Origin of the sequence: Glutamicibacter halophytocola (assembly GCF_001302565.1) — a bacterium.
Taxonomy (GTDB): Bacteria; Actinomycetota; Actinomycetes; order Actinomycetales; family Micrococcaceae; genus Glutamicibacter; species Glutamicibacter halophytocola.
The window spans coordinates 343820-458566 of record NZ_CP012750.1 but is presented as its reverse complement, the minus strand read 5'-3'; the positions used below and the strand labels follow the sequence as shown (position 1 = coordinate 458566).

At 59.8% G+C, this 114747-nt stretch carries 100 protein-coding genes, 1 tRNA gene, 1 other RNA gene, 1 pseudogene and 4 riboswitches (1 of these 107 running past the window's edge); of the genes and pseudogenes, 57 read left to right on the top strand and 46 right to left on the bottom strand.

The genetic code is table 11. The features are described from left to right. Positions 1-1421: the 3' portion of an ATP-dependent Clp protease ATP-binding subunit gene (locus tag AOZ07_RS02100; RefSeq protein WP_060700493.1), read on the top strand. The gene continues 1138 nt to the left of window position 1, outside the view; the window shows 1421 of its 2559 coding nt (coding positions 1139-2559); its start codon lies beyond the left edge, outside the window; its stop codon occupies positions 1419-1421. Positions 1422-1540: 119 nt separating this feature from the next. Here the strand turns inward: AOZ07_RS02100 and AOZ07_RS02095 are convergent, their stop codons facing one another. After that, positions 1541-2182: a hypothetical protein gene (locus AOZ07_RS02095; RefSeq protein WP_060700492.1), complete on the bottom strand. Its 642-nt coding sequence runs from the start codon at positions 2180-2182 to the stop codon at positions 1541-1543. Between the two features lie 296 nt (positions 2183-2478). On the opposite strand from AOZ07_RS02095, the gene AOZ07_RS02090 reads away from it, so the two are divergent. From AOZ07_RS02090 to AOZ07_RS02080, 3 genes are all read left to right on the top strand, one after another. Continuing rightward, positions 2479-2883 (top strand): GNAT family N-acetyltransferase, encoded by a 405-nt coding sequence (locus AOZ07_RS02090; protein WP_236995243.1) that lies wholly within the window; start codon positions 2479-2481, stop codon positions 2881-2883. A gap of 64 nt (positions 2884-2947) precedes the next feature. Then, positions 2948-3859 (top strand): hypothetical protein, encoded by a 912-nt coding sequence (locus tag AOZ07_RS02085; protein ID WP_060700490.1) that lies wholly within the window; start codon positions 2948-2950, stop codon positions 3857-3859. A 61-nt stretch (positions 3860-3920) separates the two neighbouring features. Continuing rightward, the gene (locus AOZ07_RS02080; RefSeq protein WP_060700489.1) at positions 3921-4583 is read left to right on the top strand and encodes an alpha/beta hydrolase family protein; all 663 of its coding nucleotides are present in this window, start codon (positions 3921-3923) and stop codon (positions 4581-4583) included. On the opposite strand, the gene AOZ07_RS02075 is transcribed toward AOZ07_RS02080, so the two are convergent. Then, positions 4580-5305, bottom strand: a complete 726-nt coding sequence (locus tag AOZ07_RS02075; RefSeq protein WP_236995242.1) for an AAA family ATPase — start codon at positions 5303-5305, stop codon at positions 4580-4582. The two genes, AOZ07_RS02080 and AOZ07_RS02075, sit on opposite strands and share 4 nt — an antisense overlap. Before the next feature lie 4 nt (positions 5306-5309). Continuing rightward, the gene (locus AOZ07_RS02070; protein WP_236995307.1) at positions 5310-6731 is read right to left on the bottom strand and encodes a helix-turn-helix transcriptional regulator; all 1422 of its coding nucleotides are present in this window, start codon (positions 6729-6731) and stop codon (positions 5310-5312) included. Between the two features lie 285 nt (positions 6732-7016). Between AOZ07_RS02070 and AOZ07_RS02065 the strand changes: the two genes are divergently transcribed. The 5 genes from AOZ07_RS02065 (at position 7017) to AOZ07_RS02045 (ending at position 13354) form a co-directional block, all read left to right on the top strand. Continuing rightward, entirely contained in the window at positions 7017-7637 is a 621-nt protein-coding gene (locus tag AOZ07_RS02065; RefSeq protein WP_060700486.1) for a nucleoside/nucleotide kinase family protein, read from the top strand. Between the two features lie 9 nt (positions 7638-7646). Next, positions 7647-8249 carry a HutD family protein gene (locus tag AOZ07_RS02060; protein ID WP_060700485.1) on the top strand — a complete coding sequence of 201 codons (603 nt, stop codon included), beginning with the start codon at positions 7647-7649 and terminating at the stop codon, positions 8247-8249. A gap of 536 nt (positions 8250-8785) precedes the next feature. Further along, positions 8786-10099 carry an isocitrate lyase gene (aceA, locus tag AOZ07_RS02055; RefSeq protein ID WP_060700484.1) on the top strand — a complete coding sequence of 438 codons (1314 nt, stop codon included), beginning with the start codon at positions 8786-8788 and terminating at the stop codon, positions 10097-10099. 79 nt (positions 10100-10178) lie between these two features. Next, complete coding sequence (aceB, locus tag AOZ07_RS02050) at positions 10179-11816, top strand: malate synthase A (protein WP_060700483.1); 1638 nt, start codon at positions 10179-10181, stop codon at positions 11814-11816. 458 nt (positions 11817-12274) lie between these two features. Beyond that, positions 12275-13354, top strand: a complete 1080-nt coding sequence (locus tag AOZ07_RS02045) for an alpha/beta hydrolase (RefSeq protein ID WP_060700482.1) — start codon at positions 12275-12277, stop codon at positions 13352-13354. On the opposite strand, the gene AOZ07_RS02040 is transcribed toward AOZ07_RS02045, so the two are convergent. Next, on the bottom strand, positions 13351-13920 hold the full coding sequence (locus AOZ07_RS02040; RefSeq protein ID WP_060700481.1) for a histidine phosphatase family protein: 570 nt from the start codon (positions 13918-13920) through the stop codon (positions 13351-13353). The genes AOZ07_RS02045 and AOZ07_RS02040 overlap by 4 nt on opposite strands. Positions 13921-14162: 242 nt before the next feature. On the opposite strand from AOZ07_RS02040, the gene AOZ07_RS02035 reads away from it, so the two are divergent. Next, complete coding sequence (locus AOZ07_RS02035; RefSeq protein ID WP_098945532.1) at positions 14163-15512, top strand: amino acid permease; 1350 nt, start codon at positions 14163-14165, stop codon at positions 15510-15512. A gap of 71 nt (positions 15513-15583) precedes the next feature. On the opposite strand, the gene AOZ07_RS18510 is transcribed toward AOZ07_RS02035, so the two are convergent. Both AOZ07_RS18510 and AOZ07_RS02025 read right to left on the bottom strand, forming a co-directional pair. Further along, positions 15584-15769: a hypothetical protein gene (locus tag AOZ07_RS18510; protein WP_194943752.1), complete on the bottom strand. Its 186-nt coding sequence runs from the start codon at positions 15767-15769 to the stop codon at positions 15584-15586. 15 nt (positions 15770-15784) lie between these two features. After that, entirely contained in the window at positions 15785-16306 is a 522-nt protein-coding gene (locus tag AOZ07_RS02025; RefSeq protein WP_194943751.1) for a YoaK family protein, read from the bottom strand. A 129-nt stretch (positions 16307-16435) separates the two neighbouring features. On the opposite strand from AOZ07_RS02025, the gene AOZ07_RS02020 reads away from it, so the two are divergent. After that, a complete protein-coding gene (locus AOZ07_RS02020; RefSeq protein WP_060700477.1) occupies positions 16436-17125 on the top strand; it encodes a DsbA family oxidoreductase in 690 nt (229 codons plus the stop codon). A 19-nt stretch (positions 17126-17144) separates the two neighbouring features. Here AOZ07_RS02020 and AOZ07_RS02015 read toward each other — a convergent pair whose 3' ends face one another. Together AOZ07_RS02015 and AOZ07_RS19005 are read right to left on the bottom strand one after the other, a co-directional pair. Next, positions 17145-17771: a LytR C-terminal domain-containing protein gene (locus AOZ07_RS02015; protein ID WP_060700476.1), complete on the bottom strand. Its 627-nt coding sequence runs from the start codon at positions 17769-17771 to the stop codon at positions 17145-17147. A 72-nt stretch (positions 17772-17843) separates the two neighbouring features. Continuing rightward, positions 17844-18155: a type II toxin-antitoxin system VapB family antitoxin gene (locus AOZ07_RS19005; RefSeq protein ID WP_075972394.1), complete on the bottom strand. Its 312-nt coding sequence runs from the start codon at positions 18153-18155 to the stop codon at positions 17844-17846. Positions 18156-18710: 555 nt separating this feature from the next. Here AOZ07_RS19005 and AOZ07_RS02010 point away from each other — a divergent pair. After that, positions 18711-19751, top strand: coding sequence for an isopenicillin N synthase family dioxygenase (locus AOZ07_RS02010; RefSeq protein WP_060700475.1), 1041 nt, complete (start codon positions 18711-18713; stop codon positions 19749-19751). Between the two features lie 108 nt (positions 19752-19859). On the opposite strand, the gene AOZ07_RS02005 is transcribed toward AOZ07_RS02010, so the two are convergent. Next, on the bottom strand, positions 19860-20225 hold the full coding sequence (locus AOZ07_RS02005; protein ID WP_060700474.1) for a VOC family protein: 366 nt from the start codon (positions 20223-20225) through the stop codon (positions 19860-19862). Positions 20226-20354: 129 nt separating this feature from the next. Further along, positions 20355-20442 (bottom strand) — tRNA-Ser (locus tag AOZ07_RS02000). A 188-nt stretch (positions 20443-20630) separates the two neighbouring features. Between AOZ07_RS02000 and AOZ07_RS01995 the strand changes: the two genes are divergently transcribed. From AOZ07_RS01995 to AOZ07_RS01950, 10 genes are all read left to right on the top strand, one after another. Continuing rightward, the gene (locus AOZ07_RS01995; RefSeq protein WP_084793101.1) at positions 20631-22163 is read left to right on the top strand and encodes an HNH endonuclease signature motif containing protein; all 1533 of its coding nucleotides are present in this window, start codon (positions 20631-20633) and stop codon (positions 22161-22163) included. Between the two features lie 109 nt (positions 22164-22272). Further along, positions 22273-22369, top strand: an RNA gene (ffs, locus tag AOZ07_RS01990) — signal recognition particle sRNA small type. A gap of 28 nt (positions 22370-22397) precedes the next feature. Next, positions 22398-23318 carry a tRNA glutamyl-Q(34) synthetase GluQRS gene (gluQRS, locus tag AOZ07_RS01985; RefSeq protein WP_060700472.1) on the top strand — a complete coding sequence of 307 codons (921 nt, stop codon included), beginning with the start codon at positions 22398-22400 and terminating at the stop codon, positions 23316-23318. A 9-nt stretch (positions 23319-23327) separates the two neighbouring features. Further along, positions 23328-26873 (top strand): DNA polymerase III subunit gamma and tau, encoded by a 3546-nt coding sequence (locus tag AOZ07_RS01980; RefSeq protein ID WP_075972393.1) that lies wholly within the window; start codon positions 23328-23330, stop codon positions 26871-26873. An 80-nt stretch (positions 26874-26953) separates the two neighbouring features. Then, positions 26954-27751, top strand: a complete 798-nt coding sequence (recR, locus tag AOZ07_RS01975) for a recombination mediator RecR (protein ID WP_060700470.1) — start codon at positions 26954-26956, stop codon at positions 27749-27751. Positions 27752-27940: 189 nt separating this feature from the next. Then, complete coding sequence (locus AOZ07_RS01970) at positions 27941-29641, top strand: MFS transporter (protein ID WP_171920153.1); 1701 nt, start codon at positions 27941-27943, stop codon at positions 29639-29641. Between the two features lie 10 nt (positions 29642-29651). Beyond that, positions 29652-30128, top strand: coding sequence for a MarR family winged helix-turn-helix transcriptional regulator (locus tag AOZ07_RS01965; protein WP_060700469.1), 477 nt, complete (start codon positions 29652-29654; stop codon positions 30126-30128). Positions 30129-30231: 103 nt separating this feature from the next. Beyond that, the gene (locus AOZ07_RS01960) at positions 30232-30783 is read left to right on the top strand and encodes a hypothetical protein (protein ID WP_060700468.1); all 552 of its coding nucleotides are present in this window, start codon (positions 30232-30234) and stop codon (positions 30781-30783) included. Positions 30784-30955: 172 nt separating this feature from the next. Continuing rightward, positions 30956-32242 (top strand): aspartate kinase, encoded by a 1287-nt coding sequence (locus AOZ07_RS01955; protein WP_060700467.1) that lies wholly within the window; start codon positions 30956-30958, stop codon positions 32240-32242. A gap of 655 nt (positions 32243-32897) precedes the next feature. Beyond that, positions 32898-33248 (top strand): hypothetical protein, encoded by a 351-nt coding sequence (locus AOZ07_RS01950; RefSeq protein ID WP_194943750.1) that lies wholly within the window; start codon positions 32898-32900, stop codon positions 33246-33248. 626 nt (positions 33249-33874) lie between these two features. Here the strand turns inward: AOZ07_RS01950 and AOZ07_RS18625 are convergent. Next, positions 33875-34828: a hypothetical protein gene (locus AOZ07_RS18625; protein ID WP_194943749.1), complete on the bottom strand. Its 954-nt coding sequence runs from the start codon at positions 34826-34828 to the stop codon at positions 33875-33877. Between the two features lie 673 nt (positions 34829-35501). Next, positions 35502-37112 carry an alkaline phosphatase D family protein gene (locus AOZ07_RS01945; RefSeq protein WP_060700465.1) on the bottom strand — a complete coding sequence of 537 codons (1611 nt, stop codon included), beginning with the start codon at positions 37110-37112 and terminating at the stop codon, positions 35502-35504. A 115-nt stretch (positions 37113-37227) separates the two neighbouring features. Here AOZ07_RS01945 and AOZ07_RS01940 point away from each other — a divergent pair, with 115 nt between their 5' ends. Then, positions 37228-37983: an aminoglycoside 3'-phosphotransferase gene (locus AOZ07_RS01940; RefSeq protein ID WP_075972550.1), complete on the top strand. Its 756-nt coding sequence runs from the start codon at positions 37228-37230 to the stop codon at positions 37981-37983. A 10-nt stretch (positions 37984-37993) separates the two neighbouring features. Here AOZ07_RS01940 and AOZ07_RS01935 read toward each other — a convergent pair whose 3' ends face one another. Both AOZ07_RS01935 and AOZ07_RS01930 read right to left on the bottom strand, forming a co-directional pair. Then, positions 37994-38665 carry a response regulator gene (locus tag AOZ07_RS01935; RefSeq protein ID WP_060700463.1) on the bottom strand — a complete coding sequence of 224 codons (672 nt, stop codon included), beginning with the start codon at positions 38663-38665 and terminating at the stop codon, positions 37994-37996. Continuing rightward, positions 38662-40356, bottom strand: a complete 1695-nt coding sequence (locus AOZ07_RS01930; RefSeq protein ID WP_060703263.1) for a sensor histidine kinase — start codon at positions 40354-40356, stop codon at positions 38662-38664. The genes AOZ07_RS01935 and AOZ07_RS01930 overlap by 4 nt, the downstream gene beginning before the upstream one ends. A 186-nt stretch (positions 40357-40542) precedes the next feature. On the opposite strand from AOZ07_RS01930, the gene AOZ07_RS01925 reads away from it, so the two are divergent. Next, a complete protein-coding gene (locus AOZ07_RS01925) occupies positions 40543-41967 on the top strand; it encodes a CitMHS family transporter (protein ID WP_060700462.1) in 1425 nt (474 codons plus the stop codon). Positions 41968-42105: 138 nt separating this feature from the next. Here AOZ07_RS01925 and AOZ07_RS01920 read toward each other — a convergent pair whose 3' ends face one another. From AOZ07_RS01920 to AOZ07_RS01910, 3 genes are all read right to left on the bottom strand, one after another. Then, positions 42106-43245 (bottom strand): ferrochelatase, encoded by a 1140-nt coding sequence (locus tag AOZ07_RS01920; protein WP_060700461.1) that lies wholly within the window; start codon positions 43243-43245, stop codon positions 42106-42108. A gap of 213 nt (positions 43246-43458) precedes the next feature. After that, positions 43459-44808, bottom strand: coding sequence for a TIGR01777 family oxidoreductase (locus AOZ07_RS01915; RefSeq protein WP_060700460.1), 1350 nt, complete (start codon positions 44806-44808; stop codon positions 43459-43461). A gap of 312 nt (positions 44809-45120) precedes the next feature. Then, positions 45121-45678 carry a mycothiol transferase gene (locus AOZ07_RS01910; RefSeq protein WP_060700459.1) on the bottom strand — a complete coding sequence of 186 codons (558 nt, stop codon included), beginning with the start codon at positions 45676-45678 and terminating at the stop codon, positions 45121-45123. Positions 45679-45756: 78 nt separating this feature from the next. Here AOZ07_RS01910 and AOZ07_RS01905 point away from each other — a divergent pair, with 78 nt between their 5' ends. The 3 genes from AOZ07_RS01905 to AOZ07_RS01895 all read left to right on the top strand — a co-directional run bounded on the left by AOZ07_RS01905 (position 45757) and on the right by AOZ07_RS01895 (position 48745). Continuing rightward, positions 45757-46656, top strand: a complete 900-nt coding sequence (locus tag AOZ07_RS01905) for a hypothetical protein (RefSeq protein WP_060700458.1) — start codon at positions 45757-45759, stop codon at positions 46654-46656. A gap of 80 nt (positions 46657-46736) precedes the next feature. Further along, positions 46737-47117, top strand: coding sequence for a subtilase-type protease inhibitor (locus AOZ07_RS01900; protein WP_194943748.1), 381 nt, complete (start codon positions 46737-46739; stop codon positions 47115-47117). Between the two features lie 50 nt (positions 47118-47167). Then, positions 47168-48745 carry a cation:proton antiporter gene (locus AOZ07_RS01895; protein WP_060700456.1) on the top strand — a complete coding sequence of 526 codons (1578 nt, stop codon included), beginning with the start codon at positions 47168-47170 and terminating at the stop codon, positions 48743-48745. Here the strand turns inward: AOZ07_RS01895 and AOZ07_RS01890 are convergent. Together AOZ07_RS01890 and AOZ07_RS18620 are read right to left on the bottom strand one after the other, a co-directional pair. Continuing rightward, positions 48742-49872, bottom strand: a complete 1131-nt coding sequence (locus AOZ07_RS01890; RefSeq protein WP_060700455.1) for a methyltransferase domain-containing protein — start codon at positions 49870-49872, stop codon at positions 48742-48744. The genes AOZ07_RS01895 and AOZ07_RS01890 overlap by 4 nt on opposite strands. Positions 49873-50034: 162 nt before the next feature. Further along, the gene (locus AOZ07_RS18620; RefSeq protein ID WP_171919634.1) at positions 50035-50376 is read right to left on the bottom strand and encodes a hypothetical protein; all 342 of its coding nucleotides are present in this window, start codon (positions 50374-50376) and stop codon (positions 50035-50037) included. 10 nt (positions 50377-50386) lie between these two features. Here AOZ07_RS18620 and AOZ07_RS18395 point away from each other — a divergent pair, with 10 nt between their 5' ends. After that, complete coding sequence (locus AOZ07_RS18395) at positions 50387-51046, top strand: ankyrin repeat domain-containing protein (RefSeq protein WP_171919633.1); 660 nt, start codon at positions 50387-50389, stop codon at positions 51044-51046. A 3-nt stretch (positions 51047-51049) separates the two neighbouring features. Here AOZ07_RS18395 and AOZ07_RS01875 read toward each other — a convergent pair whose 3' ends face one another. Then, positions 51050-51460, bottom strand: a complete 411-nt coding sequence (locus AOZ07_RS01875; protein WP_075972392.1) for a YchJ family protein — start codon at positions 51458-51460, stop codon at positions 51050-51052. A gap of 221 nt (positions 51461-51681) precedes the next feature. On the opposite strand from AOZ07_RS01875, the gene purS reads away from it, so the two are divergent. From purS to purL, 3 genes are read left to right on the top strand one after another with little or no spacing between them, the layout of a single operon-like run. Next, the gene (purS, locus tag AOZ07_RS01870; RefSeq protein ID WP_038991933.1) at positions 51682-51933 is read left to right on the top strand and encodes a phosphoribosylformylglycinamidine synthase subunit PurS; all 252 of its coding nucleotides are present in this window, start codon (positions 51682-51684) and stop codon (positions 51931-51933) included. Then, on the top strand, positions 51933-52685 hold the full coding sequence (gene purQ / locus AOZ07_RS01865; RefSeq protein WP_060700452.1) for a phosphoribosylformylglycinamidine synthase subunit PurQ: 753 nt from the start codon (positions 51933-51935) through the stop codon (positions 52683-52685). The genes purS and purQ overlap by 1 nt, the downstream gene beginning before the upstream one ends. Further along, positions 52682-54997 carry a phosphoribosylformylglycinamidine synthase subunit PurL gene (purL, locus tag AOZ07_RS01860; protein WP_060700451.1) on the top strand — a complete coding sequence of 772 codons (2316 nt, stop codon included), beginning with the start codon at positions 52682-52684 and terminating at the stop codon, positions 54995-54997. The genes purQ and purL overlap by 4 nt, the downstream gene beginning before the upstream one ends. Before the next feature lie 68 nt (positions 54998-55065). Here purL and AOZ07_RS01855 read toward each other — a convergent pair whose 3' ends face one another. Continuing rightward, positions 55066-55515 (bottom strand): GerMN domain-containing protein, encoded by a 450-nt coding sequence (locus tag AOZ07_RS01855; RefSeq protein WP_236995241.1) that lies wholly within the window; start codon positions 55513-55515, stop codon positions 55066-55068. Positions 55516-55902: 387 nt separating this feature from the next. Here AOZ07_RS01855 and AOZ07_RS01850 point away from each other — a divergent pair, with 387 nt between their 5' ends. Together AOZ07_RS01850 and AOZ07_RS01845 are read left to right on the top strand one after the other, a co-directional pair. Next, on the top strand, positions 55903-56964 hold the full coding sequence (locus AOZ07_RS01850; RefSeq protein ID WP_207758467.1) for an LLM class flavin-dependent oxidoreductase: 1062 nt from the start codon (positions 55903-55905) through the stop codon (positions 56962-56964). A gap of 20 nt (positions 56965-56984) precedes the next feature. Then, positions 56985-57635, top strand: coding sequence for an NADPH-dependent F420 reductase (locus AOZ07_RS01845; protein ID WP_236995240.1), 651 nt, complete (start codon positions 56985-56987; stop codon positions 57633-57635). Positions 57636-57681: 46 nt separating this feature from the next. Here the strand turns inward: AOZ07_RS01845 and AOZ07_RS01840 are convergent, their stop codons facing one another. Further along, positions 57682-58311 carry an isochorismatase family protein gene (locus AOZ07_RS01840; RefSeq protein ID WP_060700448.1) on the bottom strand — a complete coding sequence of 210 codons (630 nt, stop codon included), beginning with the start codon at positions 58309-58311 and terminating at the stop codon, positions 57682-57684. Between the two features lie 51 nt (positions 58312-58362). Continuing rightward, on the bottom strand, positions 58363-59433 hold the full coding sequence (locus AOZ07_RS01835; protein ID WP_060700447.1) for an LLM class flavin-dependent oxidoreductase: 1071 nt from the start codon (positions 59431-59433) through the stop codon (positions 58363-58365). 81 nt (positions 59434-59514) lie between these two features. Here AOZ07_RS01835 and AOZ07_RS01830 point away from each other — a divergent pair, with 81 nt between their 5' ends. Further along, on the top strand, positions 59515-60099 hold the full coding sequence (locus tag AOZ07_RS01830) for a CGNR zinc finger domain-containing protein (protein WP_060700446.1): 585 nt from the start codon (positions 59515-59517) through the stop codon (positions 60097-60099). 210 nt (positions 60100-60309) lie between these two features. On the opposite strand, the gene AOZ07_RS01825 is transcribed toward AOZ07_RS01830, so the two are convergent. After that, positions 60310-60657, bottom strand: a complete 348-nt coding sequence (locus AOZ07_RS01825) for a zinc ribbon domain-containing protein YjdM (protein WP_060700445.1) — start codon at positions 60655-60657, stop codon at positions 60310-60312. A gap of 206 nt (positions 60658-60863) precedes the next feature. Between AOZ07_RS01825 and AOZ07_RS01820 the strand changes: the two genes are divergently transcribed. Both AOZ07_RS01820 and fepB read left to right on the top strand, forming a co-directional pair. Continuing rightward, on the top strand, positions 60864-62033 hold the full coding sequence (locus AOZ07_RS01820; protein ID WP_060700444.1) for a siderophore-interacting protein: 1170 nt from the start codon (positions 60864-60866) through the stop codon (positions 62031-62033). Between the two features lie 337 nt (positions 62034-62370). Continuing rightward, complete coding sequence (gene fepB / locus AOZ07_RS01815) at positions 62371-63402, top strand: Fe2+-enterobactin ABC transporter substrate-binding protein (protein ID WP_075972391.1); 1032 nt, start codon at positions 62371-62373, stop codon at positions 63400-63402. Here fepB and AOZ07_RS01810 read toward each other — a convergent pair. Together AOZ07_RS01810 and AOZ07_RS01805 are read right to left on the bottom strand one after the other, a co-directional pair. Continuing rightward, positions 63399-64727 carry an NtaA/DmoA family FMN-dependent monooxygenase gene (locus tag AOZ07_RS01810; RefSeq protein ID WP_060700442.1) on the bottom strand — a complete coding sequence of 443 codons (1329 nt, stop codon included), beginning with the start codon at positions 64725-64727 and terminating at the stop codon, positions 63399-63401. The two genes, fepB and AOZ07_RS01810, sit on opposite strands and share 4 nt — an antisense overlap. Then, entirely contained in the window at positions 64724-65524 is an 801-nt protein-coding gene (locus AOZ07_RS01805) for a 3-oxoacyl-ACP reductase (RefSeq protein WP_060700441.1), read from the bottom strand. Before AOZ07_RS01805 ends, AOZ07_RS01810 begins: the two co-directional genes overlap by 4 nt. Before the next feature lie 86 nt (positions 65525-65610). Beyond that, positions 65611-65704: riboswitch (TPP riboswitch) on the bottom strand. Between the two features lie 418 nt (positions 65705-66122). Between AOZ07_RS01805 and AOZ07_RS01800 the strand changes: the two genes are divergently transcribed. From AOZ07_RS01800 to AOZ07_RS01790, 3 genes are all read left to right on the top strand, one after another. Next, the gene (locus AOZ07_RS01800) at positions 66123-66830 is read left to right on the top strand and encodes an HNH endonuclease family protein (RefSeq protein WP_060700440.1); all 708 of its coding nucleotides are present in this window, start codon (positions 66123-66125) and stop codon (positions 66828-66830) included. A 137-nt stretch (positions 66831-66967) separates the two neighbouring features. Further along, on the top strand, positions 66968-67180 hold the full coding sequence (locus tag AOZ07_RS01795) for a hypothetical protein (RefSeq protein ID WP_146277512.1): 213 nt from the start codon (positions 66968-66970) through the stop codon (positions 67178-67180). A gap of 173 nt (positions 67181-67353) precedes the next feature. Continuing rightward, complete coding sequence (locus AOZ07_RS01790; protein ID WP_084793098.1) at positions 67354-69639, top strand: bifunctional metallophosphatase/5'-nucleotidase; 2286 nt, start codon at positions 67354-67356, stop codon at positions 69637-69639. Between the two features lie 72 nt (positions 69640-69711). On the opposite strand, the gene AOZ07_RS01785 is transcribed toward AOZ07_RS01790, so the two are convergent. The 8 genes from AOZ07_RS01785 to AOZ07_RS01750 all read right to left on the bottom strand — a co-directional run bounded on the left by AOZ07_RS01785 (position 69712) and on the right by AOZ07_RS01750 (position 76175). Next, the gene (locus AOZ07_RS01785) at positions 69712-70035 is read right to left on the bottom strand and encodes a putative quinol monooxygenase (protein WP_060700438.1); all 324 of its coding nucleotides are present in this window, start codon (positions 70033-70035) and stop codon (positions 69712-69714) included. Positions 70036-70039: 4 nt separating this feature from the next. Next, positions 70040-70459 carry an MmcQ/YjbR family DNA-binding protein gene (locus AOZ07_RS01780; protein WP_060700437.1) on the bottom strand — a complete coding sequence of 140 codons (420 nt, stop codon included), beginning with the start codon at positions 70457-70459 and terminating at the stop codon, positions 70040-70042. An 11-nt stretch (positions 70460-70470) separates the two neighbouring features. Next, positions 70471-70887: a CoA-binding protein gene (locus tag AOZ07_RS01775; protein ID WP_060703260.1), complete on the bottom strand. Its 417-nt coding sequence runs from the start codon at positions 70885-70887 to the stop codon at positions 70471-70473. Positions 70888-70988: 101 nt separating this feature from the next. After that, entirely contained in the window at positions 70989-72407 is a 1419-nt protein-coding gene (locus tag AOZ07_RS01770) for an NtaA/DmoA family FMN-dependent monooxygenase (protein ID WP_060700436.1), read from the bottom strand. Between the two features lie 2 nt (positions 72408-72409). Then, positions 72410-73627 carry an acyl-CoA dehydrogenase family protein gene (locus AOZ07_RS01765; protein ID WP_060700435.1) on the bottom strand — a complete coding sequence of 406 codons (1218 nt, stop codon included), beginning with the start codon at positions 73625-73627 and terminating at the stop codon, positions 72410-72412. A 93-nt stretch (positions 73628-73720) separates the two neighbouring features. Next, complete coding sequence (locus tag AOZ07_RS01760) at positions 73721-74593, bottom strand: MetQ/NlpA family ABC transporter substrate-binding protein (RefSeq protein WP_060700434.1); 873 nt, start codon at positions 74591-74593, stop codon at positions 73721-73723. Between the two features lie 42 nt (positions 74594-74635). Further along, on the bottom strand, positions 74636-75352 hold the full coding sequence (locus tag AOZ07_RS01755) for a methionine ABC transporter permease (RefSeq protein WP_060700433.1): 717 nt from the start codon (positions 75350-75352) through the stop codon (positions 74636-74638). 16 nt (positions 75353-75368) lie between these two features. After that, positions 75369-76175: a methionine ABC transporter ATP-binding protein gene (locus AOZ07_RS01750; protein WP_236995238.1), complete on the bottom strand. Its 807-nt coding sequence runs from the start codon at positions 76173-76175 to the stop codon at positions 75369-75371. Between the two features lie 85 nt (positions 76176-76260). Next, positions 76261-76350: riboswitch (SAM riboswitch) on the bottom strand. Positions 76351-76634: 284 nt separating this feature from the next. Here AOZ07_RS01750 and AOZ07_RS01745 point away from each other — a divergent pair. Together AOZ07_RS01745 and ggt are read left to right on the top strand one after the other, a co-directional pair. After that, positions 76635-77498: an SDR family oxidoreductase gene (locus tag AOZ07_RS01745; protein ID WP_060700432.1), complete on the top strand. Its 864-nt coding sequence runs from the start codon at positions 76635-76637 to the stop codon at positions 77496-77498. Positions 77499-77715: 217 nt separating this feature from the next. Continuing rightward, on the top strand, positions 77716-79539 hold the full coding sequence (gene ggt, locus AOZ07_RS01740) for a gamma-glutamyltransferase (RefSeq protein ID WP_060700431.1): 1824 nt from the start codon (positions 77716-77718) through the stop codon (positions 79537-79539). Positions 79540-79626: 87 nt separating this feature from the next. Here ggt and AOZ07_RS01735 read toward each other — a convergent pair whose 3' ends face one another. Beyond that, positions 79627-81027 carry an LLM class flavin-dependent oxidoreductase gene (locus tag AOZ07_RS01735; RefSeq protein WP_060700430.1) on the bottom strand — a complete coding sequence of 467 codons (1401 nt, stop codon included), beginning with the start codon at positions 81025-81027 and terminating at the stop codon, positions 79627-79629. A 51-nt stretch (positions 81028-81078) separates the two neighbouring features. Next, positions 81079-82419, bottom strand: coding sequence for an acyl-CoA dehydrogenase family protein (locus tag AOZ07_RS01730; protein WP_060700429.1), 1341 nt, complete (start codon positions 82417-82419; stop codon positions 81079-81081). Between the two features lie 16 nt (positions 82420-82435). Further along, positions 82436-82527: riboswitch (SAM riboswitch) on the bottom strand. A gap of 267 nt (positions 82528-82794) precedes the next feature. Then, positions 82795-82897, top strand: a riboswitch (SAM riboswitch). 5 nt (positions 82898-82902) lie between these two features. Between AOZ07_RS01730 and AOZ07_RS19215 the strand changes: the two genes are divergently transcribed. Beyond that, positions 82903-83166 carry a hypothetical protein gene (locus tag AOZ07_RS19215; protein WP_194943747.1) on the top strand — a complete coding sequence of 88 codons (264 nt, stop codon included), beginning with the start codon at positions 82903-82905 and terminating at the stop codon, positions 83164-83166. A 52-nt stretch (positions 83167-83218) separates the two neighbouring features. Then, positions 83219-85204: pseudogene (gene acs, locus AOZ07_RS01720) on the top strand (acetate--CoA ligase); the annotation flags it as partial. Between the two features lie 73 nt (positions 85205-85277). Here acs and AOZ07_RS01715 read toward each other — a convergent pair. After that, the gene (locus AOZ07_RS01715; RefSeq protein ID WP_084793097.1) at positions 85278-87134 is read right to left on the bottom strand and encodes a BCCT family transporter; all 1857 of its coding nucleotides are present in this window, start codon (positions 87132-87134) and stop codon (positions 85278-85280) included. Between the two features lie 661 nt (positions 87135-87795). On the opposite strand from AOZ07_RS01715, the gene AOZ07_RS01710 reads away from it, so the two are divergent. The 3 genes from AOZ07_RS01710 (at position 87796) to AOZ07_RS01700 (ending at position 90801) form a co-directional block, all read left to right on the top strand. After that, positions 87796-88230, top strand: a complete 435-nt coding sequence (locus tag AOZ07_RS01710; protein WP_171919352.1) for a Fur family transcriptional regulator — start codon at positions 87796-87798, stop codon at positions 88228-88230. Between the two features lie 92 nt (positions 88231-88322). Continuing rightward, positions 88323-90503, top strand: a complete 2181-nt coding sequence (katG, locus tag AOZ07_RS01705; protein WP_060700426.1) for a catalase/peroxidase HPI — start codon at positions 88323-88325, stop codon at positions 90501-90503. A 49-nt stretch (positions 90504-90552) separates the two neighbouring features. Continuing rightward, positions 90553-90801: a hypothetical protein gene (locus tag AOZ07_RS01700; protein ID WP_171920120.1), complete on the top strand. Its 249-nt coding sequence runs from the start codon at positions 90553-90555 to the stop codon at positions 90799-90801. Between the two features lie 80 nt (positions 90802-90881). Here the strand turns inward: AOZ07_RS01700 and AOZ07_RS01695 are convergent, their stop codons facing one another. The 6 genes from AOZ07_RS01695 to AOZ07_RS01670 all read right to left on the bottom strand — a co-directional run bounded on the left by AOZ07_RS01695 (position 90882) and on the right by AOZ07_RS01670 (position 99099). Beyond that, positions 90882-92372, bottom strand: a complete 1491-nt coding sequence (locus AOZ07_RS01695; RefSeq protein ID WP_060700424.1) for an aminobutyraldehyde dehydrogenase — start codon at positions 92370-92372, stop codon at positions 90882-90884. Between the two features lie 9 nt (positions 92373-92381). Then, positions 92382-93287 (bottom strand): 4-hydroxy-tetrahydrodipicolinate synthase, encoded by a 906-nt coding sequence (gene dapA, locus AOZ07_RS01690; protein WP_060700423.1) that lies wholly within the window; start codon positions 93285-93287, stop codon positions 92382-92384. A 250-nt stretch (positions 93288-93537) separates the two neighbouring features. Further along, a complete protein-coding gene (locus tag AOZ07_RS01685; RefSeq protein WP_060700422.1) occupies positions 93538-94218 on the bottom strand; it encodes a GntR family transcriptional regulator in 681 nt (226 codons plus the stop codon). A gap of 74 nt (positions 94219-94292) precedes the next feature. Continuing rightward, positions 94293-95777, bottom strand: a complete 1485-nt coding sequence (locus AOZ07_RS01680) for an alanine/glycine:cation symporter family protein (RefSeq protein ID WP_060700421.1) — start codon at positions 95775-95777, stop codon at positions 94293-94295. A 112-nt stretch (positions 95778-95889) separates the two neighbouring features. Beyond that, the gene (locus AOZ07_RS01675) at positions 95890-97272 is read right to left on the bottom strand and encodes a flavin monoamine oxidase family protein (RefSeq protein WP_060700420.1); all 1383 of its coding nucleotides are present in this window, start codon (positions 97270-97272) and stop codon (positions 95890-95892) included. A 489-nt stretch (positions 97273-97761) separates the two neighbouring features. Continuing rightward, positions 97762-99099, bottom strand: coding sequence for an MFS transporter (locus tag AOZ07_RS01670; protein WP_060700419.1), 1338 nt, complete (start codon positions 99097-99099; stop codon positions 97762-97764). A gap of 179 nt (positions 99100-99278) precedes the next feature. On the opposite strand from AOZ07_RS01670, the gene AOZ07_RS01665 reads away from it, so the two are divergent. Further along, on the top strand, positions 99279-100115 hold the full coding sequence (locus tag AOZ07_RS01665) for a shikimate dehydrogenase family protein (RefSeq protein WP_060700418.1): 837 nt from the start codon (positions 99279-99281) through the stop codon (positions 100113-100115). A 9-nt stretch (positions 100116-100124) separates the two neighbouring features. Here the strand turns inward: AOZ07_RS01665 and AOZ07_RS01660 are convergent, their stop codons facing one another. The 3 genes from AOZ07_RS01660 to AOZ07_RS01650 all read right to left on the bottom strand — a co-directional run bounded on the left by AOZ07_RS01660 (position 100125) and on the right by AOZ07_RS01650 (position 101906). Then, positions 100125-100754 (bottom strand): methylated-DNA--[protein]-cysteine S-methyltransferase, encoded by a 630-nt coding sequence (locus AOZ07_RS01660; RefSeq protein ID WP_060700417.1) that lies wholly within the window; start codon positions 100752-100754, stop codon positions 100125-100127. After that, positions 100751-101248 (bottom strand): RNA polymerase sigma factor, encoded by a 498-nt coding sequence (locus AOZ07_RS01655; RefSeq protein WP_060700416.1) that lies wholly within the window; start codon positions 101246-101248, stop codon positions 100751-100753. The genes AOZ07_RS01660 and AOZ07_RS01655 overlap by 4 nt, the downstream gene beginning before the upstream one ends. Positions 101249-101345: 97 nt before the next feature. Further along, positions 101346-101906: a histidine phosphatase family protein gene (locus AOZ07_RS01650; RefSeq protein ID WP_060700415.1), complete on the bottom strand. Its 561-nt coding sequence runs from the start codon at positions 101904-101906 to the stop codon at positions 101346-101348. A 324-nt stretch (positions 101907-102230) separates the two neighbouring features. Between AOZ07_RS01650 and AOZ07_RS01645 the strand changes: the two genes are divergently transcribed. The 10 genes from AOZ07_RS01645 (at position 102231) to AOZ07_RS01595 (ending at position 114538) form a co-directional block, all read left to right on the top strand. After that, positions 102231-103604, top strand: a complete 1374-nt coding sequence (locus AOZ07_RS01645; protein WP_060700414.1) for an O-acetylhomoserine aminocarboxypropyltransferase/cysteine synthase family protein — start codon at positions 102231-102233, stop codon at positions 103602-103604. Then, positions 103604-104098, top strand: a complete 495-nt coding sequence (locus AOZ07_RS01640) for a CoA-binding protein (RefSeq protein ID WP_060700413.1) — start codon at positions 103604-103606, stop codon at positions 104096-104098. Before AOZ07_RS01645 ends, AOZ07_RS01640 begins: the two co-directional genes overlap by 1 nt. A gap of 372 nt (positions 104099-104470) precedes the next feature. After that, positions 104471-105247 (top strand): DeoR/GlpR family DNA-binding transcription regulator, encoded by a 777-nt coding sequence (locus AOZ07_RS01635; protein WP_060700412.1) that lies wholly within the window; start codon positions 104471-104473, stop codon positions 105245-105247. Continuing rightward, positions 105244-106224 (top strand): 1-phosphofructokinase family hexose kinase, encoded by a 981-nt coding sequence (locus AOZ07_RS01630; protein WP_060700411.1) that lies wholly within the window; start codon positions 105244-105246, stop codon positions 106222-106224. The genes AOZ07_RS01635 and AOZ07_RS01630 overlap by 4 nt, the downstream gene beginning before the upstream one ends. Next, positions 106221-108236, top strand: a complete 2016-nt coding sequence (locus tag AOZ07_RS01625; RefSeq protein WP_060700410.1) for a PTS fructose transporter subunit IIABC — start codon at positions 106221-106223, stop codon at positions 108234-108236. Before AOZ07_RS01630 ends, AOZ07_RS01625 begins: the two co-directional genes overlap by 4 nt. Next, positions 108233-109915, top strand: coding sequence for a phosphoenolpyruvate--protein phosphotransferase (gene ptsP, locus AOZ07_RS01620; RefSeq protein ID WP_060700409.1), 1683 nt, complete (start codon positions 108233-108235; stop codon positions 109913-109915). Before AOZ07_RS01625 ends, ptsP begins: the two co-directional genes overlap by 4 nt. A 53-nt stretch (positions 109916-109968) precedes the next feature. Further along, positions 109969-110247: an HPr family phosphocarrier protein gene (locus AOZ07_RS01615; protein ID WP_060700408.1), complete on the top strand. Its 279-nt coding sequence runs from the start codon at positions 109969-109971 to the stop codon at positions 110245-110247. Between the two features lie 126 nt (positions 110248-110373). After that, a complete protein-coding gene (locus AOZ07_RS01610) occupies positions 110374-111675 on the top strand; it encodes an MFS transporter (RefSeq protein ID WP_060700407.1) in 1302 nt (433 codons plus the stop codon). A 140-nt stretch (positions 111676-111815) separates the two neighbouring features. Then, positions 111816-112598: a DUF932 domain-containing protein gene (locus AOZ07_RS01605; protein WP_060700406.1), complete on the top strand. Its 783-nt coding sequence runs from the start codon at positions 111816-111818 to the stop codon at positions 112596-112598. Positions 112599-113596: 998 nt separating this feature from the next. Continuing rightward, positions 113597-114538, top strand: coding sequence for a hypothetical protein (locus AOZ07_RS01595; RefSeq protein ID WP_194943746.1), 942 nt, complete (start codon positions 113597-113599; stop codon positions 114536-114538). Positions 114539-114747: the final 209 nt, after the last annotated feature.

The following is a 114747-nucleotide window of genomic DNA, read 5'->3' as shown; positions in this document are numbered from 1 at the left end:
TCCTGGAAGGCCTGCGCGAATCCTACGAGGATCACCACCAGGTGCAGTACACCCCGGCTGCGCTCAAGGCTGCCGTAGCGCTTTCGGCCCGGTACCTCACCGACCGCCAGTTGCCAGACAAGGCCATCGACCTGATCGATATCGCTGGCGCCCGGCGTTCCATTGCCGCCGGCGATACCGAGGATGTGCAATCCCTGCGCTCCGACCTGATGGAAGCCGAACGCGAGAAGTCCCGCGCCATTGGCGAGGAACGCTTCGAGGATGCCAGTGCCTGGCGCGACCACATCGCCGAGCTGACCGCCCGGATCAACGCGGCCGAGGAAGCCGGCGACGCCGGAATCACCCGTGTCGTGGATGAAGTCCAGATCTCCGAGGTCATCTCCCGCTCCACCGGCATCCCGACCTCGCGGATCACCGGCGATGACAAGTCGCGGCTGGCTTCGCTGGAACAGTCGCTGCATGCCTCGGTCATCGGCCAGAAGGACGCCGTGTCCGCCGTGGCCCGCGCCGTGCGGCGCAATCGTACCGGTCTGTCCCCCGCGGGACGCCCCATCGGCTCGTTCCTCTTCCTGGGCCCCACCGGTGTCGGCAAGACCGAGCTGGCCAAGGCCTTGGCAACCAACCTGTTCGGATCGGCTGACTCGCTGGTGCGCGTGGACATGAGCGAATACGGCGAGAAGCACACCGTTGCCCGCCTGATCGGCGCCCCTCCGGGATATGTCGGCCACGACGAGCCCGGCCAGCTGACCGAGAAGGTTCGCCGCAACCCGTACTCGGTGATCCTGCTTGATGAGATCGAGAAGGCCCACCCGGACGTGTTCAACGTGCTCTTGCAGGTGCTCGATGACGGGCGCTTGACCGACTCGGCCGGACGCACCGTGGACTTCTCGAATACGCTGATCCTGATGACCAGCAACCTTGGTGGCGAGTACCTGGCCAACAAGGCCGGAAACTTCGGTTTCACCTCGGCCAAGGCCACCAGCGAGGCCGGAGAGATCCGCGCCAAGGTGATGAGCAAGGTGCGCGAGTTCATGCGCCCCGAGTTCCTGAACCGGCTGGATGAGGTTCTGCTCTTCTCGAAGCTTTCGCAGCCGGAGATCGGCCAGATCGTCAAGCTGGTCATCGCCGATACGCGGAAGCACCTGGCAGACCAGGAGTTGGCTCTGGAAGTCAGCGAGCCCGCCGTGAACTGGCTGGCCTCCGCGGGCTACGACCCGGAGTTCGGCGCCCGCCCGCTGCGCCGATTGGTTCAGCGCAAGGTGCAGGATGCCATCGCCGATCTGCTGATCGACGATTCGCTGGCTGCCGGCGACACCGTCTTGGTGGACTTCGCTGAGGACAAGCTGGTGGTGCGCAAGAAGGTTGATGCGCCGACCCCGCCAGCACAGAACGAGCAGGTGCCCAGCTTCTTCGATAACTAGGTCGAATTAGCCTCAAAGGGGCTTGATGCGCCGAAGCTTTTGCTTCGGCGCATCAAGCCCCTTTTGCATGCACTGAAGACGTGCTTCCATAGCTGGGTCATGGCGATGCCAGCCGATGGTCAGTTGGACGGATTCGGGAACTTTGTCACGTCAACGCCGCAGGTGAGAATCAAGTCAGCGTCCTGCTTCTGAAGTGTGCAATGATCCGCGACAAAATGCCCGGACTGCGCCATGTTGCTGATCCCGTCGATCCTTTCGTAGACAAAGGCGGACGCTGGAGCATAAACGGCAAAGCTCGCCGGGTCGAAACCCGGTTTATAAACGACAATGCTCTCCCCGGTCTCCGCGGTCACCTTGTGATAGGTCCCCACGACTGAATTTATCCCCGAGAGCAGCCAAAAATAGAGCCAGACTAACGATGCCGCGGTGATGCACAGGTGCACGAGAATTCGGACAAATACTCGCATGCCCTTTCGCTTGATCCCGAGGATCATCTTGGGGACAAGGCAAAGCAACCCTGCCACTGCCCAAAGGCCGCTAACCAGCAATCCGCAAAACACCAGCGGCCTGCCAGGCAAGATGAAATAGACAATCTGTCCGGAGGACCATAGCTGCTCAGAGCGTGCCCATAGCCAGCCAGCGCCCAGCCCAAAAATCACTGCGACAGCAAGAAGAAAGATGCCCCAGGCCAGTTGCTTTCGATTCAGCCCCTTGTCTTGAGGCTCAAGGATTTCGCCGCTTTCAACAGCCATCTTTTCCATCTCAAGACATTCCTTCGAGAAGATATGACGTTGTTCGAGAAGCTGCCTTTGGGAGGAATTTCATCCGTTCAGTCTTTCAGGCCAAAAAGGACAGTGCGTCCTCCCTAGGTATGAATAAGTCCAAGTAAGTTATGGTCAAAAATTGCAACGGTTGAGAAGCCGCTCGCAAACGATGCGCGGCTTCCGAGCCCCACATCCTAGGAGTTGTTGCGCTTCAGGCTGAAGAACAGCCCCGCGGTGCTAGCATGAACCAAATTCTTGGACACTCTGGGAGCATCTAGGCAATGGAAATATCTATGACAAAAGTTCCTTCCCGTGAACAGGTCACCGCACTGTACGATTCCGTCGGCTGGAGCGCTTATACCGACCAACCTGACGTGCTTGCCAAGGCGCACGCCAACTCGGACTTTCTTGTCTACGCCTACGACAAGGATCACCAGCTCATCGGATTGGCCCGCGCAATATCTGACGACGCAACCATTTGCTTTCTCCAAGACATCTTGGTTCACCCGAAGGCCCAGCGCACCGGAGCAGGAAGAGAACTGTTCTCGGCCGTCCGAAAAAGATTCGAGCACCTGCGCCAATTTGTGCTCATTACCGATGATGAGCCGGGGCAACGTGCGTTTTACGAATCCATGGGTCTGACCGAAGGTTCAGATTTCGAGCACGGTCCTGTCAGAATTTTCGCCCAGTTTCTCTAATAGATGGCTTTTAGCGCATTCGTCCTAATAGACTGGGAATTCACCACTTTGCTAGGAGCAACTCTTGCGCATCCGAAGTTTCATGGCCCTGTCCATGGTGGCTCTTTTGATGAGCGGCTGCAGCACACCTCAAAGTCCGGCACCTGCTGCTGAACCGGAAAAATCGGCAACCGCTCCAGGCGTTTCCACCGTCGAAGCCAAAATTCCTGGAACTGGACTTGCTGAAAATTCAATCGCTCCGGCTCCTGCTGAGTCCACCGCAACGGCCTTGACTGGTCAGGCTTGGGCGGACTCCAAAATTCAGATGTGGAAAGACAATTCGGGCATCAAATCCACCCAAGGATTCTTATATCCCAATAATTTGATGACCTCGTGGCAGTCTCCCGAAGAAGGCGTCTTGAATATCTATTTGGACAACAGCATGATCTTCAACCGGGACGGGATGCAGGAAAACTACCAAACGCGCGAGGACGAGCTTCGAATCATGGGGCGGGTAATGTTCGAGAGCATCGGCGAGCAGTCGCCAGAGTTGGAAAGCGTCACCTTCGCCACCGAGGACGGCAAGAATTCAGGAACCTACTCCCGAGCCCGAACCGGTGCAGACCCCAACGATCGCAAAGCCTGGGCCAAGGAAAAATACGTGCAGTGGCTTGCGGGCATGAATGATGTATATGAATCCATGTGCCACGCAGAAATTACCGCCGTGGAGGTGTACCGCAATTGCCTTCCTGCTGACCCGCATGCCCACGTCGACAAGGTGACATCGCCCGCATTCGGCGAACTTGTCGTCACGATCAACGATGGTCCGTGGATGGACGGCATCTACGATACGCCTGCGTCCAGTTTCGTCTCCTCAAACATGATCATCAAGATCAACGACAAGGCTGCCGTGGGAGAACAAGTTGAAAAGCTGACTGTTATCGCCAGGGATGGCGAAGATACCAGCACCGCCTTGCGCGAAGAGTGGCTGCAATAGGCAGGTGACGAAGCCACCACGGATTCTTCCAGCATGAACGGTACGCTCTAGGCTAGAATCCATGACGCAAGAACTGTCTATTCCGTTTAATGACTCTGAGCTCAGTGCCCTGTGGTCACCTGCTGAGAGCGCCAGCGCGGTCATGATTTTGGCCCACGGCTCGGGGGCGGGCAAGGACCATGAGTTCATGACCGGCTACGCTCAGGCTGTCGCGGATCTCGGGATCAGCGTCTTGAGCTTCAATTTTCCCTATATGGACGCTGGAAAGAAGTTCCCGGACAAGGCGCCCACGGCTATCGCCGTCTGGCAGCAGGTGCGTTCATGGGTTCAGGAGCATGTAGCCGAGGGGCTCCCGGTGGTTGTTGCTGGCAAATCCTTTGGCGGGCGCATGGCCTCGCTGGCCGTTGCCGAAGGCATGCCGGCGAACGCTCTGATCTTTTTGGGTTACCCCTTGCACGCACCGAAAAAGGAAGACAAGCTTCGCGATGAGCACCTCTACCCGTTGACGGTTCCCATGCTGTTTTTGGAAGGAACCAAGGATCCTTTCGCCAATCCAGAAAAGATGGAAGCCGTAGCCGCGAAGCTCAATAAGTCGACGGAACTGGTCTGGTTTGAAGGCGGCAATCATTCCTTCAAGGTAGCCCGTTCTCAAAGAACGGTGGCGCAGGATGGCGCCTGGCTGGCCGAAGCGACCGCCAACTTCATTTGGAAGCACGCCTCTTAGATACTCTCGCGGCGCCAATAGCTGTGCGGGTCATCCAGGAAGTCGTGCCATCCCCGCACCAGCTCCAGCTGTTCAAAATCATTTTCGCGAAGTCCCCACGATCCTGCCTTCAGGATCCGAGCATCCGGGAATGCAGCCAGAATGGGCGCATGGGTGGAAATGAGCAGCTGCGATCCCCCGTCCGCGATGGCTTGAAGCAGTTTCATCAGCTTCACGCAGCCCGCCAACGACAAGGCAGATTCGGGCTCATCCAAGATCCATAGGCCCTTGATAAAGGGAATTCGCTCCTCAACGAGGTCAAGGAAAGACTCGCCATGGCTCCGCTCATGCAGCTTGGTCTTGAATTTGGATTCTTCGAGATAGGTATAGAAGTTGTGCATGGTTTCTGCGCGCAGGAAGAATCCCTTGCGCGAAGCCGCGGCACCACGCTGGAGCTTGAGCTGCCGCCACAGCTCGGACTCGCTCGTCCTCGTCGTATTCATCGCGCCCGTCGAACCACCCTCAGCGTTCATGCCATAAGCCATCGCCAGCGCTTCAACGAGAGTCGACTTTCCAGTGCCGTTTTCACCGACAATGACGGTGACTTGTCCCAGGTCCAGTCCTTCATGAAGCAGCTGGCGCACCGGCGGCAGGACAAATGGCCACCGTTGATTTCCAAGCAACGCCTCAGCGTCAATAGCCTCGACTCGTCTCACCGGCATGAACATCTGTGAAAATTCCACAGGCTCAGTCCTCTTGGCGCTGCAAGAAACTATAAACCTCGGTCTCATCCACGCCAGGGAAGGCGCCGGTGGGCATCGCCGCGAGCAGGTGCGTATTGGCACGCGTGGCCGGCCAGGCATTGCCGAACCACTGATCCGACAGGTTCGCCGGCGGGCGGCGGCAACAGTTTTCATCCGGGCAAGTGGACTGGCAGCGCTCTTTGGTATCGCGGCCACGGAACCATTTCACGTGCTCAAACGGGACCCCGATAGACAGCGAATACAGTCCCGATGAGTGTCGTTCGGTGCGAGCCGTGCACCAATAGGTCCCGTTGACTGTATCGGTGTACTGCTCAAAGGAGCGGAACTTGTCCATCTGCTCAAAGACGACGCGGCTGGTCCAATATCGGCAAATGCTCTGCCCTTCGATGGCGCCAGTATGATCCGCCGGGAAATTCACGCGGTCGTTTTCATAGGCCTTGTGCAAGATGCCGGACTCGTGCACCTTCTGGAAGTGGCAGGTCATGCCCAAGTGCTCGGTGGCCAAATTAGTGAATCGGTGTGCTGCCGATTCATAGGACACGGCAAACGCGTCGCGCAGGTCCTCAATGGCCAGTTCGCGATTGTTCTTGGCACGGCGCAGATACTCGACTGTTGATTTCTCCGGCATCATCAGTGCTGCAGCAAAATAATTAGTGGCTACGCGCTGGGAGAGGAAATCGGAGTAATCCGTCGGCGTCTTATGGCCCAGCACGTGATGCCCCAAAGCCTGCAACAGTACCGACCGCGGATCGTGCTCGGTCCGGTTAGCCTGGGTCAGGTAGATCCGCATATTTTTCAGATCGGTCACCGAGCGCGTGGAGTGGGGCAAGTTCCCCACGAAGCGCAGGCTGAATCCTAGATGTTCAGCAATATCCGCTGCTCGGTGGTGAGACAGCGGACCAGAATCATGGCCGACTGCCGAAAGAACCTTGGAAGCTTCCTGCTCGATTTCCTTGTAATAGTTATTGCGGCGCCGCATCTCGTGGCGCAAAGCGGTATTGGCCCGGCGAGCCTCTTCAGGGGTCGCTGCCTGTTCGTTCAAACGCCGTTCGAGTTCGTGTTGCAGTCCTACCAGTGACTCGAGCACGTCCATCGGAAGGCGGGTGCCCACGCGTACGGTCGGCAGTCCCAAAGACTCGTAGAGCGGGCCGCGCTGGGCACGTTCCAGCTCGATTTCCAAGGCGGCCCGGCGTGAGGGAGGTTCGGTGCCCAGCAGGTCGTCAACGCCGACGTCGAGGGCGCCGGCCAGCGCTTTGAGCAGTGAAAGCTTGGGTTCGCGCTTGCCATTTTCAATCAGGGAAAGTTGGCTCGGCGCTGTATCGACCACGGCCGAGATATCGTCCAAGGTCATTTGCTTGCTTTTGCGAAGGAACCGAATCCTTCGCCCCAAGGCAATGGCATCCATCTCCGGAGTCTCTCCGGAGCCATTGCCATTTTCCGGCGTCTTCGCACGGTTCCACGTGGTTGCAGTCACATGCCCAGAGTATGTGAAGAATGGGCAACTTTTCCAGAAGTTGGCGATAAAAGAAGCTTTTATGCGTCATTGAAGCCCGCGCGCGCAGAAATATCTACAGTTCTTCCGAATACAGCAACCCTTTGGCCATTCATGCCAAATGCACAGCACACCAGCGGAATCATGCAGGCCTGCCATTCGTTGAACTAGTCAATCAACCATGAACGAGGAGCACGCATGACAGCCATCGCAGAAAAAGTCCTCTTCGCGAAAAACTCTGCCCATGATCCGCCACAGACTTTTGTCGTAATGGGTATCGATGGAGCAGGCAAGAGCACCGCTATCAACACCCTGGTGCAAGAATTGAATAACGAGCAGATTCCTGCACGGAGACTGGCCAATGCCGCTGGCCGACGTTGGCTAAACAACTTCTCGCACAACTCCGGTATTCAGGTTCCACCGCTCATCCAGTCACTGATCGAGACGACCTTCCGGCTCGTCAACGTTGTCCGCAACTCGTTCACTGCTGGGCAGGCCCCGGGACTAACGATGATGGACCGCCATCTGTATTGCCAGCTGGTTCTCCGCCGAGTCCGAGGCCAGAAGCCAGGCGTGCTCCTGCCGTGGCTGGCACGAAAGAGCACCGAACACGCAACTGTCATTCTTCTGGATCTTGATCCCCACCTTGCTTTCCAACGCATTGAAGCGCGAGCCGAGGACAAGGAACCCCTGGAATTCCTGCAGGCAGCACGCACCGAATACCTCCGCCTGGCCAAGCTGCATGGTTGGCTGGTGCTTGACGCATCCGTGCCCACGACACAACTGGTGGAGCGATTGCGCATGATCGCAGGCAAGTAGACTCGACTCATGAGCGAAGCACAGGCTACTTTTGCACCGGAATCCATTCTTGAGCTGGCCAAGAGCACAAAGAAGCAATGGGAACTAGGGCAGGTGAGGCTCATCGCCGCCGGCACTTTGGCCGATAACGGAACGTTGCTGCGCAGCTCCGAAGCCGAGGCAACCTGGCAGGTATCCATCCGCTCCATTGAGAAGGAAGCTTCTTTCTTCTCTGCGCTCACAGCCCAGGTCATCACGCTGGTTGCTGGTGATTTTGTTGAGCTCACCGTCGAGGGCGAACAGCACGGCCTAGAGCCATTGCGCCCGTTGAAGTTCACCACCAGCGACCGAGTTGAAGCCAGCCAGCCCGCCGAAGAACTGCTCACCGTTTATGTTGCCGCGGATCCGCAAAAGGTTCGCCCTACGGTGCGAATCGTTGAGTTGTCGAAGAAGCGCGAACAGCACCTCTTCGACGGCCAGCTCGGCATCCTGCTTCAAGGTTCAGCCGCCTTGCTGCTTGGCGATGAGCAGCAGCCGGTGAACCTGCGTGATACCGTCGCCGGATCGGATGCCCAAGAACCACGCATCTTAGGCCGCGGCGTCATGGCAGTCGTTTCCTTCGACCTCGCTTAGCCAACAGACGGTGGCGGCGCTCTTCTGAGCCCCCACGGCAAAAACGGCGAATTTTCGCGCCGATTCCCTGCTTCCGCGTACCGCCCCAGAAGTAGATTCACCCTCTTTCGGCGTACTCACCACTCCACATAGTTCAACTTCGCCCTTGCCGGGACTTCACGTTTTCACCACCTGCCACACCATCAAATCCTGGCTCAAATCCTTGGGCCATCGGCTGGTTCCCATGTCAGACGGGGTCATTGTGCTGCCCATCCGTAGGCTTCAAGCGCGTGCACTTCCCCGAAAACACGTAAGACATTCTAAAATTTCACACTTTTTCTCATTCATTTCTCTCTATTTGCTCAATTTTCAGCGTCCACCTCCGCTCTTGCCCCAAGAAGTGCAGATCTTTCATTTTTGAGAAGAAGTGAAGATCTTAATATTGAAAACCCCTATTTCAGCCCTTGCGCTTGAGGAAAAGTAGTTCCCACGAAGAAGTTCACAAGATCACCTAGCGATCAGCATGAACCCGGAACTTGCGCGAAGGAGCCAAGTCAATGACTACCGAGAACACCAACGAAACCTCGATCGACAACCGCATCGCAGCCATCGAGACCGACTGGGCAAACAACCCTCGCTGGAGCGGGGTCACTCGTGATTACACTGCCGCAGACGTAGTGAAACTGCAGGGACGGGTCCAGGAAGAACACACACTGGCCAAGCGCGGCTCGCAGAAGCTCTGGAAGCAGCTGACCGAAGAAACCCCGACCGGCGGCTACACCAACGCGCTGGGAGCATTGACCGGCAACCAGGCAGTTCAGCAGGTCAAGGCCGGACTTCGAGCCATCTACCTTTCGGGCTGGCAGGTAGCCGCAGATGCCAACCTCTCGGGCCAGACCTACCCTGACCAGTCGCTCTACCCAGCGAACTCGGTCCCGCAGGTGGTCCGCCGCATCAACAACGCGCTGCAGCGTGCCGACCAGATCGAGTTCTCCGAGGGCATCCAGAGCGTCGAGGACTGGATGGTCCCGATTGTCGCTGACGCAGAGGCCGGCTTCGGCGGCCCGCTGAACGCCTACGAGCTGATGAAATCAATGATTGCGGCCGGCGCCTCGGGCGTTCATTGGGAGGACCAGCTGGCCAGCGAAAAGAAGTGCGGCCACCTCGGCGGCAAGGTGCTGATCCCAACTCAACAACATATCCGCACCCTGAACGCGGCCCGCCTGGCCGCCGACGTGGCTGGCACGCCCTCCGTGGTCATCGCCCGCACCGACGCAGAAGCAGCAACCCTGATCACCTCGGATGTTGATGAACGCGATCAGCAGTTCATCACCGGCGAGCGCACCCCGGAAGGCTTCTACAAGGTCACCAACGGCATCGAGCCATGCATCGCCCGAGCCAAGGCCTACGCACCATATTCGGATCTGATCTGGATGGAGACCGGCACCCCTGATCTTCAGCTGGCCCGCAAGTTCGCCGAAGCGGTCAAGAAGGACTTCCCGGATCAGATGCTCTCCTACAACTGCTCGCCGTCCTTCAACTGGAAGAAGCACCTGGACGATGCCACCATCGCCAAGTTCCAGCGCGAACTCGGCGCCATGGGCTTCAGCTTCCAGTTCATCACCCTGGCCGGCTTCCACGCATTGAACCACTCGATGTTCGACCTGGCCACCGGCTACGCCAAGGACGGCATGAGCGCCTACGTCGAGCTGCAGGAACGCGAATTCGCTTCCGAGGCTGCCGGCTACACCGCCACCAAGCACCAGCGCGAAGTCGGCACCGGCTACTTCGACGCCATCTCCACGGCGCTGAACCCGAACGCCTCCACCCTGGCCCTGGTGGGATCCACCGAAGAAGGCCAATTCCATTAGACCCTGATGGGTCGATGGTGCTAGCCGGCAAGGACGCCGGCTAGCACCACCACCATTTTTCATCTTTAAGGACGCTGCCATGAACTCCCCGATCACCTTGAACAACATCACCATCACCGCTACCCCCGTTCGCTACCAGGAGCAGATCCTGACCAGCGACGCATTGGACTTCCTGTCCTCCCTGCACAGCGCTTTTGAATCCCGCCGTGCCGAACTGATGCAGCGCCGCCAGGTCAACCGGGCACGCATTGCCAATGGCCGCGACCCGAAGTTCCTGGAAGAGACCCGTTTCATCCGCGAAGATGATTCATGGCAGGTTGCCCCGATCGCCCCGGGGCTCGAAGATCGCCGGGTGGAAATCACCGGCCCGATCGAACGCAAGATGGCCATCAACGCGCTGAACTCCGGCGCCAACGTTTGGCTGGCCGATATGGAGGACGCTTGCTCGCCGACCTGGCAGAACGTGATCAAGAACCAGGTCAACCTGATTCGCATCCTGGACGAGGAGCTGGACTTCACCGCACCGGATGGCCGCGAGTACAAGCTGAACAGCTACGATTTGAGCGAACTGCCCACCATCGTGGTTCGCCCCCGCGGCTGGCACCTTCCCGAAAAGCACCTGCAGGTTTCCGGCACCCCGATCTCCGGCGCGCTGGTGGACTTCGGACTGCACTTCTTCCATAACGCCAAGCGCCTGCTGGCTGCCGGCCGCGGCCCGTACTACTACCTGCCAAAGCTGGAAAACCACCTGGAAGCACGGTTGTGGAACGACGTCTTCAACATGGCCCAGGACCTGTTGGGGATCGAGCGCGGCACCATTCGCGCCACGGTGCTGATCGAGACCATCACCGCTGCCTTCGAGATGGAAGAGATCCTCTACGAACTGCGCGAGCACTCCTCGGGGCTGAACGCAGGACGCTGGGACTACATCTTCTCGATCATCAAGAACTTCCGTTCCCGCGGACCGCGCTTTGTCTTCCCGGACCGCGACACCGTGACCATGACCGCACCGTTCATGCGGGCCTACACCGAGCAGCTGGTGCGGGCCTGCCACCGCCGCGGCGCTTCAGCCATTGGAGGGATGAGCGCCTTTGTTCCCAACCGCAAGGATGCCTCGATCAACGAGATCGCCTTCGGCAAGGTGCGCGAGGACAAGGCGCGTGAAGCAGCCGATGGCTTTGACGGTTCCTGGGTGGCCCACCCGGATCTGGTTTCGGTAGCCCGCGAAGTGTACGACGAGGTGCTCGGCGGGAACCCCAACCAGCTGCAGCGCACCCGCGAGGACGTTGAAGTTTCCGATGCGGCGCTGCTGAACATCCAGAGCGTCACCGGCAAGATCACCGAGCGCGGCATCCGCGACAATATCGAGATCGGCATCCGCTACATCGAGTCCTGGCTGCGCGGCAATGGCGCAGTGGCCCTGCGCAACCTGATGGAAGATGCCGCTACCGCGGAGATCTCCCGTTCCCAGCTGTGGCAGTGGATCCACCAGTCGGCCATCACGAACCAGGGCGAGATCATCACCCGTCGCTGGGTGCAGGAGCTGGCCGAGGAGACCATGGATAACCTGGAGCGTTTCGAGGGCGACCGCTTCGAGGAAGCCCTGGAGATCTTCGAAGCCTGCGCACTGCGTGACGACTTCCCGACCTTCCTGACCAAGAATGCCTACCTGCGCTACCTGGATGCACCAGCCCGCACCCTTCAAATGGCAGGCTAGGCGCCAATGAGACCCGGCCGATTCGAAACCAGTCGTCCTTAAGATCGGCCACGAAAAGCGGCATTCATCCGCTGGTAACCAGTCCAGCGGGCGGATGCCGTTTTTTGTGCGCAGTACAAGCCGTGCCGGCTACCGGAGGAAAACAACACGGATTGCCATAGGGTGGATGCATGTTCAGGAACAATCGCCGAGCACGATCCGATGCCTCGGTCGTGCTGCTTGTATCGCTTGGCTCGTTATATCTGTGCGGAATGCTGACGAGCTGGATGGAAAATATGCCATTTCTCGGAATGCTCGGAGTCTCTGCAGCGATCTCGCTTCTTTACTCGGCCGTGCAGGCCTTGCGGGGCATCACATCGGCGAACTCGCCATCTGACAGGAAATAGTGGCATTCATCCGCTGGTAACCAGTCCAGCGGGCGGATGCCGTTTTTTGTGCGCAGTGGCTAGGCTGTAGCCATGGCATTGACGTTCAAGAGCCCCGCCGAAGACCTCTGGCAGCCTGACCTGCTCGGAGATGGCTTCTGCTGGAGGCCGCTGCCGCTGGCCGATGGTTCTACCGCGACCTTGGTGCGGCATCGCCCGCGCAAGAAGCTGCGCCTGCCCCCGCCGCTGCGCGGAATTGCGGTGCTCTATGTGCACGGCTGGTCCGACTACTTCTTCCAAAAGGAACTGGCCGAATTCCTCAGCGAAGCCGGCGCGGACTTCTACGCACTGGACCTGCGCCATTACGGGCGCAATCTGCCCATCGACAAGGCCCGCGGCCTGGACGAAAGCATCAGCCCCGGGTTCACTACCGATTTGCAGGAGTACTTCGAGGAATTTGATGCCGCGCACCGGATTATTTCCAGTGCCCACCCGGGCACCCGATTTGTCATGCTCGCGCATTCCACTGGAGGGCTCAGCGCCTCCATGTACGCGGCAGCCAACCCGGACAAGTTGGACGCGCTGGCGCTGAACAGCCCCTGGCTGGAATTCCAGGCGAGCGAAATCGGACGCACCGCCCTGGCCCGCATCATCCAGGCGGCCAGTGCGCGCAACCCCCATCGTTTTTTGCCCACCGTTGATCCGGGGTTCTACACGCGCACCGTGTCCAACCAGTTCTCCGGCGAGTGGGACTACGACCTGGGCTGGCGGCCGGTCAATGGCTTCAAGCTCACCGCCGGATTCATCGCTGCGGTATTCAACGCGCAAGCCAAGGTGAAAAAGGGCTTGGACCTGCAGATGCCCACCCTGGTGATGCTCTCGGCCGAGGACTACCTGCTGCCTCGCTGGCATGACACCGCCACCCGTGCCGATGTGGCCTTGAATGTGCAGGTGGTGGCGCAGCGCAGCCTGGATTTGGGCCGGGAATTGCATGTGGTGCGCTTGCCCGGAGCGCTGCATGACGTTTTTCTCTCCGCGCCCGCGGTGCGTGCCAAGGCCTACCGGTCCCTGGGTTCATGGCTGGCAGCACTCAAAACCCGGCAGCGCGATTCGCAGCTGGCTTCCTGCATTCGCGCGGTGCTGCCCGAGGGCAGCGAAGTCCTTGATGGCTAGTGGACCAGCTTGTCCGGGACTTCGTCGTTGACCAGTTCCAGCTGCCAGGCCCCTGCCTTGTCGCGGCCCACAATGGCGACCGAGCCGTTGCGGATGGTATCAAGCTTGTAGCCGGCCAGGTGCGAGAGGGTGTAGCGGATGATCGTGCCGTGGCAGATGATGGCGACGTTTTTGCCCGGGTAGTCCGCAGCGATCTGCTCGATGGCGCGCAGTCCGCGGTCCACCACGGAGTCCAGCGGTTCGATTCCGCCGCCGTTCTTATCCGGCCACAGTGCCAGGGCTTCGGTTTCGACCATGCCCTCGCCCTGCGCGTAGTCGCGCTCGATGAGCAGGTCGTAGCTGGGGCCTAGTTCCAGGCCCAGCCCCTCGGCAATGATCTGCGCGGTTTCGCGGGCCCGCGAGAGCGGGGAGGAGACAATGACATCCCAGCCTCCGGCGCCGAGGACCTTCACGGCTTCGCGGGCCTGGGACCTGCCGGTGTCGTTCAACGGAATGTCGCTGGAGCCTTGCAGCCGGCCTTCGAGGTTCCATTGCGTCTGTCCGTGGCGGACGAATCCAAGTTTCATGAGCCCATTCTCCCACTTGATGTGTGCGGACCAGCAACTGCTGGTGGTCAAGCTCACGGTAGATCTGTCCCACGTTCCGCGCATCAAAGCCCAATGAGAACATAGGATTTTCTCGGCTGATTCCTGTTTTCAACGGTTTCAGGCCCAGATCGAATGCACCCGAATAGGATCCGAGCAATACAATCGTGACCGATATCAAGGCCTCCCTGGCCCGCGGGCTCACGGCCCGCCACATCCGCTTCATGGCCCTGGGCTCAGCGATCGGAACGGGCTTGTTCTACGGCTCTTCCTCCGCTATCCAGGCCGCCGGACCAGCAGTCCTCTTGGCGTACATGATCGGCGGCGCAGCCGTCTTCATCGTCATGCGCGCCATGGGCGAGATGGCCGTGAAGCATCCGGTCTCCGGATCCTTTGCGCACTATGCCTCGCGCTACCTGGGCAATTTCGCCGGCTTTGTCACCGGCTGGACCTTCAGCTTTGAAATGGCCATTGTGGCCATCGCCGATGTCACCGCCTTCGGCATCTATATGGGCTTCTGGTTCCCGCAGGTGCCGCAGTGGATCTGGGTGCTGGCCGTGGTGCTGCTGATCGCCACAATCAACCTGATGAAGGTCAAGGTCTTCGGCGAAACCGAATTCTGGCTGGCGATCGTGAAGGTCACCGCCATTATCGCGATGATCGTCGGCGGCGCGGCCCTGATCATCTTCGGCTTCAATGCCCCGGACACCGGCACCGCCACCGGATTTGCCACGCTGATGAGCGCCGGCACCTTGTTCCCCAACGGGTTCATGGGCCTGCTGCTGTCCTTCGCAGTGGTGATGTTTGCCTTCGGCGGCATCGAAACCATCGGCATCACTGCGGGCGAGGCCGATAATCCATCCACCTCGGTGCCCGCCGCGATCAACACCGTGCCCTGGCGCATCCTGCTGTTCTACGTGGCTTCGCTGGCTGTGGTCATGATGCTCTTCGACTGGCGCCAGATCGACGGTTCGGCCTCGCCGTTTGTGCAGATCTTTGATGGCCTGGGACTGCCTGCAGCGGCGCACGTGCTCAACGCAGTGGTCATCACCGCGGCAATTTCGGCGATCAATGCCGATACCTTCGGTGCCGGGCGCATGCTCTATGCAATGTCCGTCGCCGGCCATGCCCCGAAGTCCTTCGGCCGGGTCTCCCGCCACGGCGTGCCGTGGATGACCGTGGTCATCATGGCCATTGTGCTGCTGGCCGGCGTGGTGCTCAATGCCCTGTTGCCAGAGGCGCTGTTCACCATCATTGCCTCGATCGCGACCTTCGCCACCGTCTGGGTCTGGATCATGATCCTGGCCTCCTATCTGGCCATGCGCCGGCAGGAAGCAAAGGCTGGGCGCGACGCCTCGCTGCCTCGCGAGTACGCTGTGCCGGGAGGAACCATCGCCGTGTGGGCGGCCCTGATCTTCATGGCCCTGGTTGTGGTCCTGCTGGCGCTGAGCGCCGAAACCCGCGTGGCCCTGTACACCGGAATTGTCTGGCTGCTGTTGCTGGGCGTGCTGTACAAGGTGCTGGTGCGCCCGGCGGCCGCGCTCAGGCAGGATAGCGATTCGTTGCGGGGCTAGCCCCGCGTTTGTCCCTTCGGCGTCCGGCTTCATTCATGAGGCTGGGCGCCGTTGCCGTATCTGGATGTTTCCTAGTCGATTTGCTGCCGGTCTGTGTTGGCAGTTGCAGGTCCTGAGCGTGGATCGGCCTTGGCCCGCAGTTCCTGGAACAAGGCCAGGGTGGCCCAAAGGAGCATCCCCGCTCCGACAATCCAAAGGCTGCCCAGGCCCAAATGGAGGTAGGCGAAAACGCCACCGAGCGATCCCACCGTGATCATGGCCCACAGCACCGCTTAGCGAAGCCATAGCAACCGATTGACCCCCTGGTTGGAACCTGTCACCAGCCCAAGGATTGCGCCGCCGAGGGCTTGGCCGAGCTTGACCAGCGTGCCGGTCATATAGGTCAGGCCCAAAGCGACTTCGCCGGAACGCGTGTAGGACACGTTCACCACCCCCATGGCGGCCGACAATAAGAGTGCTGTGGCGTTCGGCTGGACGGTTCCCGTCGCAGCGGCAGCCAGGACCAATCCGGCACTGAAGTACATGGCTAGCGGCCTGCGCAAAGCAGCCAGAGAAGAAGTCAACAGGGTGGCGATGACCACGCCAATGACAAAGCTTGCCACCAATGACATGGCGTTGATCCACCCCGTGAGATCACCGGTCATCAGCGCCGCGGAAGAACGCGTGGAGTTCCCGGACATGAACGACAAGAAATAGCCGCCAAAGTGCACAAATCCGACGCCGTCCACAAACCCGGCCATCGCGGTGATGGCTCCGGCAAAGAGGATTCCGCCCCAGCGAAGATTCTTTGCCACATGCACCGCTTTCTGTAGATGCCCGCTTCCCCGGACGCCGTTGTGTCGTTCCCAGTATTCCAGCGATTGGAAGTGGCCGGTTCGCTGGGGTTGCGGAATGCATTTCAGTACAAAGTTGTTAGCTCAAGTATGAGTGAAATTATTGGCGAACAGCCTGCCGAGTCCAAGCGCCTACGCGTCGACATCTTCTCCGATATCGCCTGCCCCTGGTGCTTCATTGGCAAGCGCCGCTTTGAGCAGGGCGTTGAATCTTTTGAATATTCGCAGAACGTCGACGTGTACTGGCATGCCTACCAGCTGGACCCATCCTTGCCCGATAACTATGACGGCAGCGAAGCAGAATACCTGTCGAAGATGAAGGGGCTGGATCAGTCGCAGGTCCAGCAGATGCTGCAGCATGTAACCGCCCAGGCTGCAGAAGAAGGCCTGGCCTACGACTTCGAGAATCTCAAGGTAGCCAATTCCTTTACCGCCTTGCGTGTTCTGGAGTACGCAAAGCAGCACGGAGCCGGCAACGAGATGAAGGAATTGCTGCTGTCGGCGCACTTTGAAAAGGGGCTGGACACCGGGAATGTTCAAACCCTGCTGGAGCTGGCTGGATCGTTGGGACTTGATGCCCAAGAGCTGGGTGCGCAGATCGAAGCCGGTGCTTATGCCGAGGAAGTCAACGCCGATATTTCACAGGCCCAGCAGCTTGGCATTAGCGGTGTTCCATTCTTCGTGCTCGACGGAAAGTACGGTATTTCCGGTGCACAACCGGCTGAGGTCTTCTCCAACGCATTGACCCAGGTCTACGCGGAGAACGTACAGGCCCAGTAGGTCCGGGCTTCCAGCCTGGCTAGTCCGCCGGCGCGCACACCAGCTTGCCGGCGGACCTATCCAGCTTGCGGTCCTTTTGCAGGCCCTCGAATTTCTCGCCGACCGCCAGGTCTACCGTCGAACCCCACTTTTCCGGGTCGAAGATGAACACCGATCCGGGTACCTGGCGTTGGACGGTGAATGCCTGGGCGTAGCCGTCTGGCCCGGCAATGACAGCGCCGATCGTGCCAGAAAGCGAAGTCCAGCCAGAGGTCAACGACGAGATCTTAAAACCGCGTTCTTCCAGCGACTTTGCGGTATCTCCGGCGAGCCCGGAAATATTCGTCGTATTAAGCACCCGGATCCTGAAGCTCTGCGGGTCCTGGTATGAGAAGTCCACCTCTGGGCATTTCACGTTCTCAATTTTTGCCGGAGCCGGCTCTGCGGTTTCTTCAGTCGTAGCTTCTGCTCCCGGATTCCAGTTTCCGGTAACGATGAGCAGTGCGCCCACGGTTACGGCGATGACAAGAACTGCCATCACGGAAAACACCGCATTTTGCCGTCTGCGCGCACGCTTCTTGGCCTTGCGATCCGAGCTGAAGCTCAGGTCTTGCTCATCAACAATATGCGCCCCGTGCCATTCGCCCGGGTCTTCGCGTTCACGCATCTTCCCACCTAGCTCCGGGTAGTCTGTGGCTACGACTAGCTGAGGAGAACCACCTCGTCATCCTCGTGGCAGTTAGCTTATCGAATCGTCGTCCAAATCCAATATCCGCGCATGTATTACAGAGCGATGATGAAGCGCAGAACGTAATGCACGGTGCACACCGTCTTCTAGATACAAAACGCCGTCATATCGAACGACGTGAGGGAACAGGTCACCGTAGAATGTGGAATCTTCTGAGAGCAGTGCTTCCAGATCAAGAGTGGATTTGGTCGTAACCAGCTGATCCAGCTTCACCTGTTGCGGGGGCAATTCGCTCCAGTCGCGAGAGGAGACCAGCCCATGCGCCGGGTATGGCCGGCCGTCACCTACTGCTCGAAATATCACCTTTCAAGCATAAGCTCCGAGTATTCAGATCGCTGGAATTACCTGCTGCACGGCCAGTGCGCGCTTGGACAAGTAATTGCCGCCAGGCCTGGTTGGCGGTTGAACCCAGCGGCCGCATATGAACCCACGGGCCACCACTGGGCCATTGTTGCAGAGCCGCCGGAAAGCTCCTGCCGTTCCACATTCCAATAACGCGGGCAGTCCTGGCATTGGATGGGCCTGCCACCGTGAACCTCGGGTAACAATCACCGAGCCAAATGGCCGTTGCACGACGTCAGCCACGGCTGCGTCCAGTTACGAGCGTCCAGCGTCACGTCATTCTTGCACAGCCCAAGGACCTGCATCGTATGCTGTATACGCGCTGGGATAGTTGCTCCTTTTTGAGCGCTGGCAGGTACCCGTCTCGGATGATTCAGATTCCTCGCCAATGGCGGAAAACCGAATTATGGACCTCATTTTATTTCTTCGCAAGGATTGTGACATCGCGAGAAACTTGGAGGAACCGGGCGTAACTTAGGCTGGTAACAATCCCTTCATAAGGTGCACTCTGGGGATATGAAAAACGTAGTCACCGAGATCCCAGTCCTCGACATTTCTACCTCGCGCAACGCAGACGGCACCTTCAACGAAGATTTCGTCGCTGCACTTCGTGACGCGGCCCATCGTGTTGGATTCTTCCAAATCGTTGGCTACAGCTCCCAAGAAGGCCAAGACCAAGAGCTGCTGGACACCATCGCCGAGTTCTTCAACAAGCCAGTCGAGCAAAAGATTAAGCTCGACAACCGCAATAGCGCCCAGTTCCGCGGCTACACCCGCATGGGCACCGAGATCACCCGCGGCCGCGCCGACGCCCGCGAGCAGATCGACTACGGACCCGAGCGTGAAACCCTCGCTGTAGTGCCAGCCGACAAGCCCTACCTGAACCTGCAGGGACCTAACCAGTTCCCAGAAGATTTCCCACAGCTCGAAGACCGTGCCATGGCTTGGGCCGAGCTGATGAACAAGACTGGACATGAGCTGCTTTCAGCCATTGCCGTGGGCCTGGGACTGCCCGAAGACCACTTCGATGAGCCTTTTGCCAACACCCCTTCGTGGATGGGCAAGCTGGTTCACTACGTATCCGGCGATGTCGTTCCCGAGTCGGGCAACCAAGGTGTTGGCCTGCACGCCGACTACGGCTTTGTAACCCTGTTGCTGCAGGACCAGGTCGGCGGGCTGCAGGTCCAGCCATACGGCCAGGAAGAGTGGATTGAGGTTCCACCAACTCCGGGCGCGCTGGTCGTCAACCTCGGCGAAATGCTGGAGGTCGCCACCGATGGTTACCTGATGGCCACCATTCACCGCGTGATCGCTCCACCTGCTGGCGTTGACCGCTACTCCGTGCCGTTCTTCTACTCGCCACGGCTCGACGCGGTCATCGACAAGGTCGAGCTGCCCGCAGAGCTGGCTGCCCAAGCCCGTGGCGTCTCAGATGACCCGGAGAATCCAATGCTGGCTTCGTACGGCGCCAATGTACTCAAGGGCTGGTTGCGCGCTCACCCGCAGACCGCTGCAATCCACTACCCAGAAGTCGTCAAGGCCAAGAAGAGCGCATAGCTCGAACTGCTCCCTCCACGCGAGGACGCGAACTAGAAAGACCTGCAGGTCCCGGCTCGAAATTATTCTTCGAGTCGAGGCCAACAGGTCTTTCTTGTTTTTATCGGCTCACTCGCTGCCAGCGAGGACACAAAACTCGTTGCCTTCAGGATCGGCAAGAACCACCCACGTCACGTCATCTTCCTGTCCGACGTCTGCGTATGCGGCCCCCAAGGACAGCAAGCGGTCGACTTCTTGCTGCTGCCCAGTTCCGCGTGGCCGGACATCGAGGTGCAGCCTGTTTTTGATCGATTTCTGCTCCGGAACCTGGGCGAAGGTCAGAACAACGGATGCGCCGCCGTCATTCTGCGGACCAATGCTGACTAATCCGACTTCTTCTTCTCGTACCGCGTAGTCCAGCACTTCGCACCAGAAACGAGCTAGGAGCATTGGATTTGCGCAATCCACCGAAATCTCGCTCAATACACTTGCCATGGTCTTGCCTCGTCAAAAATTTGGTCGTCACTTGATTCGGATCATACCGGGAAATATTCCCCCGAACTCAGAAGGCAAAAAAATAATGCCTTGGTTCATCATTTCCATGATGAACCAAGGCATTAAAATTGGCGGAGGATAGGGGATTTGAACCCCTGAGGGCGTTAACCCAACACGCGTTCCAGGCGTGCGCCATAGGCCGCTAGGCGAATCCTCCTCAGTTTGCTCCGAGGAGCAGGATCCAGCATATCTAAATTCTCGCTCAATCACGAATCGAGAGTTCTCTTGCCGTTTCCCGCACCGCTACTAAAGCCATCCTCCCCTGAAATCCAGTGTTTTCAGAGGTTATACCCACCCCGCAACTTTCCGGCTCCGCCCCTCAAATGGGCCACGATACTGCTATTCATGAGCAAAAGAGAGGTATTTCACAGCAGCGATGATCCTCGGCGCCTGCACATTGGCCCTCCTGGACAACGCACCACACCGGGAGATTTTGGCCTTTGGGCCGCGAATTTGGATCAAGATAACCTTTTTGCGCAGATTGCCGCCACGGCGCGACAGCTCTACGACCGGTTGCCTGCACTCACAACCAGCCAAGGCCTGGGAACGCTTAAAATCGTGTCCCGGCTACGGAGCATGCTGGATGCTGCGGAAGCAGCAATATTGGCGGACTCATATGAACATGCGGTGAAAGAGTCCTCAGCCCAAGGCAGCCAAGACCCACTCATCCAGACGCCTTCAGACGGGCTTCAAGAACAGTCATCCCAGTACTACGGCATCAGCCCTTCGGAAGAAGCGGTCATTCGTTCTTCGTTTGTAGCCGAGGCTTCCATGGCCCTGCGAGCCTCCGAGGCGAATGTTCGAGACCGATTATTCATCGCAGAAGGCTTGCGCCATCTTTGTCCTGAAACTCTTGAAGAGCTAAGTCGCGGAGAGATCACCACCAGAACGGCTCAAGAGATCGTCAAACAGTCCCAGGACCTTGAGCCGGAAGATGTACGGCATATGCAGCAAACCCTGTTGCCCATTGCCCGGACCGCCTCGGATGCTGCCGTTGCCCACAGGGCTCGCAAGATCCACGAGCGCCTTCACCCTCGCCCTATTGAAGAACGGCACAAGAAAAGTGCTGAAGACCGAAAGGTCACCTATTGGAACGAACCCAATGGGATGTCGGTGATCCAGCTGTACATGCCTGCCGAAAATACGTTGAGCATCATCAACACCGTCAATTGGCATGCCTCGCAACACGATGATCCCGAAGATGAACGCACCGAACAGCAACGGCGCCTGGACATCATCTGTGATGCACTCATTGACGGATGGCCAGCTGGAGGGGGCACTCCGCTCAAGGCACGAGTTGCGGTGACCATTCCTGCCCTAGAGATGCTGGCCGATCCCCAGCGTGCTCTGGCCGATCTGGAAGGCTACGGGCCCATACCTATCGGAACCGCGTTACGCATTGCCAAGGATGCTCCATCTTTCATGAAGGTACTCACCGACCCGTGGTCTGGTGCCGTAATAGATGTTGGCCGTGAGAAATACCGGCCATCCAAGGCACTGCGCGATCTACTGCGCAGCCGGGACATTTGTTGCCGCTTCCCCGGCTGCAACCGTCCAGCGGAGACCTCTGAGATCGACCACATTGATGCTTGGGCCAACGGCGGGCACACCTCTCGGACCAACACCCACCTTTTGTGCAAGCGGCATCAGATGTTCAAACACGCCTTGGGGTGGCAAGCCACCTACCTGGCCGATGGATCCGTGAACTGGCGTTCCCCGCATGGCGTGGTGTGCATCGAACTTCCGGGCAGTGTCACCAATGTGCAGAATTTCGACTTTGAAAAAGAGCAAACGCCGATGCTGCCGACAGTTCAACTCAATGACAGGGTGCGCAAGGTACTCGGATGGCTAGAACCAGTGGACGGGGAAACAGGATGAAGTTTCACGCCCGGATTCGCCACGCTGTTTCTTGTTTTACATTCAGGGCCTGAGAGCAAGCGCACGCTGCCCGATTTTTATCCAAGCACCACCCTCGGGTAGTATTTTTGGTGACCCCTCGTGTGGTGTCATCCTGTTGAACTCCCCCAGGACCGGAAGGTAGCAAGGGTAGATGGGCTCTGGCAGGTGCATGAGGGGTCTTTACTTTTTCACGCAAGCCGAAGGGGAGTCCACGTGGGCGCAGGCCGTTTCGCCCCTAGCCCGTCAGGGCCACTCCACCTCGGCAATTTGCGCACGGCGGTCCTAGCATGGCTCTTCGCTCGTTCCACGCAACGTGATTTCTTGTTGCGCATTGAAGATCTTGACCGGGTCCGCTCCGGCGCCGAAGCGATCCAAATCTCCGAACTGGAGTCCTTGGGCCTGCAATTCGACGGCTCACTCTTGCGCCAATCCGAACGCCTGCCAATTTACTTCGACGCCGTAGAACAGCTCAAAAAGCAGGACTTGGTGTTCCCCTGCTTCTGCTCTCGCAAGGACATCGCCGAAGCTGCCAGCGCGCCGCATGCAGCACCCGGCGCCTACCCGGGTACCTGCCGGAACCTGAGCCCGGCCGAACGTGAAGCCAAGTCACAAGACCGTCCTGCCGCCTTGCGCCTGCGCGCCGAGGTAACTGAATTCTCGGTTCACGACCAGCTGGCTGGCGGCTATGCCGGCGTAGTTGATGATTTTGTCCTGGTCCGAAATGATGGTGCTCCTGCCTACAATTTGGCCGTCGTGGTCGATGACGCGCTCTCCGGAATTGATCAGGTTGTGCGTGGCGATGATCTGCTCTCTTCCGCGCCACGACAGGGGTATCTGGCAACGCTCTTGGGCTACGACGTCCCGGAGTACGCCCACGTCCCGCTCGCCCTGAATACCAAGGGCCAGCGCCTAGCCAAGCGCGATGGTGCTGTAACACTCGAAGAGATCACCGAACATGGGGTACATCCAGCCGATGTTGTGGCGATTTTGCTAGAGTCATTGGGCTTGCCCAGCACGAGTTTGCTGGCAGCCCTGGAAGCTTTCGATCCGGTGAACTTGCCCCGTGAGCCGTGGATCGTAGAACCTGAAAATATCGTCCAACAGCTGATGCCCCCGGCATCACGCAACCGATAGGGAACCGGTGTGAGTACAGCGCTATATCGCAGGTATCGTCCCGATACGTTTGCCGACGTCATCGGACAAGAGCACGTTACTGCTCCCCTGATGACAGCTCTGGAGAAAAACCGCGTTAATCACGCGTACCTCTTCTCCGGCCCACGCGGTTGCGGCAAGACGACTTCCGCACGAATTCTGGCACGTTGCCTGAACTGCGAGCAGGGCCCAACGCCGGTACCTTGTGGCACCTGCCCTAGCTGTGTTGAGCTGGCCAATGGCGGCCCGGGGTCGCTGGATGTTATCGAAATTGACGCTGCCAGCCACGGTGGCGTGGACGACGCCCGCGACCTGCGCGAACGGGCAACTTTCGCGCCGACACGCGACCGCTACAAGATCTTCATCATCGATGAGGCCCATATGGTGACCGCGGCAGGCTTCAACGCCCTGTTGAAAATCGTTGAAGAGCCACCAGCGCACATCAAGTTCATCTTCGCAACGACCGAACCCGAGAAGGTTATCGGGACCATTCGCTCCCGTACCCACCACTACCCCTTCCGCCTGGTTCCGCCAGAGGCCTTGTTGGCGTACCTGCAGGTTTTGTGCGAACGCGAACATGTCGCGGTAGCCGAGGGCGTACTTCCTTTGGTTATCCGTGCAGGTGGCGGTTCGGTCCGCGATACCCTCTCGGTTCTTGACCAGCTGATGGCTGGTGCCCGTGAAGGAACGCTGGATTACGAAACCGCTATTGCCTTGCTGGGCTATACCCATTCGACCCTTTTGGATGAAGTGACCCTGTCGCTTCACGAAGCTGACGGCGCCGGGCTCTTCGGCGCCATTGACCGCATCATCCAGACCGGTTTGGATCCACGACGCTTTGTTGAAGATATTCTTGAACGCTTCCGAGATCTGATCATTGCCAAGGCCATGCCCGAAGGCCTGGAAAAGATCCTTCGCGGTGTACCCGAGGACCAGTTAGAGGCCCTGCACCTGCAGGCCGGCCTGGTTGGCGCCGGCGAGCTTTCCCGATGGGCAGATGTCACCAACAAGGCGCTGAGCGAGATGACCGGCGCCACCTCTCCTCGTTTGCACTTGGAATTGCTAGCAGCCCGATTGATGTTGCCGGGTTCCGAGAACTCGGTGTCTTCCTTTGCCGCACGATTGGATCGCTTGGAACGCCACGCGATGAGCGGTGGCGAGCTTCCAGCACTTGACGTTGACCAGACCGCCGATTCGTCGGCTTCGATAGGTGCAACGCCGAATCCTGGCGCTGCTCGCCAGGGCGCGGCCGCTGTGCGCGAGGCGCTGGCCGCCGCCAAGGCCCGCCGCGAGGGTGTGGCCATGCCGGCGCCGGGACACGAGCCTGCCCCAAAGGCGCCAGCGCCTGCTGAACAGCCAGCGCAACCAATTCAGCAGCCCCAAGCCGAACCTGTTCAGGCGCAGCCTCCGGTTCAGCCTGTTCAGGCCCAGCAGCCTCAACCACCTCAAGAGGCTCAGCAGGCTGCAGCCAAGGAACAGCCGCAACCTGCCGACGATGATCCTAATGCGCCACTGGACCCGGATGCGCAGTCCTCGCTGAACACTGGCGAAGCTGCAGATTGGGGTGCAACATGGGGTCCGAAGGACGACAGCTTTTCGGTGACCACCGAAGTCCAACCAGGTCCAAGTGTTCCTGCAGCCCGCCCTGAAGGCGTTGCGCCTTTCAGCCTGGTTCCAGATCCTTCCAGCGGCGAAGACCTGTCATTTGGCACCGGGGTTTCAATCGATGATGTTAAGCAGAATCCGGCCATGGCCGAATTCGCTCGCAAGGCTGCCGAGTCTCGTGCCCAGCAGCCGGCTGCTCCTGCACCTCAACAGCAGGCACCCGTTGAGACTGCTCCCCCAACCCAGGCTCCGGCTCCGGCACAGCAACCCAGCCAGGCAGAACTCGATGCGCAGCGCCAGGCGGCGCAGCAAGCTCAAGCACAGCAGGAGCTGGCTCAGCAAGAGCAGGCACAACGAGAAGCCCAGGAACGTGCCGCTCGTGAACAGGCGCAACGCGAGCAAGCCGAGCGTGAAGCACAGGAACGTATTGCGCGCGAGAAGGCAGAACGCGAAGCCCAGGAACGTGCTGCCCGCGAGCAAGCTCAGCAACAGCAACAGCAGGCTCAACCGGCTCAACAGCAAGCGCAGCAGCCTGGCGCCGGTTCCCCTGTCGTGAAGTTCCAGCAGGCTTGGCCAATGATCCTGCAGCAGTTGCAGGGAAGCTCACGAGTTCTGCATTCCATGGTGGCAACCTATGGTTCTGTCGCTGGTTTTGACGGTCGCACGCTCACCTTGGCGTTCAGCAACACCGGTCCAATCGTAAACCTGCGCAACCGGCCGGATTTGATGAACACCCTGACCGGGGTCGTTTCGCAATTCGCCGGCTCCCCCATAGAAGTAGTACTCACCGAAGGCGGTTCCAACCCAGCTGGCGGTGGTTCCCCAAAAGGTGAGCGCCGGCCACTCCCGGCGCAAACCCCAGCACCAACCAAGTTCACCAAGGCTGCAACTTCTGCTGGGGTAGCTGCGCGTGCTGCTGCGCGCGCACAAGCCGCCGCCCCGGCGCCTGCTGCCAGCACGCCTCCGGCCGCCTCGCCAGTGGCACCGCCACCAGCCACGCCAGGTGCAGGAGCCACCGACGGCTACGCCAGCTCCTACGATGACGTGCCGCCACCCTATGACGAGCCGTTCATGGACGAGCCGCCGTTCCCGGATGATCCGTACTACTCGCCAGAACCGGCAGCTGCGCGCGAACCACAGCGCCAGCCTGAGCCGGCCCAGCCTGCTCAAGCCACCGGGCACCCCGCACAGGCAGCGGTTGCTCCCGAGCCTCAGCAGCCAAGCGCGCCACGCAGTTTTGGAGGCCCGCCGGTAGCACCGAAGCCTCGGCTGACTGCTGGGCTCAGTGCCCGGCAGGCTGAAGTTGGCACGCCGAATATTCCACGTCCGGTCTCGAGCACTCCACTGCACCCGCAGAGCACCACGGACTCGTTCCAGGACTTGGCCGTTCGCGAAAGCGAAGAACCGGCGCCACAGGTTCACGCGCCGGTGGCCCCGCGGCCATCGGCTGCTCCGGCGCCCGCTGTGGAGCCGGAACCGCAGGTCCCGGCCGCCGAAGCACCACAGCAGCGAGCCCAGGCGCCTGCTCCGGCCAGGACTCCAGAGCATGATGCTCCGGCAAAGTCCGCGCCAGCGCCTGAAACCGCTCCGGGCTGGGGCGCGCCGCAACAGGAGGCGGCAACGGCCAGCGAGCCGTCGGCGCCAGCCGCTGGCCAGCGTATGAGCCGCTATCAGCAGCTGATGAACCAGGCCAAGAGCTCGCCTAGTGCGCCGGCACCCGCGCAGGCTGCCGGCGGGTGGGGTGGACCAGCTGCGGCGCCTGCCGCTGCGCAGAATCAGGAGCCCGAGGAGTTCGTCCCCAGCGACGATGACATCGAGGTCGAGGATTCCGCGTTGATCGGTGTTCCCGCCGTGGAACGGCTGCTCGGCGGCATGGTCATCGAGCAGCGTGATGTGAACGGGAATGTCGTGGAAATCAAGCGCAGCCTGTAGCGGAAACCACGGCATCCTGTCGGGGTGAGACACTAGGGTGTAACAGGGAAGATTCCCAGCAAAGCAGAAAGAAGGCGCACGTGTACGAAGGTGCTGTACAGGAATTGATCGACGAGCTCGGTCGCTTGCCTGGCATCGGCCCGAAATCGGCTCAGCGCATTGCCTTTCACATTCTTGATGCCGATGCCGAGGATATGACGCGGCTGGCCGCGTCCATCCAGCTGGTCAAGGAGAAGGTCAAGTTCTGCGAGATCTGCTTCAACATCTCGGAGCAGGAGATCTGCGCCATCTGCCGCGATGAACGCCGCGATGGAACCAAGATCTGCATCGTCGAAGAATCCAAAGACGTGATGGCCATTGAGCGCACCCGCGCCTTCGGCGGCAAGTACCACGTGCTCGGAGGCTCGATCAACCCGTTGGCCGGCATCGGCCCGGAGCAGCTGCACATTCGCGAGTTGGTCGCGCGCCTGGCCGACGAGTCCATTACCGAATTGATCCTGGCCACAGACCCGAACCTCGAGGGCGAGGCCACCGCCGTGTACCTGGTGCGCGCGCTGGCTCCCCTGGGCATCCAGATCACCCGGCTGGCCTCCGGCCTGCCGGTGGGCGGAGACCTGGAATACGCCGATGAGGTCACCCTGGCACGAGCCTTTGAAGGCCGTCGCACCGCCGGGTCCAGCGCGTCGAACGCGCGACGTCCGGCTCCCGCGGCCGAAGATGCCGAAGCATCTGGAAAAGCCGAAAATGCTCCAAGCAAGGCTCCTGCCACCGAGCCCAAGCTCTTCAGGGCCGTTGATCCGGCGAAAACCCCCCAGGCTGGCGACGGCAGCCCTTCGCACCCGGTAGTTCCAGAGATGGATAACCACCGCAGCCGATAAGACCTTTCCTGGCGCACCCCGCACTCCCTTCACCGAAGGGAGTGCGGGGTTCTCTTTTAATGCCGTTTTCCTCGGGATATCGGTGTGCGATGAAACACCATAGTTGATAATAATCAACTATCCTCGTATAGTTGACATCAATCAACCATTCAGGCTCTTTGGGCCTGACTTTAACTTTTTGGAGGCTCAATGACCGCAATCGCACCGGTCGCCGGGCCCAAGATGACGCACCGTGAAATCCTCACCGCCCTGACCGGAATCCTCATGGGCATGTTCGTCTCGATCTTGGCCAGCACCGTAGTATCCAGTTCCCTGCCAGTGATCGTCTCGGATTTGAACGGCAGCCAGACCGCCTACACCTGGGTAGTGACCGCTACCCTGCTGGCGACCACCATTTCGACCCCGATCTGGGGCAAGCTCGCAGACCTCGGCAACCGCAAGCTGCTGCTGCAGATCTCCCTGGCGATCTTCGTCTTGGCTTCCGCTGCCGCGGGCTTCTCGCAGACCACCAGCTTCCTGATCGCCATGCGCGTCATCCAGGGCCTGGCCGGCGGCGGCGTTGGCGCCCTGGCACAGATCGTCATGGCCGACTTCCTCTCGCCACGCGAACGCGGCAAGTACATGGGCCTGTTCGGCGCGGTCATGGCCATCGGCACTGTGGGCGGACCACTGATCGGCGGATTCGTCACCGACACCATCAACTGGCGCTGGAACTTCTTCATCGCGCTGCCCTTTGCCATCGCTGCGGTCATCTTGATCCAGCGCACCTTGCACCTTCCGGCCATCGCCAAGCGCAAGGTCAAAATCGACTACTGGGGCATCCTGCTGCTCTCCGGCGGCGTTTCGCTGCTGCTGATCTGGATGTCTCTGGGCGGCTCCGAGTTCGAGTGGGCTTCGGCCACCAGCCTGATGATGGTGGTTGGCGCGGTGCTGCTGCTGGCAGCGTTCATCCTGGTCGAGATCAAGTCCTCCGAACCGCTGTTGAGCATGTCGCTGTTCAAGAACCGCACCTTCACCTTCGCCGTGATCGCCTCACTGGCCGTAGGCGTGTCGATGTTCGGCACCTCGGTGTTCCTCAGCCAGTACATGATCATGGCCCGTGGCGCTTCTGCCACCATGGCCGGCCTGATGACCTTCCCCCTGATGGGCGGCCTGCTGGTCATCTCCACCATCGGCGGCCAGTTCATCTCCCGCACCGGCAAATGGAAGCCGCTGGTGATCACCGGCTCGGTGCTAATCGTCATTGGACTGTTCCTGCTGGGAACCATCCACTACAACACCAACTACGTGCTGGTTGCGGCCTTCATGTTCATCCTGGGCGCCGGCATGGGCCTGGTCATGCAGAACATGGTGCTGGTAGTGCAGAACTCCGTTGACATCAAGGAACTGGGTGTCGCCTCCTCCTCGGTCAACTTCTTCCGAACCTTGGGCGGCACCGCCGGCACCGCCGGATTGGGCGCCATCCTGGCAGCATCCATTCCGAACATGATTGCCGATCGCCAGGCGGATTTGATGCAGGCCATCGGGTCGCTGGGCGAAAAGGGCAAAGCGGTCGCAGAGGTCTTATCCTCGGGCAACCTTCCAACCATCTCCACCCTGCCCGAGCCGGTGCGCGTCATCTTCGAATCCATCTACGGTGACGCGGTGCCTTCCCTATTCACTTTCGCAGCCCCGCTGTCGCTGATCATCGTGATTGCTGTCTGCCTGATACCCAACCAGGCCCTGACCACGCAGACCGCCACCGAGCGCATGCAGGAAGTTGACGCCGAAGCCGCGCTTGAAGCCAATGGCATAGCTGCCGTCGACGAGAATGCAGGCGCTGAAATCCAGGAGCCAACCGCGCCCAGCAAGCAAGGAACCGAACCAGCGATGAAGCCGAACGGCAACTAGGAGAAATCCAGTGGATACCACCAGCACAGATGCTTCTGCCTGCACGAAGGATCGCGCGGACCGCTATTCGTTGGCAGAGCAGGAATTGTTCTCGCTGATTGCGGTCACTGCACGATTCAAGCGCGAACTTGCCCATCGGCTCAACGGCCAGCTGACGCCAGGCTATTTGCCGGTGCTCGGCCTGATCCTGCGCCATGGCCGCATCACGCAGTCAGAAATTTGCGAGAAGCTGCTGATCGACAAGGCGACGCTCTCACGCATGATCTCCAAGCTCGAACAGCTCAGCCTGGTGGTTCGCGAGGTCAACGCCGATGATCGCAGGGCTTTCGATCTGCTCCCCACCGAGCACGCCAAAGAGCGCTGGCACAGCGGATTTGAGCAGTGGCGAGGCGAGCTTCGTTCGCGCATGAGCAACTGGGCTGACGATGACCTGGACAGGCTGGTTGAACTGCTGAGCAGATTGAATCTGGAAATTCAGGCGATCTAGCCTGCACTTGAACACCGGTGCGACAGGCCGGGCATCACGGGACGACCGTGGCGCCCGGCCATTTTCCTTTCCCCGCAGACCCGGCATTGCCTAGACTTCAACCATGGGAACCAAGAGCAGCAATACCTCAGCCATAGCCAATGCCACCGGCATTCCATGGGACACCTGGAGCAGCCAGCTTGAGGACGCCAAGGCCGGCGAGCTGACGCATAAGGAAATCGCTGAGCTTGCGTTCGCCCACATGCCACCGTCACTTGACAACCCGGGGTGGTGGGCACAATCGGTTGCTGTCGCCTACGAGCAGCAAATTGGCCGCCGGCTCCCGGGGCAGGCTCAAGACGGGACCTTCCAAGGCTCGGTCAGCACTACCCTGGCCGCCGATTTGGATACGGCCTTGGCCCGCTGGGAAGAACAAGTCTCTGGCATGGAAACCTTCAATGGGCAAACACTAGCCGAACCAGCACGGACCAGTGGATCCGAGCGCTGGCGCTATTGGCGTGCCAGCTTCAGCGACGGCACCAAGGCCCAAGTGGATATTGGGCTTAAGGGCGACAAATCAGCGATAGCCATTAACATTACTAAGGCTGAAACACCAGATCAGGTGTCTGAATGGAAGAGGTTTTGGCGACAAATCTTGGCTGAATTCAAGCAATAGCCCATGTTTTTCAACAACAGCCGCGAATATTCCTAGGCAATATGACCAATGTTTACCGTCACAAGTAGGAGAACTTGGCCCGTAGCTGTCACAATATTTATTTGGTAGATGCCTCGCGTTGTGCCTTGCGCCAATAACGAGTCACAGCTTTCAACAGGTGGAGTGAGTGCCCATGGGCCTAATTGTTCAAAAATTTGGCGGTTCGTCAGTTTCAGATGCCGAAGGCATCAAGCGTGTGGCGCGTCGAATTATTGACACCAAGTCCCAGGGCCACGACGTCGTCGTAGTTGTCTCGGCCATGGGCGACACCACCGATGACCTTCTAGATCTGGCAGGCCAGCTCACCGACGATGCGCCAGCGCGCGAAATGGACATGCTGCTCTCCGCTGGAGAACGCATCTCCATGTCCCTGCTAGCCATGGCCATTGACCAGTTTGGCGAACAGGCTGCTTCCTTCACCGGATCGCAGGCCGGCGTGATCACCGATTCCACGCACGGCAAGGCCCGCATCATGGAGGTTTCCCCTCAGCGCATTCGCCGCGCCATCGACCGCGGCTTCATCGCGATCGTTGCCGGATTCCAGGGCATGAGCAAGGAATCGAACAACATCACCACCATGGGCCGTGGCGGCTCGGACACCACCGCAGTGGCTTTGGCTGCCGCTTTGGGCGCCGATGTCTGCGAAATCTATACGGATGTGGACGGCGTCTACACCGCTGATCCGCGTGTAGTTGCTTCGGCGAAAAAGATCGAGAAAATCACCAGCGAAGAAATGCTGGAGATGGCCGCCAGCGGATCCAAAATCCTGCACCTGCGTTGCGTGGAATACGCTCGGCGCTTTGGCGTGCCACTGCATGTGCGCTCTTCATTCAGCACTCACGAGGGCACCTGGGTGCTCCCGAACCCCGACGACAAAATCAAAATTCAAGAGGGAGAACCCTTGGAACAGCCAATCATCTCAGGTGTCGCCCACGACCACTCCGAAGCCAAGGTCACCGTCATCGGCGTGCCTGATATCCCTGGCAAGGCAGCCCAGATCTTCGGCGTGATCGCCGCGGCCCAGGCGAATATCGACATGATCGTCCAGAACATTTCGACCCACGGCTCGGGCAAAACCGACATCTCCTTCACCTTGCCCATGACCGAGACCAAGAACGTGCTTGGCGCATTGAACACCGCCAAGAGCGAGATCGGTTTTGAGGACATCGAGCACAATGACGAGGTCGGCAAGCTTTCGCTGATCGGTGCGGGCATGCGCTCGAACCCGGGCGTTTCCTTCACCTTCTTCGAAGCCCTGCACAACGCAGGAGTGAACGTGGACATGATCTCCACGTCCGAAATCCGCATTTCGGTGGTCACCGATGCCGACAAGCTCAACGATGCGGTGCGTGCTATCCACACCGCATTCGATTTGGACACCGATGTGGAAGCCACCGTCTACGGCGGCACCGGCCGCTAAGACCACGCTCCACTAGAGATCAGGCCTGCGGCACAGCGTATTCCAACCGTCACTGCAACGGCGGCGGGCTAGTATTCGAATATTAAATCTTGCAAACGTCCGGCTGAAATCATCCAGCCGGACGATTCGCATAAACGCCCACTGAACAATACCGCTTCCTGCTTCAGATTCTCCGAGCCATGCTTGTTCAAATCAGAACCCTCCGTAAAAAAACGGCGCAGCAACCCAGTGGTGTCTTCAATAGATACGCGATGCCAAGGACTACGCGCGTCGCAGGACTATAAAATCCATTTCCGTCGCAGCGCTAATTGACTTACGCAACACCATCTCAACATCTGGATCCCAGGACAGAGGACCATGCAATGCGTCAGACAACAGAGTGGAATTTGAAGAGACTGGTCAAGTCATTGGAGGCTTAGCGGCTGTTAGCCCACGGGACGAAAATGCCTGTGAGTCTTTTGGCGCTTGTGTTCCAGCAGATCTTGATTCGCTGATCAATACCTTGCTAAATGGTCACCAAAACGTGACGCGTCGCAGGAGACCCTCAGGCGGAACTAAAGCCCTCTAGGTTCAGAACCCGCGTATCGACGGTGAGACAGCGTTTGCCCTTTGCGCCGCCCACCGGGCCACAGGTATTGCCGACACCATTTGGCTGGTGGATCGCAAGTACCTGATCAAGGATCAGGACACCGCCAAGAGACGTTGTGTGATTGATTTGGCACAAGCCTGTATGGACACTCCAGCATCGGCCAAATGTGAGGGCGGCTATGGATATACTGCGGGGTTCATTGATTCCTACGCCAATGAGGACCAGATCGTCTTCCTGGATCGTATGGATCTGGAGCTTGCAGGACACCTTAACAGGCTCCGAATCTCCTGCCTCTCCAGATATAACTCAGTGGCCCGGTTGAGCTGGTGGGCTGCCGGCGATAAGCGTCAAATCAAAGTTTTCGAAGCGCTGGCCCATGACGTCAGAGTTCAGGATAAACTGCCTACCGCCGAGTGATGGGTCCAGCTATTTACGAACGCTGGAGGAGGATGTCATGAGTGCAATGCGCAGTGGTGCCCCCTAATGGCAGGCTTCTACTCGGTGCTCAGGCACTTTCACCTTTCCTGAGTTGCTTACTGGGATTTTCTAGGGTTCAGCACCGCGAAGGCTCGGTCGTATCCATCTAGATCTATCATAGTTTCTGCAACGATCCGGAAATCTGAGGCCGTTGTCATTCTTATGACGCAGATGAACAGAATGGCCACAATTCAAGCCTGTGGCCATTCTTAATCATTCAGAAACTCTCGCAGTTTCATCAAATTTGATAGTGACGGTTTGAGCAGATCCATCACTTGTCAGGATATCGAGTTCTTTCACAAGAGTGCCCCAGCGCGCCGTCACTTGGACACTACCCACTGAGCCTAGGGTGATTGACCCAGTTCCATCCGGAGAGGGAATTTTTATTTCTTCGCCATTGACTGTCGCTGACAGTTCCGCGGGAACGGTTGCAGTGAAGCACTCATCTCGCGAGCACACATCCATAACCGCTTCCACTGAGATGGACGACTTTTCTTCGGGGGTTGCACAAGCAGCCAACAATAAAGCAAGTGAAGTTAGCACTATAGTCCGCCCCCATTTGCCTCCTAGCATCGATATGACCCGGCTTGACTTGATTTCTGCCACAGGCTTTTGCTCGTATTCCATGAGATTCCAATTGAAGACTTACCTATACTAAAACCAGTCAACTTCGTGGAGTTCCAAGAGTGGCCATATTTCGCAAATGCTTGAAGGCATTTAGTCGAACTCGTGGTTAGTGTATATGTCAAGGTTCCCTTATAAGTTGGACCGTGCCCGTAAAGGGCACCGTAGCCCCAATCCTGGAATGCCCAACCCGCACCGTAGTGACTGTTCGTTTCCAGCCATCCAGTTTTTCCGCACTTGTTATAGCTGTTGCAACCAACAAAGGAGACCCCCTTATTGGTCACAGCGCGATTGAAAGTAATTGCCAGTCCGTCAGGTCCGCCGATCTGAGCCTGGTTACGTGGGCACTCCGAAAAAGGGGCGTTCTTCCAGTTGTATCGAGCGTACGCATAAATTTTTGTTCCAGACTTCACGATCTGGGGGCGAGAAACATTCATGTCGCCCGCGCTCGACGACGGCTTCGTGACACGGCATCCAATAGCTGCCGGTTGAGCAACGTTAAGAAGTAGCTCGCTAGGTTTTGCCGTCACAGGAATTTTTGGAAGGGTTTCCTCTGGCTCCGAAAGCCCCATCACTTTCATCTTTTCCGGAGTTAGCTGATCTAAAGTAACCAGCAGTGACAATTCTCTGCGGAAGGCTTCCTCTTCAGAGCCTGTGCGGACGTCTGCATTAAACGGTACAACTGCGCCATTTGACAATGTGATCGTCTTTGGAGGCAGCGTGACGCCGGCTGCAGGGCCCGGTTTAACCGGCGAAGTGATCGAAACAGCCGCCGCATCTTCTAAATTCATAGCTACATCTTGTGCCGCAAATGAAGGCATTGCGACCAAGGTTAGTGACAAAGCTAGTCCGTAGACGAATATCGCTTTTAGTCCTTTCAACAAGTCCTCTTTCAATAGGTGGTCTGCTTCGACTTCAGCTCGTAACCGCGAGTGCGAGTGTCGGTTTCAGACTAGAGGCTCGAATAGACAAGTTGAATAATGCGCTCTGTTTTAGAGGCATCGAACTCAATCATAACTAATAATTCCACTTTATACATCCGCGTTATCAAATTGTTAGTACGGAGGAAATGACGCCAGAATTTTAGCCGTGACATCCGAAAGCTTACTTCTTCCGTCGACCATGGCCAGTGCAGTCGTCGTCTCGCTGCAGAAAAGCCTGCCGAGCTACATCCACACGATTCAAAATTTAATGTCCAATCCAACCTACTTCTCAGGCCGACGATACGAAGCTTACGAGAAACCCACTACTATTGGATACTTATGCGATGGCAAAGCATAAGTCATTCGTGGTTTAGAAAGTCTAACGTTAGCTCTGTTGATTGGGAGACCCAGCAAAGTCACCCAACTCGTTCGAATGCTCTCTCGAATTCAGCAATCATGCGGGCCAACTGGACTGACCTCCTAAATCGCTCAGTGCTCTCTAGAGCGACTCATTCAGATTCCATCTGAGCAAGATTCCTGCGTCAGTTGCATGCCATAATTCATAGTTTCGAAGCCCCTCTCTAGAGCCCTCCCACAAGATTGCCAGCACCGCAGGCCTGATCTTTTTTAGCCTGTCAGAATAGGCTTATTTTGCCGGTTCCAGAGTCTTGGAATAGACCGTTTCGCCCAGTGCGTTGCGCAGGCTGACGGTAAACATATCCTGCTCATCAAGATCCACATGCCCGAAGAACTGGCTCTTGCCATCGCGCGGGGACTGGTTGGCAATCGTGCCCGCCAAGGCAAAATCCACCCGCGGCCCGAAGGTTCCGTCCATCTCATTGGGACCAAAGGATCCAGCATTGACCGGGCCCGCAACAAACTCCCAGAACTCGTTGAAGTCGCTGAACGCTGCTCGTTCTGGCGAGTAGTGGTGCGCCGCGCAGTAGTGCACATCGGCAGTCAGGAAAACGACGTTCTTGATGCCGCGGTCCTTGATGGCCTTGAGCAGTCGCGCCAATTCAAGTTCGCGGCCCAGCGGGGCACCGTGGTCAGCGTTGGAAATGGATTCCTGCGCGTTGCCATCGGGGACGATGATGCCTAGCGGCAGATCATTGAGAATGACTTTCCAAGTGGACTTGGACTGGCTCAACCCATCAACGAGCCAGTCCAGCTGCTCTTCACCGAGGATCGCGGTTTCCTTGGACTCCTTGCCGTCCGTGTTTTCGGACTTGAAAGTGCGCATATCCAATGCGAACAAGTCCAAGGCAGGACCGCGGGAAATCTTGCGGTAGATACGCGCCGCTTCAAAACCAGTGCCGCCACTCATCGCCCGCGGATCGGCGATGGGCTGGTATTCCTGCCATGCTTGGCGGCCACGGGCCGCCAGGGTATTGATGTCGCGCACGGTGTAGCGCTCATCGGTGATGGTTTCGCCCGGCCACCAGTTGTTGTGGGTTTCGTGGTCGTCCCACTGGGCGATGACTGGAACTTCGGCATACATCGCGCGGACATTGGCATCCATCATGTTGTAGCGGTGGCGTCCACGATATTCCGCCAGAGTTTCGGCGACCTTGGAAACTTCCTCGGTCACCAGGTTGCGCCATATCTGGCCATCCGCTTCTTCGACCTCGGCAAGGATCGGTCCGTCAGCGTAGATCGTGTCACCGCTGTGCACAAAGAAGTCAGGCTTGGTGGCATGCATCGCGGCATAGGCGCGCATGCCGCCGATTTCTTCATTGATGCCCCAGCCCTGGCCGGCCGTATCTCCGGACCAGACAAAACTTTGCGCTCGCTCAGCCTCATGGTTGCGGCGACCGGTTCCCGACGGCGCAGTGCTGAACCATCCCTGCTGGGTTTCGCCGAGGGTTCCGTTCTCATCTTCAAAACCGATGCTGACCGAGAATCGTGTTCCGGCGGGCAGATGGGCAGCGTTGATTTTGGCGGTGAAGTCGCTGCCCTCGGTAGCCTGGGCACCTCTCAATGTGCGAATAAAGGATCCGCGTCCACGAATAATCTGGCCAGCTTCATCCACGGCACGCAGCTGCGCGCGCACTCGGCCTTCACCAGAACTGCGGGCCCAGAGCACCGCGCTGTTGGTGGAAACGTCGCCCATGGAGAAGCCGCTGGTTAATCCCAAACGCGAACGGACCAAGCGTGGAGCACCAGAGGCCAATGCGGCACCGGTGGGGCCAACGAGGCCCAGGGCTCCTGCGCCCAAGGCACCGGTCAATAAATTTCGTCGCGAAACATTAGTCATGGCACTAACTGTGGTGCGTCAGCCTAGCCAATTTATGGCACCAAGGTGAACACGAAGAAAAACCTGGCAGATTAAGATGCAGGGCTTCCTTGTCGCCTGCTGGCAAGCTGGTTCAATGAGCGATGAACGAGTCATCTCGGGTTCTCCCCCTGCCGGATTCCCGATTCCGGAAGCTGTGCGTGACGTGGCCGGCACCCATGCGGTGAAAGGAGTGTGGCTCAACGCCCTGGGAGGATCCACTTACCGGATTGGGCACGGACTGGACAGCCGCTATGCGAAATGGTCGCCGGGGCAACCGGTGGACGCGGAGATCGATCTGGAATCCGAGGCCCGCCGCATGAAGTGGGCAGGGAAGTTCATCAACGTGCCGGCAGTGCTTTCAGTTGAGCAGTACCCTGAAGGCCAGCTGCTGCTCACCGCGGCGCTGCCCGGGTACAGCGCCGTGAGCGAACTGGGCAAAAGCAATCCCGAGCGTTCAGCCCACGCCCTCGGCCAAGGACTTCGGCACCTGCACGATCGGCTGCCAGCAAGGCAGTGCCCCTTCAGCTGGGATTTATCCTCACGCATCGCTTCCCTGCCATTAAGCCAGCAATCCGAGCTGCTCGCCGAAGCGCCGCCCCTTGACGCCGTGGTCTGCCACGGCGATGCCTGCCTTCCCAACACGCAGCTGGATGCGAACGGCGGCTTCTTGGGACACGTTGACATGGGCAAATTGGGCATCGCCGACAGGTGGGCAGATCTTGCCATCGCGGCCTGGAGCACCGAATGGAACTACGGTCCCGGCTACGAACATCTGGTATATGCCGGTTACGGAATGGAAGCAAATGAAGAAAAAATCGCCTTCTACCGAAAGATCTGGGACGCCACCTGAATCAGGTTGCCTAGCGTGCCACGTAGCGGTGCTCTGGACGACCGCGGGTCCCGTAGCCCAGCTGTAGTTCCAATGACTCGTTGGCCACCAGAGCCGCCAGATAACGCTGGGCCGTGGCTCGCGCCACGCCGACAGCTTCCGCCACTTCGGCGACACTCATCGGCTCCGAAGCTTCCTTGACACAGTTGAGCACTGCCTGTTCGGTAGGCGCGGCACCGGCCGCCGGAGCAGCCTCTTCACTGCCCTGCAAGGAGCGGAAGAGCCGTTCGACTCCCTGCTGATTGAATTCAGCCGTGCCGCTGAGCTGCCGCCGATAGCGAGCCCACCCCTTGAGCTTGGCGCTGAGTGTTTTTGCGTCGAAAGGCTTGATGATAAATGCCAGCGCCCCGTGCCGAATAGCCTTGGAGATATTCTTCGGCTCGGTGGCAGCCGAAATCATGATGGCATCCACGTCCAGTTCACGCAGCAGCTCGATGCCGCTGACATGAGGCAGGTACAGGTCCAGCAGCAACAGGTCAGGCTTTAGCGTGGCGACGAGCTTGGGCACCATGCGCGGATCCTGCACTGGCTCCAGGGCTTGGAAACCCGGAATGGAATTGACCATGTCTGCGTGGAGGGCACCCACGCGAAAGTCATCGTCGACGATCATGACCTGGTAGTTTCCATTGGCGCTGTCGCTCATGGCTGCGCTCCTTCATTCTCGTTGTTCTCTGGGGTGGCTGGTTCAACCAGCACCGCTGGCAATCGGGCGGCAAATACCGCGCCTTCTGTTCCGGTGCCCGGATCGGCAATCCAGACGTCCCCGCTGCGGGCTTGGGCCAAGCGCTTGATCAGTGGCAAGCCAACCCCGCGTCCATGATCATTGCCCAGATGGGAACCGGTGCTGACGTCCCGGGCAAAAATGTCCTCGGTGGTGGTGATGCCCGGTCCGGAATCAGCTACAGCAATATGCAGTGTGGCAGCTTGGGAGAGCAGATCGATTTCCACCCACGGTTTCCCGTGGCCCCGCAAGGCGGCGGTAAAGGCGTTATCCAGAAGATTGCCGAGCACCGCGGTTGCATCCTGGGCATCATGGGCCGAGGCGATCTGCCCGAAGAGCATCGACTGGCTCGACACCCGCAGTTCGATCCCCTGCTCGTGGGCACGGACCGCCTTGGCCGAGATGAACGCCGATAGGTAGGCGTCCTGGATCGCTTCCAGCCCGGGCACCTGGGCGATTTTCGGCCCGGTTTCCATGACCTCGCGCAAATAGGCTTCGGCCTGTTCGATTTTTCCCAAGTCAATCAATCCGAGCACCGCGTGCATGCGGTTGGCGAATTCGTGGCGCTGGGCGCGCAGGGCATCTGCCATGTCCTGGACGGCATCCAGCTTGGTGCCCAGCGCCTCGATGGTGGTCACATCGTGCAGCAATACCACCTGGCCAAGGTCGAGCCCGTCGCGGTTCACTTCATTCACCCGGGCGATCAGGGAATGGCCGTTGGCTTCCAGGCGCACCGGAGCCCGGTCCCGTTCCTTGATGGCCTTGACCAGGCGCCGGTCCAGGCCGGCGGATTCAAAATGCCTCCCGACCACGTCTTCCAGTTCGGTGCGGTGCGGCAGGCCCAAAAGCATACGAGCGGCCTTGTTGCGCACGGTAATCCGCCCGTCGGAACCGATGCCCATGACGCCTTCGGTGACGCCGTAGAGCACTGCCTGCTGGTCACGAACCAGCTGGGCAATTTCGGTCGGTTCAAGTCCCAAAGTCTGGCGTTTCAGCCGGCGCACGGTTACTCGTCCGGCCACAGTGGCCAACCCGGCAGCCAAGAGCGCAAAGAGCGCAATCCAGCTAAAGGATTCCAGCAGGGCACCGGTCAGCGACTGCGTGGTCACACCGACCGAAACCTCTCCGATCACCTGGCCCGACGAGCCACGGATGGGGACTTTGGCGCGCACCGATTCACCCAGGGTTCCATGCTCCCTTGACACCGCTTCGATCCCGTCCAGGGCCACCGGGTCGGTGGAAACCATCTGTCCAATTTCCGCGGGATTCGGGTGGCTCAGCCGCAGACCCCGGTCTTCGGTGATCACCACGAAGTACGCTTGCTTCTGCTCAAGTATGGCGTTGGCCAGCTGCTGCAGCTTTCCGTTGGCGAGCTTCTTCTCGTCAAGTTCTTCCATGGCTGCATATCGGGTCACTTCGTCGATGACCTCTGGAAGCACCGCCACGGATCGGGCGATGGTCAGCGAGGTATCTTCGGCGCGCGAAAAGACACGGTCATAGCTGGAATACAGGGTTCCGGCGGTGACCAGCACGATCAGCACGCCAACGACGAGGAACTGCAAACGCATGATGCGCGATGCGAAATGCCTCGAGCGCGGGCCAGAACGGAACATGCCACCCAGCATAGACGCACTCCCCGGGCAACGCGATTTTAAAGAGCAAAAAGATGGCAATGAACTTAAGCCTTCAATAATCAGCACAAGGGGCGCAACGTGAGCCCCGCCACGTACTTTGAATAGGTGCCCTGAAGTTATTGGGTGACACAACGACGTACACTCACCGAAATGGAGGTCGGGGCAATGCTAGTTGCACTCGGATTCCTCATGGTCGCCACCTTTATGGCGCTGATCATGACCAAACGCATGACGCCACTTTTGGCATTGATTCTCGTCCCAACCATCTTCGGGATCTTCACCGGCGCAGGCTTCGGGCTGGGCGACATGATCATGGACGCCATCAAGGACATGTCCGGCACCGCAGCCCTGCTGATGTTCGCCATCATGTACTTCGGCATCATGATCGATGTTGGACTCTTCGACCGCCTGGTCGCCGGCATCCAGAAACTTGTGGGCAATGACCCGGCAAAGGTCGTTCTGGGCACCTCGCTGCTCACCGCGGTCATCTCCCTGGATGGCGATGGCTCCACCACCTTCATCGTGGTCACCGCGGCCTTGCTGCCGATCTACCAGCGCCTGGGCATGAGCCCAGTGGTGCTGACCTGCGTGGCCGGCTTGACCAACGGCACGCTGAACATCGTCCCTTGGGGCGGTCCAACCGCCCGTGCCGCCGCAGCGCTGCATGTCGATGCCGCAGACGTCTTTGTCCCGATGCTCCCATCGCTGGGTATCGCCCTGGTCGTTATCGGCCTGTTCGCTTGGCAGCTGGGCGTTTCCGAGCGCCGCCGCCTGCAGCGCGAACGCCCCGAACTGTGGGGCACTGAAATGGGTGGCGGCAACATCACCTCGCCATCCGGTGGCAAATCCCCGGCTGGCACCGCGCCTTCCGGCGGCCACCTGGCTGTACTGGAAGCAGTTGCCCGCAAGGGAGATGGCTCGGAACCTGCCACCATGGACGGCACCGTGCTCGACCCGAACCGCGAAACCCTGCGCCCGAAGACTTTCTACTTCAACTTGGTGCTCACCGTAGCCATCATGGTGCTGCTGGTTGTCGACGTGCTGCCGCTGTCCTACCTGTTCATGGTCGGTACCGCGATCGCCTTGGTCGTGAACTTCCCGAAGGTCTCCGACCAGGTGAAGATGATTGCGGGCCACTCCAGCGAAATCATCGCCGTGGTCTCCATGGTTCTTGGCGCAGCGGTTCTCACCGGCGTGCTCTCGGGCACCGGAATGGTTGATGCAATGAGCCAGTGGCTGGTCGCGATCATCCCCGACTCCCTGGGTCCATACATGGCGGTAATCACCGGATTGATCTCCATCCCGGCCACCTTCCTCATGAGCAACGACGCCTTCTACTTCGGCATCCTGCCAGTGCTCACCGAAGCCGGCGCGCACTTCGGAGTCCCGGCCGTGGACATGGCTCGTGCCTCGATCACCGGCCAGCCGGTGCACATGCAGTCTCCGCTCGTTCCAGCAATCCTGCTGCTGGTTTCGCTCTCCCGCGTGGACTTGGGCGATCACCACAAGAAGGTTCTGTGGCGCGCGTTGGTGGTAGCCCTGGTCATGCTCGTCTCGGGCGTGCTGCTGGGCGCAATCCACATGGGCTAAGGCCCAAAGGCCTAACGGTCTGTCGTCAGCCGCACCCCGCTGGTCTCGCTTCCGAGACCAGCGGGGTGCGGCGTTTAAGCAGATGGCTGTCGGACTTTGCCGTGCGCCATCGCGCACGGCGCCCGTCCAGCGACAGTGCTACCCAGGGATGCTTCCGGTAGCCCACGCGGGAAGGGCTCGTTTGCTCTTGGGCCCTTCGCAGCAGTTCATCGAGCAGGCGCCGCTGCCCGGCCCCAGCGGCGTGCTGCCGGAAATAACCTGCGATTCCATTTGTTCTCCACGGACCTGCGCCGCCCGTTCGATGGCGAGATCCACCAAGCCGCTGGCAAAAATCGGCGAGACGCCAAGGCTTTCAGCTCGCAGAAACGTGAGCCCCTCCTCGCGCGCCGTTTGGGCCGCCTCGGTGTCCAGATCGTATTTGACCTCCATATGGTCCGATACGAACCCGAGCGGAACTGCTAGCACCGCCTCGATCCCAGAGCGCGATAGCTCTCGCAAGCGGTCGTTGATATCGGGTTCCAGCCATGGCGTGGCCGGGGACCCTGATCTGGAGCAGTACACGAGCTCCGCGTCCAGCTGCTCCGATTCATTCAGCTGGCCACTGATCCACGCAATCAGCTCCTCGTGCTGCTGTGCGTATCCTGGCGTGAATCGCTGTGAAGATTCCTGCATGGAAGTTGGAATCGAGTGGGTAACGTAGAGGATTTTGTGGCGCTTCCCATCGAGGCTTCCTGCCCTCGTCGCAAGTTCGGCAAGGCCACGGCGCACGCAGTCCAATTGGGCTTTCGCGAATCCCGGATGGTTGTAGTACTGCCTGATCTTGTCGAATTCCACCGATAACCCTTCGACCTCCAAGGTGGACACGACAGCGGCGAAGTCTTCCCGATATTGCCGGCAAGAGGAATATGAGGAATATGCGGAGGTGTCGATGGCCAAGAACTTCCGAGCGCCATGCTCCCGCGCTTGCTTGCGGACCACGTCGGTCAGATACGGGTGCCAGTTGCGGTTTCCCCATAGCAGGGGAACCGTGATCCCGCGAGAGTCGAATTCACGCTGAAGCGCTCGCCACAAGTCCTGGTTTTGCTCGTTGATCGGCGACTTGCCTCCGAACATGTAGTAATGCTCTCCGACCTCTTCCAAGCGCTCGTCCGGAATTCCCCTGCCCCGAGTGACATTTTGCAGAAATGGAAGAACGTCCTCGGGCTTCTCAGGGCCGCCGAAGGACATCAGCACTACGGCGTCGAAAGGTGCGAGGGGATCACTATCTGTCGTTTTCATCTGCTGCTTTCCTTTTTAGCCACTGCTGCGCCGACAGTATCCTCGCAGGGACCGGCCGCCAACAGCATCATCAGATATATAGCTTAGCAAGTAGTTAGCCAAACTAGATAAATGGTTGCCCGCAGAAATCAGCACATGCCCCTTCACTGAAAGCCACCGCACTGCGCTCCGGGCCTTCCGCTCAAACAGTCATCGGCTCTTCGCTAATAACGCCTAGCTGACGCCCAAGCTATGGGCCAATTCAGCTTCGATGCGCTCATTGCGGAAGACATGGCCCGCGTCGAGCAGCTTGCGGGGAATAACCCACTGGTCTGCCAGGGCAAGCAACCGGGCGCCCTGAGACCCGAGCAGGACTTTGGGCGCGGCCTCCGGAACTGGAATAAAAGCCGGGCGCTTAAGCGCATGCGCCAGCGCGTTGGTGAATTCAGCGTTGCTCGCCATATGCGGTGCCACGGCATTGACTGGACCAGATAATTGGCCATCCCACAGAGCCCGAAGGTAGATATCCAGCAGATCGTCTAGTCCGATCCACGACAAACGCTGCAGTCCGCTGCCCAGCTTTCCCCCGACGCCGGCGGCGAAAAGAGGACGCAGCACCGCGAGCATGCCGCCTTTGGGCGTGAGCACGACGCCAGTTCTGATTTGGACGCTGCGAAGATCGGGCCCCGCTGCGCGTGCCGCTTCTTCCCAGCCCTGGACCACTTCAACAAGAAAGTCGCCAGATTGGGCTGGCTGGGCATCGGACTCTTCGACGGCCTCTGGACCGGTGCTGGCTCCATAGATCCCTATCGCCGAAGCGCTGACAAATGTGGATACCCCGGATCGCGACGCGAGCAGAGCCAAGGAGCGTGTTGGCCCGATGCGGCTCTTGAGCACGGCCTGCCGGTGCTCTTGCGTGAACCGGCCGAAAATGCTGGCTCCAGCCAGATGGATGACGGCATCGCATCCCTCCAGCAGATCCTCCGCCGGATTATCCGGATCCCAGCGGCGCTCATCTGGCGATGCCGGCGCACGTCTCACCAGCTTGATGACGCGATGGCCACCTGTGGACAAGAAGGCGCACAACGCCTCGCCAACCAGGCCGCTGGATCCAGTCACGGCAATTACCTGAGGAGCCAGCCCGGCTTCAGCCGCGCTGCGGTGGGCGGCAAAATCCGCTGCCAATTGCCGATGGCGATAAGCGAGCATCTGCTCGATCCGGCGCCGCGGCACATTCGATTCGATGCGGTCGCTGACCGTAGTCGCACCTGTTCCCGCAGGCTCAAAAAGGTGCTCATGCTTCCACTTGATCGCCCGGGTCGGCAAGCCGCGAAGGCCTTCGGGCTCCAGCTGGTCGACAAATCGGCGATTTTCGGAGAACTTGAGGGGCTGGTGTTTCGCAATCCACCTCAAACCGCCGGGAATTCCCAACACGGCAGTCCCATCCTCAAGTGACGCCGCCTCGCGAATGGGTTTCAGAGGCAGCCAAGGGGGAAGAAGGCGGACAATGGCACCTGGCCGGGAGAACCAATCGAAGACAGCGGAAGGATCTGCCGGCAGCTGGCTGGAACGTTCAATGATCATGCGCTCATCATAGGATTCATTTTCCGGCCTGCCCCAGCACAGGCCTCGGCAGCACGGGATACTCCCAGCTTTCCTCCGGGCCGGCTGCATGATGCCGCACCACGTACGCGGCCAAGCTGGCGGTTTTCAGAAACGCCCCGCAGGACGCGTAGCGATTCGAGAACTCCTGCTTTCCTTCAGTCTTCTGGCCAGCACCTACAGTATCAACTCGTCCTCACTGGGCATCGCCATGCCCTTGCCCGTCCGGCTCGTCCCCTCAATGGCCCAGCCTCGCAGGGCTACCCGGCAAGGGGCCCGTACGTGGCGCGGCCCTTAGCCCTTGAACCACATTGGGAGAAAGTCCTGCGGGGGATCTTCGCCAACGCGCCCATCGATCGCTTCTCGGATCAGATCCGAATGGCCGGTATGCCGTCCATACTCTTCAATCAGGTCGCAGATAATCCTGCGCACCGAGGGTTGTTGCCCCTCGAATTCCAGCCCCGAGGCAGTATCCAGCGTGCCATCGTCAATAATCTGCTGCTGGATCCGCCGGCTCTTTGCTACCGCCTTGTCGTAGCGTTCATACAGTGCCCGAGGGTCTTCATCGTCTTGGACGATAAAAGGATTCTTGTCCTGCTCCAGGAATTCGAGCAAAACCTCTGGGCGCTCGCGCGCAATGAAATAGCTGAATTTCTCGTCTTCCACGGTCGCCAGATGCTGCAGCAATCCGCCCACGCTCAGCTCGCTGCTGGGCAGCCGGGCTTTGAGCTGCTCCAGGTTCAAGCCATCGGCTTTGTAGCGAAAAGTGGCTCGAAGGCGATCAAGCATGGCGAACAGATGTTCCTGTTCGCTGGCGAAGATTGGTGGTTCCCAGATGGGAAAGTCAGCCATGTCTAGCTCCTGAGCGATGAGATGTGAGTTGAGGTACCAAAGTGGTCTGTTGGGCGGATGAATTGAATAATGAGAAGTATGCCCGTTACCGCCGCCGTTTTGGAAGCCTCCCAGTGGATGCCCCTGGCCCACAGCCATGAGGCTCGTGCGCGCGCCTTCGGAGAACCTTTTGTCGAACGCCGCATGACCGGTCGGAAGCATCCCATAGAGGATTTTCTTTTCACCTACTACACGCAAAAGCCGGGCCAGCTCTATCGCTGGCACCCGGGGCTGAATGTTGTGCTCACCGGCGAAGAGGCCCAAGAGCGGGCGACGTGGAAGTTCTATCGCGCGGTGGAAACCGGTCAGGGCACTGGATATGAATTTGATGTCCAGGCCTTCGCCCAGGCGCGAGCTCGCGCCATAGAATTTGCCCGCGTGATCTTGGCCGGGACTTCACAGCGGCCGGGGAATTTCGCCTGCTTCGGTCTGCATGAATGGGCGATGGCGTATAAATCGGAAGACAACGGAATTCGGCATGAGTACCTGCCCTTGCGGCTCGGGGCCAAGGGAACCGACGCAGTAGTGGAGTCCGAGAAGATCCGGTGCACGCACTTTGACGCCTTCCGCTTTTACACGCCGCAGGCTATTGAGCTCAATGAACTGCAGCCCACCCGCGAAACACAGCGCGATCTGGAACAGCCCGGTTGCTTGCATGCCAACATGGACCTCTACAAGTGGGCGTACAAGCTGTCCCCTGCTGTCCCCAGCAGCTTGGTGATGGATTGCTTCGAACTCGCATGGGATATCCGCACCATGGACATGCAGGCCTCGCCCTATGATTTGGCCGATTGGGGCCACGAACCCATTCGGATTGAGACTCCCTCCGGCAAAGCCGAATACATCCGGAGGCAAAAGGGTTTTGCGTCGCGAGCAGATCACTTGCGCCTCAAGCTGCTGGAGGTTGCCAACAACCTGCAGCTTGCACCAAAAGACTAGTATTCAGCCACGGCACAACGCACAATGTCCCTGTGGGCATCACTGATATTCATCGACGGGCAGTGTCCGGCAGCTGCGTCTTGCTGCTGGCATTTGCTGTGTCCTCCTGCGAGGCGCAACGCCCGGCACCCTCGGAGATAAAACTGGAAATCATTATCAAGGCAGATGGCACTAAAGTGTCCGCGCAGTACACTTTGGAATGCTCTGGCGAACAAGCAATGGATTCCAGCACCTTGCCCAATGCCGCCGCTGCCTGCGCAAGGCTGAACCAGCAGCCAAGCCTTGCAGCACCATCTCTGGATCCGGCGACCGCGTGCACGGAAATCTACGGTGGACCGCAGCGCGCCGAGGTCTCTGGAACGGTCAACGGACAGCCAATCGACAGTGAATTCTCCCGCTCTAATGGCTGTTTCATAAGCCAGTGGGAGGATGCGGAATTCCTTTTCAATTCCGGACTTTGAGAGCAACAATCATCAATTTAGTTGGGTAAATCAACTACTATTAGAAGACTATGGATTTTTTCCTGCTGATCATCGGATTGTTATTCGCCACTATTCTGATCGTTGGCATCGGCGAGCGCATTAAGTTGCCGTACCCGATCCTGATGCTCATTTTCGCGACGCTGGCGGGCTTTCTCCCGTTCATGCCCGAAATGCATATCGATCCAGAATTGATCCTGCCAATTTTCTTGCCGCCGCTGCTTTTTGCTACAGCGCAGCGAAGCAGTTGGTCAGTGTTCCGTTTCCGATGGAAAGCCCTGATCCGCCTAGCAGTGGTCCTCATCGTGGTCACTGCAGGCACCGTTGCCGCCACGGCGTTGGCCTTCTCCCCCATCGTCTCCATCCCCTTGGCACTGGCCCTTGGCGCTATTGTCGCGCCGCCTGACCCGGTAGCGGTGGATGCCATCGCCACCAAGGTGAACATGCCACGGCGGTTGACCTCGCTGCTGGAAACCGAAGGGCTGTTCAACGATGCCATGGCCATCGTGATCTTCCAGCTGGCCGTCCAGGCAACTGTCAACGATTCAGAAGTCGGCTTGGAGATCGTCCCGCAGTTCCTCATCGGCGCCGCAGGCGCCGTGGTCCTGGGCCTGGCCATGGGCTGGGTCATCGGTGCGCTGAACCGCTTCGTCCCCAATCTTGCCGCCCGTTGCGCAGCCACCCTCGTGGCTCCATACGCGGTGTACATGCTCGCCGAGGAAGTCCATGTTTCCGGCGTGATCGCGGTGGTGGTCACCGCACTTGAAATGGTCCGGCGCGACCGCCCCCAGGACTCTGCGGAACGCTTGACCCGCCAGGCCTTCTGGGAAGTGCTCGAGCTGCTGGCTACCGGCCTGGCCTTCGGCCTCATGGGCATCGAAATGAATCAGGTGATCCAGGAAGAAGGAAGCAACCTGATTGGCTACATTCCTGGCATTGCGGCAATCTGCTTTGTGGTCATCGCGGTACGTGCCCTGTGGATGCTGGCGACCTATTACCTGCCCAACCGCACCAAGACCAAGATTCCTGCCCGCAAGGACGCATTGGTTCTGACCTGGTGCGGCATGCGCGGACTGGCCACGCTGGCTTTGGCCTTGGCACTGCCTCATGCCACTGCCGATGGCACGGTAATTGAAGAGCGCAACTTCGTCGTGGTGGCCGCGTGCTCGGTGCTGCTGTGCACCTTGGTGCTGCCGGGCCTGACCTTGCCGTCCTTGATGCGCGTCCTGAAGCTGCGCAACAACGAGCAGGATACCAAGCGTGCCCGTCGCGCGCTGGCCCGTCGCGCCGAAGCTGTTGCGATGTCCGCGCTGCGCAACAACGTTGACCTGCAGGAGCTTCCGGAGAATTACCAGCAGGCGGTTCGGCGTCGCATGAATTCCCTGCACTCGATCCTGGCCAGGGATCCAGACCCGCACGATGCCATTTCCGACGAGAAGTACACCCAGATTCGCGCCGTGATCGCCAAAGCCGATTCGATTCAGGCTATCGCCTTGGAGGCGGCCCGCGATGAGCTGCTCAAGGCCCGGCGCGAACCGAACATCGATCCGCATCTGGTGGATGAGATTGTCGTGCGGCTGGACCGGCGTACCGCAACCCTGGACCGCTAGGAGGCTTTGCGCTCCAGCTTCACGATGACCTCATAGTGGTCGGTCTGCGGGAACATGTCCATGACGCGCGCCAGCTGTGGCGTGTAGTTCCCCATGCGTTCCAGATCGCGGGCCAGGGACTTGGCATCGCAGCTGGAGTAGATCACATGCTGGATATCCGAACCGTTCAGCCACGTCGCCAGCTCGGCCGAGATTCCGCGTCGCGGTGGATTCACAATCACCGCGTCCGGAGCCCAGCCTGCGTTCAGTGCAAACTCGGTGGCATCCTGGGCGACAAAGTGGGTGTCGCCCAGCCCCAGGGAATCGGCGCTGGTCTTGGCCGCGGCTACCGCCTCGGTGCTGGTTTCAATGCCGTAGACGGCGCGGCCCTCGCCGGCGCAGTGCAGTGCGAAGCCACCGACCCCGCTGTACAGATCCCAGACGCTCTCGGGATCGATATCATCGATCCACTGTCGCGCTTGGCGATACAAGGCAGCGGCAATTTCGGTATTGGTCTGGAAGAAGCCCTGCGGGCGAAGGTGCATTGGCACACCGTTCAGCCCGAATTCCAAAGTGGTGCGGCGGGTCAGGATGATCTCTTCCTCGCCCTCCAGCACGGCCTTGTGTTCCGGCAGGAAATTCACCGAAACGACGCTGTGGCGCGGCAGCTGCTCAAGGAACTGCGGAAGTGAATCGCGCAGAGCCACGAAGTGCTTTTTAGTGCGCAGCACCCATCGCACCATCACGGATCCGGTGTCCGACAGAGTGAGGATCACATGCTTGAGCTCGCCTTTGCGCTGCGGAACGCTATAGGGCACGAGCTTCAGCTCTTTGATGAAGTTCTCGATGACAGGGAACAGCGAACGCAATGCCGGCGCGATGACCCCGCAATTGCGCAGGTCTATGCCATGCCCATCGGCGTCAAGAATGCCGATGGTGGGTTGCGCGGTTGTACCGGAAATCACCATCTTCGCCTTGTTGCGAAAACCTTGTTCGCTGCTGGCTTGGGCCGGAAGGAATTTGAGCGAGTCGAAGCCGGAAAGCAGGTGCTGGCAGTCCGCTACTTTTGCTTGCAATTGCTGGGCATAGGGAACCGTCATTTGGGTACACGAACGGCAGCGGGAGGCTGAAAAGTAGAGGCATTCCATGATGCTTATAATTTTAGCGAAGTTCTTCAATTCCGAACGCCAAGAATTCTTGGCGCTGATTGACCGCAAATTTTCAGCTTCGAGCGCTAAGCTCGCATTTGAAAACAGAAGCCTACAAGCTAAGTCCCCAGCCAGCTGCGACAGCCGCGGGGGATCGGGTGTTTAAACCGCGAAAGGACAGATGGCACTTCGAACCGGGCTCTCCACGCACCGTCGTGGCATCGCTTTAATTGCACTTCCGCTGGCCGCGGCCATTGGGGCCTGCACTAGTTGCGCAGCTTCATCGCCCCAGGCCCTTGAAGCTCCGAGCAGCAGCCCCGCGGCAAGTGCTACGCCCAAGGCCACATCCTCGGCTGTACGAGAAACCGCTGTCCCGCAGGCTTCGACCACGTCGGTGCCTAGTGCCAAATCCTCGGCACCGGTAAAGTCCACCCCAGCGCAAAGCAGCTCGCCGGCGCCTAGCAGCGCCAGCAGCACCCCGAGCGCCGCAAGTTCGCAGTCCACGCTATCGCCTTTGGCCTCAGGGGCTGCCTCCGGCGCCTCGCTGAAAGCGATGACCCCAGCCTCCCCGACCCTGCCTGCTGCCGCACGCAAGCTCTACGCCGCTATTGATTCCGGCAATCTCGACGCCGTGAAGAAGTCGTTGAAGGCCGGTGCCGATCTGAACGTCAAGGACGATGCCGGGCGCACCCCGCTCATGCGTGCGGTCATCGTCAAGGATGAGCTGATCGCCAAGGCCCTGCTCGATGCCGGGGCTAATCCGAACGTCAAGGATGAGTACCAGGAATCACCATTCCTGCGCGCCAGCGCCAATGGCTTGACCGGCGCCCTGCAAGCTTTCATCAATAGCGGGGCCAATGTGCACGAGGTCAGCCGCATGGGCGGAACCGCTTTGACCGTCGCCAGCGAAAACAGCCAAGTTGCCGCCGTTCGCATCTTGTTGCACACCGATATCGACATCGACCACGTCAATGATCTGGGCTGGACCGCCCTGCATGAGACCATCGTGCTCGGGCAGGGCACCAACAGCTCGGTGAATATCGCCCAGATGCTCATCACCAATGGCGCGAATCCACGGTTGAAAGACCGCACCGGTGCCGATGCCTTCAAGCTGGCCCGCGAACGCCAGCAGACGCAGATGCTGAACATGCTTCAGTCGGCCAGCAACCGCTAATCGCTACAGGGCGTCGAGGTAGAACCACGCCCCGTTTTCGCGCACGAACGTGCTGACTTCATGTTGCTGCGCTTCTCGTTGGCCTTCGAGATAGTGCGCCGCAAACTCCACCACGCCACGGCTCGCTTCCGCGCCACCGCTGCGCGTTGTGATGATTTCCAGCCCCGTCCAGCGCATCTGCGGATCAAGTTCCAATTCCTGGGGGCGCGTGCTTTCATGCCAAGTCGCCAGCAAGTACGGCGCCAGGCCGGCTACGAAGGCGCTATACCGTGAGCGCATCAGCTGCTCAGCGGTTTCAGGCAACGCGGATCCATCTGCCCGCCCGTCATGAAAGCGTTGGCAGCACTCTTGGTAGCTGAGCTTGAGCGAGTCCAGTTCCCGGCAATAACACGTCGTCTGACTAGAGTTTTTCACGCTTTCAGAATACGCGCATGGAACCATCTTGCACCCCGTGAGCCAAAGATCACATGGCTTTTATCCAGCGATATCGGGTGCTATGGCACACAGGCACATCTGCCCCATCACATTCACGGGTAGACTATGAGGGCAAGCTCGCGGAGCGCCAAATCCCCCTGGTGTGAGACGGCATCTCCGTGTGGCATTTAACTTAACCTCGCCAACAGGAGATATGCCGGATGCCCCGCATCGTTGTAGATGTCATGCTCAAGCCAGAAATCCTTGACCCTCAGGGCAAGGCCATCGCGGGAGCACTTCCCCGCCTAGGCTTCACCTCCTTCGAAGCTGTCCGCCAGGGCAAGCGCTTTGAACTTTCCGTGGACGGCGAGGTGACCGAAGAAATCCTCGCCCAGGCGCGCGAGGCAGCAGAAACCCTGCTCTCCAACCCGGTGATCGAAGATGTCGTCAACGTCGAGGTAGTCGAAGACTAATGAGCACCGAACTCCCCCTGATTGGCGACTACTCAACGCCAAGCACCGAACTTTCCGGAGCACGCATCGGCGTGGTGACCTTCCCGGGCACCCTCGATGACCGTGATGCCGCTCGTGCCGTGCGCGCCGCTGGTGCCGAGGCCGTGTCCCTGTGGCACGCCGACACCGATCTGCAGGACGTTGACGCCGTGGTGATCCCCGGCGGCTTCTCCTACGGCGACTACCTGCGTGCCGGCGCGATCTCGCGCTTCGCACCGATGATGGCCAAGATCGCGGACGCCGCGAACTCCGAGGCCAAGCTGCCGGTACTGGGCATTTGCAACGGCTTCCAGATCCTCACCGAGTCGCACCTGCTGCCCGGTTCGATGATCAAGAACGACCACCTGAAGTTCATCTGCCGCGACCAGCTGCTGCGCGTGGAGAACAACCAGACCGCATGGACCAATGGTTTTGAGGCTGGCCAGGAGATCACCATCGTGCTCAAGAACCAGGACGGCCAGTACGTGGCCGACGAGAAGGTGCTGGACGAGCTCGAAGCGGAAAACCGCATTGCGTTCTCCTACGTGGGCTGGAACCCGAACGGTTCGCGCCGCTCGATCGCCGGCATCAGCAACAAGGCTGGCAACGTGGTGGGCCTCATGCCGCACCCGGAGCACGCCATTGAGGTCGGCTTTGGCCCGGACGCCCGCGGCACCGACGGCCTGACCTTCTTCACCAGTGTTCTGACCCACCTTGTTGGAGGAAAAAAGTGAGCCAGGAAGTCACCAAGGAATTCAACATCGATACCGTTGAAAACGCCGCTGGCACCCCGGATGTAGAACTGCCCTGGGCAGAGCTGGGCCTGAAGGACAACGAGTTTGCCGAGATCGTCAAGATCCTGGGCCGTCGTCCGACCGCCGCGGAATTGGCCATGTACTCGGTGATGTGGTCCGAGCACTGCTCGTACAAGTCCACCAAGAACCACCTGCGCCAGTTCGGCCAGAAGGTCACGGACGAGATGAAGAAGGACCTGATGGTCGGCATCGGCGAAAACGCCGGTGTCACCGACCTGGGCGACGGCTGGGCCGTGACCTTCAAGATCGAGTCGCACAACTCCCCTTCCTATGTCGAGCCATACCAGGGTGCCGCTACCGGCATCGGCGGCATCGTGCGCGACATCATCTCCATGGGTGCCCGCCCGATCGCCGTGATGGATCCGCTGCGCTTCGGTGCCATCGACCATGAGGACTCGCAGCGCGTGGTGCACGGCGTGGTCTCCGGCATCGGCGGCTACGGCAACTCGCTGGGCCTGCCGAACATCGGCGGCGAAACCGTGTTCGACCCGATCTACCAGGGCAACCCGCTGGTCAACGCGCTGGCTGTCGGCGCGCTGCGCCACGAGGACCTGCGCCTGGCCAACGCCTCGGGCGTGGGCAACAAGGTCGTGCTCTTCGGTGCGCGCACAGGTGGCGACGGCATCGGCGGCGCCTCGGTGCTGGCCAGCGAGTCCTTCGATGACACCAAGCCATCCAAGCGACCTGCTGTCCAGGTCGGCGACCCGTTCGCCGAGAAGGTGCTCATCGAGTGCTGCCTGGAGCTGTTCAAGGCCTCGCTGGTCGAGGGCATCCAGGACCTGGGCGCCGCGGGCATCTCCTGCGCCACCTCCGAGCTGGCATCCAACGGCGAAGGCGGCATGCAGGTCGAGCTGACCGACGTGCTGCTGCGCGACTCCACCCTGACCCCGGGCGAAATCCTGATGTCGGAGTCCCAGGAACGCATGATGGCTGTGGTCACCCCCGAGAACGTTGAGGCGTTCGAGGCCGTGATGGCCAAGTGGAACGTGGAGTACTCCTGGCTGGGCGAGGTGACCGACACCGACCGGTTGATCATCACCTGGAAGGGCGAAGTCATCGTGGACGTGGACCCTAAGACCGTCGCCCACGACGGCCCGGTCTACGACCGCCCGTACGCCCGTCCCGAGTGGCAGGACGCGCTGCAGGCCGACACCTTCAAGTCCTCCCAGGCCGGCAAGAACCTGCCAGCCACCGGCGAGGAGCTGAAGGCTGCCGTTCTGGAGCTGATTGCCAGCCCGAACATGTGCGACAAGTCCTGGATCACCAACCAGTACGACCGCTACGTTGGCGGCAACACCGCGCTGGCTTCCCCGGATGATTCCGGCGTGGTCCGCATCGACGAGTCCACCGGCCTGGGCGTTGCCATTGCTACCGATGCCAACGGCCGCTACACCTACCTGGACCCGTACGCCGGCGCCCAGCTGGCACTGGCCGAGTCCTACCGCAACGTCGCCACCTCGGGTGCTATCCCAGCGGCTGTCTCGGACTGCCTGAACTACGGTTCCCCCGAGGACTCGGATGTCATGTGGCAGCTGGCCGAGGGCATCCGCGGCCTGTCCGACGCCTGCATGGAGCTCGGAGTTCCGGTGACCGGCGGCAACGTCTCGCTGTACAACCAGACCGGTGACAAGGCCATCCACCCGACCCCAGTGGTGGCCACCTTGGGCAAGTTCGACGACGTCGCCCGCCGCACCCCTTCGGGCTGGCGCGAAGAGGCCGACGGCCAGGCGATCTACCTGATCGGTTCCACCAAGGATGAGCTCGATGGCTCCGAGTTCGCCAACCTGCGCGGCCACCTCGGCGGCCTTCCGCCCAAGGTTGACCTGGCAGCGGAAAAGGAACTGGGCGCGATCCTGATCAATGCCAGCCGCGATGGCATGATCGATTCGGCTCACGACCTGTCCGAAGGCGGCCTGGCTGCTGCCCTGTCCGAGATGGTTCTGCGGTTCGGCGTCGGCGCTCGTGTGGCACTGGACGAGATCAAGGATCGTGACGGCATCGATTCCTTCACCGCCCTGTTCTCCGAAACCCAGGCTCGTGCCGTGGTTGCAGTTCCACGCAGCGAAGAGGTTCGCTTCAACGACATGACCAGCGCTCGCGGTGTCACCGTGGCCCGCCTGGGCATTGTTGATGCACAGTCCGGTTCCCTCGAAGTCCAAGGCGAATTCACCGTATCGGTGGACGAGCTTCGCGAGGCTAACGAAGGCACCATGAAGAAGTACTTCGGCTAGGCCTTGGCCCACGCCTGAACGGCGGTTCTCCTCACTGGGGAGAACCGCCGTTTTTTGTTCCAGCAGGACTATTTGGCGCTGAGCACTTCCTCGAGCTTTTCGCCGTTGACAAGAATCTGGGCCTGGCCGGTACCAGCGGCGGTCATTGCGGTGTATTCGAGTTGCCCGATCATGCGCGGATCGTCGCAGATGCCGCCGGAGCTCACGGATCCGCTCAACTCAACGCTCACCGAATCGCCTTTCACCGTTGATGAAACATAGTCGAGGTCGGAACTGGCCAACGCATTGCGCAATCCGGAACCTCCTAGTTCCTGTTCATCATCGTCAAGGAGGGCGATCATTGAGGCTTCGATCTGGTTGGTGAATTCCACGGGCCCGGTTTCAGTTGCGACCAGCGAATCGCCGCAGCCAATCTTCGGACCGGATTTTCCCTCATCGCCCACGGCAACGTAGAACAGGGTCAAGGCACCTGTCATCGGGTCAGCTGAGCTTCCAGTTGCCGCAGAACTCGCTGGCATGCTTGCTGCGGCAGAATCTGTCGCCGGTTGCGTGCTTTGCGCAGGAGCCGAATTTTCGGCTGTCGTTGGAGATGCCGGGCTTTCTGACGCTTCGCCGCCAGGGCTTGAACTGCAGCCGGCGATTGACAGCAGCACCCCAAGAGCAAGCGCCATCGGCACTGCAGAGGATTGTTGAGCGCGCATGGTTCCCTCCTTGTGATTCCCGTACACCGGGTTTTTCTACCGTAGGTCTGCTTGGCAAGCCCAATCCAGCAAGAATCCGTTGCAGTTCAACGTCTTTTGCGATATCAGCGGCGACCGCCGAGGTACGCCGCCTAAAACTAATTGACACGTCAATAATATTGAATATAATTGATGCATCAACTTATTTTTGAAGAGGGAGCGGTCATGAACGCCATCGAGAATATCGAATTTGGCATCGACACTTTCGGAGATGTGCCCAGTGCGGAATCCGGCCAGCTGCTGACCCAGGCGCAGGCCATCCGCGCCACGGTGCAGGAGGCCATCGTTGCCGATCAGGCTGGCGTGGATGTTATTGCCGTCGGTGAGCACCATCGCCCGGAATACGCTATTTCCAGCCCGGAAACGGTGCTGGCCGGCATCGCCACCGCAACGGAAAATATTCGCCTTGGCTCCGGCGTAACCGTTTTGTCATCCGATGATCCGGTACGCGTATTCCAGCGCTTCGCTACGGTGGACGCGCTATCCAACGGACGCGCCGAAGTCATGCTGGGGCGCGGCTCCTTCACCGAATCCTTTCCGCTGTTCGGCTACGACATGGCCGACTACGAAGTCCTCTTTGAGGAGAAAATCGACCTGTTCCACAAGCTGCTCGACGAGAAGCCGGTAACCTGGCAAGGCACCAAGCGTGCACCGCTCACGGATATGGATGTCTTCCCCAAGACCGAGTCCGGGCGGCTGCGCACCTGGGTCGGCGTAGGCGGCTCCCCGCAATCCGTGATCCGCGCGGCGCATTACGGTTTCCGCATGATGCTGGCCGTCATCGGCGGATCTCCTGAACGCTTTGCACCCTACGTGGACCTTTACCGACGGGCCAATGAACAGTTCGGGCACCAGAGCACACCGGTGGGCCTGCACTCCCCCGGCTTCGTGGCTGACACCGATGAGCTGGCCCGTGAATACATGTTTGACGCCTACAAGGCACAGCGCGACCGGATCGGCGCAACGCGCGGCTGGCCTCCGATGAGCCGCTCCGAATTTGAGCACGAAGCCAGCGAGGGCTCGCTCTACATCGGATCCCCCGAAACCGTGGCCCGCAAGATCGCCAACACCGTGAAGACGCTGGACATCGGCCGCTTCGATTTGATCTACTCCGGCGGCGCCGTAGAAGCCGGTGCGCGGCTTCACGCCGTGGAGCTCTACGGCAACAAGGTCATCCCGCTAGTCCGGGAAATGCTCGCCGAGCAACCGGTCCCAGCTGGACGATAAGCACCTGCGAGGAAATGAACATGGCACTGCAGAAAATTGGCATCCTTGGCGCCGGGAAGATCGGCACCGCATTGGCACGGCTGGCTCTCAAGGCGGGCCACGAGGTGCTTATCGCCGGATCCGGGGATCCCAGCGCGATCGCCTTGACCATCGAGATCCTGACTCCGGGAGCGGTGGCTGTTGATGCGGCCACCGCTGCCAGTGAAGCTGATGTGGTCTTCCTGGCCCTGCCGCTGGGCAAGTACCGGACTATCCCTGTCCAGCAGTTGTCGGGCAAGCTGGTGGTCGATGCGATGAATTATTGGTGGGAAACCGATGGCATCCGAGAGGATCTGAACGGCCCGGAGGTCTCCACCAGCGAATTGATCCAGGACTTCATCGCCGGCGCGCGCGTGGTCAAGGCCTTCAACCACATGGGATACCACGACCTTGAGGAAGAAGCCCGGCCGGAAGGCAGTGAACGCAAGGCCATTGCCATTGCCGGAAATGGTGCTGCGGATGTCGAAGAGGTGGCCCAGCTGGTAGACGCCTTCGGCTTTGATCCGCTCCGCATCGGCACCTTGGCTGAAGGCGTACGCCTGCAGCCGGGCCAGCCGGCGTTTGGCGCCAACCAGCCCAGTGACCAGCTGTCCGAACTAATCAGCTTGGCCAGCTTGGCCACCTCAGCCTAGCTTTGCGGTTCCACTTCGTTTGCAAAGCTTCGGATCCGCGCTGGCGCTACTGGCCAGCGCGCCCGCGCGCTGCTGACTCGATGAGGTTGTCCCCGGCCAAAGCATGGCCCTTTTCCACGGCGTTGGCCCACTCGGCGCTGGGCGCAACAGCCGCCCAGCTCGAGTTCAATACGGCCATCAGCGTTTCGTGGACCTGTCGCGCCGGGGCTGCACCCGCCGCGTTGGCGATGTCGATGGCGCCGGTGGCATCAGAAAGCACTTCCACCTTAAAGCCCAGTGGTTCAGCAGCTGCGGCGGAGCCAATGACGCAGTTGTTTGTCATGTAGCCAACCAGCGTGAGCGTATCGATCTCCCGCTCTCGAAGCCAGGACTCCAAACCGGTGCCTGCAAAAATACTGGCGAAGTTCTTGGTGAAGCTATGCTCAGTTATATTCAAGCGATCGGAGATTTGCGGGTGCAGCGCAAAGGTTGACGATTCCGGGGCAAACACCGGGAACCCTTCCGGGGCCTGATGCTGGACCACTACTACGGGGATCTGGGCCTGTCGCGCAACGTCCATCGAGCGCGCGATGGCCGACACAGACTGCTCACGGTCGGGATACTGAATCTGCAGAAGGCCTTCAAAGTACTCCTGCTGAGCGTCGATAATGATCAATGCTCGACGTGGTGTTTCCATTGTTTTCTCTCCATCTTCTAGGTGTTGCGCCTGTGGTGGCGATTGCCGGGATCAGTTTTGGTAATGTTCAGCCAGCAGCCGCAGAGTTTGTGCCCCGCTGCCTTGCCAATAGCTTGCCGTCACTAGCATCAGCTCATCGGCACCGGTCGATGCCTGCAGCGCCTCGAGCCGCCGGGCCACTTGTTCAGCAGTTCCGGCAAGGGTGCGCTGGGCATACATCTGGATTATGGCCTGCTCCTGCACTGTCGCTGGATATTCGGCCACTTCTTTCGGATCCAAGAGCTTGAAAGATTCGCGCTTGAACATCCGCAACATCGCCATCGCAGTGCTGGTGGCTTCCGCCTTGGCAAATTCGGCGTCGCGGCTGGCGATGGCACTGAGACTGACCATCACGTACGGAGCGCCCAAAACCTTGGAGGGCGCAAAGTTGCCCCGATAGATGCGCAGTGCCGTCTCAATATCAGCGTCCCCGAATTGCAGGGCAAAAGCGTAGGGGCGGCCAAGGCGCGCGGCCAATTGAGCCGAATACGGCGATGAGCCCAGAATCCACAACGGGGTTTGACGCCCTGGAACAGCAATCCGATTCTCCTTGTTTTGCCAAGGCCCCGGCACGGCATGCACCTGGCTATATGGATGATGGTCAGGGAAATCATCGGCGAGGAATCCCAAGAGTTCAGCAACTTGCTCATCAAATGATTCGGCGCCCAAGTTCTCCCTGCGCAAAGCCGAAGCTGTGGCTCCATCAGTTCCCGGAGCGCGCCCAACTCCAAGATCTATTCGGCCTGGAGCCAGTGCTTCGAGCATGCCGAATTGCTCCGCAACGATCAGCGGCGCATGATTTGGCAACATGATCCCGCCCGCTCCGAGTCGGATCCGCTGGGTGTCCGCGGTAAGCCGGGCCATCATCAATGGAGGCGAAGCGACGGACAGAGCCGGCATCGCGTGATGCTCCGACATCCAAAAGCGGTGGTAGCCCATTCGATCGGCGGTTTTGGCGGTCTCGATGGTGTCGTTCAAGCCTTCTTGTGCAGACTGGCCCACTCCCGGACCACCGCCGGCATGGGCGGACAGGCCAAAGGGAGCTGAGCCGAACCGTGGCGCAGGATGCAATGCAAAACTCATTTCTCACGTTTATTGTCATTTTTACCGTGATGCTCACACTAGCATTAAATCACGTTAAAACAATCCTGATACCATGAGGTTATGCTTCAAATGCCGCTTCCTCCGAGCCCAGGTGCACAGGAACACTGCAGTATCGACTTGGTCAACAGTGAAATCCAGCTACCCAGCAACAAGAGTTTTGATGCGCTAGCTACACCTGAATCAACAACGCAGTGGCTCATCGAGCGGAACCTAGTCCCCCACGAGGCATCCTTGCAGGCTTATTGCCAGAACCGCCTGGCGACGTTGCGCGCCCAAATTCGCGAAGCCTTCACCGCAAGCACGTCGGGAACAGAAATTGGCCGAGAAGCATTGCGGGGCATCAATGGCGCGCTGCTGGCGGCACCCAACACTGCTCTGCTCAGGCAGGAGAACGGCAAAGGATTTTTCCGTGCCCTAGAGCACCCAGCGACGCAACTCACCGAGCACGCGCTCGCGGCTTTGGCAGAAGACGCTGCCTCGCTGCTCAGCGGCGATGAAGCAGACCAGCTGTCTCAATGCGAGGCAGAGCCATGCACGCGATTCTTCCTCAGAACCCACGGCCGCAGACAATGGTGCTCAACTCGTTGCGGAGACCGAGTACGCGCTGCCCGTTCCTACGCACGCAAAAAGGAACAAAAGCTCTAGCCTCGCCTGCGCCTCGGGAGCGCAGGGCATCTGGAGCACCTCGTTCGAAGGCTCGGCAGGGAACGGGCGGAAATCGGCCTGCAGGCCGGTGCCCCGCAGAAGTGCGGGCCGATGATTGACAAGCAAAGCCCGGTCAGGAAGCGCCCTTAAAGACGGAAGCAGCCCGCCTCCGAAAGGAGAACGGACTGCCATCTACAAGAAACCAGGCCCTTAGATCTTCTTGACGATAGAAGACTTCAGTTCCATCTGGCCAAAGCCATCAACTTTGGCAGCGATATCATGGTCGCCAGAGCCAGGAGTCAATCGAATATTGCGCACCTTGGTTCCAGCTTTCAGTGCGCTCTGGGCGCCCTTGACCTTCATGGTCTTGGTAATGCTGACAGTATCGCCATCCTGCAGAACGTTGCCTACTGCGTCCTTGATGACAGTTTCAATCGACTCGGATTCCTCGGCACTCGCGTTCCATTCATGAGCGCATTCCGGGCAGACCAGCAATGCATCAAGCTCGTAGGTGTACTCACTGGAGCATTGGGGGCACGGTGGCAATGTATCAGGCATGCGGCTAATTTTAGTTACTCTGAACGCCTATTGTCGAATGAATCGAATATCGAATAATCCTTGTAGATAGCGGCAAACCCCTTAGAGGCGACCACCTTCCACGAACCCAGAACACTGCTTTAAAACTACTTGTTTTGTTCGCCCTGTTTCGCTCATACTCAGGCATACGAGCTGATTCCCGCGACAGCGAAGCTAAGGGGCACATTATGTCTAAGCATCATAAGCACCGCAGCTACGGAGCGCAGTTTTCGGTCTCCCCCAAAGAGGGCTTGACCTTGGACGTTCTAGCCATGGCTGAAAAGGCTGGAGCCAAAGCAGGATACGCCGTGGCCAAAGAAGAGCTTTACCGCAACATCGCTTCCAGCCGGTTCCTCAACGAGCAGGAAACCGACGAGCTGCTCGCCGCAGCGCAGCGCGCCGGGTCGGCGGCAGCGCTGGCTGCAGCACGCAAAGTCCTCGACAAGACGCTTCGCACTTCCTTCAACCACCATCACCGGCCCGCAGAATCGGGCGCTTCGATGGCCATCGCACCTGAATTTCCAACCCCCGCCTACGAAGAACCCCTGGCCAAATATTCGCCACCGCTAGGCCTTCTGGATACTCCGCGCACCAAAGTCGACCAGCACGTTTTGACCATCACGCGGGTGGAATGGCTCAACGACCAGATGGTGCGGCTCATTGCCAGTGCACCAAACCTTGACGGCTACCGTTCCAATTCCGCGCTAGACGAGTACGTCAAGGTTTTTGTCGCGGATCCTTCGCTCGGCCTGGTTCCTCCCTACGATTTGCGCACCCTGCGCCATCGGCTGCCGCGCGAACAAGTTCCCCGCTCAAAGTCCTACACCATTCGCTGGGTCAACCCGGTCCTCAATGAGCTGGCTATTGATTTTGTAGTTCATGGTGCGCCAGGCACCGTTGGCCACTGGGCAGGAACTGCACAGCCAGGAGATCCCTTGGTCATCTCCCCGGCCCGCAGCAAGACGTCGCTATCGCTCAATGCCGACTACTACGTCCTAGCAGCCGATGAAGCTGGCCTGCCCGCTATTGCCAAAGTCCTAGAAGCCCTGCCCGCGCATGCCCAGGGAACTGCGCTGATCGAAGCGGCCGACAAAAACGCAATGTTTGACGTGAAACATCCAGAAGGCGTTGTTTTACAGTGGCTTTCTCGGGAATCAATGCCTGCAGGCAAAAGCAACGCGCTTCCGGCCGCGTTCCAATCGCTTCCGCTCCCAGCGGGCCAAGTGGGCGTCATCGCCCATGCCGAACGGTCCACTATCAAAGCCATCAGCCGGATCACCGAGTATTGGCATCTGAATAAGCATTCATCGCATATCTCTTCCTACTGGACCTTGCGTGAAGGCAGGTTGCATCGGTAGGTATCGCGTGGTGTTCGGCTGCGTGGAAAACCCGAATCTGGCCGCAATCCGATGGTCGGCGAGGCTCGGCCATGAACCAAGCTCCCCCGAAGTTCACCCAGTCGCTCTTGGCAACAAGAACAACGTCCCCGAAGAGTGCTTCAGTGTGCCCGGAATGATCTTCAGCACGCATCTGGTACCGAGCACAGCGAAATAACGTCTGATCAACGGAGGGTTCAGCTGGAGCTCCAGGTCAGCAGTTCACAATAACATCGCATAATGTGGTGATGGATTGCGGGACTCAACCTGAGCTTCCGGATCAACTTCGTGCAACGAGTCATGCCTAGGAGAAGCTTTCGTGCGTTCAAGTTTGCCCAAGGCCGCCGCTGCCATCATTGCTTGCCTTCTCGTTATTTCGCTGGGTGCATGCACGTCCACGACGAAGCCCGAAGTCCGTTACGCCAGTACCGCCGATGTCGAGGCCGACGGCTGGCCACGGGTCGTCACCGACGAGACCGGAGACCTCATCAAGATTCCGTCCAAGCCCGAGCGCATCGTCTCAACCTCCGTATCAGTGACCGGAACTCTATTGTCCCTCGACGCCCCGGTCGTTGCCACGTCCGTCGCACCACAGAACCCGGCAACAGACAAGCATGGATTCTTGAACCAGTGGGGCCAAGTGGCCTCAAAACGCTCGGTAGATGCACTCTATGAAATCGGGAATTTTGATCTCGAAGCTATTCGGGATCGCAAGCCTGATTTGATATTGGTCTCCGCCTCAGGCGCGGATTCCGAATTGGAGCATCTCGACCAGTTGCGGGAAATCGCCCCAACTCTCCTCGTCGATTACACCGAAAAGAAATGGACCGCGCTCAGCGCGGATCTAGCCAAGGCTACCGGCACGGAGGAAGCAGCGGCTCGCAACAACAGCATCATCAGCCAACGTGTTGCCAGCTTGAAACAGTCCCTGTCGATCCCCGCCGGCACCACGGCATCGATTCTTTCCTATCACCAGGGAAACATCTCCCCCATAGCCCAGAGCACCGGTCCGCATGCACAGCTGTTCGAGTCCCTGGGGTTCACCGTGCTGGATCCTCCAGCAGAGTTTGATACTTCCATGCAAGAACGCGAAGACTTCTCGTTCACCAGCTACGAAGGACTGGCCAAGTCCTTGCCGGGCGATACGGCCTTCCTGCTCTCCTCGGATCCAGAGGCCACCGAGCAGTTCTCTTCCGATGCCTCCCTTGCACAATTGCCTTCCGTTCGCGGAGGCAACGTCTTTGCGCTTCAGGAGTCATTCCTCCTGGATTTCTTCTCAACACAGAAAATCCTGGATTACTTTGAGAATGATTTCCCCGGCTTGGCTCCCGAAGCGCAACCACACAACTAGCCGCGCGCCAAGGCCACAGCCTCCGGAACAGCCAAACCAAGATTTCCACGCAAGGTAGCCGACTCGTAGCGGGTACGGAATCTGCCACGGCGCTGCAATTCCGGAATCACTAGCTCAATGAAGTCCTCCAGAGATCCTGGCAGGGACGGCGGCATCAGGTTGAAGCCATCTGCGGCCCCGCTATCGATCCAGAGTTCAATCTCATCTGCAATCATTTCCGGCGTTCCCACCATGGTGCAGTGGCCCCCGCCAGCAGCCAGCAGGCCGAGTAGTTCACGAACCGTGGGCTGGTGCAGCTCGATGAGCCGCAGAATCGTGGTGTATCGGCCAGCCGGGCCAGTGAATTCTTCCAGTGGCGGCAGATCCGGTACGGGTCCATCCAAAGGCCAGCGGCTGGTGTCCTGCTGCAAGAATACTCCCAGCTGGCGCAGAGCGTCCCCCGTTGGCAGCAATTCGTTCAGTGCACGCTGCTTGGCTTTGGCTTCTTCTGCTGTGCGCCCCACATAGGTCACCAGCCCGGGCATGATCAGCGCCCTGTTGTCCGAGCATCGCGAAGCTCTGGTGCGTTCGGAAAGGTCTTGGGCGAATTCGGATGCCATCTCGTGATCGGCTGCTACCGAGTAGATCGCTTCAGCGTGTGCTGCTGCCAGTTCACGGCCAGCTGGCGAGGAGCCTGCTTGGAACATGACAGGCTCGCCATGAACTGAGTTGGGCATATTCAAGGGACCTCGCACCGAGAAGTGCTCGCCTTCGTGATTGATTTCTTGAAGCAATCGCGTATCGGTGAAATTTCCGCCACGGTCAATTTGGACTGCTTGATGCGGATATGATCCCCACAACTTGCGCAAGACGTCAATGAATTCTGCGGCTCTGCCATATCGCTGCGCGTGCGCAGGCAGCTCGGTGAGCGAATGGTTCTGCGCTTCGGTATCCCACATGCTCGTCACCACGTTGATCCCGGCCCGCCCGTTGGACAAATGCTGCAAGCTGCCCAGCATGCGTGCCGCGTGGAAAGGAGAGTAGAAGCTGGCCGAGATGGTGCAGACCAGTCCGATATTCGTGGTGCATTGGCTGATCGCCGACAACAGCGTCACCGGCTCAAAGAACCAGGTGGGACCGGCCTGCGCAGCTGAGGCTGACACCGCTTGGCCATCGGCGAAGAACACCGCGTCCAACAGCCCCTTCTCAGCCAGCTGGGCCAGCTTGATGTAGTACTGGGTATCGGGAAGCTCTTCGGCCGCCGAGTCCTCGGCACGCCAGGCCGCTTGGTGATGCCCGGTTCCATAGAGGAACAGATTCAGATGTACCTGTTTCTTCTGGCTCATCCCTTCACCAGCCCGCCATCCACGATAAGGTTCTGACCTGTAACCCCACGAGATAGCGGGGAAGCGAAAAACAGGACGGTATCGGCCAGTTCCGCGGGCGTGGTGACTCGACGCAATGGCGTTCCCGAGGCGATCAGGTCGAATACTGCCTCGGGGGTCGCAGCCGAGGCGTCGGTGGTGCGCAGGAGCCCTCCAGAAACCATGTTGACGTTGATTCCTTCTGGCCCAAGATCATCAGCGAAGGTACGGGTCAGGGACAGCAGCGCAGCTTTAGTGGCGGTGTAGTCGTGGTACGGAACCACCGGGTGCTGGAATAGGTTGGTGCCGATATTGATGATGCGGCCAAATCCTGTTTGCCGCATTCCCGGCAGTACAGCCTGGATGGCAGCTACGGGAGCCAGCACCGATCCGGCGAACTGGGCACTGAGCTCTGCGGCGGAAATCGCTTCGGCGGTGGAGCGGGCGTCGCCATTAAAGGAGAAATCCACCAAGGCATTGTTCACCAGAGTTGTCACCGGCTGTCCAAAATGATCTTCGGCTTCAGCCACCATCGACTTGAGCGCAGATTCGTTGCGAACATCAGCCTGAATGGCTACTGCATCATTCGGGTAGAGCGCGACGAGATCATTGGCTGCTTGTTCCGAAGAGTTGTAATTGATGACGACTTTCGCGCCAGCTGCAAGGAAGGCCTTGCTGATGGCGGCACCGAGCCCTCGAGCTCCGCCGGTGACAAGAATGACCTGCTCTTCAAGTGGAAGGGCAATGGGGGTTGCTGGTGATTGGGTGTCCGTGCTCATCTTGTTTGAACTCCTTGACGGCGTCTGTTGGCGAATGGATTTTTGACCAAAGACGCGGACGGTTCAAGCACTTCGGGTGCACACATACGCAGAATCCAGGACATTCCCTTCGCCAGTACTAACTGGATCAGGTTCAACGGGTGTTCTCTCAGCCGCCCTGCGGCACCCCGTGTCACTGCTCCCATTAGTAGCACACGCACGGCTTAGCTGTAGAACATTACTTCATGAATCCCGCGCGTATCAGCACTCGGTTCTTGGGCAACCCGGGGTTGAGCGCCATCTGGAACCGTGATTTCCCGGCTCCATTCGGCAGCGGGATTTGCGCAACGCAAGGAAACCCATGCCACCACTTCGCTGCTTTCCCGACAAGATACAGATAAATCGGCCTTGAGGTCGGAAACCGAGTTGACCAATGCATATCGAGGAACAGAAACTCGATAGCCAGCAGGTCTCGACATGATCGCTAGAACTGGTTCACACCGATCTCACACTAAAACACGGCATGGACGCAGCTAAATGGTCCACCCCGCTTCATATAGTTTCCTAAGGGCCTGTCCCCCCTTGCCAACTGTCGCTTTCCTAGGAGTCGTACTTCCGCATGCAGCTGCTGCGCCGCGCAATCTCATTTGCACTCATCGCTTCATCCCTTGCCCTCACTGGATGCTCAACTCTTGATTCCATCGAGCAGTATCGAGTTCCCGACGCGCAGGCTGACACTACCCACAACAGCGCGGAGCAACGCGCCAGCTATGCTGACTCGCTTGAGTTGCTCGCGGATATCGACGTCAAGGGCCGTGCCCCCAAGACTGGCTATGAACGGGAAAAGTTCAGCAAGGGTTGGAAGGATCCGGACCGCAACGGTTGCGATGCCCGCAACGACATCCTGGCTCGCGACTTGGAACACGTGAAATACAAATCTGCGTCGAAGCCTTGCGTAGTGCTCAGCGGAACTTTCCACGACCCGTATACCAACACCACCATCAATTTTGTTCGGGGCCAGAAAACCAGCACCGCAGTTCAGATCGACCACGTTGTCGCGCTGTCGGATGCCTGGCAAAAGGGCGCCCAGCGCTGGGACCAGGAAGCTCGTTTCGAATTCGCCAATGACCCGCTAAACCTCATGGCCTCGGACGGGCCGACGAACGCGGCTAAAGGCGACAAGGATGCCGCAACATGGCTTCCTCCCAACAAGAGTTTCCGCTGCGAATACGTCTCACGCCAGACTCAGGTCAAAGCGAAATATGGGGCTTGGATGACCAAGGGCGAACACGATGCCATCGAACGCATCCTGAAGGCTTGCGTGTAGTTAGCCTAAAGTCGCAGTGAAAGATCCTCCTTAAGGGCTATCGTCAAATCGATGGATTTGTGACAGTATGGATATTACTCAAGCCAATAGCCATTATGTGTGGTGATTGTTGGCAAAATTTTCTGCTGCAAAGGTCAATGATGAAGACACGGTTGTCGGGAGCGCTCTTGCTGCTTGCCAGCGTGTGCCTTTTTGGTTTTGCCCTGAACGCCGCGCATCGAGACACAGCCATGGCTTGCTGGATCCTGTCCACAGTCTTCTTCATCGCGGCTGCCATGCTCATGCTCGGTGCCATCGTAGGAGCTTCCTCGGTCACAGCAACCAAATCACGCCACAACCGACGGCTCTAGCCGCATCAAGTTTTTTCGAAGCAACGTATCAACCACAGGCTGGTGCGTTGCTTCGACTATTTAACCGCTAGTTCTCATGGCCCTGCACAGCAATTTAACTCGCAGGCATCGACAGGTTCACCTAGATGCGATAGACATAAGTCTTGTCACACCCGTCACTTTTAGGAGTACCCATGTCTGCATTCGCGCAGATGAGAAAACTCAGTTTCGCCTCCTTGGCCACCCTCTCGCTCATGGCCACAGGAACAGCCATGGCGCAGGCAATGCCCACCGAGGAATCAATCAGCACTGCTTCCCCAGCAGCTGATCCTGTAACCCTGGATCTAGTTGGCATTAATGACTTCCACGGCCGCATCGCTGCCGATCGGGACTCTGCCGGCGCTGCAGTGCTCGCCGGAGCTGTGGACCAGCTGCGCGCCGAGAATGAAAACACGTTGTTCGTATCGGCCGGCGACAATATCGGGGCTTCGACCTTTGCTTCCGCGTCCCAGGAGGATGCTCCAACCATTGATGCGCTGGGTGCAGCCGGGCTGGATGTTTCCGTCGTGGGCAATCACGAGTTCGACAAGGGCTTTGAAGACCTGGCCACGCGAGTCACCGAGCGCTTTGCTGCAGCCACCGGCCAGTCCGGCGAGGATTTTGCACTGGGCGCCAACGTTTACCAAGCCGGCACCAAAACCCCAGCACTCAAAGAATATGCAATTCGTGAAGCCGGTGGACTCTCCGTAGGATTCATTGGCACCGTCACCGAGGATGTTCCATCGCTGGTCTCCCCTAGCGGAATCTCCGGTTTGGACTTTGGCAGTGAAGTCGAGGCGGCTAATCGCGTAGCCAAGCAGCTCAGCGACGGTGACGAGGCGAACGGAGAAGCGGACGTTATCGTGTTGCTGACCCACAACGGCTCGGCCAATACCGACTGTGCTGCCGTCGCTGGTGAAGCCACGTCCTACGGGGACTTGATCCGCGAGGCCAGTGGCGAGATCGACGCTATTTTCTCGGGTCACACCCACTCTTCCTACAACTGCGACATTGCCGGTCCTGACGGCGAGCGTCCAGTCATCCAATCGCACCAGTACGGCACCACGCTAGGCAAAGTCAGCCTCGACGTTGACCCAGCCACCGGTGAGGTCCTGCAGTCTTCCAGCACCCGCTTGCCACTCGCTAGCAAATCTGCAGACGGCGACTGGACCGCTAACTACGAAGCGAATCCAGCCGTTGCAAAGATCGTTGCCGAAGCCGAAAAAGAAGCTGAAGTTGTTGGCAGCGTAAAAGTCGGTGAAATCTCGGAAGATATCCTGCGCGGCGGTGACGTGCCAGGTGAAGACCGCGGTGTTGAATCCGCCTTGGGCAACACCGTAGCCGACGTACACCTGTGGGCTACTTCTAATGACGATTTTGCCGGTGAGCCAGCACAGATTGCCTTCATGAACCCCGGAGGCCTGCGCTCGGACCTGCTCTATGGCGAAGACGGCACGGTGACCTATCAAGAGGCGGCAGAAGTTCAGCCTTTTGCCAATACCCTGATCACCTTCAATCTGACAGGCGCGCAAATCCGTGAGGCACTGGAACAGCAATGGCAGCCTGAAGGCTCGGAGCGCAACAAGCTGCACCTCGGCATTTCAGAGGGACTGGCATACACCTACATCGAGGATGCACCTGCGGGCGAGCACATCCAAAAGATCACCTTCAACGGTGAACCATTGGACGAGTCGGCAACCTTTCGCGTTGCTGCCAACGCGTTCCTGGCTACCGGTGGCGATAACTTCACCGCCTTCGCTGAAGGCACCGACCACGCCGATTCGGGCCAGGTTGATCTGGACGCGACCGTGAACTTCTTCAAGGCCCATGACGTGGTATCCCCATCTCCGCTGGGCCGAGCAGTGCTCGCCGGCACTGATTGGGCCACCGTTGTCCTGGATGCCACCGAAGTGAAGGCTGGCGAAACCGTGAACGTCACGGTATCGGACTTGGAAGAAGGAGCCCAGATTTCGGCTTCCGCATTTGAGGGTGCCACCAAGGTCGCTGATATTCCGGCAGCTGATGCTTCGGGAACCACTGCGTTCCAGCTCCCAGTTGGCAGCTCCGTGGAGCCAGGCGACTACCAGCTAGTGGTCTCGCAGGTGCAGCACGAAGATATCGCCGTGGACTTCGCCGTCGTTGCCCAGGCCCAGGAGCCAACTCCTTCGCCAAGCGATGACCCGCAACCTACTCCTTCGCCAACCGAAGACGATAACTCTGAAACTGAATCGCCAGCACCGACCACTGATTCGGATCCGAGCGCTGAGCCAACTTCGGATTCCGAAGAAGATTCCTCGGATGACTCGAAGCAGCAGGATAGCCAAGACCTGGCCGACACCGGATTCAGCGCCAGCTGGGTCGGCATTGCCGCAGGCATCGTTGTCCTCGTGGGCATCGTCTTGCTGTTGATTCGCCGCTTCGGCAACAAGGCCGGACGCTAAACCGACGGTACGAAATAAGGGAAGGAACCGCGAGAATGATCTCGCGGTTCCTTCCCTTATTTGCCGTAAAAACTAGTCGATCACTAGCTCGCCCATGGAGTCCCAACCTTCGCCCTCGACCTTGCGCGAGACGATCTTTGGGGTGGAAATCAGCAGCGGGCGCATGGATTCAATGCCTGCTGCGAAGTGTGCGGAGTTAACGTGGGCAGAAGCTGCCTCGTCGTCGCGGAAGGCCTCGACAAGAACGAACTCGTTGGGGTCTTCCACGCTCACGGACCAGTCGAACCAGAGGTTACCTTCTTCGGCGCGGGTGGCCTGGGTGAACTCTGCAACGTGGTCCATGAAATTCTCGGTGTTTTCTGGCTTTACCTGATATTTAACAACGATGAAGTACATGGTTCTAGTCTAGGACCGATTGGCTGATGGTGTCTTGCAATCGAATGTATTCCTTATCCCGTCGTGGCATGCCGTCAACCACAAGATCGTAGGAATCCTCAATCAGTTCCTGCAGCAATTCCGGATCAAGACCAGCGCGGATGGAATTCCAATGCTTTTTATTCATGTGATAGCCCGGAGTGATTTCCGGGTGCTCACTGCGCTGCTGATCGGCCAGAGCCGGCTCGCATTTCAGGTTAAGCACCAGCTCCCCGCGCACGTTCATCAATAGGCCGAACATCTTTGCCTTGCTTTTGTCCTTGCCCGAAACCTTGAAGACGGTGCTCTCGGGCCCGAAGGGATAGTCGGCGAAGGAGCATGGCATGCCCAGGCACAACTGCGCCCACTGTTGTTCCAGTGCTTCTTGGCTATTTTCGTTTTTCATTCCCGCCTCCGCTACCGAAAAGGGTACTCAATTTTCGGACAGGTATTCATCACTACGTCCAGCCCGGCGTCCTTGGCCCGTTGCGCTGCCTCGTGATCGATGACGCCCAGTTGCATCCAGACGGCTTTGGCCCCAATGCTAATGGCCTGATCAATAATGCTGCCTACCTTCGACGAGTTCACAAAGCAATCAACCACGTCAATGGGACAGGGAATATCGGCAAGTCGCGCATACCCCTGCTCCCCCATCACGTTCTGGGCATCCAGCGAAACCGGGACGATCTGCATGGATAATTCGTCCCGCAGGAAACGGGCAATGGATGGAGCCACCCGGGATGGATTGTTGGTCAGGCCAACGACCGCCCATCGGGCTGGGGTGCCCAGAAGCCGGCGGATTACCTGCGGATCATTGACGTGGCTGTTCTCCATGCTCGACACCTTACTCGGTATGGCGACGAGATGGTCCCTTCGGCTAAAGCGGGCAGGGCGATGGAGGCCATTGGCTTCCACCGCCCTGCCGAACCGCATCTTTAGCTCTGCAGCTGCACCGCAGCCTCGGTATTGGCTGCGCTCAATTCCGAAAAAGCGCCGCGGAACTTGGCGGCAGGATGATTTCCAGGCAGGTAGTCACCGCGGCCAAAGACCTTTTGGCGCAGGCTTCCCTGGTCGTATGCGCTCTGTGCCAGGCCACGGCGGCGCAATTCAGGAATGACCCCTTCAATGAAATTGTCGTAGGAGCCTGGCAGTACATGGTTCATGATGTTCAGCCCATCAATTCCCGCGTCCTGCCAACGTTCAAGTTCATCCACGATGCTTTCCGGGGTGCCAACAATTTGCTGGGCCTTCGCACGGTAGTGGGCCAAATCCTTCAAGGTCGGGTTGCCTCCAGGCACCGAGGCCTTGGCCGCTTCGAGCACACCTTGGGCGCCCTCGGTTTGGATTTGTCCCAAGGGCGTATCCAGGTCCAAACCGCCAAGATCCACTCCCAAGCCACCGCCGATGTGGGCAACGATTGCCTCCAGGTCTAGGTACTCGTCGTATTCGGCTTCCAGCGCCTTGGCCTCGGCTTCGGTGGATCCCACGACAAAGGACAGCCCGGCGAAGACCTTGATATCTTCGCGGCTGCGGCCAGCGGCAGCGAGATTTTCGATCAGCTGCGCATTCTTCTTGGCCACATACTGTGCATGCGGGGCGAAGAGGAAGGTTGCCTCGGCATGCGTCGCAGCGAACTGGGAACCGCGGGCTGATGATCCAGCCTGGAAGAGGAATGGGGTGCGCTGGGCACTGGGCAATGCCAGATGCGGTCCGTCGATCGAGTAGAAGTCGCCACGGTGGTTGATCTTGTTGACCTTGCTCGGATCAGCGTAAAGGCCGGATTCCTTATCGGCCAGCAGCGCATCGTCTTCCCACGAGCCCTCCCACAGCTTGTAGGCGGCTTCAACGTACTCTTCGGCCCAACCGTAGCGGTCATCGTGAGCCACCAGGTCTTGGCCGCCGAAATTGCGGTGGGCATTTTCCAGAACGCTGGTCACGATATTCCACGCAACCCGTCCCTGCGACAGATGGTCCAGGGTGGAAATCTGGCGTGCGAACTGGAAGGGGTGGCTTTGGATAACCGAGCTGGTCATCGCCAAGCCGATGTCCTTCGTCCCAGCTGCCAGTGCGGACAGCAGCACCAGCGGGTCGTGGCTAGGAACTTGCAGCCCCTTGCGCACATGGGAGGCCCATCCACCTTCGTGGTCCCCATAGAGGCCCACCACATCAGCGAAGAACAGCGCATCAAATTTTGCGTCCTCCAGCTTTTTCGCCAGATCCACCCACAAGCCCAGCTCATTAAAGCGGTGTTGCTGCGCTTCGGGGTGGCGCCACATTCCACCAAGAATATGGCTCGAAGTGTTCATCAGGAATGCTGAGAGCAGCAAGCGCGGACGTTCTTGGAAAGTTGCCATGATTATTTGCCTGCCTTAGCTTCGCCGATGGAGTTCAATCCGGTCGGCACCGTGCCATTGATGAAGTAGTCGCCCACCGAGCGTGCCTTGAAGGCCACCGGATTGTGGGTAGCTACGGTACGTGCATTGCGCCAGAAACGATCCAGCGACTTGGAAGTCGACACTGCTGATGCCCCGGTGACGTCAAAGAGCTCGCTGGTGGCATCCAGGATCAGCTTGGGCGTTGCCACGTGGGCCTGCTGCACGGCCAGCTCTGCACGCAGGTAGGCTGCTTCCGGGTCAAGCCCCAGCTGCTGGTCAACGGCTGCGTCCAGTTCCCGGGCAGCCATGGTGACAATGGATTCTGCGGCAAATACGTTGGCCGCCAGGCGTCCCACGAGTTCCTGGATCTGCGGATCATCCTTGAACAGCGAACCGGAGCCGGTATTAAAGGTACGGGTTCTGGTGGCCACGATGCTGGCAGCTTCATTTCGGGCAGCCTTGCCGATGCCTACCAGTACCGAAAGCAGGCACAGCTGGAAGAAGGCCGGTTCCAGGGTGGACGCCACCTTGCGCTGGATAATGTTCTCCGGCGCGACAAGAACTTCAGAGAAAATGGCGGTACCGGTGCCGGTCAGCGGCTGGCCAAAGCCATCCCAGTCATCAAGTATTTCAACGCCTTCGGCATTCCGGTCAACGACGGCATACTGGCGGCCTTCGACCCCTTCGGTCGTTGCCATGACCACAATCCAGTCGGCAAAAATCGACCCTGTGGTGTAGTACTTTTCGCCATGCAGAACCCAGCCGACGGTCTTCTTCACCAGTTTGGTATTCGTGGTGCCCAAAGCATTGCCACCGCGCTCGGTGGCGGCATTGCCGAAGATCTGCCCCTCAAGCACCTTGGGGAACCAGCGGTCCTGGAATTCTGCTGGCTGCAGGGAGATGGTTTCAACGAAGGAGAAGTGGCTGCGCAGCAGGTGCGCCACGTTGGAGTCCGCTGCAGCCAGCTCGATCAGCAAGCGGAACAGGTGCTCATGGCTAATCGGTGATCCGCCATGGCTCTCTGGCACGCGCAGCGTGGTAAATCCGGCCTCTTTGAGCCACTGCACCTGCTCAAAGGGCAGGATGCGCCTTTGTTCCCGCTCGCGGCTGCCTTCGGCGATTCGGGCGAAGACCGCGCTGAAGCGGTCGAGAAGCTCCTGATATCTGCTCTCGGCAGCTGCCGTGGCGACAATCGTCATTGGTTCTCCCTGCAGGACGTCGATAATTTGAGTACTAGGTCGGAAAAGTGGCGGCCCCGCGACACGGAAAAGCGGCGTCGCGGGGCCTATGGCCTACTTGTTCCAGGTCGCGAAGTCTGCTTCCAGATCGCGATCCCATGGGGTGCCCAGCGCACCGTCAAGATAGCTCGCATACCATTCGCGCACCTCGTCGGAATGGTAGGCCTCTTCCAGGGCCTTGCCCTTTTCGGTGTCCATGAAGCCTGGCTTCGCGGCGATGATGTTGATATATGGCAGCGCCTCTTCTTCCTTTTCAAAGAGCAGCGCATCCTTCGGGGTGAGCCCGATTTCCGCACCGAGGCGGGCGAAGAGGAATCCTGCATCCACGTCGGGAAGCGTCTTGGACAGCGACTGCTGATCCACCTCGACAAATTTGAAGTTCTTGGGGTTCTCCAGGATGTCGTTCTGCGACAGGTGGATCACGCTCTTGCCTTCGGTGACCTTCAAGAGCCCGGCCCGATCCAGCAGCGCCAACGCGCGGCCGTTGTTGGCGGTATCCACAGGAAGGGCAATGGTCGCACCGTTAGGCAGGTCCTTGATGTCGTCGTACTTCTTCGAGTACACGCCTGCCGGCGAGCTGTACATGTAGAAGGCCGGCTCCACGTCGACGTTCTGGTCCTTCTTGAACTGTTCAAGGTAGGCACCGTGCTGGAAGAAGTTGGCATCGTATTCGCCGTTGGACACCACGTGGTTTGGCTGCACGATGTCGGTGACATAGGTGGCTTCCAGGGTCCAGCCCTTTTCAGCCAGCAGCTTCTGGGCGATTTTGGTTGGTTCCTGGGATGGAGCCGATTCGGTGACGATGACCTTGATGGTCTTATCCCCCGAGCTGGCCTCTGGGCCGCCTACCAGGCCGCAAGAAGTCAGTGCGAGAATTGCGGCGGAGCCGGCGGTGAAGGTCAAAAAGGTGCGGCGGGATAAAGCCATGGTGTTGTCCTTTGATGAATTGCGAGTTGAGTGGTTCAGTGTTTAGCGCTTGTCAGCGGCGCGCGATAGCCGGGTTCCGAAGAATTGAACTGCGTGGACCAGCAGGATCATCAAGACGATGGCCAGCAGCATGACTCCGGTTTCATAGCGGTAGTAGCCGTAGCGGATGGCGAAGTCGCCGATGCCGCCGCCGCCAACGAGACCGGCCATGGCCGAGTACGAGATGAAGCTGACCGTCATGATGGTGATGGAAGACAGCAGCGCCGGCTTGGCTTCGACCAGCAGCACTTCACGGATGATCTGTCCGCGCGTGGCTCCCATGGCCTGCGCGGCTTCGACCACTCCGTTGCCCAGCTGGCTGATGTTCTGCTCCACAAAACGGGCGAAATACGGGATCGCGTTGATGGTCAGCGGCACGATAACCGCGGCGGTGCCAATAGTCGTTCCCACAACAAATCGGGTGAACGGAATAATGGCGATCAGCAAGATCAGGAATGGGAAGGAGCGGATCGTATTCACCAGCCCGTCAACAATCTTGTGCACTCGCGGACGCGGGCGCAAGCCGTTGGGAGACATCGAATAGAGCCAGATGCCCAGCGGGGTTCCCAAGAGAATGGCGATCGGGATCGAAACCAGCAGCATCGCAAAGGTCTGTGCCATGGCCACCCAGATTTCCGGGGCCAGTTCCACAATGCGGTCAAGGCTGAATGCTGCTGCGCTGCCGTTGCTCGTGGCTAGCACTACTGAAGTGAAGTTCATTGGTAATCCAGGTTCTCTATACGCGGGTTACGTTGGCGGCAAGGTCTTGGGCCTGCTTGGGCTGGCGGTTCAGCGTGATTTCATCGCTGATCAGGTAGCGGCCGATAGGCGTCTTTGGTTCAAAGCCTGGTTCTTGTAGCGAGCTCAGGGCGAACTCTTCCACGACCGCGGCGTCTTCCATCACCGAGACCTTGTCGGCGATGGCCTTAATGACATTCATTTCGTGGGTGACGATAACGGTGGTGATGCCAAGGCTGGCGTTAATGTCGCTGAGGTACTGGAGCACCGAGGTAGTGGTTCGCGGATCCACCGCGCTGGTAGGTTCATCGCACAACAAGACCTTGGGCTCGGTGACCAGCGCGCGGGCGATGGAGATGCGCTGCTTCTGCCCGCCCGAGAGCTGTCCAGGATAGGCGGACGCCTTGTCGGCGAGGTCCACGATGGATAGTGCTTCCAGGGCACGTTCGCGGCGTTGTTTCTTGGGCACACCGGCGAACTTCAGGTTCAGTTCAACGTTCTGTTGCGCGGTGCGATTGTTCAGCAGGTTGAAGTGCTGGAAGATCATCCCGATCTCATGGCGCTGCTTGCGCAACTCGCCTTCGCTCAGCCCGGTCAGTTCTACGCCGTCAACAAAGACCTGGCCCGAGGTCGGGCGCTGGAGCAAATTGATATTGCGCAACAGCGTGGATTTGCCGGCACCGGAAAAACCGATAATACCGTGAATGCTTCCGGCTTGAATATCCAGCGTGACATCCTTGACGGCCGTGAACTGGTCGCGGCCTTTGCCGAAGGTTGTTGTTACGTTCTCAAGACGAATCATCATCGCTCCCTTGATGCTTGGTTATGCGGAGCGTACTTCGCAAGAAACCATCTGCTGGGGACAGATTTTTCCGTCGCGAAGTGAAAGTACTCCATCGGTCCTGGCTGTAGCACCGCTCCCATACGGGTGGTTGCTGCGACGTCGTTGAGCCAGATCTCTCAGTCGCTCTGGATGGTGTGTGTTCGGTTGTACCGCCCGAACAATTCAAGTCTGTCCTCCATGGATGCAAGCCGGCAAACGTTACGTCAATCAGCGTCATGAAGTCGCAGTTCGGACGGACCGGGAAAGGAATCACGCAATAATCCGCGTAGCAATACGAAATATTTCGTCACTTGCTCCCTTTAAGACGAAAAGGCTTGAAGAACTTGCACCTCTGGCCATCGATGCGCCAGCGATCATGGTGCGGGAATTCTGTGCTGGGCGCCGTGGTTGTACTGGAGTGCAAACCTACGAGAGGACTTCATGAAGATCGCAATTACCGGTGCCACCGGACAACTTGGACGACTGGTCATCGATGCATTGCTGCGGCGCGGAGCCGACCCCGCCCAGCTGGTTGCCATCGGCCGTTCGGAAGAGAAGCTGGAACCCCTGGCCGGCAAAGGTCTTCAGACGCGCGTCGCCGATTACAACGTGGAGGCCAGCCTGGTCGCCGCGCTGGAGGGCGTCGACAAGCTGTTGCTGGTTTCGAGCAGCGAAGTGGGCCAGCGGGCAACCCAGCATGAAAATGTCATCACCGCTGCGCAACGCGTCAACGTCAAGCTCATCGCCTACACCTCCATCGCCAATGCCCTCACCGGCAACATGAAACTGGCGCAGGAGCATATCGCCACCGAACACCTGCTGGCTGGTTCCGGCATCGGCTACGTCCTCTTGCGCAACGGCTGGTACACGGAAAATTACACCGATCAGCTCCTGGGCTACCTGAACAGCAAAGTCGTGCTCGGCGCCGCGGCCGACGGCAAGATCAGCGCCGCCACGCGCGCGGACTATGCCGAGGCGGCTGCTGCGGTATTGCTCTCGGAAGCCGGGGAAGCCGGGAAGATCTACGAACTGGGCGGGGACAAGCCTTTCACCCTCAGCCAGCTCGCCGGGGCTGTCGGCGCTGCCGCGGGACAAGATGTCGCCTACCAGGATATGGACCCTGAAAAGCTGGTTGAGATCTACACCGAATCAGGTGTTCCCGCGGTGTTCGCTGACATTCTGGTGGATACGGACCTGCGCATTCGCGAAGGCGCCCTGGAAGTGCATTCCGGGGACTTGGCACGGCTCATTGGCCGCGCGCCTACCTCCCTTGGCAAGGCGATCAAGGACGCCCTGGCCCGCTAAGGCAGGCTGGTATTTTCACCGTTGGAGGCAATCAGCCAGGGCGATTCATGGGCCGCTGGTTGCCTCCGGGTTTTAACGGCATAGCGCAAAATAATCCTTCGACCAGCGCGGAAATAGAGCATGCAATACAAAATGGCGCGTGTCACAACGCTGGCGAATCCAGTCCTTCCCGTAAATTGACGCATACTTCATCCCCACCTTTTCAGGAGATCAGAGTATGCAACGATCAAGTTTGCGCGCCCTGGCTGGCGCCGCGATTCTCTCCCTGGGCCTTGGCGCATTCAGCGCGATCCCGGCGAGCGCCGATCCACGGCACACCGAAAAGAATCCCACGGCCACCGGCACCGGTGGCGCGGTCTCTTCGGTAGATCCGGAAGCATCAGCGGCAGGCATCGAGGTACTGCGCAAGGGAGGCAACGCGGTAGACGCCGCGGTCGCCACAGCGGCGGCGCTGGGCGTGACCGAACCATACAGCGCGGGTGTCGGCGGTGGCGGCTATTTCCTGTATTACGACGCGGCTTCCGGCAAGGTCAGCACCATCGATGGGCGTGAAACTGCCCCAGCTGCTACCCCTCAGGACGCATTTATTGATCCGGCGACCGGCGAGCCCTACAACTTCACTCCGGAACTGGTCACCAGCGGTGTTGCCGTGGGCGTTCCGGGGACCGTAGCCACCTGGCAGCGAGCCCTGGACAATTGGGGCTCGCAAAGCCTGAAGCAGGTGCTGCGTCCGGCGACGCAGGTGGCTTCCCGCGGTTTTGTTGTTGATGAGACCTTCCGGGAACAAACCTTGGACAACAAGGAACGCTTCGAAGCCTTCGGCTCCACCAGCGAGCTTTTCCTCCCCGGTGGCGATGCGCCACAGGTGGGGAGCATCTTCAAGAACCCCGAGCTGGCCGATACCTATCGCCTGCTGGCCAAGGAAGGCCCAAAGGCGTTCTACCACGGTGATCTGGCCTCCGAAATCTCCCAGACGGTCCAGGCCCCGCCCAAGGTCGAGGACACCAAGCTGCCGGTCCCTGCCGGTTTTGTCAGCACCGAGGACCTCGCCAACTATGAGGTGGCCGAGCAGAAGCCAACCGCGGTGGACTATCGCGGGCTGGACATCTTCGGCATGGCGCCCTCCTCCAGCGGTGGCACCACCATTGGCGAATCGCTGAATATCCTGGGCAACTACGACCTGTCCTCCATGGAACCCGCCGACGCCTTGCACCACTACTTCGAGGCCACCGCGCTGGCCTATGCGGATCGCGGCAAATACGTGGGTGACCCCGCCTTTGTGGATGTGCCGACCGAGACCTTGACCAGCGAGCTCTTCGGCGCCGACCGGGCCTGCGCGATCAACCCCGATCATGCGGCCGCCAAGCCGGTGGCCCCGGGCGACATCGAGAATTTTGATGGCCAATGCCCGGCAGCTGCCGCTGAGCCGGCCGTTGAGCATGACACCGAGAACATCTCCACCACCCACCTGTCGGTGGTGGATCGCTGGGGCAACGTCGTGTCCTACACGCTGACCATCGAGCAGACCGGAGGGTCGGGCATGGTGGTGCCGGGGCGTGGCTTCCTGCTGAACAATGAGCTCACGGACTTCTCCACGGTCTATGACCCGGAAGATCCAAACCGCCTTGAGCCGGGCAAGCGCCCGCGCTCCTCGATGGCGCCAACCATCGTGCTGCGTGACGGCGAGCCGGTGATGGCCATCGGTTCCCCCGGTGGTTCAACCATCATCACCACGGTGCTGCAGACGCTGCTCAACCGCTACGACCTGGGCATGGATATCAGCGAAGCCATCGCCGCCCCGCGGGCCTCGCAGCGCAATACCGCTGCGGTGACTGCAGAACCGGAATTCATCGACCAGTACGGTTCGGCCATGGAGGCCTTCGGGCATAAGCTCACCCCGGCCGGGGACTCCTTCACCCCGCAGGCAGAGATCGGCGCGGTGGAAGCGGTGCAGATCAATGAGGATGGAACTCTGACTGCGGCAGCCGAGCCGGTGCGCCGTGGCGGAGGATCTGCCATGGTGGTGAATCCCGCCCAGTAGGCTCCTGGAAACAGCATCGGCTCCGTCCACCCTTCTAAGGTGGAGGGAGCCGATGCCATTTTGAGGCCAGGGCCTCGGGCAGGATGCCTAGCCCTTAGCTGGCAGGCGATTGGAGATCTTGTACTGCGCGGCGCGATGGGTCTCCTTCACCCGGTCCCCTTCGCCAAAGAGCTTGTTGCGCAACGAGCCCTGGGCGTATTCGGTCTTGTAGGCGCCGCGAGCCTGCAGCTCGGGAACCACGTATTCGACAACGTCCTCGAAGGTTGCCGGGGTGACCGCGTAGGCCAGGTTGAAACCGTCAACGTCGGTATAGTCCACCCAGTCGATGAGCTTCTCGGCCACCTCGGCGCCCGAGCCGACGGTGATCGGGCCGAAGCCGCCCACGCCCACCCATTCGGCCAACTGGCGGATGGTCCACGGGTTGCCGTCGTCGCCGCTGGCCTTCTGGAAGGTTTCCACGGTGGACTGGATGGCGTTGGACTTCAGGTTGGCGCCCAATGGCTCATCCGGGTTCAGCTCCGACAGGTCAATGCCCATCCAGCCGGAGATCAGGACCTGCGCACCTTCAACGTCCGCATAGGACTTGTAATCCTCGTACTTGGCCTGGGCCTTCTCGGACGTCTCATCGGTGATGATGGTCTGCATCGCGAAGATCTTCACATCGTAGCGGTCGCGGCCGGCGGCCTCTGCGGCATCGCGGATCTTGGCGACGGTGGCCTTGAGGATTTCACGGGTCGGGCTGGTGACAAATACTGCTTCAGCGTTTTCCGAGGCGAACTTGATGCCGCGCGACGAGGCGCCGGCCTGGTAGATCACCGGGGTGCGCTGGATGGAAGGCTCGGTGATGGCGATTCCGGGCACCTTGAAGAATTTTCCTTCGTGCTCGATGCTGTGCACCTTGGCCGGGTCCGTATAGATCCCGGTTTCCTTGTTGTTCTGCACGGCGTCGTCTTCCCACGAGCCTTCGAGCAGCTTGTAGACGACCTCGAGGTATTCATCGGCGTGATTGTACCGCTCGTCGTGCTCCATCTGGTCTTCCTGGCCCATGTTGCGGGCGGCCGATGGCAGGTACCCGGTCACGACATTCCAGCCCACGCGGCCGTTGGTCAGGTGGTCCAGGGTGGCCAGGCGGCGGGCGAAAGCGTAGGGGTGCTCGTAGGCGGTGCCCGCGGTGACGCCGAAGCCGAGGTTCTCGGTGACCGCTGCCATGGCGGAGACCAGCATCATCGGGTCATTAACCGGGGCCTGGGCGCCGGAGCGCAACGGGGACTCATTGGTGCCGTTGAAAACATCGTAGGTGCCCAGGACATCGGCGATGAACAGGCCGTCGAACTTGCCCTTTTCCAGTACCTTGGCCAGGTGGGTCCAGTAGCCGATGGTGTTGTAGGTCGAGGCCTTGTCATCCGGGTGGCGCCACAGGCCTGGCGACTGGTGCACCACGCAGTTCATGTCGAATGCGTTGAAGAGAATTTCGCGCTGCTGGCTCATTGATGTTCCCCTTGCCGTGGTTGGGTAGTGGTGAAGATTTGTGGTTCGCGCTCAGGCGCCGTGGGCTCGATGGTTGCTGTCTTCGCCGGTGACCGAGAGTCGTTGCGGCTGGACCGCATTGATCTCGTAATCCCCCACAATGCGGGCCTTGTAAATGGCCGGGTTGTGGGTGGCGATGGTCCGGGCGTTGCGCCAGTGCCGGTCCAGGTTGCAGATGACGCTGGTCGAGGATGCGCCCAGGCCGTCAAAGAGCTTGCTGGTGGCACCGATGACGAGTGGCTGGACGATGGTTTGCGCCCGGTTGGCTGCCAGTTCGCAGACCGCATAGCGTTCCTCGTCGTTGAGCCCCGGATCCACCAGTGCGGCTTCGACTTCAAGGACGGCGCCGATCACGACCGAGTCCGCGGCGAAGGATTCTGCGGACACCTCGCCGACCAGTTGCAACACCTGTGGTTCGCGGTGCACCGGAACGCCGGTGCCGGTGGTGAAGATGCGGGTGCGGTTCTGCACCGAAATGCGCAGGTCATTCAGGGCCGCCCGGGCGATACCTGCCTGCACGGCCATGAGCACCAGCTGGAAGATCGCCGCTTCGGAGTCGTTGCTCTGCTGCGGCATGAACGTGTCCACCGGGACCTGGTGGAACTCTGTGGTTCCGGTGCCGGTGAGCCCCTGGCCAAAGCCATCCCAGTCATCAAGGATCTTGACGCCGCTGTGCTGGGTGGAGACTACCGCGATCTGGCGCCCGGGCAGTTCCGGGTGGGCCACGGCCACGGTGGTCCAGTCGGCAAAAATGGTGCCGGTGCAGTAGTACTTTTCACCGTCCACCAGCCAGCGGCCATCAACCTGGCTCACCTTGGTGTTCAGCGTACCCAGGGCATTGCCACCGCGTTCGGTGTAGGCGTTGCCGACAATTTGCCCGGCGGCGATGCGGGCGGTCCACTTGCTGCGCAGCTTTTGGTCGTCGAGGACCAGCACGTTTTCCACGAACGCGATATGCGCGCGCCACAGCTGGCCGACATGCGAGTCGGCTTCGGACAGCTCGATGAGCAAGCGGAACACGTCGACCAGGCGCGCGCCGTATCCGCCCTCGGCAACCGGGATGCGCAGTGCGCCGAAACGTTCGCGGTTGAGCAGGCCTACTTGCTCGAAGGGCAGAACGCGGTTGCGGTCGCGGTCCTTGGCGGTGCTGGCGATTTGCGCGAAGACCGGACGGAAGATTTCAGCCAGCCGGTCGTATTGCTCATCCGCGCCGGGGCCGGGGGTGACCTTGAGCAGTTGCCGCGTGGGCAGCTGCTCTTCGAAGTCGTCTAGTCCCATGGCGCTAGCCTGCGAAGGATCGCTGAGATGGTTGAAGTCCAAACCGGAGGTGTTTGGCAACTCGCCAAATGACATTAAAAGTCCTCAATTCTTTCCATCGGTCCTGGCGGTAGCACCGTCTCCCTTTTCGGGTGGTTGCTGCGGCGTCGTCGAGCCAGATCTCTCAGCCGCTCTGGATGGGTCGTCATTCATTTGTAGCCGTAATAAACCGATGCATCCAAGCCACGAAGTCACATTTCGACCTTGGGCGGTTCCGAGATGACCGGCAGGTTGAACAGCTAATGGCGCATCATGCCGAAGATGAATTGCCCATATTCGCCCATTATCGATCAAACCGGCATTCAATGAAATAAATAACGAAATATCCCGCGCATGTGGCACAGTTATCGAAGATTTTTCATGTTACGCAAGATTTGCATTCAATTCCTTCGAAACCCTGTAATAGACGTGTAACCATCCCGAGCGGCCGAGAGATCTGGCTCAGTGACACCGCAGCAACCACCTATGGAGGACACCTTCCATAGGCCGGTGCTACCGCCAGGACCGATGGAGATGATCATGGCACTGTGCTTTGCGCAGCCTCAAATGCAGTACCCGGGCCTCGCATCCATGGCGCTGGGCGCCGGCCTCGCCAATTTCTCGCGCAGATTCGCCACCACGGCACAGAGCCGCACCGCGCTTTCAGGCTCGCAGCCGCAACGGGCTATGGGCAAAGACAGGCAATTCGCCTCGGCCAAGAACCTCCAGGGCACAAGCAACAGCTGGCCTTCCTCGGAATACTTGCCGTTGCCCTGCTCGCTGCCTCCGAACGCCGCGCCATAAAAGCCCCGGGCCCGAGGGCACTAGCGATCAAGTACCAAACCAGCCACCGAATAGACACTCCAAGGAATACTCTGTAATGACCATCGAATCGGCACCAACCTCTGCATTTGCCTCAGAGGAAGCACGCCAAGCATTCTGGGACGACGCGGCACGCCTCCTTGATTGGGACACCAGCTGGCATACCACCAGCCAGATCCTCCCAGCTGACCCGGAAGCCAAGCGCGGACCGCAGATCTCCTGGTATCTGGGTGGCAAGCTCAATGCCGCGGTGAACTGCGCCGACCGGCATGTGGCCGCCGGCCGCGGAGACAAGGTCGCACTGTATTTCGAGGGCGAACCCGGCGACCGGGTGGCCGTCACCTACAAGAACCTGCAAGAACGCATCAGCCAGGCCGCCCACGCTTTGGAATCCTTGGGCGTGGCCAAAGGCGACCGCGTGGTCATCTACCTTCCGGTCCTCATCGAAACCGTCGTCATCACGCTGGCCTGCGCCCGCATCGGCGCCGTCCACTCGCTGGTCTTCGGCGGATTCTCTGCCGAAGCGTTGAAGTTCCGCGTGGAAGACACGAAGGCCAAGGTGCTGGTGACCACCGATGGCCAATTCCGCCGCGGCACCTCGGTGCCTGTCAAGGACAATGCCGACGAAGCGGTCTCCGGCGAGAATGAAATCGAAAAAGTGCTGGTCATTCGACGCACCGGCGATCAGATCCCGTGGACCGAAGGCCGCGACGTCTGGTGGCACGATGTTGTCGACACCCAGCCCACCGAACATGAAGCGCAGTTCTTCGACTCCGAAACTCCGCTGTTCATCATGTACACCTCCGGAACCACCGGACAGCCCAAGGGCCTGGTGCACACCACCGGTGGCTACCTGACCCAGGCTGCCGCCAGCTACAACATGCTCTTCGCCAACCCGGATGCCTCCCAGCGCGAGAATGACGTGCACTGGTGCACCGCGGACCTGGCATGGATCACGGCCCACACCTATGAGATCTATGGACCGCTATCCAACGGCGTCACCCAGGTGATTTATGAAGGCGTGCCCAACGCGCCGCATCCCGGACGCCACTTCGAAGTCGTCGAACGCTACAAGGTCACCAGCTACTACACGGCCCCGACCTTGGTCCGCTCGTTGATGGGCTGGTTCCCCGAGGGCATTCCCAAATCCTACGACCTGTCCTCCATCAACGTCGGCGGCACCGTTGGCGAAGCCGTTAACCCGGAGGCCTGGCGGTGGCTGCGCGAACAGCTTGGCCGTGATACCCCGGCAGGCATTCCGATGGTGGATACCTGGTGGCAGTCCGAGTCCGGGGCGACGGTCCTCTCCCCTTTGCCGACCGACGACTACTTCAAGCCAGGTTGCGCCGCCCGTGCCCTGCCGGGCGTTTCCGTGGATATCGTTGATGCCCAGGGACAGCGAGTTGAGCCCAATACCCAGGGCAATATTGTCATCACCCGCACCGGCCCGTCCATGGCGCGCACGGTATGGGGCAACCCTGAACGCTACTACACCAGCTACTGGGAGAAGTACGTCCAGCAAGGCTGGTTCCTCGCCGGCGATGGGGCACGTTTTGACGAGGATGGAGATATTTTCATCCTGGGCCGCACCGATGACGTGATCAATATTTCCGGGCACCGGTTATCGACCATTGAAATCGAGTCTGCGCTGGTCACCAACTCCGGTGTCGTCGAGGCCGGCGTCTGCCCCACCCCGGATGCAAAAACCGGACATGCGGCCACCGCCTTCGTGGTGCCCCTGGACAAGTCGCTGATTGGCGAAAACCCTGATGAGCAGCTCGCCGCGCGCCAGGCACAATTCATAGCTGAGCTTCGTTCCACGGTAGCCACCCAGATAGGCCCGATTGCCAAGCCGCGCGATGTGCTGCTGGTACCGGATGTTCCCAAAACCCGTTCGGGCAAGATCATGCGCCGCCTGCTCACACAGCTATTTGAAGGAACCACGCTGGGTGACACCACCAGCCTGCAGAATGAACCGTGCATTCCCGAGATCAATGCAATCTGCCGGGCACGCCGCTAAAGCGCAACTGAAGAAAATCCGCTTTAAATAGTCGAAGCCACGTCCCGCGGGACGTGGCTTCGACTATTTGATGCTAGGAATCCTTGGATTCGGAAGAATCCGTGGACGGTTCCACAACAGCCTCGGTAACTATCACCGGAGCTGAATCCACCACACCATCTTCCGGCTTCCCGGCCGGCTTGATGATGGGAATCTCGGTGGTCATCAGGCTGAACTGGCTGCCTTCGTGCCGGTCCACGCCCTGGGTCACCGATTGCTCAAGCACGGTGCGGGCCACCTTGCCGCGCAAGATCAGCGGATCGCGGCTCAGGTCCTTCCATAGTGCGACGCACAACAGCAGCATCACGATCACGAACGGCAAGGCCGAGACAATCGTGATGTTCTTCAAGCCGTTGAGCGCCTCGGCCGGATGATCGCCACCCGCCAACAGCATGACTGCGGCAACAGCACCGGTGGCGACACCCCAGAAGACCACGGACTTCTTGGTCGGCTCCTCGGCCCCGCGCTCGCTCAAGGCACCCATCACGATGGAAGCCGAGTCGGCGCCGGTGACGAAGAAGATCGCGATCAGCAAGACCGTGACGATCATCAGCACCGTGGCAATCCAGCCGGAGAGCGGAAGCGCATTAAGCAGATCGAAGAGGATCAGGTCGAAGTTGATGTCCGGAGCCCCATCCACCACCTTGGCCAGCGCCTCGCCGGTGTTGCCTGCACGCTCCGCGCGTTCCTGCAAGCCAATGGCGCCACCGCCGAAGATGGAGAACCACAGCAGGGTGACAGCCGATGGAACCAGCAGCACGCCGGTGACAAACTGGCGGATGGTGCGGCCACGCGAAATGCGAGCGATGAACAGGCCCACGAATGGGCTCCATGAGATCCACCAAGCCCAGTAGAAGACAGTCCAGGAGGACAGCCAGCTGGACATGGTGCCGTCGCCGGAGGCCGCGGTACGCGAAGCCATCTCTGGAAGGTCGCCAATGAATGCGCCCACGGCGTTCGGGACGACGTTGAGGATGAATAGCGTTGGGCCGCCGATGAAGACGATCAGCGCCAGGATCACTGCCAAGACCATGTTGATGTTCGACAGCCACTGGATGCCGCGCTCGATGCCGGAGACAGCCGAAGCGACAAACAATGCGGTAAGGATCGCGATGATCACTACCAGGACGCCGGAGCCAACCTTTTCAAGGATGCCAGCGGACTGGATGCCGCCACCAATCTGCAGTGCGCCCAGTCCCAGTGAACAGGCGGAGCCGAATAGGGTAGCGATAATGGCGAGGATATTAATGGTGCGGCCGCCCCAGCCGTGCACAATGCGCTCTCCGAAGACGGAGGAGAACATTGCCGAGAACAGCTGCGGGCGCCCCAGGCGGAAACTGCCGTAGGCCATGCCCAAGCCGACGATGGCATACATCGCCCACGGGAACAGCGTCCAGTGGAAGAGCGTGGTGCCCATGGCGGTGCTCAGGGCAGCGTCGGTAGACCCTTCAACGGTGCCTGGCGGCGGTGACATGTAGAAGAACAGCGGTTCTCCCACGCCGTAGAACACCAAGCCGATGCCCATGCCGGTAGCAAACATCATGGAGATCCATGAAACTGTACTGAATTGCGGTTTTTCGTCGTCCTTGCCCAGCGGGATGCGCCCGAAGTTCTTCGCAGCGACCACGATGACAAATATTGCGAATACCGAGGCTGCAATGATAAACAGCCAACCAGTGTTGGTGATGACCCAGTTAAGGGCCACGTCTGCGGCTTTACCCAAGCCCTCGGGGGTTACGAAACCCCAAATGATAAATGCCAGCGCCAAGGCGCCAGCGATTCCGAATACCCAATAGTCGGTTCCTGAAACCGAATATTTCTTTGGTCGTCGTTGTCGAGCTGTATGCAGCTCGCCGACGAGGTCTTCAAATGATTGATCCGTCTGCTTCATTGCGTTCTTCCTTCACTGGTAAGGCTCGGCGAACGAAGTCCTGCCGGCGCCCGGCGAGTTATCGCTTCGAGGGGACGCGATTGCCCTGCAGTGTGCTTGATTGCGAATTGCTTATCGGTGTCGATTCACTGAATCCAAATCTAGCGTCAGAGGGTGCTGATTGATACAACTGACCCTGCATATTGCCACGGGAATATTACCGGTGACCCGACGCTATTTCTTCTCGAATTGTCACAATAAATCCTAAATAGGCCTTTTTAAGCATGGTCGACCCACACCCATTGGTCAAACCAGAGCGCCTGATTCTCGCGGTTTTTTGCCTCAAGCACCCCGTTCATGGCGTACTGCTCATAGTCTGTTCACAGCTATGTGAGCTTGCTCGCGTGTGCATAATTCCTGCCCGAAGCCGCCCAGAATTCCAGGTCGTGCGCAGCAAAATCCGTGGCCTGATACCTTGGCGAATTCTGCCGAGGGCGGGCTACTCGTTCGGTTTTTGCGGTAACTTCGGCTCCTACGCCAAACACATAAGACATATTCCGAAATAAGAATATTTACTAACCAGCACTGAACACCAGAAGTTAATCAGGGAACATCGCGTAGCAACCTGAAATACACCTCTACTTATCTTGACTCATTCAAGATAAGCGGTCATGCTGAAGATATGACATCTCTGGACGGGATCGAGCAAGTGCTCAAGGCTGCCTCTATGCGAGTCACGCAACCACGCGTTGCGGTACTCGCTGCGGTTGCCGCGCACCCTCACGCGGACACCGAAACAATTATTTCGGCGGTCCACAGTGAGCATCCCACGGTGTCACACCAGGCGGTCTACGATTCGCTCAAGCTGTTCACCAGTTTGGGCGTCATCCGCCAGATACAGCCTCAAGGGCATATCGCACGCTACGAAACCCGCGTCGGCGACAACCATCATCACGTGGTGTGCCGCCAGTGCGGAACCCTAGCTGACGTCGACTGCGCTGTCGGCGGAGCCCCTTGTTTGCACGCGTCGGATGACCACGGCTTCAAGATCGATGAAGCCGAAGTCATCTATTGGGGCACCTGCCCCGAGTGCCAGGCTAAGAATCTCGGCGGGTAGCCGCACGGCCCCAAAACTTTGTCATCATTCGGGACCCCCTCGGGCGATGAACATCGAACCACAAACCCCAAAAAATCCGGAAGGAAGAGCATATGTCTGAGACAACAGCAGGTCAGTGCCCGGTTGTAGGCAACACCGGTCGAGTACACCCGACCCAGGGAAACGCCAACACCGAGTGGTGGCCAAATAAGCTGAATCTGAAGATCCTTGCAAAGAATCAGGAGGCTACCAACCCCCTGGATGCAGACTTCGATTACATCAAGGCTTTCGAAGCTCTGGATCTGGCAGCAGTCAAGGCTGATCTCGCCGAGGTCATGACCAAGTCCTACGACTGGTGGCCAGCTGACTTCGGCCACTACGGTCCCTTCCTGATTCGCATGGCTTGGCACTCTGCCGGCACCTACCGCTCGCACGACGGCCGCGGTGGCGGATCTGCAGGCCAGCAGCGCTTCGCTCCGCTGAACTCGTGGCCAGATAACGTGAACCTGGATAAGGCTCGCCGTCTGCTGTGGCCTGTGAAGAAGAAGTACGGCCAGTCCATCTCCTGGGCTGACCTCATGATCCTGGCCGGCAACGTCGCGCTGGAAGACATGGGCTTTGAGACCTTCGGCTTCGCCGGTGGCCGCAAGGACGTCTGGGAACCAGACGAAGACGTTTACTGGGGTCCTGAGAAGGTATGGCTGGAAAGCGAACGCTACACCGGCGCCCGCAACCTCGACGCACCACTGGCAGCTGTCCAGATGGGCCTGATCTACGTCAACCCAGAAGGCCCAGACGGCGTTGCCGACCCACTGGCTTCCGCAGCGGATATCCGTGAAACCTTCCGCCGCATGGGCATGGACGACGAGGAAACCGTCGCCCTGATTGCCGGTGGCCACACCTTCGGCAAGACCCACGGTGCCAGCGCCGAGTCGCACAAGAGCGGCGACCCGGAAGCTTCCCCGCTGGAAATGCAGGGTCTGGGCTGGAAGTCCGACTTCGGTACCGGCAACGGCGATGACACCATCGGCTCCGGCCTGGAAGTTACCTGGACCTACCACCCAACCCGTTGGGACAACGAGTTCTTCCACATCCTCTTCGCTTACGAGTGGGAACTGTTCCACTCCCCTGCCGGCGCCCAGCAGTGGCGTCCAAAGGACAACGGCGGAGCCGACATGGTTCCAATGGCCCACAACTCCTCGGTTCGCCGCGAGCCACGCATGCTCACCAGCGACCTGGCCCTGCGCTTCGATCCTTCCTACGAGAAGATCTCCCGCGAGTTCAAGGACAACCAGGACAAGTTTGCCGACGCCTTCGCTCGTGCGTGGTTCAAGCTGACCCACCGCGACATGGGCCCGAAGTCCCGCTACTTCGGTCCAGAGGTTCCAGCAGAAGATCTGCTGTGGCAGGATCCACTGCCAGCTGCACCAGAAACCACCCTGGGCGCTGCAGAAGTTTCGGCACTCAAGGACCTGATCAAGGAATCCGGCCTGAGCGTGCAGCAGCTGGTCTCCACCGCTTGGAAGGCAGCGGCAACCTTCCGCTCCTCAGACAAGCGCGGCGGTGCCAACGGCGGACGCATCCGCTTGGAACCACAGGTTTCCTGGAGCGTGAACCAGCCAGAGCAGCTCAAGCCAGTGATCGCGAAGCTGGAAGAGATCGTTGACAACTTCAACGCCACTTCCGCCATCAAGACCTCCTTCGCCGACGTTGTGGTTTTGGCCGGCAACGTAGGTGTTGAGCTGGCAGCATCGGCTGCTGGCCAGCAGATCGAGGTTCCTTTCACTCCGGGGCGTGTTGACGCTACCCAGGAGCAGACCGACGTCGAGCAGTTCGCATGGCTGGAGCCAGTAGCTGACGGATTCCGCAACTACGACTCGGGCTTCTTGAACCTGCCTTCCGAGTACCTGCTGCTGGACCGCGCCAACCTGCTGGGCCTGACCGCACCGGAAACCACCGTACTGGTGGGCGGGCTGCGCGTACTGGGCAACAACTGGGATGGCTCGAACACCGGCGTATTCACCGATACCCCGGGCGTGCTGACCAACGACTTCTTCGCCAACCTGCTGGAACTGGGCCTTGAATGGACCCCGGATGCAGAAGAGAAGACCTACGCAACCACTGACGGCCGCTGGGTCGGCAGCCGCGTAGACCTGGTCTTCGGCTCCAACTCCGAGCTGCGCGCACTGGCCGAGGTTTACGCTTCGGACGATGCCAAGCAGAAGTTCGTCAAGGACTTCGCTGCAGCCTGGGCGAAGCTCATGGATGCAGATCGCTTCGAACTGCGCAAGTAAGCAGCCCCAGGGCTCAAAGCTGTGGCCGCCACTTCCGAATTCATCGGAGGTGGCGGCCACAGCCGTTCCAGCCCTGTTATCGGGCCATATTGTGCATCACGTGCTTGGTTCTCGAATAGCCGACCAAGGCATAGGCTGGGAGGCCGCGCCCGCATCCGGAGCATTTGAACCGAACTCCGGGCTGCGCGCACTGGCCGAGGTTTACGCTCCGGCCTGGGCCAAGCAGAAGTTCGTCAAGGACTTCGCCGCGGCCTGGACCAACCTCATGGATGCTGATCGCTTCGAACTGCGCAAGTAAGCAGACCCAGGGCTCAAAGCTGTGGCCGCCACTTCCGAATTCATCGGAGGTGGCGGCCACAGCCGTTCCAGCCCTGTTATCTATCGGGCCATATTGTGCATCACGTGCTTGGTTCTCGAATAGTCGTCCAAGGCATAGGCCGAGAGGTCGCGGCCGTATCCGGACCCCTTGAACCCGCCCCAGGGCATTTCAGTTGCCAAAACCAGGTGCGCATTGACCCAAACGGTTCCCGCGTCCAAGCGGGAAGCCACGTAATGGCTGCGCTGAGCGTCCTTGGTCCAGACCGAAGCAGCCAACCCAAAGGGAACTTCGTTGGCCCGCGAAATTGCTTCGTCCTCCTGAGAAAAGGTCTCCACGGAGACAACGGGGCCAAAAATTTCTTGCTGGGTGCATGCGGCGCCCTTAGAAGCCTTGATCACCGTGGGAGCAATGAAGTAGCCCTTGCTCGGCACAGCGTGTCCGCCGGTGGCAAACTCGTTGCCTTCTTCTTCGGCAAGTTTCAGATGTTCCAGCACGCGTTCGTAGTGCGCACGGGAAATCATTGGCCCGATTTCAACTTCGGCCCCTGCGCCCGGTTCCCCCACGACCAAGCTCTGCACCGCTTCAGCGAGCTTGGCAGTGAATTCTTCTGCAATGGACTCATGGACCAGAACGCGGCAGGCGGCTCCGCACTCCTGACCCGCATTCCAGAAACCGCCGTTGCGCAGCCCGGCAACCGTCGCATCAAGATCGGCATCGTCGAATACAACGACCGGGGCCTTCCCGCCCAGTTCCAGGTGCACCCGCTTGACCGAATCCGCCGCGGACGCGGCAACGGATTGCCCGCTGCCCACCGACCCGGTCAAGGCAATCATGGCCACGTCTGGATGGGAGGCCAGCCGGTCTCCAATGACCGCGCCCCTACCCGTGACAACGTTGAATACCCCGGCAGGGAGCAGGTCAGCGGTCAATTCTGCGAACTTGAGGGTTGTCAGCGGCGTGGTTTCCGAGGGCTTGATCACCAAGGTGTTGCCTGCCGCCAAAATCGGGGCGATTTTCCAAACGCCCATGAGCAGCGGATAGTTCCACGGGGTCACGGCTCCGATAACACCTAGCGGTTCCCTGATAATGACCGAGGTGTGGTCCTTGGCGTATTCACCGGCCGCCAGCGTCGTCCCAGCACGCAGTGCCCCCGCCATGAAGCGGAAAGAATCGATGGCGGAATCAACATCGTCCTCTGCCACTGCCTGGGGTTTGCCCGTATTCAGCGATTCAAGATCCACCAGCACCTGGCGTTCTTGCTCCATGCGATCGGCAATGCTCAGCAATGCTGCCGCGCGTTCCGAAGGCACGGTACGCCCCCAGTGCGCGAAGGCCTGGTGTGCAGCTGAAACAGCACGATCGACATCCTCAACCGAGGCCCGCGGCACATCCAGGATGTCCTGCTCATTGCTCGGGTTGATCACCGTGAACACTTCAGTGCCTTCAGGCGATGTGAATTCGCCGTTGACAAAGATTTTTGCCGGGGGCAAGGCAGGAGCTGGGCGCGCCTGCTCGTTGCGGCGTACTTCCACTGGGTTGGCGGTAGTCATTTCGGTTCCTTAGCTGTTCACTGGCGCAGCGTGATCGGATAGCTGTTCAAGCAGTCCTTGGATGCGCGCGCTGGTTTCTTTGCTGGCAGGGTGAATCGGCAAACGGGGCTCTCCAAAGTCCTGCCCTTGGATCTTCAGCGCGGCCTTGATGGCCGGGATGAATGGTTCGGTCAACAGCCCGTCAATAACCGGGTAGACCTCGTTCCACAGCTGGCGGGCCTTGGCCAAGTCGTTGTCGCGGACTGCGGCGTAGACATTGGCAAGTTCGCGCGGCACGACGTTTGCGGCCCCGGCAACGATGCCTGCGGCGCCTTCGAGCAAGCCGGCCAGCGTCAAGACGTCCCAGCCGATGTAGGTCTCGATCTTGTCGCCCAGGTTGTGGATCAGCTGCAGTGCTTGTTCCATATTTCCGCTGGAGTCCTTGATGTAGCGGACATTCGGGATTTCATCGGCCAGCCGCTCAACCAATTCTGGGTCCAGGTTGATTCCAGTTGCCGGCGGGATGTTGTAGAGCATGACCGGTACCGAAACCGAGGCACTCACGGTTTTGAGGTAGTCAACCGTTTCTTCCACGGAGATGGGCTCGTAGTACGGGGTCACGATCATGACAACGTCCGCCCCAACCTGCTCCGCGTGGCGAGTGAGTTCTATGGCTTCACGCGCCGTCGTCGCTCCGGTTTGCGCGACAACCGGAACTCGTCCAGCCGCCGCCTGAACCACGACTTCAACAACGCGCTTGCGCTCCTCGTGCGTCATGGCGCTGAATTCACCTGTCGATCCACAGGTGACCAGCCCGTTCACGCCGCCGGCGATGCTGCGTTCCACGAGGTTTTTCAGCCCCGCTTCGTCGAGGCTTCCATCGTGGGCGAATGGAGCAATGAGAGCCGTGAGGATTCCATGAAGATTTGCAGACATGCTTGATTCTCCTTGAGTTTCTGAATGTGTATATGCCAAGGGGCTGTGAATGGTGACAGCCGCGGTGGCCCAGTTGGTTTATTCCGTCGTGAGGCTATGACGGTAGAGAGGAACGGGCAGTACCTGAATTCGTTCCGGTGTAACGGCGATCTCATTTAACAGTAATATGTGATCACAAATCACACAAGAGGTTAAAGCTTCGCCCTAGAAGTTCACTATTTGCGGAGCCGCTCGAAGAGCGGGCTTGCGATTAATCCTGCGCGGCCGAGGGAAGTGCCTGGCGAATTCGTTCCATCGCAGCGAAGATGGACTGATCGGTCAGCTCAGCGATCAAATCGACGTCGTGCGACTTCACTGCCTTGAGGATCTTGGACTGGTATTCCCACAGCAGACGGGATTTGCCTTCGGCCACAGCACGACGTGCGCCGATCAATTTATAAGCCCGGCATTGAATCCATAGCCGTTCGATGGTCTCGAAGAGCACGGGATTTCCTGAGGCCAGATAAATGGTGCTCAGGAACTTCTCGTCCAGTGCAATACATGCAGCGAGGTCTCCGCCAGCAAGGGCCGACTTCATCGAGTCGTACTGGTCCTTCAGGACGGCCAGCTCGGGCTTGTCGAGGTTCACGACACCGAGTTTGCCCGCTTCGACTTCCAAGATGCGACGCACCGCGTAGACGTTGAGCAGTTCATGTGCGGTGAAGGCGCGAACCACAGCCCCTCGATAGGGGATCGTTTCGACCAGGCCGCTCTCCTCCAAGCGGCGAATCGCATCACGCACGGGCATAACGCTGGTTCCAAGCTGGTCTGCAAGATCCCTGATTCTAAGACGCTGGCCCGCGGCCAGATCACCGTTGGTGATTCCTTGGTGGATCGCGTCGAAAACCTGGTCTGCAACCAAGGCGCCTGGTTCGAGTTTGTTCAACGTCATGCCGTCATTCTATCGATGGATGTGATCACGAATTCAATATCTGACAACTTTGATACGACTCGCAATGAGTCCCGCTATTTTCTGACAGATTCCTTGTCGTCGCTATCCGTCCAGAAGTCAGCGCCTTCGATGCCAAGTTTTTCAGGCTCGAATGTCGGGTTGATCCCAAGCTTTCGCTGTCGTTCGTAGTCTGCATGGATCTTGCGAACGGTCGGGAAGAGCAGGGCCAAGCAGAGCAGGTTTACCCAGGCAATCAGACCCAATCCAATATCGCCAGCGGCCCAGATCAGCTTCGCGTTGGCAATGGAACCGATGAATACGATGGCCATGGTGCCAAGTTTCAGCGCAAGCTTCCACCCGTGCCCGGACTTGCCGTTGAGCAGGAACAGCAGGTTGGAATTGGCAACGTAGAAGTAGGCGAGCAGGCAGGCGAAGCCGAAGAGCAATACCGCGACTGCCACGAATCCGGCACCCCACCCCGGAACCACCGTATCGATGGCTTCCTGGACCCAGTTGGCACCGGGAGCAACACCAGGAACGTTGCCCACCAGGTACCCGTCCGCCCCATCGGTGACGTTGTACTTCCCCGATACGATCATCATCAGGCCTGTCGCCATGCAAATCAGCAAGACATCGATGTAGATGCTGAAGGTTTGGACCAGGCCCTGCTTGGCTGGATGCGAGGTTCGAGCGGCAGCAGCAGCGAACGTTGCTTCGCCGAGGCCATTGGACGAGGCAAATACCGCACGCCGTACCCCCCAGGCCACAGCAGCGCCGGCGACGCCGCCCAGCAAGGGGTGAACACCGATTGCCGACTGAACAATCAGCATGAGCGCGTCAGGCACCTTGTCAATATTCATTGCAATAACCACCAAGGCCAAAATCAGGTAGCCGATCGCCAAGACAGGGACGAGGAACTGGGTGACTTTCACAAGACGGGTTGTTCCGCCGAAGATCACGCCGGCAATCAATAGGGTCACCACGATAGCCGGAATCCACGACGGGACATTGAACGCCAGTTTTGCGCTGGCGGCAATCGTGTTGACCTGGAAGCCCGGGAAGACGACTCCATAGCCGATGACACCGAGGACGGCTACGAGCGCTCCAATTTTGGGGAGCTTGAGCCCGTACTTGATGTAATAAGGCATCCCGCCGATATCCTCATTGGCCTTAATGCGGTCATCGTCGAGCACCCGGCGCTTGAATGCTTGAGACAGGGTAGCCTCGGCGTAACCGACCGTGCAGCCAACCAGCCCGGTCACTGCCATCCACAGAAGCGCACCAGGGCCGCCAGCAAAGATCGCCGTCGCAACACCGGCGATACTTCCGACGCCAACTCGCGAGGCGAGCGCCAGAACCAGGGCCTGGAAAGATGACAGTCCTCCTTGGCTGCCGTCATTCTCCCTGAGCTGCCGAAACATATCCGGAATGCGCGTGAATTGCACCCCTTTGGTTGCTACTGAGTAGGCAATGCCCAAACCCAAAACAACGTACGCCATTGGTCCCCATAATGCATCGGAGACCCGTGACAAGAACTCTGCGAAGTCAAGATTTTCCATTTGTCTTCTCTCTTTCCCTGTCGTGAATCATGAAAATTGGTTGTAGAACTCCGCGATCAAATACTCGCCCAATCGCGGGATGTTTCGGTGCTCAATGCCCGGTGGCTCAGCGCTATACCGCTTTGCGGAATTCGAGCTTCGGGCTTTGCCGATGCGTGGCCAGCACGCGCGCCGCATTCTGAGCAGCGGCGAAGCCAGAGGTAATTGATGATTCGGTGTACAGCGTGCCCATGAAATCGCCTGCCAGGAACACGCGATCAGTACCTCGCATCAGGGTGCTTTGCAGTTTGGCCCGGCCCGGGAAGGAATACGGCGAGGCCATCTTCCACCGTTCGGTTTTCGCCTCGGTCACGGAATCAGCGAATTTTCCGCCGAGGACTTCGTCCAAATCCCGCAGGTGCGTTTCTATGACTTCTTCGTCAGGCTTTTCCAACAGCGCCTGCCCAAGATCAGCTGGGGAGAACGTCATCATGCTTCCGCCCGGCTGGCGAGCAGATTCACTGCCTCGAACAATGCTCGCTTGATTCAGCGCAATCGCGAACGAACGCTTTGGAGCGGCAATTGCATAAATGTCGTCCCAAGGCCTTGCCGACGTTTCGTTGGTCAGGAAAGCGGTGCTGACGTGCGGACCATATTTGATTTGGGACAGCGCGTCCTTCAGATCCGCTGGAAGGTCGACGCCCACCTGATGAGAAATATCTGCAGTTGTTGCCAAGATGACCGTCCGGGCTTCGACCTCGTGGATCTGGCCGTGCTGCTGATAGCGCACGATGACCGAATTGCTCTTGTGGATGACTTCCTGGACCTTTGCGCCACGTTCAATACGGTCGTCCAACGCAGCTGCAATGCTTTCCGTCAACGTTGACGGACCGCCTACGATCCCCTTGCTCAACCCCTGTCCGAAACCGAGGACCAGGCTGAAGTAGCCAATTCCTGCCCCGGCCGAAATTTGATCCATCGTTCCGGCCGATCGAGTGACCGTCGTCTTGAAGAGAGATGCCGCGTCTTCTGGCAGGTCGCCAATGAAGTCCTGGAAACTGCGCTCGTTTTCAAAGTCGTAGATTCTCTGCTGGCGGGTAGCACCTGATTCGCCGGCGCGCTTGCGTACCACTGACGTGTATTTTGCAACGCCGGATACGACCTTGAGACCGCCTTTGAAAGTTGCGATCCGATCACTCAGGCTCATGGGCAAGCGCAGCGGATAAGTAGCGATATGCCCGCTCTTCAAGAACTTTCCGTTCATCGACATCGCTTGCAACGAGCCGGGAATGTTGACCGCCGTGACGCCTACTTCGTTGAGCAGCGCTTCAGTCGAGGAGTCCTCTCCGGCGAAAACATGGCCACCCCAATTCAGCCAGTAGGCCCCACGGCGTTCCGACTTGATGCGCCCGCCGACACGGTCATCAGCTTCGAGCAATAGCGAGTCCCAGTGACGCAGGCGCCACCCAGCAGAAAGACCAGCCAACCCGGCTCCAACGATAACTACGTCTTTCATGAGTACATTTCTCCTTTAAATCAGGGGTCGACAAATAGCGCGCCATTGCGCGAGGTAATGTGTGGGGTAACGCAGGCTGAGCGCTGCAACTGCACTTCGGATCAATTAGTTTCCATAGATCCGGGCACCAACTTTGATAACGCGTTTGGAAGGCCTTGCACGCCTCCGATGTAACGGCTCTCACATTAACTGTAATTTGTGATCACATATCACGCAAGGGGTTTGTTAGTTATTTCCGCTGGTCCCCTGGCGGTGGGCTGCTATCTACGGGCTGCCGCCTACCCTGAAGCGCAAGCTATCGCCGATCGGAGAAGGCATAACGCACAACCGGATGCCAGGCTTCGACGAAGCCAAAGCATCCGGAAAATAACTCGACCAATCACTTGCGGCACGCGATCAGTTGCGCAAAGACGCCAATGGCCGCCAACTCCGAATTTTCGGAGTTGGCGGCCATTGGCCAATTTATTACTAACGCCTCGGTCCTCGGGTCTAGGGAACCGGGTTGCCCAGCTCCCGCAGGTCCGTCTTGCTGGTTTCCCGCGCCCACGCCGCGCCAGCAATGGCAAGAATCGACGACGCGGCAACAATCCACGCCGCTGGGCCCCAGTTGGCCGACACGCTGCCAACAAGTGCCGTGGCCAGCAGCGGGGTAAAGCCGGCACAGAGGATACCGACCTGCAGCCCGATGGCCATTCCCGAATAGCGGACCTTCACGTTGAACAGTTCAGAGAACCACGCCGGGTACACGGAATTCGAGGCTGCGTACGTTCCGGCCGTAATCAGCATGCTGGACACAAAGACCATGGCCAGATTGCCCGTGGAAATCGTCAGGAAGTACACGAAGATCATCACGCCAGAACCCAGCACGCCTCCGATAAACACCTTCTTGCGCCCGAAATTATCCGAGAGCCGGGCAAAGAACGGCTGGCTGACAATGGCAACCACGTTTCCGGCGATGCTCACCCACAACATGGTCGCCGCGGGAATGCCCACGGACACTGCATAAGCCAACCCGAAGGACTGCATGAACGTATTCGTGACCACCTGGAAGGACATCAGCGCCACTTGCATGAACTGGGCCGGGTGGGTGGTGATCATCTTGGTGAAAGGCAGCTTCACCAGCTGTTCTTCTTCCTGCTTTTCCTCAAATACCTCGGGCTCCTCCAAGGAGCGGCGCACCAGGAAGGCGGCCACGAGAACCAGCAATGACAGCCAGAATGGGATTCGCCAGCCCCAGGCCAGACGCGCCGGCTCGTCCATCGCCGCTACCGGAAGGAACGCGATCGAGGCCAGAACGATGCCAAAGGAAATGCCGCTCATCGCAAAGCTGGCGAAAAATCCACGACGGCCTTCCGGAGCTTCCTCGGTGGATAGCGCCGACGCGCCGGCGGTCTCCGCACCGGCAGAAAGCCCCTGCATCAAGCGCAGGATCACCAGAAGCGCTGGAGCCCAGTATCCGGCAGTCGAGAAATCGGGCAGCACACCGATGAGGAAGGTTGCCGAGCCCATCAGCACCAAGGTCATCACCAGCGTTGCCTTGCGCCCAATCTTGTCACCGAGATGCCCGAAGAACACCGCGCCGAAAGGCCTGGCAATGTAGGCGACTCCGAAAGTCGCGAAGGATGCAAGCAGGGCGATGGTCGCATCCCCGGAAGGGAAGAAGATCTTGGAAAAGATCAGCGAGGCGGCCGTCGCGTAGATGAAGAAGTCATAGTATTCCAGCGCGCCGCCGAGGAATCCCGCGAGCGCCGCCTTCTTGGCGCGCTTGAGCCTGCGCCGCTGTTCCTCGTCGAGGCTGGCGCTCGAATGGCTGATGGTCTTGCTCATGGGATGTCCTTCCACAGCAGCAGGGATGCTTTCCGTCCTGCACTAATGTTAGTTGTACGGTATACGCACAAACGTGCGATATGCGACAATAGTTAAAGTACAGCAAGGTGAGGCGAGTCACAAGAGGTGTGGCGGTTTCCGTAATCCATGCTGGGCAAGCTCGTCTCGAAAGGACAACAATGAGCCACTCCATCAACGCAACACAGCTGTTCATCATTGGTTCCCATGCTTCGCAAACCATGTCGCCGGATCTCTGGAATCCTGTGTTCGAGGCGCTGGGCAATCACTGGAGCTACGAGCCACGGGACGTTCCCGCGCACAGCCCCATGCAGGAAATCCGCAACAGCCTGCTCTCAACGGAAGTCATAGGCGCCAACGTGACCATGCCGCATAAGCAGTGGGCAGCAGGCATCGCCGACGAACGCTCCGAACAGGTCAGCCTCAGTGGAGCAGCCAATCTATTGATCCGCCAGGGCGGAAAACTCCATGCCTACAACACCGATCTGATTGCGGTGGCAACCAAACTGGCTACCAGAATGCATGATCACGTTGTATTCCTCGGTGCCGGTGGCGCGGCCCGCGCAGCTCTGGTTGCGCTCCAAGGACATATCGGCACCGTCACCATCGCGGACCGTGATCAAGAAGCGGCCAACCAGCTGCTCTCCTTGGCCACCCACATGGGAGTCCCGGGCAAGAGCGTGGATTGGCCCCGGGCATCGCAGGCCGCAGCGCAGGCTTCCCTCATCATTAATGCCACGCCCATCGGCAAGCATGCCGAAGACGGGGCCGCTTGGGGCACCGTGCACCTGCTTCCTGGCACCTATGTCTATGATTTTGTGTACAGCGCGCACACGACCGGAACCATCAAGGCTGCCATCGAGCAAGGCCTGGAATATTCCGACGGCTGGGAGCATTTGCTGCTTCAAGCCGAAGCCATGGTCCCGCTGCTTGGCTTGCCCGAGCAGAGCAAGACCCAGCTCCGGCACTCGCTTCAGCGCATCCGCGACAACAACTGAGCGAAAAACCTAGAAGAGGGTGCCCGGCGCACCACCAAAGCGGGGATTTTCCAGCGTCAGCAATTCCGTCTTCACTTCGAGTCCGCCAAGATAGCCGCCCAGTGATCCATCGGTGCGCAATACCCGGTGGCAGGGCAGGACAATGGGAATCGGATTGGTCGCGCAGGCCGAGCCTACGGCGCGCACGGCCTTGGGATTGCCAATGCGCTGCGCCATCTGCGAGTAGCTCCACGTCTGCCCGTAGCCGATCATGCCCAGTTCCAGCTGCACCCGGCGGCGGAAGTCGGTGGAAAGCTTCAGGTCCAGAGGCACATCGAAGTTGTGCCGGGTTCCGGCAAAGTACTCATCGAGTTGCTGGGCCACAGCATCCAAACGCGCGGGGTCCTTGAGAATGCGCGGGCTGAGCTTCTGGGCGAGCACCTCGAGAATCCTCTCATGGCCCTCTGTTTCAAAAGCTACCCGCACCAGGCCGGCTGGGGTGCTGGCCAGCAGCAAAGACCCTACCGGGCTATCAACTACTCGGTAGGAAATATCGACAAGATCCCCGGCCTGCGCCTTGGCCCGCAGCTCGATTCCCAGCTGCTCCAGAACTTGGGCCTCTTCTCCGGTTGCCGAAGAGTTGATCGGTGCATCAGTCATGACTTCTCCTGCCACAGTGTGTCATCGCCGAGCAATCGGCGAAGGTTCTTGAGCCCGTCGCTGCCCGCTCGCCGCGCGGCGGCTTCAGTGCCAGAAACCATTTGGGCAATCTGCGCATAGGTCAGCCCGCCCAGATACCTGTAGCCGACCACCAGCCGCTGCTTCTCGGGGAGCCTGCCTACTTCCTGCCAGAGCTGGAGATTCTCCAGCTGCAGTGCCGGTTGCGGCTCGCCATCAATCTGGTCCCACTGATGATGGTCGACGAGGATCTCCGGCTTGTTCTTGCGCAGCTCATCGATGGCCTTGTTCCGTGCAATGCGGACCAGCCAGGCCAGGACGTTGGCGTCCTCGGCAAGCTGCGGATAGGCCTTGAGCGCTGAAAGGAAAGTTTCGGACCAGGCATCCTGGGCGCGATGCTCATCGAGCAGGGCGCGGCAAACGCGAAGCACGTTCAGCCCGTAATCCTGGACTATCCGCTCAAACGGCACTTGCATGGCTCTCCTGAAGGTCGGCACCTTTACGGGCTTTCACCATGTAAACGCATCGCGGAGCAAAAATGTGAGGTGGCGATTAGGAAAAACTTTTGAGCCCCTAGCAGCTGACCAGATCCAGCCCTTCAGCCAGTTCGCGCAGGCGCTGGATGTCAATCTCGATGACCTCGCCATTGTCCACGCCGCGCGGCAGCTTGGTTCCGGCCAGCGCGTCACGAATGGCGCGCATGGTGGCTCCATGGCTGACCACGGCCACCTTCCTGCCCGCATGCTCAATCGACAGATCAACCAAGGCAGGAATCGCCCTGCGCAGGATCTCGTCGATCGGCTCCAATTGATCCTGGAGCGCGGCCGATTCCTCATCGCTCACCTGGGCCATGATCCGGCCTTCGAGCGGTCCGAAACCGCGTTCAATCAATTCCGGGACGCTCCGGCCGGTCTCCGCCTCCAGCTCCCGGGCGATCAACGCAGCGGTTTCCTGCGCGCGGCCCAGCGGGGATGCCAGCACCAGGGAGAACCCCTGGCCTTGAAGTTCGCGCCCTACACCGCGGGCTTGTTCGCGTCCGGTGTCGTTGAGCGGAATGTCGGTGCGCCCCTGAAGGCGGCCGGCCAGATTCCAATCGGTCAGCCCGTGTCTGATCAATACCAGCGCAGTATCCATGACTCAAGCGTACCGGCGAGCACGGTGATCGAAGAATCTCCGGCATTACGTCCAATACGCAACGTTAAGACTCATAGTTAGGTCATGAACGGTCATGTTGCGAAGATTGTTACACCATCCCGAGCGTCTGAGAGATCTGGTTCGTTGACGCCGCAGCAACCTGCCACATCCGGTGGTTACGGTGCTACCGCCAGAAACGATGCAGCCGCCTGTCTTGTTCAACCACAGCAAGAAGCGACATTGATTCCGGGATTCCTGCCTCGATCGCACCACCGCCGGGCGGTGAAGCGCGAAAACCCCGTCGACAAGGAGTCGTAAGCCATCATGGCAGATCACAAGTTTGGATTCCGCACCCGCGCATTGCACGCCGGTGGCACCCCCGATGCGGAGCACGGCGCCCGCGCAGTACCCATCTACCAGAGCACCTCATTTGTCTTCAAGGACGCCGACGACGCGGCCAACCTCTTCGCGCTGCAGAAGTACGGCAATATCTACTCGCGCATCGGCAACCCGACCGTCGCGGCTTTCGAGGAGCGCATGGCCTCGCTGGAGGGCGGCATCGGCGCTGTAGCCACCGGCTCCGGCATGGCCGCCGAGTTCGTGACCTTTGCCGCTCTGGCCCAGGCCGGCGACCACATCGTGGCCTCCTCGAAGCTCTACGGGGGAACCATCACCCAGCTTGATGTTTCGCTGCGCCGCTTTGGCATCAACACCACCTTCGTCGACTCCAATGACCCAGCCGACTTCGAAGCGGCCATTGAAGAGAACACCAAGGCGGTGTACACCGAGGTGGTGGCCAACCCCTCGGGCGACATTGCCGACCTGAAGGGCCTGGCAGAGGTGGCGCACCGCCACCTGATCCCGCTGGTGGTCGACTCCACGCTCACTCCCCCTTATATCCTGCGCCCTATCGAGCACGGGGCCGATATTGTCATCCACTCGGCAACCAAGTTCATTGGCGGCCACGGCACGACCCTCGGCGGCGTGGTCATCGAGTCCGGCAAATTCGACTGGGGCAACGGCAAGTTCCCCGCGATGACCGAACCGGTGGCCAGCTACGGCAACGTTTCCTGGTGGGCCAACTTCGGCGAATACGGCTTCCTCACCAAGCTGCGCAGCGAGCAGCTGCGCGACTTCGGCCCGGCCCTGCCGGCCCAGTCGGCATTCCAGCTCTTGCAGGGCCTGGAAACCCTGCCCCAGCGCATGGACAACCACTTGGCCAATGCCAAGCAGGTCGCCGCCTGGCTCGAAGCTGATCCACGGGTCACCTACGTGAACTACGCCGGACTGGAATCCCACCCGCAGCATGCCCACGCCACGGAACTGCTGCCCATGGGTGTCGGTTCGGTCTTCAGCTTTGGCGTGAAGGGCGGACGCCAAGCCGGCTCCAAGTTCATCGAAGCCCTGCAGCTGGCCAGCCACTTGGCCAATATCGGCGATGCCCGCACCCTGGTGCTGCACCCGGCCTCCACCACCCACCAGCAGCTCAGCGCAGACCAGCTGATTGCCGCCGGCGTCCCCGAAGACCTGATCCGCCTGTCGGTGGGCCTGGAAGATGTCGAAGACATCCTCTGGGATCTGGACCAGGCTTTGGCCGCCTCCCAGGAAGCGGTCTCCGGTTCCGCCGATGAATTTGCGGAACCCGCCTATGATGGTGCCGCGTGCGCCATTCCTGCAGCACCGAAGGGAGCCAACTAATGAGCACCACCGAACGCACCTGGGAAGGCCCGGGAGCCGCGCAACGGCTGAACATCCTGCGCGAAACCAAGTCCATCGCCATCGTGGGAGCCTCCAACAAGCCATCGCGGGCCAGCTACTTCGTAGCGACCTACCTGCTGTCCTCATCCAAGTACAAGGTGTACTTCATCAACCCGGTGCTGGATGAGATCCTGGGCCAGCCGGTGTACAAGTCCCTCGCGGACCTGCCAGAGGCTCCGGATCTGGTGGAGGTCTTCCGCAAGCATGATGACCTGCCATCGGTTTTGGATGAGGCATTGGCCGTGGGCGCGAAGACGCTCTGGCTGCAGCTGGGATCATGGCATGAGGACGTGGCCCGCCGTGCCGAGGCCGCAGGCATGAATGTCGTGATGGACCGCTGCGTGAAGATCGAACACGCCCGCTTCCACGGCGGCCTGCGCCTGGCCGGGTTCAATACCGGCGTGATTTCCTCCAAGCGCCAGGTGCTCGCCTAGGCGATCCCAGGCAGCTGGTTCGAGTGGCGGACAACCTTTATGGTTGTCCGCCACTCGCCATTTCCAGGAGGATTCAGCGCAATATTCCGCCGTGCCGCCAGGCACGCACATCGAGGCGGGCCTTGCTATGCCGCGCACCCCTTTAACCGCCACTATTGAACGTCCGGGGGACAGCCAAAGCAAACTATTTAAAGCTGATTTTCTCAGCGTACAGACCATCTACTTGGCACAATGCCAACCAATCCCACGCCAATATGCCACTTAGCCCAAAATTCCATCACTATTAGCTTGACGTTCCCACGCAATCGGGCATAAAGTCATGGAAACACAGATTCATGTGGTGCAGGTCATGAGGGATTGCGGAGGCACACTATGTTCGCCGAAGAACGACACCGGCTGATCGTCGAGCAGCTTGAGACCGACGGAAAAGTTTCCGTCGCGCAGCTGTCCGAACGCTTCGAGATCACCCGGGAAACGGTCCGCCGCGACCTGGCCCAGCTCGAATCGGAAAACTTCTTGCGCCGCGTCCACGGCGGAGCGGTCACCACCACCGAGGCAAGCACCCGCGAGGAAAGCCACCTGGTGCGCACCGCCATCCACTCCGATGCCAAGTCCCGCATCGCCCAGCGCGCCTTGAGCCTGCTGCCGGTCTCGGACGCCTCGGTCATCATCGACGCCGGCACCACCACCGAGTTCCTCGCCGAGCGCATGCTGCGCACCAACGCCAGCGCCGGCTTGGTCGTCATCACCCACGCGCTGCCTATTGCTTCGGTCCTGGTCCAGAGCCAGGCCGTCATCCTGGAGCTCATCGGCGGACGCGTCCGGGGCCTGACCGGGGCCACCTCCGGGGCGCAAACCGTTGAGGAATACTCGCGGCACCGCGCAGACATCGCCTTCATCGGCACCAACGGGCTGCACGCAGAATTTGGCCTGAGCACCCCGGATCCGCTGGAAGCCGCCGTGAAGCGTGCGCTGGTTAATAGCGCACGCCGCGTGGTGCTGCTGGCCGACAGCTCCAAGTTCGACCAGGAAACCCTGGTCTGCTTTGCCCGCCTGGAATCCATTGACACCCTGGTGACCGACCAGCAGCCCGGCGAGGAACTCGCCGCTGCCCTGGAAGCCGCAGATGTAGAGGTTGTGATCGCGTGATTGTCACCCTGACCGTCAACCCGGCCCTGGACAAGACCATTGAACTGGGCGAACCGCTCTCGCACGGCGCGGTGCAGCGCGCCACCGCCAGCCACGTGCAGGCAGCGGGCAAGGGCGTCAATGTCTCGCGCGCCATCGCCGCGGCCGGCGTGCCGACCCTGGCAGTGCTGCCCGGCGCGAGCACCGATCCGCTGATCACCGCGCTGTCCAGCGACAAGCTGGCCCACCGCACCCTGTCGATCACCGAGCCGCTGCGCACCAATATCACCCTGACCGATCCCGATGGCACCACCACCAAGATCAACGAACCCGGTCCGGCCCTGACCGCGCAGCAGCTGGCAGAGCTCGGCGGCCTGGTAGCCGAGGAGGCCGCCGGCGCCGACTGGCTGGTGCTGGCCGGTTCGCTGCCGCCGTCAGGCCCCGCAGACTTCTACGCCCAGCTCACCGCGCAACTGCGCACCAGCCTGGGCGGGAAGTGCCCGAAGATCGCGGTGGACACCTCCGGCGCTCCCTTGACCGAGCTCTTCGCCCACAGCGCGCAGCACATCCCCGATCTGATCAAGCCCAATGCCGAAGAGCTGGCTGAACTGGTCGGAGGCTACGACGAAGCGGCGCTGGAAGGCTCGATAGAGCTGGCCACCGACTGCGCCAAGAAGCTGCTGGAGACGGGCATCGGCGCGGTCCTGGCCACCCTGGGCGCCCAGGGCGCGCTGCTGGTCACCAAGCAGGGCGTCTGGCACGGATCGCACACCCCGATCACCCCGCGCAGCACGGTGGGGGCCGGCGATTCCTCGCTGGCTGGCTACCTGCTGGCAGATGTTGCAGGGGCCAGCGCCCCTGAACGGCTGAAAAACGCCGTCGCCTACGGGGCTGCCGCCACGCAGCTGCCAGGCTCCACCATCCCTACAGAATCCGATCTCACCGTTGACGCCGTCACCGTCGACGAACTTACTTCAACGCAAGGAACCGAGTCATGAGTGAACTAATCACCGCAGAGCTCGTGCTGCTCGATGCCGATCTGGGCAACAGCACGGGCGAGGTCATCGAAAAGCTGGCGTCACTGGTTGCCGAACAGGGCCGTGCCACCGATGCCGGCGCCCTGGCCGCCGACGGCAAGGCCCGCGAAGCCAAGACCGCCACCGGCGTTCCCGGCGGCATTGCCATTCCGCATTGCCGTTCGGCAGCGGTGACCGTGCCCACCTTGGCCATGGCCCGCCTGAACCCGAAGGTGGACTTCGGTGCCAAGGACGGCGAGGCCGACCTGGTCTTCTTCATCGCCGCTCCGGATGGCGCCGACCAGGCCCACCTCAAGCTGCTTTCCAAGCTCGCCCGCGCGCTGGTGAAGAAGTCCTTCACCGCCTCCTTGCGTGCCGCGCAGAGTGAAGCGCAGATCGTTGAACTGGTCCGCGACGTCGTTTCCGACGCCCCTGCCGCAGCCCCTGCCCCGGCGGCCGCTGCTCCGGCCCCGGCCGCTGAGGCAGCCGTCGGCGCTCCCAAGAAGAAGTCGATCGTTGCGGTCACCGCCTGCCCTACCGGCATCGCCCACACCTACATGGCCGCCGACTCGCTGGCCCAGACCGCCGAGGAAATGGGCGTGGACTTCGCCGTGGAAACCCAGGGCTCCTCGGGTTCCACCCCGCTGGACCCAGCGGTGATCGAGGCCGCTGACGCCGTGATCTTCGCGGTGGACGTGGATGTGCGCGACCGCGGCCGCTTCGCCGGCAAGCCGGTCATCCAGGTTCCGGTCAAGCGCGGCATCGATGAGCCGGAAAAGCTGATCAACGACGCCATCGCGGCCTCCGAGGATCCGCAGGCCCGCCGTGTTCCCGCCGGGACCACCGCAACGTCCGAGGAGAAGAACGGCTCCGAGTCCTTCGGCGCGGGCCTCAAGCGCGCCCTGCTCACCGGTGTCTCCTACATGATTCCGTTTGTCGCTGGTGGCGGCCTGCTGATCGCGCTGGGCTTCTTGCTCGGCGGCTACGCCATCACCGATGTGGCCGACCAGTACCTGACCGAGAACACCCTGTTCAACCTGCCCGATGCCGGCCTGCTGGCCTACCTCGGCGCGGTGGCGTTCAAGATCGGTGGCCTGTCCATGGGCTTCCTGGTTCCGGCGCTGGCCGGCTACATCGCCTACGCCTACGCCGACCGCCCGGGCATCGCGCCGGGCTTCACCGCAGGCGCGGTGGCCGGCTTCATGGGAGCCGGGTTCATCGGCGGCATCGTCGGCGGCTTGATCGCCGGCCTGGCCTGCCGCTGGATCAACTCGTGGAATGTTCCACGCTGGATGCGCGGGCTGATGCCCGTGGTCATCGTGCCGCTGCTGGGCTCGATCATCGCCTCGGGCTTGATGTTCCTGTTCCTCGGCGGTCCGATTGCCAAGCTGACCGAAGCCTTGAACAACTGGCTTTCGGGCATGTCCGGCACCGCCGCAGCCGTGCTCGGCCTGGTGCTCGGCCTGATGATGGCCGTCGACCTCGGCGGACCAGTGAACAAGGTGGCGTACTCCTTCGCCGTGGCCGGACTGGGTACCGCATCGCTGGCCGATAACCCCGCCCCGATGATGATCATGGCTGCCGTCATGGCCGCCGGCATGGTTCCGCCGCTGGCGATGGCCCTGGCCACCACCATCAGCGCCAAGCTGTTCACCGAGGCAGAGCGCGAAAACGGCAAGGCCGCCTGGCTGCTGGGCGCGGCATTCATTTCCGAAGGCGCCATTCCCTTCGCGGCTGCCGATCCGCTGCGCGTGATCCCGGCCTCGATGGTCGGCGCCGGTGTCACCGGCTCGCTGATCATGAGCTTCAACGTGGTCAGCCAGGCCCCGCACGGCGGCATCTTCGTCTTCTTCGCCATGAACAACACCTGGCCGCTGTTCCTGCTGGCCACCTTGATTGGTACGGTTGTCTCAGCAGCAGTGGTTATCGTTCTGAAGAAGTATGTACGCAAGGCTCCTGTCGGAGCCGCTGAACCGGCAAAGGTCGCAGCATGAGCAAGCAGTTCACCGGAGTAGGCGTCAGCGCCGGACGCGTCATCGGACACGTGCGCCGCATGCCTGAGCCAATCCTCGCCCCGGCAGATGGCGCGCCGCTGCCGCAGGGCGTGAGCCCCGAAGAGGAAACCCAGCGCCTGGCCGAGGCCTCCAAAGCCGTGGCCACCGGGCTCAAGGAACGCGCTGCGCTCGCAACCGGGGATGCGCAGGCCGTGCTGAAGGCCACCGCATTGATGGCCAGCGACCGGAGCCTGATCAAGTCGGCGACCAAGCTGGTTGCCGGTGGCACCTGCGCCGAATCGGCCATCTGGGAAGCGGCCGACGCGGTAGCGACCCAGCTGACCGCGCTGGGCGGCTACATGGCCGAACGCGCCGGGGACGTGCTGGATGTCCGTGCCCGCATCGTTGCAGAGCTGCGTGGCGTCCCGGCCCCGGGCATCCCGGATTCGGACCAGCCGTTCATCCTGGTCGCCGTGGATCTAGCCCCGGCGGACACCGCAACCCTGGATCCGGCCAAGGTGCTGGCCCTGGTCACCTCCGATGGCGGGCCGCAGTCGCACACCGCGATCATTGCCCGCTCGCTGGGCCTGCCGGCCATTGTTGCCGCACCGGACACCGTTGAGCTGGCCGACGGGGACTATGTTTTTGTCGATGGCATCGACGGCCTGGTGATCACCGACCCCAGCGCTGCCGAAGAGCACCTGGCGGCGACCTACGCCAACCGCGAAGTCCTTCCGGACTTCACCGGCACCGGCCAGCTTTCCGATGGCTATCGCGTGCCGCTGCTGTCCAATGTGGGCAGCGGCGAGGACGCGCAGCTGGCCGCCGCCGCCGGCGCCGAGGGCGTGGGCCTGCTGCGCACCGAATTCTGCTTCCTGGGCAAGGAAAAGGAACCGACCCATGAAGAGCAGGTTTCCGCATACGGCGCTGTTTTTGCGGCCTTCGGCGGCAAGAAAGTGGTGGTTCGCACCCTGGATGCCGGCGCCGATAAGCCGCTGCCATTCCTGACCGATTCCAGCGAGCCAAACCCTGCGCTGGGTGTGCGCGGCTACCGCACCGACCTGTCCAGCCCCGGCGTGCTGGAGCGCCAGCTCAAGGCCATCGCGCAAGCCACCAGCGAGCACGACGCTGATGTCTGGGTGATGGCACCGATGATCTCCACCCCGGCCGAGGCTGAAGATTTCGCAAAGATGGCCCGGGCCGCTGGCCTGGCCACCGCCGGAACCATGATCGAGGTCCCATCGGCAGCGGTACTGGCCGGCCAGATCCTGCAGCGCTGTGATTTCGTGTCCATTGGCACCAACGACTTGACCCAGTACACCATGGCTGCGGACCGGCAGCTGGGCACCTTGGCCGAGCTCAATGATCCATGGCAGCCTGCTGTGCTGCACATGGTGGCTGCCACCACCGCCGGTGCGCAAAGCGCCGGCGGCAAGCCGGTGGGCGTGTGCGGCGAAGCCGCTGCCGACCCGGCCCTGGCCGTGGTGCTGGTGGGCTTGGGTGTCACCACCCTGTCCATGAACAAGCGCGCCTTGGCTCCGGTCTCGGCGGTCTTGCGCACCGTGGACTTCGCCAAGGCGCAGCGTTTGGCCAAGATGGCCCTGGATGCGCCGTCGGCCGAACTGGCCCGCAGCGCGGTGCGCGCTGAGCTGAGCGAATTGGACCGCTTCGGCCTGTAGGCCACTAGAATTTATCCCAGACGACCGTTCACAAGATCCTGAAGGAGCCCATCATGGCAGAACGTAAAGCAATTATCGGCAGCCGCGTCGGCCTGCACGCCCGCCCGGCAGCTATCTTCGCCGAAGCCGCTTCAGAGCTTCCGGTAGAAGTCACCATCGCACTGGAAGGCGAACCAGCAGAAGACGCAATGGATGCCTCGAGCATCCTGTCGCTGATGGGCCTGGGCGCCGAGCACGGTACCACCGTGGTGCTGCGTGCCGAGGGCGACGGCGCAGATGCCGCACTGGATCAGCTGGTCACCATCTTGGAGACCGATCACGACGCTGAGTAATTCCTAGTTCGAAAATCCGGGGAACAAGCCATGGCTTGTTCCCCGTTTTTTGTGGCCAAAATACTGATTGACAGAACTCAATCACTTAGCGGATGATGATACTTACGCACTAACGTAGGAGTTTGAATGAGCGCGCTCAAGACCTCCGCGCTGCGCCTCGTCAAGCCTTTCGCCGTCCGCGATTATGCCCTGCTGGCTAGCGCTCTTGTCCTGTCGACTTTCGCCGCGGGCATGTGGACCGTGGCCATGGTCTACCAGGTGCGTCGCTTGGGCGGCGGGCCGGTGGAACTTTCAATGGTGGCCACCGCCAATGCCGTAGGCCTGCTGTGTTTTGTCCTCTTGGGCGGGATCATGGCCGACCGGCATTCCTGCCGGCGCATCGTGGTGCTGGTGGAAACCTTTTCCTTTGTGCTGATGAGCATCACCGCGGTGCTGGCCATCAGCGGCGCACTGGAACTGTGGCATCTGATGGTGGCTGGATTTCTCATCGGTTCAGGTTCAGCATTTTTCTACCCTGCGTACTCCGCCTTGCTGCCCAAGATGTTGCCATCCGAACAGCTCCTGGCCGCCAATGGCTTGGAAGGAACCGTGCGCCCCGTGGTGCACACTGCCTTGGGCCCGATGACCGCAGGATTCGTGGTGGCAGCCCTGTCCCCAGCCCACGCCATCATTGGCGTGGCACTGGTTCACCTGCTCGCCTTGCTGATGCTGCGCACGATCCCCAGCCGGGACGCATATAACGCGACGGGTCCGGCGGACGGCCAACCGCAGCCGGGCATCCTCCAGCAGCTGCGCGAAGGCATCGGCTATACGACGCGCACCCGCTGGCTGCTGTGGACCTTGCTGTTTTCGGTCGTCTCCGTGTTCACCTTCATTGGGCCTTTCGAAGTTCTGCTGCCCTTTATCGTCAGCGATAATCTGCACGGGGACGCCAAGCTCTTCAGTTTCGCCCTGGCTTTCTTCGGCCTCGGATCAGCACTCGGCTCGCTGCTGATCGCCTCCGCTAAATTCCCGCGCCGGTATCTGAGCCTGATGACAGCCTGCTGGTGTCTGGGAACGTTGCCGCTGGCCTTGGTGGGCTATGCCGAAGAAGCATGGATGCTCTTTGCCATTCTCCTGGCATTCGGCATCACCGACGCTGTGGGCATGGTCATCTGGGGAACGCTGTTGCAACGCCGAGTGCCCCGCCACCTGCTGGGCAGGATCTCCAGCTTGGACTTTTTCGTTTCGCTGGCATTGATGCCGCTATCCATGGCAGCGGCTGGACCACTGACCCAAGTCCTGAGCTTGCAGGCGATTTTCATCATCGCAGGCCTGGCTTCACCGGTGTTTGGCGTCATTGCGTGGTGGGCTGGAAAATTTGCCCGCGACGAAGCGGAGCACCCGCTCATTGACGGCCCTGCGGCTTTAGACGTCGAAAATAATTGACGAGCGGCCATCAAGCGGTGCAAGAGAATGACCCCACGCAGGTTGGCGCTCAACATTCTTCGCCGTGCGCAATTACCCGTTGCCAGCACGGGCACCGACGCCAACGAGCTCCATCTGAACCGCACCGGAAAAGCGCCACCGTGCCAACCATTCCTTTCACCGGCCACCGTGAACCCCTGAGCATCGTATGCAAGGCCTGCGATACAATCCAGAACGAGGAACACACCGAGCTGCTCAACCAGCTTCTCGACCAATCAGGCACCCACTTCGAAACCGCCGATTCCATACGCGGTGGCCGGGAAGTCTTCGTCACCATGAAACTGCCCGAGCACACGCTCGTCGGCGACGTCGACCGCGTAGACCTCTACATCGCAGCAATGAGCAGCCGCGACGGCTCCGCACCATTCCGCTTCGTTGTCACCCCAATCCGCGTAGTCTGCGCCAACACCAAACGCGCAGCGATGAATAACGCGGTCGGCACCTTCTCCATCCGCCACACGCGCAGCGCCAAGAGCAACATCGCAGCAGCCCGCCAAGCTCTGAGCCTCGCATTCAAGTTCCAAGACCCGTTCCAGCTGGCAGCCGAGCAAATGATCCAGCAGACCATGGCAGAAGACCACTTCCGCAAATACTTCGAAAATCCCTTCCCTGCCCCATCTAAGGACGCCACCACCCGCGTCCACGACACCTACCGCGAAAAGCGCAACACCCCGACTTCCTCTTCACTGAAGCCAGCACCAACGACCCTATCCGGGGCACCCGCTGGGCTGGATACCAGGCAGTCACCGAATACATCGACCACTACGCACCGACCCAGCGCAACCAGTGGGCAGACGACGAAAACACCGCCCGTGCCCTCTCCAGCCTCGGCAAGAACTCCGTCAACCTCAAAACACCAAGCCTTCGCTCTCGCTAACGCCTAGCCATCCTCCTAAAGCCGGGAAACCAGGATTTCCCGGCCTTCGCCATGCCCACAGCACTCCAACCACCCATCGGCGAGCGCTAGCGGGGCTCTGCGCGTGTTCTGTGGCTGGTTGCTGGGTTGGTGGCGCGGGAGGTGTGTGCGGTTGGTCTGGTTGCGGTTCTCGCCGCCTGGAGGAACGTTCTACCGTAGGGGCGGTATGTCCCCCATGGGGTGGCCAGGGCGGAGATCTGCTGCAGGTAGAATGCTGTGGCGGTATGTCTTAGGTATCCCTGCCTGGTGTGTTCAAGGTGCCACTGGTGGTGGATCGAGCTTCGCTTAGCGTGCAGCACTACGAGATTTTAATTCTAGGTTATACGGGTATATTTACTGATTTTTCAGTGTTTTTATGATTCATCATCTGGTGATTTTCTTGGATGTCGGCTGCTGGTTACCCTTTTGTTCCGGGTTTCACCTGGCTGCCCGAAGGTTGGGACATACCGTCCTTGACGAGAGGGCTCCGGCACGAGGCAGCGACCAGGTGCCGGGGTGCTTGCTTTCTCGGCGAGCGCCGGCGGGGTACACGCGACGTGGTAGGTCTTGGGTGCCAAGTGGTCGAGGTGCCGGCGTCAGTGGCTGACCTGGTGGAAGACGTACTGTTGGCGGCCGAGGGCCAGTGGGTTGGCGCCTTCCTGGCAGGTCTGTGCGATGAGACGTGAGATGTGCCGCGGTATCAGTCGATAACCGAGGACCTGGTTGAGAGATAGCGCCCGCGGCAGGATCTGCTGCACGAGACGCGAAGGCGGTATGTCCCCTCCCTGGGTCCGCTGCAAGCGCTGCTGGAGTGGCCGGTATGCTAGAAGGGTTCCCCAGGAGAACACACGCCCGGTAGTGCTCGGACGCTGCCATATTCGGTGGGCCTGAAGGGTGGGATGCCCGTTCCTGGATTGCTTTGCCGTACCCAATAGTTATGCACTCCCTTTGACATCTACGGCTGCAGCCCGAGCTGCGCGCCGTTGAATGGATCAGGCAATGCCTCACATCAATGACCGAACCGACTTCAACACTGCTGCTGGGCTCTTTGCCATTCCACGGGCGCACCTGGTGAGGAAATGGACACATGGGAAGCTGTGCCTCGATGATGTTCCCGAAGAGCAAGCGAAGTTCAACGGGATGGTTTTCCAGAATGTCGTATCGCCACAAGCAAGCCTGCCCTGGGATCGAGGTATCGGACGGACCTTTACAGATTTAGTCTCCTACTTCAACTGGATCTCCCCCGAAAACGATCGCTATCTGATCAACGTTTCAGTAGCAAGCAGAGTCGTCTCCTACCTGCTTCCCTACACCGGCCACGATGCTTCCGGAAACACCGTAGTTTCAGGCTTTCCCGGGCTGCGCCTGCGTGAAGTGCGACGTCATTCCTACGTGTTGCAGCATCTGCCAACCGGCGGGCTACTTGAAATCTCTGACTCAGCTGGCGGCCCGACTCAGAACCCCATCGTTCGAGACCTCTCCGAGCTCGAATACGAGATGGATGTATCCCGTGATGCCCCCTCAGCCGGCTGGACACCGGTCTGGTCCACTCGTGAACGAGTTCCCGGGGAGATGCGTCTTTTCGATGCCTTGATGCAACCCTCTAAGCTCTTGTCTTCGTTGGCGGCCCGGGCTGATCTTTTGCTTAGGATCGGTCAGCGCGTAGAGCTAATCCGTCGGCATCGAGCGCCTTCCTCGCTTGGAAAATTGGTGTGGTATGAAGTAGATACCCGATTGGCCGACAAAGTTCCCGACGTGATGGATTTGCTCACGGGCAAACACCTCGGCATCCCAGGGGCCGAGGCAGTGGTTGGAGCTGGAGGCGAACGCTTCCTGAAACTAGGCGATGAGAGTATCGGCATCCACGACCCGCGGTACATACGCCCAGCGCTCCGCAGGCTGATACAGAAAAACTCGACCGAGCAATAAAACGCTGGCCGTACCCACTGGTGGTTTGTTCCTCTGAAGGACAATGCGCCTGGCTTCCTTCAAGAGGACATACCGTCACTAGCTGCCGGCGGCGCCTTTCTCGACGAGCTCGACATCGAAGGACCCCCGGATCAATGCTTTCGATCCAGGCGATGGCTTCACGGATCGTTTCGGCTGCATGGTCCATTGTTGCGACCTGGCTGAATAGG

Bases quoted from the DNA above. Each gene is read 5' to 3' on its own strand.
- AOZ07_RS02095 (WP_060700492.1), bottom strand. From the start codon at position 2,182: ATGGAAAAGATGGCTGTTGAAAGCGGCGAAATCCTTGAGCCTCAAGAC.
- AOZ07_RS02090 (WP_236995243.1), top strand. From the start codon at position 2,479: ATGACAAAAGTTCCTTCCCGTGAACAGGTCACCGCACTGTACGATTCC.
- AOZ07_RS02080 (WP_060700489.1), top strand. From the start codon at position 3,921: ATGACGCAAGAACTGTCTATTCCGTTTAATGACTCTGAGCTCAGTGCC.
- AOZ07_RS02070 (WP_236995307.1), bottom strand. From the start codon at position 6,731: ATGGATGCCATTGCCTTGGGGCGAAGGATTCGGTTCCTTCGCAAAAGC.
- AOZ07_RS02065 (WP_060700486.1), top strand. From the start codon at position 7,017: ATGACAGCCATCGCAGAAAAAGTCCTCTTCGCGAAAAACTCTGCCCAT.
- AOZ07_RS02060 (WP_060700485.1), top strand. From the start codon at position 7,647: ATGAGCGAAGCACAGGCTACTTTTGCACCGGAATCCATTCTTGAGCTG.
- aceA (WP_060700484.1), top strand. From the start codon at position 8,786: ATGACTACCGAGAACACCAACGAAACCTCGATCGACAACCGCATCGCA.
- aceB (WP_060700483.1), top strand. From the start codon at position 10,179: ATGAACTCCCCGATCACCTTGAACAACATCACCATCACCGCTACCCCC.
- AOZ07_RS02045 (WP_060700482.1), top strand. From the start codon at position 12,275: ATGGCATTGACGTTCAAGAGCCCCGCCGAAGACCTCTGGCAGCCTGAC.
- AOZ07_RS02040 (WP_060700481.1), bottom strand. From the start codon at position 13,920: ATGAAACTTGGATTCGTCCGCCACGGACAGACGCAATGGAACCTCGAA.
- AOZ07_RS02035 (WP_098945532.1), top strand. From the start codon at position 14,163: ATGGCCCTGGGCTCAGCGATCGGAACGGGCTTGTTCTACGGCTCTTCC.
- AOZ07_RS18510 (WP_194943752.1), bottom strand. From the start codon at position 15,769: ATGATCACGGTGGGATCGCTCGGTGGCGTTTTCGCCTACCTCCATTTG.
- AOZ07_RS02020 (WP_060700477.1), top strand. From the start codon at position 16,436: ATGAGTGAAATTATTGGCGAACAGCCTGCCGAGTCCAAGCGCCTACGC.
- AOZ07_RS02015 (WP_060700476.1), bottom strand. From the start codon at position 17,771: ATGCGTGAACGCGAAGACCCGGGCGAATGGCACGGGGCGCATATTGTT.
- AOZ07_RS02010 (WP_060700475.1), top strand. From the start codon at position 18,711: ATGAAAAACGTAGTCACCGAGATCCCAGTCCTCGACATTTCTACCTCG.
- AOZ07_RS02005 (WP_060700474.1), bottom strand. From the start codon at position 20,225: ATGGCAAGTGTATTGAGCGAGATTTCGGTGGATTGCGCAAATCCAATG.
- AOZ07_RS01995 (WP_084793101.1), top strand. From the start codon at position 20,631: ATGAGCAAAAGAGAGGTATTTCACAGCAGCGATGATCCTCGGCGCCTG.
- AOZ07_RS01970 (WP_171920153.1), top strand. From the start codon at position 27,941: ATGACCGCAATCGCACCGGTCGCCGGGCCCAAGATGACGCACCGTGAA.
- AOZ07_RS01960 (WP_060700468.1), top strand. From the start codon at position 30,232: ATGGGAACCAAGAGCAGCAATACCTCAGCCATAGCCAATGCCACCGGC.
- AOZ07_RS01955 (WP_060700467.1), top strand. From the start codon at position 30,956: ATGGGCCTAATTGTTCAAAAATTTGGCGGTTCGTCAGTTTCAGATGCC.
- AOZ07_RS01945 (WP_060700465.1), bottom strand. From the start codon at position 37,112: ATGACTAATGTTTCGCGACGAAATTTATTGACCGGTGCCTTGGGCGCA.
- AOZ07_RS01940 (WP_075972550.1), top strand. From the start codon at position 37,228: ATGAGCGATGAACGAGTCATCTCGGGTTCTCCCCCTGCCGGATTCCCG.
- AOZ07_RS01935 (WP_060700463.1), bottom strand. From the start codon at position 38,665: ATGAGCGACAGCGCCAATGGAAACTACCAGGTCATGATCGTCGACGAT.
- AOZ07_RS01930 (WP_060703263.1), bottom strand. From the start codon at position 40,356: ATGTTCCGTTCTGGCCCGCGCTCGAGGCATTTCGCATCGCGCATCATG.
- AOZ07_RS01925 (WP_060700462.1), top strand. From the start codon at position 40,543: ATGCTAGTTGCACTCGGATTCCTCATGGTCGCCACCTTTATGGCGCTG.
- AOZ07_RS01920 (WP_060700461.1), bottom strand. From the start codon at position 43,245: ATGAAAACGACAGATAGTGATCCCCTCGCACCTTTCGACGCCGTAGTG.
- AOZ07_RS01915 (WP_060700460.1), bottom strand. From the start codon at position 44,808: ATGATCATTGAACGTTCCAGCCAGCTGCCGGCAGATCCTTCCGCTGTC.
- AOZ07_RS01910 (WP_060700459.1), bottom strand. From the start codon at position 45,678: ATGGCTGACTTTCCCATCTGGGAACCACCAATCTTCGCCAGCGAACAG.
- AOZ07_RS01905 (WP_060700458.1), top strand. From the start codon at position 45,757: ATGCCCGTTACCGCCGCCGTTTTGGAAGCCTCCCAGTGGATGCCCCTG.
- AOZ07_RS01895 (WP_060700456.1), top strand. From the start codon at position 47,168: ATGGATTTTTTCCTGCTGATCATCGGATTGTTATTCGCCACTATTCTG.
- AOZ07_RS01890 (WP_060700455.1), bottom strand. From the start codon at position 49,872: ATGGAATGCCTCTACTTTTCAGCCTCCCGCTGCCGTTCGTGTACCCAA.
- purS (WP_038991933.1), top strand. From the start codon at position 51,682: ATGCCCCGCATCGTTGTAGATGTCATGCTCAAGCCAGAAATCCTTGAC.
- purQ (WP_060700452.1), top strand. From the start codon at position 51,933: ATGAGCACCGAACTCCCCCTGATTGGCGACTACTCAACGCCAAGCACC.
- AOZ07_RS01855 (WP_236995241.1), bottom strand. From the start codon at position 55,515: ATGCCAGCGAGTTCTGCGGCAACTGGAAGCTCAGCTGACCCGATGACA.
- AOZ07_RS01850 (WP_207758467.1), top strand. From the start codon at position 55,903: ATGAACGCCATCGAGAATATCGAATTTGGCATCGACACTTTCGGAGAT.
- AOZ07_RS01845 (WP_236995240.1), top strand. From the start codon at position 56,985: ATGGCACTGCAGAAAATTGGCATCCTTGGCGCCGGGAAGATCGGCACC.
- AOZ07_RS01840 (WP_060700448.1), bottom strand. From the start codon at position 58,311: ATGGAAACACCACGTCGAGCATTGATCATTATCGACGCTCAGCAGGAG.
- AOZ07_RS01835 (WP_060700447.1), bottom strand. From the start codon at position 59,433: ATGAGTTTTGCATTGCATCCTGCGCCACGGTTCGGCTCAGCTCCCTTT.
- AOZ07_RS01830 (WP_060700446.1), top strand. From the start codon at position 59,515: ATGCTTCAAATGCCGCTTCCTCCGAGCCCAGGTGCACAGGAACACTGC.
- AOZ07_RS01825 (WP_060700445.1), bottom strand. From the start codon at position 60,657: ATGCCTGATACATTGCCACCGTGCCCCCAATGCTCCAGTGAGTACACC.
- AOZ07_RS01820 (WP_060700444.1), top strand. From the start codon at position 60,864: ATGTCTAAGCATCATAAGCACCGCAGCTACGGAGCGCAGTTTTCGGTC.
- AOZ07_RS01810 (WP_060700442.1), bottom strand. From the start codon at position 64,727: ATGAGCCAGAAGAAACAGGTACATCTGAATCTGTTCCTCTATGGAACC.
- AOZ07_RS01805 (WP_060700441.1), bottom strand. From the start codon at position 65,524: ATGAGCACGGACACCCAATCACCAGCAACCCCCATTGCCCTTCCACTT.
- AOZ07_RS01800 (WP_060700440.1), top strand. From the start codon at position 66,123: ATGCAGCTGCTGCGCCGCGCAATCTCATTTGCACTCATCGCTTCATCC.
- AOZ07_RS01795 (WP_146277512.1), top strand. From the start codon at position 66,968: ATGATGAAGACACGGTTGTCGGGAGCGCTCTTGCTGCTTGCCAGCGTG.
- AOZ07_RS01790 (WP_084793098.1), top strand. From the start codon at position 67,354: ATGTCTGCATTCGCGCAGATGAGAAAACTCAGTTTCGCCTCCTTGGCC.
- AOZ07_RS01785 (WP_060700438.1), bottom strand. From the start codon at position 70,035: ATGTACTTCATCGTTGTTAAATATCAGGTAAAGCCAGAAAACACCGAG.
- AOZ07_RS01780 (WP_060700437.1), bottom strand. From the start codon at position 70,459: ATGAAAAACGAAAATAGCCAAGAAGCACTGGAACAACAGTGGGCGCAG.
- AOZ07_RS01775 (WP_060703260.1), bottom strand. From the start codon at position 70,887: ATGGAGAACAGCCACGTCAATGATCCGCAGGTAATCCGCCGGCTTCTG.
- AOZ07_RS01770 (WP_060700436.1), bottom strand. From the start codon at position 72,407: ATGGCAACTTTCCAAGAACGTCCGCGCTTGCTGCTCTCAGCATTCCTG.
- AOZ07_RS01765 (WP_060700435.1), bottom strand. From the start codon at position 73,627: ATGACGATTGTCGCCACGGCAGCTGCCGAGAGCAGATATCAGGAGCTT.
- AOZ07_RS01760 (WP_060700434.1), bottom strand. From the start codon at position 74,593: ATGGCTTTATCCCGCCGCACCTTTTTGACCTTCACCGCCGGCTCCGCC.
- AOZ07_RS01755 (WP_060700433.1), bottom strand. From the start codon at position 75,352: ATGAACTTCACTTCAGTAGTGCTAGCCACGAGCAACGGCAGCGCAGCA.
- AOZ07_RS01750 (WP_236995238.1), bottom strand. From the start codon at position 76,175: ATGATGATTCGTCTTGAGAACGTAACAACAACCTTCGGCAAAGGCCGC.
- AOZ07_RS01745 (WP_060700432.1), top strand. From the start codon at position 76,635: ATGAAGATCGCAATTACCGGTGCCACCGGACAACTTGGACGACTGGTC.
- ggt (WP_060700431.1), top strand. From the start codon at position 77,716: ATGCAACGATCAAGTTTGCGCGCCCTGGCTGGCGCCGCGATTCTCTCC.
- AOZ07_RS01735 (WP_060700430.1), bottom strand. From the start codon at position 81,027: ATGAGCCAGCAGCGCGAAATTCTCTTCAACGCATTCGACATGAACTGC.
- AOZ07_RS01730 (WP_060700429.1), bottom strand. From the start codon at position 82,419: ATGTCATTTGGCGAGTTGCCAAACACCTCCGGTTTGGACTTCAACCAT.
- AOZ07_RS19215 (WP_194943747.1), top strand. From the start codon at position 82,903: ATGGCACTGTGCTTTGCGCAGCCTCAAATGCAGTACCCGGGCCTCGCA.
- AOZ07_RS01715 (WP_084793097.1), bottom strand. From the start codon at position 87,134: ATGAAGCAGACGGATCAATCATTTGAAGACCTCGTCGGCGAGCTGCAT.
- AOZ07_RS01710 (WP_171919352.1), top strand. From the start codon at position 87,796: ATGACATCTCTGGACGGGATCGAGCAAGTGCTCAAGGCTGCCTCTATG.
- katG (WP_060700426.1), top strand. From the start codon at position 88,323: ATGTCTGAGACAACAGCAGGTCAGTGCCCGGTTGTAGGCAACACCGGT.
- AOZ07_RS01695 (WP_060700424.1), bottom strand. From the start codon at position 92,372: ATGACTACCGCCAACCCAGTGGAAGTACGCCGCAACGAGCAGGCGCGC.
- dapA (WP_060700423.1), bottom strand. From the start codon at position 93,287: ATGTCTGCAAATCTTCATGGAATCCTCACGGCTCTCATTGCTCCATTC.
- AOZ07_RS01685 (WP_060700422.1), bottom strand. From the start codon at position 94,218: ATGACGTTGAACAAACTCGAACCAGGCGCCTTGGTTGCAGACCAGGTT.
- AOZ07_RS01680 (WP_060700421.1), bottom strand. From the start codon at position 95,777: ATGGAAAATCTTGACTTCGCAGAGTTCTTGTCACGGGTCTCCGATGCA.
- AOZ07_RS01675 (WP_060700420.1), bottom strand. From the start codon at position 97,272: ATGAAAGACGTAGTTATCGTTGGAGCCGGGTTGGCTGGTCTTTCTGCT.
- AOZ07_RS01670 (WP_060700419.1), bottom strand. From the start codon at position 99,099: ATGAGCAAGACCATCAGCCATTCGAGCGCCAGCCTCGACGAGGAACAG.
- AOZ07_RS01665 (WP_060700418.1), top strand. From the start codon at position 99,279: ATGAGCCACTCCATCAACGCAACACAGCTGTTCATCATTGGTTCCCAT.
- AOZ07_RS01660 (WP_060700417.1), bottom strand. From the start codon at position 100,754: ATGACTGATGCACCGATCAACTCTTCGGCAACCGGAGAAGAGGCCCAA.
- AOZ07_RS01655 (WP_060700416.1), bottom strand. From the start codon at position 101,248: ATGCAAGTGCCGTTTGAGCGGATAGTCCAGGATTACGGGCTGAACGTG.
- AOZ07_RS01650 (WP_060700415.1), bottom strand. From the start codon at position 101,906: ATGGATACTGCGCTGGTATTGATCAGACACGGGCTGACCGATTGGAAT.
- AOZ07_RS01645 (WP_060700414.1), top strand. From the start codon at position 102,231: ATGGCAGATCACAAGTTTGGATTCCGCACCCGCGCATTGCACGCCGGT.
- AOZ07_RS01640 (WP_060700413.1), top strand. From the start codon at position 103,604: ATGAGCACCACCGAACGCACCTGGGAAGGCCCGGGAGCCGCGCAACGG.
- AOZ07_RS01635 (WP_060700412.1), top strand. From the start codon at position 104,471: ATGTTCGCCGAAGAACGACACCGGCTGATCGTCGAGCAGCTTGAGACC.
- AOZ07_RS01625 (WP_060700410.1), top strand. From the start codon at position 106,221: ATGAGTGAACTAATCACCGCAGAGCTCGTGCTGCTCGATGCCGATCTG.
- ptsP (WP_060700409.1), top strand. From the start codon at position 108,233: ATGAGCAAGCAGTTCACCGGAGTAGGCGTCAGCGCCGGACGCGTCATC.
- AOZ07_RS01615 (WP_060700408.1), top strand. From the start codon at position 109,969: ATGGCAGAACGTAAAGCAATTATCGGCAGCCGCGTCGGCCTGCACGCC.
- AOZ07_RS01610 (WP_060700407.1), top strand. From the start codon at position 110,374: ATGAGCGCGCTCAAGACCTCCGCGCTGCGCCTCGTCAAGCCTTTCGCC.
- AOZ07_RS01595 (WP_194943746.1), top strand. From the start codon at position 113,597: ATGGATCAGGCAATGCCTCACATCAATGACCGAACCGACTTCAACACT.